The sequence below is a fragment of the Streptomyces sp. NPDC087422 genome, assembly GCF_044744145.1.
GTDB lineage: Bacteria > Actinomycetota > Actinomycetes > Streptomycetales > Streptomycetaceae > Actinacidiphila.
Map to the genome: position 1 here is coordinate 1,028,779 of NZ_JBIUXT010000001.1, position 115,343 is coordinate 1,144,121.

At 71.8% G+C, this 115,343-nt stretch carries 87 protein-coding genes, 1 tRNA gene and 1 pseudogene (1 of these 89 running past the window's edge); 39 read left to right on the forward strand and 50 right to left on the reverse strand.

Translation table 11 applies throughout. From position 1 onward, the window contains the following. Positions 1–183 precede the first annotated feature (183 nt). The 5 genes and pseudogenes from ACIO6U_RS04835 to ACIO6U_RS04855 all read right to left on the reverse strand — a co-directional run bounded on the left by ACIO6U_RS04835 (position 184) and on the right by ACIO6U_RS04855 (position 5,211). A complete protein-coding gene (locus tag ACIO6U_RS04835; protein ID WP_401715535.1) occupies positions 184–2,772 on the reverse strand; it encodes an ABC transporter permease in 2,589 nt (862 codons plus the stop codon). Beyond that, positions 2,769–3,635 carry an ABC transporter ATP-binding protein gene (locus tag ACIO6U_RS04840; protein WP_401715537.1) on the reverse strand — a complete coding sequence of 289 codons (867 nt, stop codon included), beginning with the start codon at positions 3,633–3,635 and terminating at the stop codon, positions 2,769–2,771. The genes ACIO6U_RS04835 and ACIO6U_RS04840 overlap by 4 nt, the downstream gene beginning before the upstream one ends. 471 nt (positions 3,636–4,106) lie before the next feature. Continuing rightward, positions 4,107–4,415: an immunity 53 family protein gene (locus tag ACIO6U_RS04845; protein WP_355337259.1), complete on the reverse strand. Its 309-nt coding sequence runs from the start codon at positions 4,413–4,415 to the stop codon at positions 4,107–4,109. A gap of 36 nt (positions 4,416–4,451) precedes the next feature. Next, positions 4,452–4,697 (reverse strand): annotated as a pseudogene (locus tag ACIO6U_RS04850) (IS5/IS1182 family transposase); the annotation flags it as partial. Positions 4,698–4,911: 214 nt separating this feature from the next. After that, positions 4,912–5,211, reverse strand: a complete 300-nt coding sequence (locus ACIO6U_RS04855) for a hypothetical protein (protein ID WP_355337185.1) — start codon at positions 5,209–5,211, stop codon at positions 4,912–4,914. A gap of 434 nt (positions 5,212–5,645) precedes the next feature. Between ACIO6U_RS04855 and pepN the strand changes: the two genes are divergently transcribed. Further along, on the forward strand, positions 5,646–8,219 hold the full coding sequence (gene pepN / locus ACIO6U_RS04860) for an aminopeptidase N (protein WP_401715539.1): 2,574 nt from the start codon (positions 5,646–5,648) through the stop codon (positions 8,217–8,219). A gap of 288 nt (positions 8,220–8,507) precedes the next feature. On the opposite strand, the gene ACIO6U_RS04865 is transcribed toward pepN, so the two are convergent. Continuing rightward, positions 8,508–9,830, reverse strand: a complete 1,323-nt coding sequence (locus ACIO6U_RS04865) for an MFS transporter (protein ID WP_401715541.1) — start codon at positions 9,828–9,830, stop codon at positions 8,508–8,510. Between the two features lie 137 nt (positions 9,831–9,967). Here ACIO6U_RS04865 and ACIO6U_RS04870 point away from each other — a divergent pair, with 137 nt between their 5' ends. Beyond that, on the forward strand, positions 9,968–10,483 hold the full coding sequence (locus ACIO6U_RS04870; protein ID WP_401715543.1) for a MarR family winged helix-turn-helix transcriptional regulator: 516 nt from the start codon (positions 9,968–9,970) through the stop codon (positions 10,481–10,483). Between the two features lie 157 nt (positions 10,484–10,640). Here the strand turns inward: ACIO6U_RS04870 and ACIO6U_RS04875 are convergent, their stop codons facing one another. Both ACIO6U_RS04875 and malQ read right to left on the reverse strand, forming a co-directional pair. After that, positions 10,641–10,892 carry a hypothetical protein gene (locus ACIO6U_RS04875; RefSeq protein WP_188282296.1) on the reverse strand — a complete coding sequence of 84 codons (252 nt, stop codon included), beginning with the start codon at positions 10,890–10,892 and terminating at the stop codon, positions 10,641–10,643. A 48-nt stretch (positions 10,893–10,940) separates the two neighbouring features. Next, positions 10,941–13,154: a 4-alpha-glucanotransferase gene (malQ, locus tag ACIO6U_RS04880; protein WP_401715546.1), complete on the reverse strand. Its 2,214-nt coding sequence runs from the start codon at positions 13,152–13,154 to the stop codon at positions 10,941–10,943. Positions 13,155–13,527: 373 nt separating this feature from the next. Between malQ and ACIO6U_RS04885 the strand changes: the two genes are divergently transcribed. The 6 genes from ACIO6U_RS04885 to ACIO6U_RS04910 all read left to right on the forward strand — a co-directional run bounded on the left by ACIO6U_RS04885 (position 13,528) and on the right by ACIO6U_RS04910 (position 21,705). Continuing rightward, positions 13,528–17,031 carry a beta-N-acetylglucosaminidase domain-containing protein gene (locus ACIO6U_RS04885; RefSeq protein WP_401715548.1) on the forward strand — a complete coding sequence of 1,168 codons (3,504 nt, stop codon included), beginning with the start codon at positions 13,528–13,530 and terminating at the stop codon, positions 17,029–17,031. Positions 17,032–17,210: 179 nt separating this feature from the next. After that, positions 17,211–17,867, forward strand: a complete 657-nt coding sequence (locus ACIO6U_RS04890) for a hypothetical protein (RefSeq protein ID WP_401715550.1) — start codon at positions 17,211–17,213, stop codon at positions 17,865–17,867. A 20-nt stretch (positions 17,868–17,887) separates the two neighbouring features. Further along, a complete protein-coding gene (locus tag ACIO6U_RS04895) occupies positions 17,888–18,919 on the forward strand; it encodes a hypothetical protein (RefSeq protein WP_401304603.1) in 1,032 nt (343 codons plus the stop codon). Positions 18,920–18,946: 27 nt separating this feature from the next. Beyond that, a complete protein-coding gene (locus tag ACIO6U_RS04900; RefSeq protein WP_401715552.1) occupies positions 18,947–19,237 on the forward strand; it encodes a hypothetical protein in 291 nt (96 codons plus the stop codon). A gap of 15 nt (positions 19,238–19,252) precedes the next feature. Then, positions 19,253–21,190: an alpha/beta hydrolase gene (locus tag ACIO6U_RS04905; protein ID WP_401715554.1), complete on the forward strand. Its 1,938-nt coding sequence runs from the start codon at positions 19,253–19,255 to the stop codon at positions 21,188–21,190. Positions 21,191–21,201: 11 nt separating this feature from the next. Then, positions 21,202–21,705 carry a hypothetical protein gene (locus ACIO6U_RS04910; protein WP_401715556.1) on the forward strand — a complete coding sequence of 168 codons (504 nt, stop codon included), beginning with the start codon at positions 21,202–21,204 and terminating at the stop codon, positions 21,703–21,705. A gap of 192 nt (positions 21,706–21,897) precedes the next feature. Here the strand turns inward: ACIO6U_RS04910 and ACIO6U_RS04915 are convergent, their stop codons facing one another. Continuing rightward, entirely contained in the window at positions 21,898–22,434 is a 537-nt protein-coding gene (locus tag ACIO6U_RS04915; RefSeq protein WP_075016193.1) for an HNH endonuclease, read from the reverse strand. Between the two features lie 232 nt (positions 22,435–22,666). Between ACIO6U_RS04915 and ACIO6U_RS04920 the strand changes: the two genes are divergently transcribed. The 15 genes from ACIO6U_RS04920 to ACIO6U_RS04990 all read left to right on the forward strand — a co-directional run bounded on the left by ACIO6U_RS04920 (position 22,667) and on the right by ACIO6U_RS04990 (position 42,678). Then, complete coding sequence (locus ACIO6U_RS04920; RefSeq protein ID WP_391046747.1) at positions 22,667–23,734, forward strand: mechanosensitive ion channel domain-containing protein; 1,068 nt, start codon at positions 22,667–22,669, stop codon at positions 23,732–23,734. 170 nt (positions 23,735–23,904) lie between these two features. After that, positions 23,905–25,140: an ROK family transcriptional regulator gene (locus ACIO6U_RS04925; protein WP_401715559.1), complete on the forward strand. Its 1,236-nt coding sequence runs from the start codon at positions 23,905–23,907 to the stop codon at positions 25,138–25,140. 264 nt (positions 25,141–25,404) lie between these two features. Beyond that, positions 25,405–26,736 (forward strand): ABC transporter substrate-binding protein, encoded by a 1,332-nt coding sequence (locus tag ACIO6U_RS04930; RefSeq protein WP_401715561.1) that lies wholly within the window; start codon positions 25,405–25,407, stop codon positions 26,734–26,736. Then, positions 26,736–27,686 carry a carbohydrate ABC transporter permease gene (locus ACIO6U_RS04935; protein ID WP_401715563.1) on the forward strand — a complete coding sequence of 317 codons (951 nt, stop codon included), beginning with the start codon at positions 26,736–26,738 and terminating at the stop codon, positions 27,684–27,686. Before ACIO6U_RS04930 ends, ACIO6U_RS04935 begins: the two co-directional genes overlap by 1 nt. A 2-nt stretch (positions 27,687–27,688) precedes the next feature. Beyond that, entirely contained in the window at positions 27,689–28,603 is a 915-nt protein-coding gene (locus ACIO6U_RS04940; RefSeq protein ID WP_391160398.1) for an ABC transporter permease subunit, read from the forward strand. Next, entirely contained in the window at positions 28,600–29,862 is a 1,263-nt protein-coding gene (locus ACIO6U_RS04945; protein ID WP_355337165.1) for a 6-phospho-beta-glucosidase, read from the forward strand. The genes ACIO6U_RS04940 and ACIO6U_RS04945 overlap by 4 nt, the downstream gene beginning before the upstream one ends. Continuing rightward, entirely contained in the window at positions 29,859–30,881 is a 1,023-nt protein-coding gene (locus ACIO6U_RS04950; RefSeq protein ID WP_401715565.1) for an N-acetylglucosamine kinase, read from the forward strand. The genes ACIO6U_RS04945 and ACIO6U_RS04950 overlap by 4 nt, the downstream gene beginning before the upstream one ends. Positions 30,882–31,082: 201 nt before the next feature. Further along, the gene (locus ACIO6U_RS04955; RefSeq protein ID WP_401715567.1) at positions 31,083–32,489 is read left to right on the forward strand and encodes a hypothetical protein; all 1,407 of its coding nucleotides are present in this window, start codon (positions 31,083–31,085) and stop codon (positions 32,487–32,489) included. A gap of 107 nt (positions 32,490–32,596) precedes the next feature. Then, positions 32,597–33,574, forward strand: coding sequence for a glutamate ABC transporter substrate-binding protein (locus ACIO6U_RS04960; protein WP_401715569.1), 978 nt, complete (start codon positions 32,597–32,599; stop codon positions 33,572–33,574). A gap of 57 nt (positions 33,575–33,631) precedes the next feature. Then, the gene (locus tag ACIO6U_RS04965; RefSeq protein WP_401715570.1) at positions 33,632–34,927 is read left to right on the forward strand and encodes a hypothetical protein; all 1,296 of its coding nucleotides are present in this window, start codon (positions 33,632–33,634) and stop codon (positions 34,925–34,927) included. A gap of 139 nt (positions 34,928–35,066) precedes the next feature. Continuing rightward, positions 35,067–37,682: a tetratricopeptide repeat protein gene (locus tag ACIO6U_RS04970; RefSeq protein ID WP_401715851.1), complete on the forward strand. Its 2,616-nt coding sequence runs from the start codon at positions 35,067–35,069 to the stop codon at positions 37,680–37,682. Positions 37,683–37,696: 14 nt separating this feature from the next. Beyond that, a complete protein-coding gene (locus ACIO6U_RS04975) occupies positions 37,697–39,346 on the forward strand; it encodes a PP2C family serine/threonine-protein phosphatase (RefSeq protein ID WP_401715571.1) in 1,650 nt (549 codons plus the stop codon). A 14-nt stretch (positions 39,347–39,360) separates the two neighbouring features. Next, complete coding sequence (locus ACIO6U_RS04980) at positions 39,361–40,707, forward strand: VWA domain-containing protein (protein WP_355337155.1); 1,347 nt, start codon at positions 39,361–39,363, stop codon at positions 40,705–40,707. A 106-nt stretch (positions 40,708–40,813) separates the two neighbouring features. Then, the gene (locus tag ACIO6U_RS04985) at positions 40,814–41,965 is read left to right on the forward strand and encodes an FHA domain-containing protein (protein WP_401715572.1); all 1,152 of its coding nucleotides are present in this window, start codon (positions 40,814–40,816) and stop codon (positions 41,963–41,965) included. Continuing rightward, the gene (locus ACIO6U_RS04990; RefSeq protein WP_401715573.1) at positions 41,935–42,678 is read left to right on the forward strand and encodes an N-acyl homoserine lactonase family protein; all 744 of its coding nucleotides are present in this window, start codon (positions 41,935–41,937) and stop codon (positions 42,676–42,678) included. The genes ACIO6U_RS04985 and ACIO6U_RS04990 overlap by 31 nt, the downstream gene beginning before the upstream one ends. 92 nt (positions 42,679–42,770) lie before the next feature. Here ACIO6U_RS04990 and ACIO6U_RS04995 read toward each other — a convergent pair whose 3' ends face one another. After that, on the reverse strand, positions 42,771–43,841 hold the full coding sequence (locus tag ACIO6U_RS04995; protein WP_401305035.1) for a methyltransferase domain-containing protein: 1,071 nt from the start codon (positions 43,839–43,841) through the stop codon (positions 42,771–42,773). A gap of 235 nt (positions 43,842–44,076) precedes the next feature. Here ACIO6U_RS04995 and ACIO6U_RS05000 point away from each other — a divergent pair, with 235 nt between their 5' ends. From ACIO6U_RS05000 to ACIO6U_RS05015, 4 genes are all read left to right on the forward strand, one after another. After that, positions 44,077–44,481, forward strand: a complete 405-nt coding sequence (locus ACIO6U_RS05000) for a globin (protein ID WP_355337149.1) — start codon at positions 44,077–44,079, stop codon at positions 44,479–44,481. Positions 44,482–44,613: 132 nt separating this feature from the next. Further along, complete coding sequence (locus ACIO6U_RS05005; protein ID WP_401715575.1) at positions 44,614–48,162, forward strand: ABC transporter permease; 3,549 nt, start codon at positions 44,614–44,616, stop codon at positions 48,160–48,162. Between the two features lie 220 nt (positions 48,163–48,382). Then, positions 48,383–51,139, forward strand: coding sequence for an FtsX-like permease family protein (locus ACIO6U_RS05010; protein ID WP_401715577.1), 2,757 nt, complete (start codon positions 48,383–48,385; stop codon positions 51,137–51,139). Next, positions 51,136–52,188: an ABC transporter ATP-binding protein gene (locus ACIO6U_RS05015; RefSeq protein WP_401715579.1), complete on the forward strand. Its 1,053-nt coding sequence runs from the start codon at positions 51,136–51,138 to the stop codon at positions 52,186–52,188. The genes ACIO6U_RS05010 and ACIO6U_RS05015 overlap by 4 nt, the downstream gene beginning before the upstream one ends. Before the next feature lie 152 nt (positions 52,189–52,340). Here the strand turns inward: ACIO6U_RS05015 and ACIO6U_RS05020 are convergent, their stop codons facing one another. From ACIO6U_RS05020 to ACIO6U_RS05050, 7 genes are all read right to left on the reverse strand, one after another. Further along, the gene (locus tag ACIO6U_RS05020) at positions 52,341–53,024 is read right to left on the reverse strand and encodes a hypothetical protein (protein WP_401715581.1); all 684 of its coding nucleotides are present in this window, start codon (positions 53,022–53,024) and stop codon (positions 52,341–52,343) included. Then, positions 53,021–53,440 carry a thioesterase family protein gene (locus ACIO6U_RS05025; protein ID WP_355337139.1) on the reverse strand — a complete coding sequence of 140 codons (420 nt, stop codon included), beginning with the start codon at positions 53,438–53,440 and terminating at the stop codon, positions 53,021–53,023. Before ACIO6U_RS05025 ends, ACIO6U_RS05020 begins: the two co-directional genes overlap by 4 nt. Positions 53,441–53,456: 16 nt before the next feature. Beyond that, positions 53,457–55,121: an energy-dependent translational throttle protein EttA gene (gene ettA, locus ACIO6U_RS05030; protein ID WP_355337137.1), complete on the reverse strand. Its 1,665-nt coding sequence runs from the start codon at positions 55,119–55,121 to the stop codon at positions 53,457–53,459. A 368-nt stretch (positions 55,122–55,489) separates the two neighbouring features. Then, the gene (locus ACIO6U_RS05035; protein ID WP_401715584.1) at positions 55,490–56,920 is read right to left on the reverse strand and encodes an LAETG motif-containing sortase-dependent surface protein; all 1,431 of its coding nucleotides are present in this window, start codon (positions 56,918–56,920) and stop codon (positions 55,490–55,492) included. 248 nt (positions 56,921–57,168) lie between these two features. Further along, positions 57,169–57,669 (reverse strand): single-stranded DNA-binding protein, encoded by a 501-nt coding sequence (gene ssb, locus ACIO6U_RS05040; RefSeq protein ID WP_401715585.1) that lies wholly within the window; start codon positions 57,667–57,669, stop codon positions 57,169–57,171. Positions 57,670–57,794: 125 nt separating this feature from the next. Next, complete coding sequence (locus tag ACIO6U_RS05045; protein ID WP_401715587.1) at positions 57,795–59,507, reverse strand: dynamin family protein; 1,713 nt, start codon at positions 59,505–59,507, stop codon at positions 57,795–57,797. Between the two features lie 209 nt (positions 59,508–59,716). Next, on the reverse strand, positions 59,717–61,414 hold the full coding sequence (locus ACIO6U_RS05050; RefSeq protein ID WP_401715854.1) for a dynamin family protein: 1,698 nt from the start codon (positions 61,412–61,414) through the stop codon (positions 59,717–59,719). A gap of 339 nt (positions 61,415–61,753) precedes the next feature. Here ACIO6U_RS05050 and ACIO6U_RS05055 point away from each other — a divergent pair. Further along, positions 61,754–61,826, forward strand: a tRNA-Arg gene (locus ACIO6U_RS05055). A gap of 255 nt (positions 61,827–62,081) precedes the next feature. On the opposite strand, the gene ACIO6U_RS05060 is transcribed toward ACIO6U_RS05055, so the two are convergent. After that, positions 62,082–62,819 carry an SDR family oxidoreductase gene (locus ACIO6U_RS05060; RefSeq protein ID WP_401715589.1) on the reverse strand — a complete coding sequence of 246 codons (738 nt, stop codon included), beginning with the start codon at positions 62,817–62,819 and terminating at the stop codon, positions 62,082–62,084. A 105-nt stretch (positions 62,820–62,924) separates the two neighbouring features. On the opposite strand from ACIO6U_RS05060, the gene ACIO6U_RS05065 reads away from it, so the two are divergent. Together ACIO6U_RS05065 and ACIO6U_RS05070 are read left to right on the forward strand one after the other, a co-directional pair. Beyond that, entirely contained in the window at positions 62,925–63,455 is a 531-nt protein-coding gene (locus ACIO6U_RS05065) for a TetR/AcrR family transcriptional regulator (RefSeq protein WP_401715591.1), read from the forward strand. 220 nt (positions 63,456–63,675) lie between these two features. Further along, positions 63,676–64,581: an NADP-dependent oxidoreductase gene (locus ACIO6U_RS05070; protein WP_401715593.1), complete on the forward strand. Its 906-nt coding sequence runs from the start codon at positions 63,676–63,678 to the stop codon at positions 64,579–64,581. A gap of 130 nt (positions 64,582–64,711) precedes the next feature. On the opposite strand, the gene ACIO6U_RS05075 is transcribed toward ACIO6U_RS05070, so the two are convergent. Continuing rightward, a complete protein-coding gene (locus ACIO6U_RS05075; RefSeq protein WP_401715595.1) occupies positions 64,712–66,901 on the reverse strand; it encodes an ATP-binding protein in 2,190 nt (729 codons plus the stop codon). A 130-nt stretch (positions 66,902–67,031) separates the two neighbouring features. Between ACIO6U_RS05075 and ACIO6U_RS05080 the strand changes: the two genes are divergently transcribed. From ACIO6U_RS05080 to ACIO6U_RS05090, 3 genes are all read left to right on the forward strand, one after another. Then, positions 67,032–67,856: a nuclear transport factor 2 family protein gene (locus ACIO6U_RS05080; RefSeq protein ID WP_401715597.1), complete on the forward strand. Its 825-nt coding sequence runs from the start codon at positions 67,032–67,034 to the stop codon at positions 67,854–67,856. A gap of 192 nt (positions 67,857–68,048) precedes the next feature. Next, complete coding sequence (locus ACIO6U_RS05085; RefSeq protein ID WP_401715599.1) at positions 68,049–69,428, forward strand: MFS transporter; 1,380 nt, start codon at positions 68,049–68,051, stop codon at positions 69,426–69,428. Positions 69,429–69,469: 41 nt separating this feature from the next. Continuing rightward, positions 69,470–70,927, forward strand: a complete 1,458-nt coding sequence (locus ACIO6U_RS05090; protein ID WP_401715601.1) for an aldehyde dehydrogenase family protein — start codon at positions 69,470–69,472, stop codon at positions 70,925–70,927. A gap of 167 nt (positions 70,928–71,094) precedes the next feature. Here ACIO6U_RS05090 and ACIO6U_RS05095 read toward each other — a convergent pair whose 3' ends face one another. The 7 genes from ACIO6U_RS05095 to pstC form a co-directional block, all read right to left on the reverse strand. Next, entirely contained in the window at positions 71,095–71,886 is a 792-nt protein-coding gene (locus ACIO6U_RS05095) for an ATP-binding cassette domain-containing protein (RefSeq protein ID WP_391047183.1), read from the reverse strand. 109 nt (positions 71,887–71,995) lie between these two features. After that, positions 71,996–72,994, reverse strand: a complete 999-nt coding sequence (locus tag ACIO6U_RS05100) for a sortase (protein ID WP_401715603.1) — start codon at positions 72,992–72,994, stop codon at positions 71,996–71,998. A 257-nt stretch (positions 72,995–73,251) separates the two neighbouring features. Then, positions 73,252–75,504 (reverse strand): Ig-like domain repeat protein, encoded by a 2,253-nt coding sequence (locus tag ACIO6U_RS05105; protein WP_401715605.1) that lies wholly within the window; start codon positions 75,502–75,504, stop codon positions 73,252–73,254. Between the two features lie 193 nt (positions 75,505–75,697). After that, on the reverse strand, positions 75,698–78,454 hold the full coding sequence (locus ACIO6U_RS05110; protein ID WP_401715607.1) for a hypothetical protein: 2,757 nt from the start codon (positions 78,452–78,454) through the stop codon (positions 75,698–75,700). Then, complete coding sequence (locus tag ACIO6U_RS05115) at positions 78,451–80,223, reverse strand: phosphate ABC transporter substrate-binding protein PstS (RefSeq protein WP_401715609.1); 1,773 nt, start codon at positions 80,221–80,223, stop codon at positions 78,451–78,453. Before ACIO6U_RS05115 ends, ACIO6U_RS05110 begins: the two co-directional genes overlap by 4 nt. Beyond that, a complete protein-coding gene (pstA, locus tag ACIO6U_RS05120) occupies positions 80,223–81,536 on the reverse strand; it encodes a phosphate ABC transporter permease PstA (protein WP_401715611.1) in 1,314 nt (437 codons plus the stop codon). Before pstA ends, ACIO6U_RS05115 begins: the two co-directional genes overlap by 1 nt. Positions 81,537–81,540: 4 nt before the next feature. Then, a complete protein-coding gene (gene pstC, locus ACIO6U_RS05125) occupies positions 81,541–82,566 on the reverse strand; it encodes a phosphate ABC transporter permease subunit PstC (RefSeq protein WP_355337106.1) in 1,026 nt (341 codons plus the stop codon). A gap of 574 nt (positions 82,567–83,140) precedes the next feature. Between pstC and ACIO6U_RS05130 the strand changes: the two genes are divergently transcribed. Then, positions 83,141–83,632: a MarR family transcriptional regulator gene (locus ACIO6U_RS05130; RefSeq protein ID WP_355337104.1), complete on the forward strand. Its 492-nt coding sequence runs from the start codon at positions 83,141–83,143 to the stop codon at positions 83,630–83,632. Between the two features lie 33 nt (positions 83,633–83,665). On the opposite strand, the gene ACIO6U_RS05135 is transcribed toward ACIO6U_RS05130, so the two are convergent. Together ACIO6U_RS05135 and ACIO6U_RS05140 are read right to left on the reverse strand one after the other, a co-directional pair. Next, positions 83,666–84,025, reverse strand: a complete 360-nt coding sequence (locus tag ACIO6U_RS05135; protein WP_391046820.1) for a hypothetical protein — start codon at positions 84,023–84,025, stop codon at positions 83,666–83,668. Positions 84,026–84,064: 39 nt separating this feature from the next. Further along, positions 84,065–84,484, reverse strand: coding sequence for a nitroreductase family deazaflavin-dependent oxidoreductase (locus ACIO6U_RS05140; protein WP_355337100.1), 420 nt, complete (start codon positions 84,482–84,484; stop codon positions 84,065–84,067). Between the two features lie 171 nt (positions 84,485–84,655). On the opposite strand from ACIO6U_RS05140, the gene sigJ reads away from it, so the two are divergent. Then, positions 84,656–85,729 carry an RNA polymerase sigma factor SigJ gene (gene sigJ / locus ACIO6U_RS05145; RefSeq protein ID WP_401304694.1) on the forward strand — a complete coding sequence of 358 codons (1,074 nt, stop codon included), beginning with the start codon at positions 84,656–84,658 and terminating at the stop codon, positions 85,727–85,729. Positions 85,730–85,767: 38 nt separating this feature from the next. Here sigJ and ACIO6U_RS05150 read toward each other — a convergent pair whose 3' ends face one another. The 20 genes from ACIO6U_RS05150 to fabD form a co-directional block, all read right to left on the reverse strand. Then, entirely contained in the window at positions 85,768–87,255 is a 1,488-nt protein-coding gene (locus ACIO6U_RS05150) for a cation:proton antiporter (RefSeq protein WP_391046824.1), read from the reverse strand. Positions 87,256–87,302: 47 nt separating this feature from the next. Beyond that, on the reverse strand, positions 87,303–87,677 hold the full coding sequence (locus ACIO6U_RS05155) for an antibiotic biosynthesis monooxygenase family protein (protein ID WP_355337094.1): 375 nt from the start codon (positions 87,675–87,677) through the stop codon (positions 87,303–87,305). Positions 87,678–87,747: 70 nt separating this feature from the next. Next, positions 87,748–88,296, reverse strand: a complete 549-nt coding sequence (locus tag ACIO6U_RS05160) for a flavin reductase (RefSeq protein ID WP_391046827.1) — start codon at positions 88,294–88,296, stop codon at positions 87,748–87,750. Then, positions 88,293–89,660 (reverse strand): cation:proton antiporter, encoded by a 1,368-nt coding sequence (locus ACIO6U_RS05165; RefSeq protein WP_401304701.1) that lies wholly within the window; start codon positions 89,658–89,660, stop codon positions 88,293–88,295. Before ACIO6U_RS05165 ends, ACIO6U_RS05160 begins: the two co-directional genes overlap by 4 nt. Positions 89,661–89,811: 151 nt before the next feature. Continuing rightward, a complete protein-coding gene (locus tag ACIO6U_RS05170; RefSeq protein WP_401715615.1) occupies positions 89,812–91,320 on the reverse strand; it encodes an FAD-binding oxidoreductase in 1,509 nt (502 codons plus the stop codon). A gap of 43 nt (positions 91,321–91,363) precedes the next feature. After that, positions 91,364–93,061, reverse strand: coding sequence for an NAD(P)/FAD-dependent oxidoreductase (locus tag ACIO6U_RS05175; RefSeq protein WP_401715617.1), 1,698 nt, complete (start codon positions 93,059–93,061; stop codon positions 91,364–91,366). Positions 93,062–93,460: 399 nt separating this feature from the next. After that, positions 93,461–95,122 carry a DHA2 family efflux MFS transporter permease subunit gene (locus tag ACIO6U_RS05180; RefSeq protein ID WP_391046837.1) on the reverse strand — a complete coding sequence of 554 codons (1,662 nt, stop codon included), beginning with the start codon at positions 95,120–95,122 and terminating at the stop codon, positions 93,461–93,463. Positions 95,123–95,296: 174 nt separating this feature from the next. Next, a complete protein-coding gene (locus ACIO6U_RS05185) occupies positions 95,297–96,112 on the reverse strand; it encodes a dienelactone hydrolase family protein (protein WP_355337082.1) in 816 nt (271 codons plus the stop codon). 50 nt (positions 96,113–96,162) lie between these two features. Further along, entirely contained in the window at positions 96,163–96,405 is a 243-nt protein-coding gene (locus ACIO6U_RS05190) for a hypothetical protein (RefSeq protein ID WP_355337080.1), read from the reverse strand. Next, positions 96,402–97,082, reverse strand: a complete 681-nt coding sequence (locus ACIO6U_RS05195) for a nitroreductase/quinone reductase family protein (protein ID WP_355337078.1) — start codon at positions 97,080–97,082, stop codon at positions 96,402–96,404. The genes ACIO6U_RS05190 and ACIO6U_RS05195 overlap by 4 nt, the downstream gene beginning before the upstream one ends. 79 nt (positions 97,083–97,161) lie before the next feature. Further along, positions 97,162–100,485, reverse strand: coding sequence for an FAD-dependent monooxygenase (locus ACIO6U_RS05200; RefSeq protein WP_401715620.1), 3,324 nt, complete (start codon positions 100,483–100,485; stop codon positions 97,162–97,164). 1 nt (position 100,486) lies between these two features. Beyond that, positions 100,487–101,434 (reverse strand): aromatase/cyclase, encoded by a 948-nt coding sequence (locus ACIO6U_RS05205; protein ID WP_355337074.1) that lies wholly within the window; start codon positions 101,432–101,434, stop codon positions 100,487–100,489. 54 nt (positions 101,435–101,488) lie between these two features. Then, positions 101,489–102,274: a 3-oxoacyl-ACP reductase FabG gene (gene fabG / locus ACIO6U_RS05210; RefSeq protein ID WP_188280345.1), complete on the reverse strand. Its 786-nt coding sequence runs from the start codon at positions 102,272–102,274 to the stop codon at positions 101,489–101,491. Between the two features lie 232 nt (positions 102,275–102,506). Beyond that, the gene (locus tag ACIO6U_RS05215; RefSeq protein WP_355337071.1) at positions 102,507–102,776 is read right to left on the reverse strand and encodes an acyl carrier protein; all 270 of its coding nucleotides are present in this window, start codon (positions 102,774–102,776) and stop codon (positions 102,507–102,509) included. 44 nt (positions 102,777–102,820) lie between these two features. Then, positions 102,821–104,146, reverse strand: coding sequence for a ketosynthase chain-length factor (locus ACIO6U_RS05220; protein ID WP_401715623.1), 1,326 nt, complete (start codon positions 104,144–104,146; stop codon positions 102,821–102,823). Beyond that, positions 104,143–105,399 carry a beta-ketoacyl synthase gene (locus tag ACIO6U_RS05225; RefSeq protein WP_188280342.1) on the reverse strand — a complete coding sequence of 419 codons (1,257 nt, stop codon included), beginning with the start codon at positions 105,397–105,399 and terminating at the stop codon, positions 104,143–104,145. Before ACIO6U_RS05225 ends, ACIO6U_RS05220 begins: the two co-directional genes overlap by 4 nt. 61 nt (positions 105,400–105,460) lie before the next feature. Further along, positions 105,461–105,790: a TcmI family type II polyketide cyclase gene (locus ACIO6U_RS05230; protein WP_355337067.1), complete on the reverse strand. Its 330-nt coding sequence runs from the start codon at positions 105,788–105,790 to the stop codon at positions 105,461–105,463. Positions 105,791–105,852: 62 nt separating this feature from the next. Next, complete coding sequence (locus ACIO6U_RS05235; RefSeq protein ID WP_401715625.1) at positions 105,853–106,773, reverse strand: hypothetical protein; 921 nt, start codon at positions 106,771–106,773, stop codon at positions 105,853–105,855. Beyond that, a complete protein-coding gene (locus ACIO6U_RS05240) occupies positions 106,770–107,567 on the reverse strand; it encodes a response regulator transcription factor (protein ID WP_355337063.1) in 798 nt (265 codons plus the stop codon). Before ACIO6U_RS05240 ends, ACIO6U_RS05235 begins: the two co-directional genes overlap by 4 nt. 78 nt (positions 107,568–107,645) lie before the next feature. Further along, on the reverse strand, positions 107,646–108,602 hold the full coding sequence (gene fabD, locus ACIO6U_RS05245) for an ACP S-malonyltransferase (RefSeq protein WP_355337061.1): 957 nt from the start codon (positions 108,600–108,602) through the stop codon (positions 107,646–107,648). 1,577 nt (positions 108,603–110,179) lie between these two features. On the opposite strand from fabD, the gene ACIO6U_RS05250 reads away from it, so the two are divergent. The 4 genes from ACIO6U_RS05250 (at position 110,180) to ACIO6U_RS05265 (ending at position 113,248) form a co-directional block, all read left to right on the forward strand. After that, entirely contained in the window at positions 110,180–110,755 is a 576-nt protein-coding gene (locus tag ACIO6U_RS05250) for a hypothetical protein (protein WP_355337059.1), read from the forward strand. Next, positions 110,752–110,964, forward strand: a complete 213-nt coding sequence (locus ACIO6U_RS05255; protein WP_188280336.1) for a MerR family transcriptional regulator — start codon at positions 110,752–110,754, stop codon at positions 110,962–110,964. The genes ACIO6U_RS05250 and ACIO6U_RS05255 overlap by 4 nt, the downstream gene beginning before the upstream one ends. Before the next feature lie 395 nt (positions 110,965–111,359). Further along, positions 111,360–112,301: an SIS domain-containing protein gene (locus ACIO6U_RS05260; RefSeq protein WP_401715628.1), complete on the forward strand. Its 942-nt coding sequence runs from the start codon at positions 111,360–111,362 to the stop codon at positions 112,299–112,301. Between the two features lie 101 nt (positions 112,302–112,402). Then, positions 112,403–113,248 carry a ketose-bisphosphate aldolase gene (locus ACIO6U_RS05265; protein WP_401715630.1) on the forward strand — a complete coding sequence of 282 codons (846 nt, stop codon included), beginning with the start codon at positions 112,403–112,405 and terminating at the stop codon, positions 113,246–113,248. A 24-nt stretch (positions 113,249–113,272) separates the two neighbouring features. Here the strand turns inward: ACIO6U_RS05265 and ACIO6U_RS05270 are convergent, their stop codons facing one another. Both ACIO6U_RS05270 and ACIO6U_RS05275 read right to left on the reverse strand, forming a co-directional pair. Further along, positions 113,273–113,938, reverse strand: coding sequence for a fasciclin domain-containing protein (locus ACIO6U_RS05270; RefSeq protein ID WP_391046862.1), 666 nt, complete (start codon positions 113,936–113,938; stop codon positions 113,273–113,275). A 162-nt stretch (positions 113,939–114,100) separates the two neighbouring features. Continuing rightward, on the reverse strand, positions 114,101–115,343 hold the 3' portion of the coding sequence (locus ACIO6U_RS05275; RefSeq protein WP_401715857.1) for a sulfite oxidase. Its footprint extends 437 nt past the window's final position; 1,243 of the gene's 1,680 nt are visible here — the last part of the coding sequence; its start codon lies off the right edge, out of view — the gene reads right to left on this strand; it ends in the stop codon at positions 114,101–114,103.

Below are 115,343 nucleotides of genomic sequence, written 5' to 3' on the forward strand. Positions count from 1 at the left end.
GCCCGCGCCGGCCCAGGGCCCCCCCCCCCCCCCCCCCCCCCCCCCCCGCGGGGCGGGGGGGGGGGGGGGGCGCGGCCCCCCCCCCCCCCCACCCCCGGTACGTACGTGAACAGGGCGGCCGTTTTCCTGACGGCCGCCCTGTCCGCGTGCACCGAACACGTTCAACTCACCGTGTCCGGTGGGCTATTCGCGGGCCGCACCCGCCGCCGCCGGGTTGGCGCGCAGCAGCGCGCGGGCCGGAAGGGCGGTGGAGAGCAGGCCGATGACCGTCGCGGCGCCCGCGAGGCCGAGAGCGGTGCCCGGCGGGATGTACGGGCTCGCGCCGGTCAGACCGCGGGCGATCGGGACGAGGGTGATCCACGCGATGGCACCGCCGATCAGCAGCCCGGCCGCGGCGACCAGCAGCGCCTCCAGGCGGACCATGCCGAGCACCTGGCGGCGCGTGGTGCCCGCCAGCCGCAGCAGCGCGACCTCGCGGCGCCGGTCCAGCACCGTCATCACCAGTGTGTTCGCGGCGGCGACCGCGGCGAATCCGCCGAGGACGGCGGCCATGACGCTGTTCGCCCAGGCGTTCAACTCCAGCTCCTTGTCGGCCTGCTGGCGGTACCCGGCGCGGTCGGTGACCGTGAGCCCGGCGACGCCCAGCCGCGACAGGTCCCGCGCGACGGCCGTACGGTCCGCGCCGGGCGCGTCGTGCACCAGCACCTGCGTGTCGTACGCCGTCCGCGCGTGGTCGGCCACTGCCGCGCGCGGCATCAGCAACTGGCCGATGCCCAGGCCGCGTTCGTACGTCGCCACGACCGTGGGCCGCACCCGGGTGCCGTCGCCGAGCCACAGCGGGATCCGGTCGCCGACCTTCACCTTCGCCGTACCGGCGAGCAGCGAATCCACGGCGACGGTCCGGCCGTCACCGGTCAGCGCGCTCAACGAGCCGGTCTTGACCCCCAGTTGGAGGACGTCGGGCAGCTTGCCCGGGTCTCCGGAAACACCCAGCAGGGACGCGGAGTTGAGCGAGCCGGAAGCCCGGTAGAGCGCGCCGGTGCGCAGGACGCCGACCGCGCCGTCCACGCCGGGCACCTTCGCGGCGCGCTGCGCGGTGTCGGCGGGCACCCCCGCGCCGGACGAGCCGAGCACCTGGTCGGCGACGACGCCGTCCTCGATCTGGTGGGCAGCCTCGTGCTTGAGCGAGCCCTGCATGCACAGGAGCGTGCCGCAGAAGGCGGTGACCAGCACGATCGGGGTGATCGCGGAGGCCAGCCTGCGGGCGTTGGCCCGGCTGTTGGCGGCGGCGAGCTGCGAGGCGGCGCCGCCCGCGCGCAGCGGCAGGCCGAGCAGCGCGGCGGCGGCCCAGGCCACGACGGGCCCGAGGAAGGCCACGCCGACCATGAAGCAGAAGACGATGCCGAGGGCGACGTTCGCGGCGTCCTCGCCCGTGGTGTGCGCGGCGACGGCGGCCAGGACGCAGCCGCCCGCGACGGCCGCCGCGCCGAGCACGGTCCTGATGACGCCGGGCCTGCGGCGCTCCACCGCGGCCTCGCCGAGCGCCTGGCTCGGCCGGGCCTTCGACGGGCGGCGGGCGGCCAGATATCCGGCGGCCAACGCCGCGAGCAGGCCCGCGCCGACCGCGCTCACCATCGGGATCCAGCCCGTGCTGAGCGTCACCCCGGCCGGGACGGCGTCCCGGTGGACGAGCTGCCTCACCCACCAGCGGGCCAGCGCCACGCCGGGCAGGATGCCCGCGGCGCCCGCGATCGGCGCCACCAGCATCGCCTCGGTCGCCACGGTGCGGCGGATCTGCCGCGGGGTCGCGCCGACGGCGCGCAGCAGCGCGATCTCCCGGCCGCGCTGGCCGATCGCCAGCGCGACGGTGCCCATCACCACGAACACGGCCGTCGCCGTGGCGATCCCGCCGAACGAGGCGCCGATGGCCGTCAGCATCTCCTTGCCCTCGGCCAGCTCCGGGTGCTCGGCGAGACCGCGGCCGTCGCCGGTGCGCACCTTCGCCGGGTCGCCGGGGGCGCCCTTGACCGCGGCCTCCACCTGCCGGGCCAGCTCGTCCGTGCTCACGCCCTTGGCGGGCAGCACGGCGATGGCGTCGGTGCGGCCCGGGTGTCCCGACAGGCGGTCGGCGACGGGGTCGGCGAAGTAGGCCGAGGCGCCGGCCGTGGCGCTTGTCGTAGCGCTTGCCCTGGTGCCGTCTTTCGCGCCGGCGCCGGTGCTGGTCTCCGTGTCGGTCAGGCCCGAGACCTTGTACGTGGTCGCGCCCGTCGGGGTGGTCAGCGTGAGGGTGTCGCCGACGCCGACGTGCGCCGCCCGGGCGGTGGCCGCCGACAGGGCGACCTCGCCCGTACCGGGCGCCCGCCCCCGCACCACCGTGCTCGCGTCGATCGCGTGGGCGGACCAGTCGCGGCCGGTCAGCGGCGGCAGCGTCTTCGACTGCACCGGGAAGGCCGTGTCGGGTACGGCCGCCGACACGCCCGGCGCGCGGGCGATGCGGTCGGCGAGCGCCGTGTCCACGCGGGGCTGGTCCGGCAGCGACGCCGCGTCGCTGTCGGCGTCGTCGCCGTGCCCCGTGGTGATCCGCGCCGACGGGTCGGCCGCCACCACGACGGGCGTGGCCGCGTACCGCACCGGCTTCACATGCGCCGTGATCCCGGTCTGGAGCATGCTGCCGCACGCCGTGATGACGGCGGACGCGAACAGCAGCGCGACGAAGGTGCCCACGAAGGACGCGGGCCTGAAGCGCACGGAGGCGCGGGCCAGGCCGTTCATGCCGCCGCCCCCACCCGTCCCGCGCCGCGCCCGGTCTCGCGCCGGGTCTCGCGCTGGGTCAGCGCCACCATCCGGTCCGCGACCGCCGTCGGCTCGGGGTGCCACAGCTCGTCAGCGAACGAGCCGTCCGCCAGGAACAGCACGCGGTCCGCGTACGACGCCGCCACCGGGTCGTGCGTCACCATCACCACGGTCGCGCCGAGCCCGTTCACCGCGTGCCGCAGCAGCCCCAGCACCTCGCGGGCCGTCCCCGTGTCCAGCGCCCCCGTCGGCTCGTCCGCGAAGATCACGTCAGGCTCCGTGACCAGCGCCCGCGCGATGGCCACGCGCTGCTGCTGCCCGCCGGAGAGCTGGCCGGGGCGGCGCCTTCCGTGGCCTTCCAGGCCCACCTGGGCCAGCAGCTCCGCCACCCGGCGCCGGTCGGGGCGCTCGCCCGCCAGGCGCTGCGGGAGCTGGACGTTCTGCTGCACGGTCAGCGACGGCAGCAGATTGAACGACTGGAACACGAACCCGATGCGGCTGCGCCGCAGCTCCGTCAGCCGCTTCTCGCTCAGCGCGGTGATCTCCACCCCGCCCAGCAGCACCTGCCCGGCGCTCGGCTTGTCCAGTCCGGCCGCGCACTGGAGGAACGTGCTCTTCCCCGAGCCGGAGGGGCCCATCACCGCCGTGAAGCTGCCGCGGGGCAGCCCCAGATCGATGCCGCGCAGCGCGTGTACCGCGGCCTCGCCGCGGCCGTATGTGCGCCGCACTTCTCTCAGCTCCACCGCGTACGCCGCGTACGCCGCGTCCGCCGTGGCCGGCGTGCCTGTCGTTTCGGCGTCCGCCGCCTTCTGTGCCCGCTTGCGTTCGCGCCGCGACGCCATCTCTTTCCCCTCAGCTCAGTCCGTTTCCCGACCCTCTCGACGCTACGGAGCCGCGCTCGCCCGAACCATGGCGTCCCCTGGCGTCCCCATGGTGGGGACAACCCCCGTCCCGGCGTGACGGCTGCCGCCGTTGTCTTGTCTTGCCCACCCGCCCACCCGTGCGGGTGTTTTCTTCGTCTGCGGGTGCCGCTTGTGCCTGGTCGGTGCCGGTCCGGGGCACCTCCTCGAAATGCGGCTACCTGCTCTTTGCTCATCCGGCACCCTCCCTGTCACCGCATTTCTGCGGGGGCACCCCGGCCCGTCCCCTCCCGGTACGTCGGCGTCCGACGGTCCGGTGGGGGTGGCCGGGGAGGGGGGTGAGCGGGTGGGCTCGGGTACGTCGGCGCCCGCCCGCCGAGGGGGGTTGCCGGGGAAAGGGGGTGGGGTGGTCGACCCATGCTGACAGGGTGACGGCCCCGCCGGTCACATCACTTACTGGACTCTCGCTGTTGCCCAGACCTGGAACAGTGAAAGGGCCTCGGTCAGGTTGCCGGGGCCACACGCGATGTGAAACGCCCCCTCGGCCGTCCGAGTCATCACCCAGTCGTGCTCACCTCGCATGACCCGCTGTGGGGAATACTCGCGGGTCGCCAAGTCCGTCTCCTCAAGATCAATCGTCACGGCCCAGCCCGGGTTGTCGAGCGTCTCGATCTTCACGCCCCATCCGTGTTCCCAGTCGCCATCGCACTGTGAGGCGTACCAGCTCTGCAACCAGTCAAGGACATGCTCGGATTTGGACATAGACGCAGATGCTAGAAGCTGCCCGACGGATCGGGCCCGCAGCCAGAGTCGGATCGCTGCGACGGTGACCGTCCCGTGAAAGACGTAGGCCCGCTTGTCGTAGCGCGTCGCGACGGCCCTGAAGTGTTTATTCGAGCTGGTTGACCGTGCGCTCGACCGTGTTGCGTCGCTTGTACATCTCCTTGTCGAAGCTGGCGGGTCGGCACCCTTTACCGCCGCGGCTTCGACGCTTGGCCCGCTGGCCTTTGGGCTCGGGATGGTGTGCTTGATTTGAGTCCTTCGCGACCATGCTCAAGTACGGACCCGGCAAAGGATCCCGTTGATCACCCGCCGGTGATCGCACCAACGGCCGCCCCAACCCCCCCAGACTTCGGCAGAAGCGACTCAAGCCGCATCCACTCGTCGTTGGTCGGATCACCCCGCCCCACGACCAGAACAACGACCACATCATCAGATGGTCACAAAGATCCGCCGGACAGGCCCTAGGCGAATCGGGCTACTGGATGGTGTCGGGAAGGTCTGGGGCAGCGGTGTCGGCTACAAGTTCGGCAAGCTCGAAGCGGTACTCGAATTGCTTCATGTAGCCCTCGACACGGAGGACGTATGTCCGCTCGGAGCACTTGAACGCCTGCCTGCGCCGGGGTTTGCGCACGTCGCGGTCGAAGGTGTTCACCAGGTTGAGGAAGACGCCCGGCGCCTCCTCATGGCTGGCCTCGAACTCGGTGAGGGTGTCAACCCGATAGGGCCCGTGAGGCGAACCGCCGACCGGACTTATCAGGACCATCCATCGGGCCACGCCAGCTCCTCGCCCATCGCATGAGAGTGATCAACGCCCCCATTCCACCCGACCCGGCTGACGATCACCAACAGCCCACCCGCCAGCCGCCCAGAACCCGGCCCCCATCCACCCCCTCCTCCTCAGCCACAGCGGACCGTCGGACGCCGACGTACCGGGAGGGGACGGGCCGGGGTGCCCCCGCAGAAATGCGGTGACGGGGAGGGTGCCGGATACACGGGAGCAGGTAGCCGCATTTCGAGGAGGTGCCCCGGACCGGGACCGACCAGGCACAGGCGGCACCCGCAGAGGACAAAGCACCCGCACGGCATGGGGGTCCCCCCGCCGAAGGTAGGGGGAGGGCGGGAAAAGACAAAGCCCTGGCGGCGAGCCGTGGAACGGAAACGTGCCGTGCGAGGATGGGCGTCTCATCTGACGAGAAGGAGTGGGCCACCGTGCCTGGTACGAACCTCACGCGTGAGGAGGCGCAGGAGCGTGCGCGCCTGCTCACCGTGGACGCTTATGACATCGAGCTGGACCTGCGCGGCGCCCAGGAGGGCGGCACCTTCCGGTCGGTGACCACCGTACGGTTCGAGGCCGCCGAGGCGGGAGCGGAAACGTTCATCGACCTGGTCGCCCCCCTCGTGCACGAGGTGGTGCTCAACGGCGAGCCCCTGGACGCGGCAGCCGCGTTCAAGGACTCGCGGATCGCGCTGCCCGGCCTGCGCTCCGGCGAGAACGAGCTGCGGGTCGTCGCGGACTGCGCGTACACCAACACCGGCGAGGGCCTGCACCGGTTCGTCGACCCGGTCGACAAGCAAGCATATTTGTACACGCAGTTCGAAGTACCGGACGCCCGCCGCGTCTTCGCCAGCTTCGAGCAGCCGGATCTGAAGGCGAGCTTCGCCTTCACGGTCCAGGCCCCGGCCGGCTGGACGGTGATCTCGAACTCCCCGACCCCCGAGCCCCCGGCGGACGGCGTGTGGGTGTTCGCGCCGACCCCGCGCATCTCGTCGTACATCACGGCCCTGATCGTCGGCCCGTACGCGTCTGTGCACAGCAGTTGGGAGGGGAACGGCCGCAGCGTGCCGCTGGGCATCTACTGCCGTCCCTCGCTGGCGGAGTACCTGGACGCCGAGGCGATCTTCGAGGTCACCCGGCAGGGCTTCGACTGGTTCGAGGAGAAGTTCGCGTACGCGTACCCCTTCCCGAAGTACGACCAGCTCTTCGTGCCGGAGTTCAACGCGGGCGCGATGGAGAACGCGGGCGCGGTGACGATCCGCGACCAGTACGTGTTCCGGTCGAAGGTCACGGACGCCGCGTACGAGACGCGGGCCGAGACGATCCTGCACGAGCTGGCGCACATGTGGTTCGGCGACCTGGTCACCATGGAGTGGTGGAACGACCTGTGGCTGAACGAGTCGTTCGCCACGTACACCTCGATCGCCTGCCAGGCGTACGCGCCGGGCTCGAAGTGGCCGCACTCGTGGACGAGTTTCGCCAACTCGATGAAGACGTGGGCGTACCGGCAGGACCAACTGCCGTCCACGCACCCGATCATGGCGGAGATCAACGACCTGGACGACGTGCTGGTCAACTTCGACGGCATCACGTACGCCAAGGGCGCCTCGGTGCTGAAGCAGCTCGTCGCGTACGTGGGCGAGGACGAGTTCTTCGCGGGCGTGCAGGCGTACTTCAAGCGGCACGCGTGGGGCAACACGCGGCTGGCGGATCTGCTGGGCGCGCTGGAGGAGACCTCGGGGCGCGACCTGAAGACCTGGTCGAAGGCGTGGCTGGAGACGGCGGGCATCAATGTGCTGCGGCCGGAGGTGACGGTGGCCGAGGACGGTACGGTCGCCTCGCTCGCGGTACGGCAGGAGGCCCCGGCGCTGCCCGTCGGCGCGAAGGGCGAGGCCGTGCTGCGCCCGCACCGGATCGCGGTCGGCGCGTACGACCTGGTGGACGGCAAGCTGGTACGGACCCAGCGCGTCGAGCTGGACGTCGTTGGCGAGTCGACGCAGGTGCCGTTCCCCGCGGGGACGCCGCGCCCGGCCGTCATCCTGCTCAACGACGACGACCTGTCGTACGCGAAGGTGCGGCTGGACGAGCAGTCGCTGGCCGTGGTCCGCGACCACGTCGGGGACTTCACGGAGTCGCTGCCGCGCGCGCTGGTGTGGGCGTCGGCCTGGGACATGACGCGGGACGGCGAACTGGCCGCCCGTGACTACCTGGAGCTGGTGCTGCAGGGCATCGGCAAGGAGACCGACATCGGTGTGGTGCAGTCGCTGCACCGGCAGGCGAAGCTGGCGCTCGACCTGTACGCCGACCCGGCGTGGCGCGACACCGGCCTGGCGCGGTGGACCGAGGCGGCGCTGGAACACCTGCGGACGGCGGCGCCGGGCAGCGACCACCAGCTCGCCTGGGCACGCGCCTTCACCCTCGCGGCCCGCACCGACGCCCAACTGGACGTACTGGCCGGGCTGTTGGACGGCACGGTGACGTACGAGGGACTGGCCGTCGACACGGATCTGCGGTGGGCGCTGCTGTCCCGGCTCGCGGCGACCGGCCGCGCGGACGAGAAGGCGATCGACGCGGAGCTGGCGCTCGACCCGACCTCGGCGGGCGAGCAGCACGCCGCGGCGGTACGGGCGGCGCGGCCGAGCGCCGACGTCAAGGCGGCGGTCTGGGCCTCTGTCGTGGAGGACGACAAGCTGCCGAACGCCGTGCAGGAGGCGGTGATCGGCGGCTTCGTGCAGACCGACCAGCGCGAGCTGCTGGCCCCGTACACCGAGCGGTACTTCGCGACGGTGAAGGACGTGTGGGACTCGCGCAGCCACGAGATGGCCCAGCAGATCGTGGTCGGCCTCTACCCGGCCCTCCAGGTCTCGCAGGCCACCCTGGACGCCACCGACGCCTGGCTGGCGTCGGCCGATCCGGCCCCGGCGCTGCGTCGCCTGGTCGTGGAGTCCCGCTCCAGTGTGGAGCGTTCGCTGCGCGCCCAGGCTGCCGACGCCGCCGCCGCCGGCTGACCGTCCGGCCTTCTCGCCACCGGGGCCCCGGACCGCCTTCGCGGTCCGGGGCCCCGGTGCGGCTGCCGCCCTCCTGCGGGTCACCACCCGCCCCGGCGGGGCAGTTCGCTTGTCGCCGGACCACCCGCCGGTGGGGGCTTGTCGCGCAGTTCCCCGCGCCCCTAAAGACCAGGCCCCGCGCAGGGTGAACGCACGGGGGCCGCGCCCCGAAAGACCAGGTCCCGCGCAAGGTGAACCCACCGGGTCCGCGCCCCTAAAAGCCACGTCCCGCGCAAGGTGAACCCATGGCTAGGCCGCGAGGGCCGGCGTCGGGCAGGGAGGCACTGGGCAAGGGGGCGCCGGGAGGGGGGCGAGGCGGACCGCGGCAGCGGGAAGTCGGGGCTCGAGGCGGAGGAGAAGGGCGGCGGCGCAGAGCGCCGTGAAGGTGAGCAGGGCCCAGGGAAGCCGGGAGTCGGCGGCGAAGAGGGCCGTGAAGAGCGAAGGGGCGAGGGTCGCGGCCAGGGACCAGGAGAGCTGGTAGGTGGCCATGTAGCGCCCGCGCAGAGCCTCGGGGGCGGCGGCGACGGCGAGCGCGCTGGAGGACGGATTGTGCACCAGTTCGGCGACCGTGTAGAGCGCCACCAGTGCGAACACCCCACCGCCGACGGCCCATCCGGCCTGCGGCCGTACCGTGCCGAACACCCCGAGCCCCACGAAGGCGGCGGCGAAGATCACCGCGCCGAGCGCGGCGGACCGGGTGCGGCGGGCGCCGCGCCCGCGGACGCGCCCGGCGACGTGGACGCCGCCGACGGCGCACAGCACGGTGTTGACGGTGAAGGCCGCGCCGGTCAGCGACTGCGGGCCGTTCAGGGTGCCCGCGATGAAGAGCGGGAAGAGCACGGCGAGGGCCGAATAGCCCAGCGCGGTGAGGAAGTTGGCGGCGGTGAGGCCGAGGAAGGCCCGGTCGGCGAGGACGAGCCGGTAACCGGCGGCGGCGGGCCGCTCGGCCGTCGCGGAACCGTCCGGCACCCGCGAGGCGCGGATACTCCGTATCAGCAGGGCGGCGACGCCGAAGCTCAGCGCGTTGAGCAAGGCGGCAGCGGTGAAGCCGCGATCACCTGCGACGGTGATGACCAGCGAGGCGAGCAGCGCCCCGGCGCCGAGCCCGGCGTTGCGCAGGGCGCGGGCGGCGGCCTGGAGGCGGTCGCGGTCGACGCCGCTCGCGACCTCGCCGATGTACGCCTGCTGGACGGCGGGGAAGGCGCGGTCGCCGAAAGCGGTGCCGAGGGCCACGACGGCGAAGGCGGGCAGCGAGGTCGCGAAGGGATAGAGCGCGAATCCGGCGCCGCGCACCCCGTAGAGCAGGAGTTGGACGCGGCGGGCGCCGTAGCGGTCGACGGCGGTCCCGGCGAGCGGCAGGGTGCCCATGCCGATGAGTCCGACGACGGTCAGGACGGCGCCGACCACGGCGAAGGAGAGCCCGGTGATGTGGTGGAAGAAGACCAGGCTGAAGGGGATGTACATCCCGGAGCCGACCGAGTCGACGCCCATCGCCCCGAGCAGGGCCCGCTCCCCCGGAATCCGGGCGACGGCGGGTCGTGCGGTGGTGGCTCGCGTACGCGGCAGCGACATGGTGAAGCTCCCCGATCCCGGTTCCGGTTCCGAACGAAGGCCGACCGGTCAGGTCGACAGAAGATAACTTAGCACTAAGCTACTTACTTGTAAGCTACTTTCTTGCCGTCGAGCGACCCCGCCCCGATACTGAGGCCATGACTCAGGAACCCCTCGACGTCGTCGACGCCATCACCGGTCAGTGGAAGTCGGAGCGCCCGGACCTCGACACGCTCCCGATGGCCGTCTTCGGCCGGATCTACCGGATCGCGCGCCTGATGGGCGACCGGATGGAGAAGGAGTACCAGCGGTACGGCATCGGCCGCGGCGAGTTCGACGTGCTGGCGACGCTGCGCCGCTCCGGCGAGCCGTACACCCTCTCGCCCCGGCAGCTCTCGGCCGCCCTGATGCTCACCACCGGCGGGATGACCGGCCGACTGGACAAGCTGGAGCGGGCCGGGCTGCTGAACCGCGCGCCCGATCCGAACGACCGCCGCGGCCTGCGCGTCTCCCTCACCGAGAAGGGGCTGCGGGTGATCGACCAGGCGGTCGGCGCCGGGCTCGCCCTCCAGAAGGCGACGCTCGACGCCGTCGAACCGGCGCAGGCGGAACAGCTCGCCGACCTGCTGCGGCTGCTGCTGGCCGCGTCGGCGGAACCGGGCGCCCGGCACTGAGACCCGCCACCCGCGGACCCGCCACGCGCAGACCCGCCACCCGCGGACCCGTCTCCCGCCCGCGCGCCCGACGCCGCGCGGGCAGCACAAAGCCCCCTGGCGCGCCGGGAAGTCCGGCGCCGAGGGGGCGAAGGGGCCCGAGGGCCGAGTGCCGCGGCTACTGCTTCGGGTGCTCCTGCTCCTTGCGGGTCTTGTCGGTCACCATGACCAGACCCGCGATGACCCCGAACAGGACGAGCGGGGCGAGCACGAACAGGCTGAGCGTCTCGATGACGCTCAGGCCGGAACCCGGGTCGTCGCCGTCGTCGCGGGCGAGCGCGAACGCCGGGGTCGACATGAGCAGCATGAGCGTCGTACCGGCGGTGATGACTCCGGCGCGCACGGCCTTCTTGGTGAGCTTCTTGTCCACGCCCTCAATGTAGTGAAGCCCCTCACGGGCCGCGCGCCCGGGGTGTCCTTACGGGTGTTCCGGGCCTTCCGGGTGTTCCGCCGCCCCGGCCCCGGCCACGACGGCCGGCCCGCTCCCGGCCGCGACGGCCGCCCCGGCCCCGGTCCCGGCGGTCGCCGCGCTCCCGGCCGCCGCCGCGACCGCCGTGTCCCCCGCCTCCGCCATCGCCTGCCGTACGTCGTCCACGAGCGCGTACAGCCGCGGCGAGACGGCGATCCGGTCCAGGGTGAGCGGGGTGCCGTCGGCGTCGGCGACGGGCAGCCGCCAGTTCGGGTACTGGTCCCAGGTGCCGGGCAGATTCTGCGGGCGGCGGTCGCCGACCGTGTCCGGCAGCCAGATGCCGACCATGCTCGCGGGCGTACGCGCCAGGAAGCGGTGAACGGCCTTCACCACCGCCTCCTCGTCGACCGCGCCCTCCGGCAGCAGCCCGAGCCGGCCGAGCAGCGCCAGCCACTCCGCGACCTCGGCGGCGTCGGCCGCCTCCTCCTCCGCGAGCGGGCGGGTCAGCAGCCCGAGCCGGTGCCGCAGCTCGACGTGTTCGCCGGTGAGCCGGGCCGCCGTGCTGGGCAGGTCGTGGGTGGTGACGGTCGCCAGGCACGACTCGCGCCACGCCTCGGGCAGCAGCGGACGGCCGTCGCCGCCCTCGGGCCCGGTCCCCTCGTAATCGCGTTCGAACCACATCACCGAGGTGCCGAGGATGCCGCGGCCCGCCAACTCCTCGCGTACGCCGGGCTCGACGGTGCCCAGGTCCTCGCCGATCACCACCGCGCCCGCGCGGTGCGCCTCCAGGGCCAGCAGGCCGAGCATCGCCTCCGCGTCGTAGCGGACGTAGGCGCCCTCGGTCGGCGGGCGGCCCTCCGGCACCCACCAGAGCCGGAACAGCCCCATGACGTGGTCGATCCGCAGGCCGCCCGCGTGCCGCAGCATCCGCGCGATGAGGTCGCGGTACGGCGCGTAGCCGGTCGCGGCCAGCGCGTCGGGGCGCCAGGGCGGCAGACCCCAGTCCTGGCCGCGGGAGTTGAAGGCGTCGGGCGGTGCGCCCACCGACATGCCCGTGGCCAGGACGTGTTGCATGGACCAGGCGTCGGAACCGGCGGGGTGCACGCCCACGGCCAGGTCGTGCACGACGCCGATGGTCATGCCCGCGTCCCGCGCGGACCGCTGCGCGGCGCCGAGTTGGGCGTCGGTCAGCCAGCTCAGCCAGCAGTGGAAGTCGACCCGGTCCATGTGCTCGCTGCGGGCCCGCGCGACCTGCGGCGAACGCGGGTCGCGCAGCCCCGCGGGCCACTTGTGCCAGTCGGCGCCGTGCAGTTCGGCCAGGGTGGACCAGGTGGCGTGGTCGTCGAGGGCCTGGCCCTGCTCGGCGAGGAAGTCGACGTAGGCGGCGCGGCGGCCGGGGCTCAGCGGCACCTCGCGCAGCAGCTCCAGGGCCTCGGCCTTCAGCGCCCAGACCGCGTCCCGGTCGATCAGCGCGTCCTTGAGCAGCACGGTGTCGCGCAGCGCGGCGGCCCTGCGGGACAGCGCGTCGGCCTTCTCCCTGGCCTCGCCGGACAGGTACGCGTACTCCGGCACCTCCTCGATCCGCAGGTACACCGGGTCGGGGAAGCGGCGGGAGGACGGGCGGTACGGGGAGGGGTCGGTGGGCGGGCCGGGGACGGCCGCGTGCAGCGGGTTGATCTGGACGAATCCGGCGCCCAGCGTCCGTCCCGACCAGGCGGCGAGGTCGGCGAGGTCACCGAGGTCGCCCATGCCCCAGGAGCGCTGCGAGAGCGTGGAGTAGAGCTGCGCCATGAAGCCGAAGGCGCGTCCCGTCGGGCCCGCCAGCCGCTCGGGCGCCACGATCAGGTCGCCTCTGGAGGTACGTCCGTCGGCGGTGGCCGCGCGCAGCGCGTACCGCCCCGGCGGGGGCGTCACGGCGGGGTCCAGCGCCTCGCCCGTCTCGGTCTCGACGGTGAGCCGGGTGTCCTCGGGCAGTGCGCGCAGCGCCTGCGCGAGTGTGCCGCGGCCCGATCTGAGCACCGTGCACGGCGGGAGCAGCCGGTTGGCCCGGCGCGTCTCGTACGCCGTGAGGGCGGACTTGACCGCGCTGGGCGTCGAGGCGTCCACGCCGAGCGCCGCGAGGACGGCGACGACCGTCTCCTCCGGCACCGGGACCTCCCGCCCGGGTGCCGGCCGGTACGTCACGTCCACGCCATAGAGCCCGGCAAGCCGCACCCGGTCCATCGGGCCTCCGCATTCGTCAGTCAAGGGGTTGATCGGTCGGTCACGCGTCCTCGCTCGCACGGGTTTGTCCCGGGAGCCGCACTGACCCCTACCCCGACGCCGCGCGCTGTACCCGGAGGCGCGCCGCGCCGCTCGTTCGAGGGGAGTTCCGGAAGGCGGCCCGCGGCCCGTCCGCGACGCGCCGAAAGGGCCGCCCGTGACCCTCCCGCCCCCTGCCTGCGGCGGAAGGCGGCGGAAGGCGGCGGCGAGGCGACCGGGAGGCGGACGGAATCCGGCGGCAAAGCGGAGGAAACTCCAGCCACATTGACACCGCACCGCGAGGAGTGATGGGCTCGTCGTCCGTCGTCGGTGCAGCACTCCGCAAGGAGGAACCGTGCAGGCCCTCCGGAGGAGTTCCGCCGCAGCCATCGCGGCCACGTTCATCGGCGGCTGGCTGGCCCAGTCGCCCGCCGCGACCGCCGCTCCCGCGCCGCCGAGCACACCGCCCGCCGGGACCAGGACGGACACCGCGGCCTCCCCGCGGCCCCCGGCGGTGTGGCCGCGCCCGCAGAGTCTGCGCGCGCAGGGGCAGTTCGCGCGCGTGACGAGGACGGTGACGCTGGTCGCGGGCACGGACGCCGACCCGTACGCGCTCGATGTGATCGAGGACGCGCTGCGCGGCGCGGGCGCCCAGGAGATCCGCAGGTCGGACACGCCGGGGTCCGGGCTGACCGTCTACGCGGGCGACGCGGCGCAGCCCCGGCTGACCGCGCTCAAGGCCCCCGAGCAGGACGACTTGGCGTCCGGCGGCTACCGGCTCGCGGTGGACGGCGGCACGGTGGCGCTGGCCGGAGCGGGCGAGGACGGCCTGTTCCACGCGGCGCAGACGCTGCGTCAGCTCGTCACCGGCGACAGCGGCGGCGAGCGCGGCTTCGCGGGCGTGGTCGTACGCGACTGGCCGACGGCGGCGGTGCGCGGGGTGACCGAGGGGTACTACGGCGTGCCGTGGACGCAGTACCAGCGGCTGTCGCAACTGGACTTCCTGGCCAGGACCAAGCAGAACCGCTATCTGTACGCGCCGGGCGACGACCCGTACCGGCAGGCGCAGTGGCGCGACCCCTATCCGGCGGGTCGGCGCGCGGACTTCAGGGCGCTGGCGGAGCGGGCGACGCGGGACCATGTGACGCTGGCGTGGGCGGTGGCCCCCGGACAGGCGATGTGCTTCTCGTCGAAGTCCGACCAGCGGGCGCTGGAGCGGAAGCTGGACGCGATGTGGGCGCTGGGCGTGCGGGCGTTCCAATTGCAGTTCCAGGACGTGAGCTACAGCGAGTGGCACTGCGGCGCGGACGCGCGGGAGTTCGGCTCGGGGCCCGACGCGGCGGCGCGCGCCCAGGCGAAGGTCGCCAACGTGGTGGCCGCGTATCTGGCGCGGCGCTACGGCAGCGCCGATCTGTCGCTGCTGCCCACGGAGTACTACCAGGACGGCACGACCCCGTACCGCACGGCGCTGGCGAAGGCGCTGAGCCCGGACGTGACGGTCGCCTGGACCGGTGTCGGGGTGCTGCCCGCGCGGATCACCGGCACCCAAGTGGCGGACGCGGCAGCCGCGTTGAAGCACCCGCTGGTGACGGTGGACAACTACCCGGTGAACGACTTCGCGCCGGGCAGGCTCTTCCTCGGCCCTTACACCGGCCGTCAGCCCGCGGTGGCGACGGTCTCGGCGGGGGTGCTGGCGAGCGCGATGCAGCAGCCCGCCGCGTCCCGTATCCCGCTGTTCACGGCGGCGGACTTCGCCTGGAATCCGCGCGGTTACGACCCGGCGGCCTCCTGGCAGGCGGCGATCGACGACCTGGCGGGGCCGGATCAGGCGGCCCGCGCGGCGCTGCGCGCGCTGGCGGGGAACGAGGCGTCGTCCGCGCTCGGCGGCGACGAGTCGGCGTATCTGCGCCCGCTGACCAAGGAGTTCTGGGCCGCGCTGGACTCCGGCGACCGGGCCCGGCTGACGGCGGCGGCGGCCCGGCTGCGGTCGGCCTTCACCGTGATGAGCGGCGCGCCGCACGCCCTGCGCGGGCTTGCCGACGGCACCTTCGGCGCCGAGGTGCGGCCGTGGCTGGACCGGCTGTCGGCGTACGGGACGGCGGGCGGGCACGCGGTCGACATGCTGGTGGCGCAGGCGGCGGGCGACGGCGCGGCGGCCTGGAAGGCCCGGCAGTCGCTGGACCGCGGCCGGGCGGCGCTGACGCAGGGCACGGCGAAGGTCGGCGAGGACGTGCTCGACGGCTTCCTGTCGCGGGCGGTCGACGACGGCGACGCCTGGTCGGGGCTGCGGGCGGACGGCAGGACCGCGACGGCCACGCTCGCCTCGGGGCGCGGCACCGACCCGTCGGCGATGGTGGACGGCAAGAATTCCACGGCGTGGTCGAGCAACGCTCCCCCGCAGCCCGACGACTCCTTCGGGGTCGATCTCGGGACGGCCAAGCAGGTCGGCTCGGTGCGGATCGCGATGGGCGACGGCAGCGGCTCCGACGACTTCCTGCACGACGCGGTCCTCGAACTGTCCGCGGACGACGGCACCGGCTGGCACCGGGTCGGCGAGTACCACGACCAGGCGGTGATCTCGGCGACGCTCCCCGCAGGCACCCGCGCCCGCCAGGTGCGGCTGCGCGCGAGCGACGGGCAGTCGGGGGCGGTGACGGTGCGGGAGTTCACCGTGTCGGTGAGCGGCGAGGTGGCCCCGACGGCCAGCGGTCCCGACGACGCGTCGGCCGTGGTGGACGGCGACCTCTCCACCTCGACCGCCGCGGATTCCGACGCGGGCGCGCTGACGGTGGACTTCGGCGGCGCGCGGCTGCTGGACAGCGTGACGATCGCCGCGTCCGGTGCGCGTACGGGGTCGGGCGCCCCCGCCGCCGCGGCCGATCCGGCGCCGGGGCCGATGGCGGGTTCCCCCTTCGGCCCGCATCCGATCGCCGTACGGGACACGGGCCCGCCCACCCGCACGGCCACCGGCCGGGTGACCAAGGCGCCCGCGGCCGTGGAGGTGCACACCCCGGGCGGCGGCTGGCAGCGGATCGGCAGCCTGACCGGGGACTGGACGGAGCTGCCCGCGGGGGTCGTCGCCGACGCGGTACGGCTGTCGGACGGCGCCGGGGTGCACGAGGTGGTGCCGTGGTTCGCCGGGGCGCCGCGGGTCACGTTCGACCAGCCGGAGGTGGACGCCGAGATCGGCGGCTCCGCCGTCCCGGTGACGGCGTCGGTGGCCTCGGGGCTGCCGCGCGACGAGAAGGCGGCGGTCTCGGTGGCCGCGCCGAAGGGCGGGGCGACGGCGACCGCGCCCGCGTCGGTCCCGCTGCGGCGGGGCGCCGCGGGAGCGGTGCCGCTGAGCGTGTCGGTGCCCGCGGGTACGGCGCCCGGCACGTACAGCCTGCCGGTGCGGATCACCGTGGCGGGCCGCACCGTGGAGCGGCGGATCACCGTACGGGCGCGGGTGCGGACCGCGGGGCCCGATCTGCTGCGCGGCGGCGTGGCGACGTCCTCGGGTGACGAGACCCCGGACTTCCCGGCCTCCGCGGTGGCCGACGGCGATCCGGAGACCCGCTGGTCCTCGCCGGTGGACGACCACGCCTGGGTGCAGGTCGAGCTGGCGGCCCCGGCCCGGGTCGGCAGGGTCGTCCTGCACTGGCAGGACGCGTACGCGGCCGGATATCAGGTGCGGACCTCCGCCGATGGAGTGACCTGGCACACGGCGGCCACGGTGACCGACGGCGACGGCGGAACCGAGACGGTGTGGCTCGACGCGCAGGACGGCACCCGGTACGTGCGGGTGCAGGGCGAGCGCCGGGCGACCAAATTCGGCTACTCGCTGTTCGGCGTCGAGGCGTACGCGGTGGCGGACTGAATGGCGGGCACATAGGCGCTTCGGCGGACGCCTGAGGACACCCTGTGTGGCTTGTGTCGCGGTTGGGCAAACCCGCTTCCGACACCTCACGAGCAACGCATAGTGTGAGGAGCCACTAACACATCGCTAGTGGCGTCACGCCTCACGACGACGCCGTTGCCACACAGGGGGACTCGTCCGTGACACGAAGTTCGGTGCCGGCTGCCGCGCTGACCACCACCGCACTTATCCTGCTCACCGCATGCGGCGGAAGCGACGGGGACAAGGGGTCGGACAAGATCGCCTCGACACCGCCGGCCAGGGCCACGACGAGCGCGAGCGCGTCGCCTTCGGCGAGTGCGACGGCTACCGTCCAGCGCCCGGTGATCAGCTTTCCGCCGGGTTCCAAAACGGTGTACGCGGACCAGCACACGGGAGACCCGGAGAAGGACGCGGTTCTCGCTGACGAATCGCATGCGGTCGACTCGGCATACGCAGCCATCCTGGAGGGCAAGGCCCGTACACCGGCCATGGAGTTCTACAACTCCGGCACGGCGCTGCGGGACGCCATCGACTTCGTCCAGGGTTGGCTGGACAAGGGCGACACCTGGGTCGGCACTGTCCGGTACTTCGACCGCAAGGTTACTTTGCGGAGTGACGGATCCGCGGTGGTTATTTACTGCTCCGACGAGACCAAGGCGTTCGTCAAGTCAACCAAGACGGGCAAGGTCAGCCAGGACAGCGCCTCAGCGGATGACTACGTGCTCTACAACGAGCGGTTGCTCAAGAGCGGTCAGGGCGTGTGGATTCTCAACAGCGTGACGCCGAAACGGGGGGCGAGTGAATGCCAGCCGTAAGCTCCCCTACCAGGGCCCTTATGGCTCTGGCCGCAGCCGTGACGCTGCTGACGGTCACGCCCGGTATTGCCCATGCCGGGATCGGCGGGCCTGGTACCAAGGGGCGAGCCAAGCCACCTGCTCACCCCAAGTCCGAGGGGACCGCTGACGGCGGAAAGATCTCAGCCCTCGCCGGCGTCCAGTTCGACCTCTCCAAGAACGGCACTGGTCCCAAAACAGGCGCCGTCACCCCTGTCTCCAACTGGACACCACCCGCGTGCTGGTACGCCCCCAAGTACGACTCCGAAGGCGCAGCTCGGGACTTCCTGGGGTATGACCGCAGCCCGAACCACACCGGCATGGAAGACGCTCAGTGGGTCAGGGACCGGTACGTCAACGGGCACCCGTACACCAATTTCAACCTGGCCAAACAGGGCACGGGCTACTGGTGGGGCACATTCTTCGACGAGAACCAACTCACCGATCCCGCCGCCGACGATTGCACCAAACCGCCGTTCTGGGTCGACACGGGTGCCCCTCCACCGCCGGTCAAGAACGCCGTCACGCCGGAGATCCTCGCACAGCTCGCCTATGCCCAGATCCTCATCCCGCAAGGCAAAGCGAACCTCAACCCGGACGGCACCCTCATCGTGAACGTGGCCACATGGGTGTGGATGGACCACACGACATTCCACCCGGTGTCCGTACGGGCCTACGTCTCGGTCCTCGGCATCGAGGCGACGACGACGGCTACCCCCATCGGTCTGCACATCGATCCCGGCACCGATGACGCCACCCTCATTCCGGCCTCGGGGGACTGCCCCATCGACGCCCACGGCAACGTCGGAACCCCGTACGCCAAGGGAGCAGACAGCAACAATCCGCCGTGCGGGGTCACCTACCATCGCTCCACCCAGAACCAAGGCCCCTACCCGCTCAAGGCCACGGTCACGTGGAAGATCAGCTGGACCGGCACCGGCCAGCCCACGCCCGTAGCTCTGCCGGACGGAACTTTCGGAACTCCGCAGGACGCTTTCGTACGCGAATACCAAACGGTAGTTGTGAACCGCTGAACGCATCGGCACTCGGGGGGAATCACCATGACGGATCTCACCGTCAACGAAGCGGACATGCAGTCGCTGAGCGCCGCTCTTGGGACAGCGCTTCTCGAACTGACAGCACTCCAGCAATCCTTGCACCACATGAATCTGGATCCGGTGGGAGCGCCGCCGCTGCTGGATGAGCAGACGATCTACACCCGTACGCGATACGACGACGTCACCGATCTTGGCAAGAACCTCAACGACAGGATCGATGACGTCGAGCGGGTCGGACCCACCCTCCAACGCACCGACCACCAACTGTCGGACAACGCGCCGCAGACGCGGTGAAGGAGGGAGACAACCGTGGGGCTCTCTCGTTATCCGACACTTGGGTTCGACCCGACTCCTGGCGACCCCGAAGGCGTCACCACGCTCGCGGGCGAATGGCAAGACGCAGCATTCCTCATGATCAAGATAGCCATGAAGCTGGACAGCGCTGAGGGTGCGCAAGCCCGGTGGCGGGGCAAGGCAGCGGACGCCTTTCGGTCCAAACTTTCGGCTCAGCGCGTCATGATCGGGAAACTCCGGGCCTCGTACGAGGACAATGCGGCACTGCTGACGGGGTGGGCGGGCCAACTCACCGAGTTTCAGCGGGAGGCCGCCGCGCTGGAGCTTCGGGCCGCAGGGCTCGACGAAAAGCGCCGGTGCCAAATCATCGGCCCGCAGAACATCCCTGTGCCGATGCTACAGGCCAGCCCCGCTCCGCCCGGACAGACCCCGACGCCATCGATACCGCCTGAGCAACTACAGGAAGAGATATCCGGAGTTCATCATCAGGCGGAGCAGTTGCACGAGCGATATCTCGATGCTGCTCGCGCCCTTGCTCGGACGGTGGAAAATCTGCTGCCCTTGCCGACAGGGAACACGGGCTGGTACGGGCAGGACATCGACGCCGCGCAGGAGTCCATGCTCGTCCAGCAGGAGGCGACACGTAAGGGTGGCCCGGTCCCCGTCGATCCCGCGCTGCGGGCGATTTGGTGGAACAGCCTCACCCCGGACGAGCAGGCCGTAGCGGCCCGCGAATACGCCAACGCCCCAGCCGCCGACGTCTACTCGACCCAGGGCCTGCCTGCCGACGCGGCCGACAGGCTGAACCGGCTGAGGCTTCAGGCAGAGGTGCGGAAGCCGGGCTGCCCGCAGCGGCTGAAAGATCTGTGGGATCGGCTGACCAATAAGCATAGATACGACTTCCAGGACGACGTCTTCCTGTTGGGCTTCGACGACGTGGGCAACGGTCACGTGGCTGTATCGTTCGGCAACCCTGACACTTCGTCCAACACCGCCGTCTACGTGCCCGGAACGGGTTCTTCCCTGGACAAGGCCAACGGAGATCTGAACCGGGCGCAGACGCTGTACGCGTCGGCGAACAGCCAGAATCCCCACTCGACCGCGTCGGTCTACTGGCTCGGCTACGACGCACCCGGCTGGGACGTTCCCGGTCCGGCGTCGCAGAGCTTCGCCGACGCGGGTGCCCCGAAACTGGCCGCGTTCGTCAATTCCCTCGGGGCGAACCACCGTGGCGCGGGCCATCTCACGGTGATCGGGCACAGTTACGGTTCCACGCTCGTCGGTGACGCCTTCGCGCACGCCGGAATGAAGGCCGACGACGTGATCTTCGTCGGATCGCCGGGCGTCACCGTGGACAGTGCATCGCAGTTGGGCCTCGATCCCAGCCACGTGTGGGCGAGCAAGGCGAAGTTCGACCCCGTACCCGAGATCTCGGCACCGCTGAATCCGTTGAAATGGACCGACGACCACAGTGTCAGATACGGCAACGACCCGACATCCACGGCGTTCGGCGGCCGGACCTTCGACGCCGGTGACGGCACCCGCGTCGGGCACGCGCACAGCGAATACTGGGACCCAGGTCCGTCCCTGGACAACATGACGCGTATTGTGACCGGCCAGCCCGACAGGGTCACGGCAATGCCGACCGAGCACAAGGTCGGCGTCCTCCCGAACCTCGCGGACCTGCCGGTACCTGTCATCGCTGCTCCGGAGTTCGGCGGAGCGGCCCTCCAGAACCTCGGCCACCACGTGGGAGGCTACTGGGGCAAGCCGATGGAGGACGCCGGCGACGCCCTGCACGAATTCGGGCAAGCCGAGAACAACGTGGTCAACATCGGCGGTGACCTCCTGACCGGCGACCTCCACGGCGCGGGCACCGATGCCAAGGACCTCGGCAGCGACCTGAAGGACAGCGGCAAGAACGCCATCAAAACCGTGACCGACTTCTTCTAGCGGTGGGAAGCATGAGCAAAAGCGAGCGAATGGCGAAAAGCGCTGCGGTCGGCACCCTCATGGTGCTGGCGGCAACTGGGTGCGGAGGTGCGATGAACAACGGCAACGTCTCGCCCGACTCGGTCGAGAAGAAGGCACACACGCTCACCCAACAGGCCCTCGACGCCCTCACCCCGGTCATCGGCTCCGCCGACACGTCGGTCGAGCACCAGGGCTGGAAGCAGTGCTCAACCGAAACACCGGGTAATCACCGCTTCGAATACACCTACATCCTGAAACTGGATGTCCTCGTACAGGACCCGGAGGCTGCCCTGGCCGCCGCCAAAGCCCATTTCGCGAAGGAGGGCTACCTTCCCGGCCCACCGCAGACGGACCGGGTCAGCGCCAGTGAAGCGCATTCCACGTGGGGGGTGGCCGTAGGAGTGGACGATGACAAAAAGTCCATGTTCATCAGTGTCGACTCGGACTGCGTCTTCACCACCCACGACCCCCCGAAGACCGGCAGCTCGTCGTAGCAGGCTGCTCGCCGTCCGCAGACATCGAGGGCGGGAGGCCCGCATATATATGCGGGCACATGCACACGTCATCTCACTGAAGTTTACGCCATCAGTGGTAACGCGCCGTTCCCCGGAGGACGCTCCCGCACCCGCATCCGCGCGGATCGGGAGCGTCCTCCCGGGAATACCGGAAATAGCTGAGCCCGGATCTCAGGCTGATATGCCGTCGATCCGGGCCAGGGCGTCGTCCGCGCCGAACGGTTGCAGGTATGGCAACCAGCGCGGGTCCCTATGTCCGGTCCCGATGATCCGCCAGGCGAGCCCGGACGGCGGGGCGGGTTGATGACGCAGCCGCCAGCCGAGTTCCGCCACATGGCGGTCGGCCTTCACGTGATTGCAGCGTCTGCACGCGGCCACCACGTTCTCCCAGGCGTGCTGGCCGCCCCGGCTGCGCGGAATGACGTGGTCGACGCTGGTGGCGGCGGCTCCGCAATACGCGCACTTGCCGCCGTCGCGGGCGAACAGCGCCCTACGGGTCAGCGGCACGGTGCCCCGAAAGGGGACTCGCACGAATTTGGTGAGCTTCACGACACTGGGCGCGGGCAGCGCCTGTGTCTCACTGTGCAGATAGGCGCCGGATTCCTCGAGGCAGACGGCCTTGTTGTTGAGCACGAGGACAAGCGCACGGCGGAGCGGTACGACGCCGAGCGGCTCGTACGACGCGTTCAGGACCAGGACATGCGGCACGGATGCCTCCTTTAACGCCGGCGGCGCGTGGCTCGCGCCGGGACGATCTGGCCTAAGTCTCTCCGGAAGGCGGCCCATGGCGCCACCATGCCCGGGTAACGGACCGAGGGTGTTTTGCAGCACACCTGTGTTCATCCCCACGATCGTGGCCTGCCCCTCCTCCCGCACGGCAACGAGACGGCATCGGTCGTCCCGTTAGTGTGGAGGCTTGTTTCCCACCGGAGGTTCCGCAGTGCCCACCGCGACGTCCACCGCCGCCGCCGTACCGTCCCGCCTGTTCCCGCTCGCCGCCGGAGACCGTGATTCGTCGGTCTACCGGGCCGGCGGCTGGATACAGGAGAACTGGGCGAGCTGGCTGAGCGCGGGGCTGCGCATTTTGTTGATCGTCGCCATCGCGATCGTGCTGCGCTCGGTGGTGCGGCGGACGATCAGCAGACTCATCGACCGGATGAACCGGGGCGCGGAGGCCGCGGCCTCCACCGCGCTGGGCGGCCTGCTGGTCAACGCGGAGCGGCGCAAGCAGCGCAGCGAGGCGATCGGCTCGGTGCTGCGCAGTGTGGCGTCCTTCCTGATCCTGGGCACGGCCGCGCTGACCGTGCTGTCGGTGCTCAAGATCAATCTGGCGCCGCTGCTGGCCAGCGCCGGGGTCGCCGGGGTCGCGATCGGCTTCGGCGCGCGCAATCTGGTGACGGACTTCCTGTCCGGCGTCTTCATGATCCTGGAGGACCAGTACGGCGTCGGCGACGTGATCGACGCGGGGGTGGCCAGCGGCACCGTCATAGAGGTGGGGCTGCGGGTCACCAAGCTGCGCGGTGACAACGGCGAGATCTGGTACGTGCGCAACGGCGAGGTCAAGCGGATCGGCAACCTCAGCCAGGGCTGGGCGACGGCTGTGGTGGACGTGCAGGTCGGCGCGGGCGAGGACCTGGAGCGGGCGCGCCAGGTGATCGCGGCCACCGGCGAGGACATGGGCAAGGAGGACCCCTGGGACGAGATGCTCTGGGAGCCCGTACGGGTCCTCGGCCTGGAGTCGGTCGGCACGGACTTCGTGGTGATCCAGACGCACGCCAAGACGATGCCGGGGCGGGCCACCGATGTCGCCCGTGAGCTGCGCTGGCGGATCAAGCGGGCGTTCGACGAGGCGGGCATCGTGATCTCCGGCGGTACGCCGACGGTGGAGGTCACCGAGGCGACGGTGCCCGAGGGCGCGTCGGAGGTGGCCGAGATGCGGCGGCAGACCGCCGTGGAGGACGCGCGCCCCGCGGCGCCCGTGCCGCCGCCCGCCTCCGGCGAGCGCTGACCCGCGGCACCTGTCGCTTTGCCGAGGCCCCTGGCACCCTGATGGCGCCGGGGGCTTCGTTCATAACGACTTGGCCGTCCTGCCGTCGACCCCCCTTGACGCTCCGCCAATGGCGGGCCTACCTTTCGTTTTGCCAATAGGAAACTTTCCTAACAGTGAACTGAGGGAGGATGGCGCGCATGGCTGGCACCCCTGGAACGCCGCGCGTACTGCGCGCCATGAACGACCGCGCCGCACTCGACCTCCTGCTGGAGCACGGCACGCTCTCCCGTACCCGGATCGGCAAGCTGACCGGACTGTCCAAGCCCACCGCGTCGCAGCTGCTGGCGCGCCTGGAGGCGGCGGGGCTGGTCCAGGCCACCGGCACCACGGCGGGCCGCCCCGGCCCCAACGCCCAGCTCTACTCGGTCAATCCGGCCGCCGCGTACGTGGCGGGACTCGATGTCAACTCCGAGCGGATCAGGGCCGCGGTCGCCGACATCACCGGCCGTACCGTCGGCACCTTCAAGCTGCTCACCCCGCGCCGCCGCACCGCGGGCAACGCGGTGGAGCAGGTCGTGCAGGCCGTGGACGGCGCGGCCAAGGCCGCCGGGCTGAACCGCTCCGACCTGCACCGGATCGTCATAGGCACGCCCGGCGCCTTCGACCCCAGCACCGGACGGCTGCGCTACGCCAGCCACCTGCCCGGCTGGCACGCGCCCGCGCTGCTGGACGAGCTGGCCGCCGCGCTGCCGATGCCGCTGGAGTACGACAACGACGTCAATCTCGCCGCCGTCGCCGAACAGCGGATCGGCGCCGCCCGCGAGCACGACGACTTCGTGCTGCTGTGGAACGAGGAGGGCATCGGCGCCGCCATCGTCATCGGCGGCCGGCTGCACCGCGGCTGGACCGGCGGCGCGGGCGAGGTCGGCTTCCTGCCGGTGCCCGGCACCCCGCTGGTCCGCAACGTCACCAAGGCCAACAACGGCGGCTTCCAGGAACTCGCGGGCTGCAACGCCGTGTTGCGGCTGGCCAGGGAACTCGGCATCGACGTCCCGGCCGGCATCCAGCAGGACGCCGCCGCCGAACTGCTCGCCGAGGCCGCGCTGCGGCACACCGCGAGCGAGGAGACCGGCGCCGACAGCGGCCCGTACGGCGAACTGCTCGCCCGGTTCGCCACCGGCACCGCCATCGGTCTGGCCTCGCTGGTCGCCGTGCTCGACCCGGCGATGATCGTGCTGTCGGGCGATGTGACCGTGGCGGGCGGCGAACCGCTGCGCGCCCTGGTCCAGGCCGAACTCGCCGAACTGGCCGTACCCCGGCCGCATCTGGTGCTCGGCACGGTCCAGGACCACCCCGTACTGAGCGGGGCGCTGGAGAGCGCGCTCGCCACCACCCGCGACGAGGTGTTCGACACCTCGCGCTGACCCCGCCCCGATAACGGACCCCGCCACCCCGAACCGCCCGAGCCAGAGCCAGAACCGCCACAGCCAGAACCCGCCACAGCCAGAACCACCAGGGCCCAGAACCCGCGTACCCCGCAGATCCAGCGGACCGGCACACCCCGCCGCTCCGGTGGTCCCGCACACCCTCAGCACACCCTCAACAGGCCCTCAGCACACCCTCGACCAGTCCTTGAAAGCAGTACTTGAAAGGCCCGCAAGGCCCGAAGATCCCCCGGAGGAAGCGCAGTGTCCCGTCTGACGAAGGCAGCCGCCGCCGTAGCGGCCACCGCCGCGATATCGCTGCTCGCGAGCGCATGTACCGGCCAGAGTTCCGGCTCGGCCGACGACGACGCCAGCAAGGACGTCTCCATCACGTTCTGGCACGGCTGGACCGCGCCCAACGAGCTGAAGGCCATCAACGACAACGTCGCCCGGTTCGAGAAGGCGCACCCCAACATCCACGTCAAGGTGCAGGGCAACATCACCGACGACAAGATCAACCAGGCGCTGCGCGCGGGCGGTTCGAAGGCCCCCGACGTCGTCTCCTCCTTCACCACCGACAACGTCGGCCAGTTCTGCTCCTCCGGCTCGATGGCCGACCTCGGCCCGTTCCTGACGAAGTCGAAGATCGACCCGGCCGCCACCTTCCCCAAGCCGATGCTGGAGTACACCCAGTTCAACGGGACCCGCTGCACGCTGCCGCTGCTCGGTGACGCGTACGGGCTGTACTACAACAAGAAGGCGTTCGCCGCCGCCGGGATCAGCGCGCCGCCCAAGACCATGAGCGAGTTCAAGGCCGACGCGATCAAGCTGACGAAGTCCAAGGGCGACTCGTACAGCCAGCTCGGCTTCATGCCGAACTTCCACGGCTACGAGTCCACCACCACGCACCTGGCCGCGCAGTGGGGTGTGAAGTACTTCGACGCGAGCGGCAAGTCCCAGGTGGCCAAGGACCCCGGGTTCGCGAAGATGTTCGACTGGCAGCAGGACATGGTCAAGTCGCTGGGCGGCTTCGGCAAGCTGGAGAAGTACCGCAACACCTTCGGTGACGAATTCGGCGCGAAGAACCCGCTGCTGACCGGCCAGGTCGCGATGGGCATGGACGGCGAGTGGCGGCTGGGCATGGCCAAGGACGCCGGGATGAACGACCTCGGCGTGGCGCCCTTCCCGGTCCCCGACGACCAGGCGAGCACGTACGGCAAGGGCTACCTGTCCGGCACGATCATCGGCATCGCCAACACCAGCACGAAGAAGAACGCGGCCTGGGAGCTGGTGAAGTTCATGACCACCGACACCGACGCGGTCGTCTCCTTCGCCAACGCGATCCACAACGTGCCCTCCACGCTGGCCGCGCTGAAGTCGCCGAAGCTCGACGCCGACCCCGGCTTCAGGACCTTCATCGACATCGCGCAGAACCCGAACAGCACCACCACCCCGCCGAGCATCAACGGCGGCGCGTACCAGCTCACGCTCCAGGACTTCGGTTACGCCTACGAGTCCGGCAAGTCCAAGGACCTTGAGCAGGGTCTCCAGGGTGTCGACGCGCAGGTCGACAAGGACATCGCGCAGGCCAAGTGATGACCGCCGCCCTCCATCCCCTGCTGAAGGCCAAGCGCCGCAAGTCGGCGCTGCGCACCCTGGCCTTCCTGTCCCCCTGGATCATCGGGTTCAGCGTCTTCTTCGTGTACCCGCTGGTCTCCACCGTCTACTTCTCGTTCATGAAGTACAACGGCATCAACGCGCCGACCTGGGTGGGCGGCAAGAACTGGTCGTACGTCTTCTCGGACTACCCGTTCTTCTGGCCCGCGCTGCGCAACACGCTGTGGCTGGTCGTCGTGATGGTGACGCTGCGGGTGCTGTTCGGACTCGGCATCGGCCTGCTCATCACGAAGATCAAGACGGGCGCGGGCTTCTTCCGTACGGCGTTCTACCTGCCGTACCTGGCCCCGCCGGTCGCCGCGACGATGGCGTTCGTCTTCCTGCTCAACCCCGGTACGGGACCGGTCAACCACCTGCTGGGCGACTTCGGTCTGCCCACCCCGGGCTGGTTCACCGATCCGCACTGGTCCAAGCCCGCGCTGACCATGCTGGCCGTGTGGGGCATCGGCGACCTGATGGTGATCTTCATGGCCGCGCTGCTCGACGTGCCCAGGGAGCAGTACGAGGCGGCGGAGCTGGACGGCGCGGGCCCCTGGCACCGCTTCCGGTTCGTGACGCTGCCGAACATCTCGCCGATCGTGATGTTCGCGGTGGTCACCGGTGTCATCCAGACCATGCAGTACTACACACAGCCGCTGGTCGCGGGGAAGGTCGCGAGCGGGGTGATCGGCAACTCCGGCCAGCAGGTGGAGCCCGGCTACCCCGACAAGTCGACCCTCACCCTGCCGCAACTGGTCTACGAACGCGGCTTCCAGCGCTTCGACTACGGCTCGGCGTGCGTCATCGCCCTCGTGCTGTTCGTGCTCTCGATGGCGTTCACGGCGCTGCTGCTGCGCCGCCGCAACGGCTTCCTGTCGGCGGAGGACTGATCATGACCCAAGCGACCATCGCGCCCGGCGGCGCCGTCCGCGACCCCGCCGCGGGCCGCGGCCCCGACCTCCGCGCCCGGCGCAAGGCGCGCCGCAAGGAGACCCTGCACTGGATCGCCGTGCACTCGCTCGGCATCGCGGCGGCGGCCTTCTTCGTGCTGCCCTTCGTCTTCGTCTTCCTCACCGCGGTGATGAGCGACAACCAGGCGCTCACCCGCGACCTGTGGCCCGACCACTGGCAGTGGTCCAACTTCCGCACGGTGTGGGACACCCCGGGCTTCCTGACCTGGTGGCGCAACACGCTGGTGTACGCGGTCGGCGGCACCGTGCTGACCGTGGTGTCGTCCCTGCCGGTGGCGTACGCGCTCGCCAAGTTCCGCTTCCGCGGCCGTAATCTGGTCATGGTCCTGGTGATCTCGACGATGATGCTGCCGCCGCAGGTGGTCATCATCCCGATGTACCTGTTCTGGACCAAGCAGTTGGGGATGGACGGCAGCCTGTGGCCGCTGATCATCCCGATGGCCTTCGGTGACGCGTTCACCATCTTCCTGCTGCGGCAGTTCCTGCTGACGATCCCCAAGGAGTACACCGAGGCCGCCAAGGTCGACGGCTGCGGTGAGCTGCGCACGCTGCTCACCGTCATCGTCCCGATGATCAGGCCGGCCCTGGCCGCGGTGGCGCTCTTCCAGTTCTTCTACTGCTGGAACGACTACTTCGGGCCGCAGATCTACGCCAGCTCCAACCCCGGGGCCTGGACGCTCAGCTACGGACTGGAGTCCTTCAAGGGCGCACACCACACCAACTGGAATCTGACCATGGCGGCCACCGTTCTCGTGATGGCCCCGGTGATCGTGGTCTTCTTCTTCGCGCAAAAGGCCTTCATCGAAGGCGTGACCCTGACGGGAGTCAAGGGATGAAACTGGCAGTCGTGGGCGGCGGGTCCACGTACACCCCCGAACTCATCGACGGATTCGCGCGGTTGCGCGACACTCTGCCGATCGAGGAACTGGTGCTGGTCGACCCGGCCGCGGACCGCCTGGAGTTGGTCGGCGGGCTCGCCCGGCGGATCTTCGCCAAGCAGGGCCATCCGGGCACCATCACCACCACCGCCGACCTGGAGTCGGGGGTGGCCGGCGCGGACGCCGTGCTGCTCCAGCTCAGGATCGGCGGGCAGGCCGCGCGCAACCAGGACGAGACGTGGCCGCTCGAATGCGGCTGTGTCGGCCAGGAGACCACCGGCGCGGGCGGTCTCGCCAAGGCGCTGCGCACGGTCCCGGTGGTCCTCGACATCGCCGAGCGGGTGCGCAGGGTCGCGCCGCAGGCGTGGATCATCGACTTCACCAACCCGGTCGGCATCGTGACCCGGGCGCTGCTCCAGGCCGGGCACAAGGCCGTCGGGCTGTGCAATGTGGCGATCGGCTTCCAGCGCAAATTCGCCAGGCTGCTGGACGTCTCGCCGGAGCAGGTGCACCTGGACCACGTCGGGCTCAACCACCTGACGTGGGAGCGCGGGGTGCGCCTGGGCGGGCCGCAGGGCGAGGACATGCTGCCCAAGCTGCTCGCGGAGCACGGCGACACGATCGCCGCCGACCTGCACCTGCCGCGCGAGATCGTGGACCGGCTCGGCGTCGTCCCCTCGTACTACCTGCGCTACTACTACGCGCACGACGAGGTGGTGCGCGAGCTGCGGACCACGCCGTCGCGGGCCTCCCAAGTGGCCGCGATGGAGAAGCAGTTGCTGGAGATGTACGGCGACCCGGCGCTGGACGAGAAGCCGGAGCTGCTGGCCAAGCGCGGCGGCGCCTTCTACTCGGAGGCCGCGGTGGCGCTGGCGTCCTCGCTGCTGCGCAACACCGGCGACGTCCAGGTGGTGAACACGTACAACAACGGCACGCTGCCGTTCCTCGCCGACGACGCCGTCATCGAGGTGCCCGCGGTGGTCGACGGGAACGGCACGAAGCCGCTGCCGGTCGCGCCGCTCGACCCGCTGTACGCGGGCCTGATCGCCAATGTCACGGCGTACGAGGACCTGGCGCTCGAGGCCGCGCTGCGCGGCGGCCGGGACCGGGTGTTCAAGGCGCTGCTGTCGCACCCGCTGATCGGCCAGTACGAGTACGCCGAGGCGCTCACCGACAGTCTCGTCGCGCACAACCGGGAGCACTTGGCGTGGGCGTGAGCCGGGAACCGCTCGTCCCCGGTGGCGTCCTCGCCATCGACGCGGGCAACAGCAAGACCGACGTGGCGCTGGTCTCCGCCGACGGAACGGTGCTCGGCGCCGCCCGCGGCGGCGGCTTCCAGCCGCCGGTCGTCGGGGTCGGGGCAGCCGTCGACGCCCTCGCGCGCATCGTGGAGCGCGCGGCGGCCGACGCGGGCCTGCGGCGTGCCGCGGACGGTTCCGACAGCGCCGATACGGGGACGCCTCTGGTGGAGCACACCTCGGCCTGTCTGGCCAACGCGGACCTGCCGGTCGAGGAGCAGCAGCTCGAAGCGGCGGTGCACGGGCGCGGCTGGGCGAGGTCGACACGCGTCGCCAACGACACCTTCGCGATCCTGCGGGCGGGCGTGGACGCGCCCCGCGGGGTGGCGGTGGTGTGCGGCGCGGGCATCAACTGCGTGGGCATGCTGCCGGACGGCAGGACGGCCCGTTTCCCGGCGATCGGCAAGATCTCCGGGGACTGGGGCGGCGGTTCGGGTCTCGCCGAGGAGGCCCTGTTCCACGCCGCCCGCGCCGAGGACGGCCGGGGCGGACCGACGGCGCTGGCGGCCACACTGCCCGCGCACTTCGGACTGCCCACGATGTACGCGCTGATCGAGGCGCTGCACCTGGAAACGATTCCGGCGGCCCGCAAGTACGAGCTGACGCCCGTGCTGTTCGCGACCTCCGACGCGGGGGACGCGGTCGCCCGCTCGATACTCGACCAGCAGGCCGACGAGATCGTGGCCCTGGCCACGGTGGCGCTGGCCAGACTCGACCTGCTGGACGAGGAGGCCGACGTGGTGCTGGGCGGCGGGGTCATGGCGGCCAGGAATCCGTATCTCATGGACGCCCTGACCGAACGGCTCACCGCCCGCGCCCCCAAGGCCCGGCCGCACGTCGTGACAGCGCCGCCGGTGCTCGGCGCGGCCCTGCTGGGTCTGGACCACCTGGCGGCCCCGCCGCGGTCCCACGCGGCACTGCGGGCCCACTACGCGTAACGCCTCACACCGCCCTGTTCGGTTCCCGGTCGCCCGGGAACCGAACAGGGCGTTGACGCGTGTGGGGGGTTAGGGGAGCAGGCAAGGCGGTCGTGCGGCAAGATCCACCGGTTGGCTAGGTGGATGCAGGTGGCTGCGGCCATACTGCTGGCTGAGAGCGTGACTTCCGCGGACGCGGTGGTCGGTCCCGGGGGAGGGTGAGTGACGCAGACGCCGACGATGGGCGGGGGTTCGAACGGGCTGAACCGGGCGGGGGTACCGGCGCAGCGCCGCCGGGCCTGGGTGGAACGTACGGATCAGCTCAAGGCCGCCGCCACCACGGAGCCGGGCCGGCTGCGGATCATCGGCGCCGTACTGGCCCTGCTGGTCGTGGCGTTCGGCGCCGTCACGGCCTGGCAGGTCAGCGACCGTACGACGGCCGCGGGCAGCGTGCTCCACCACAGCGGGCCGCTGAGCGCGGACGCGGCGGAGATCTACCGCAGCCTCGCCGACGCCGACGCGACGGTGGCGGGCGGCTTCCTCGTCGGCGGCCAGGAGCCGCGCTCGGTCACCGACCGCTACGACAAGGACATCGACACCGCGGCCGAGCTGATCACGCACGCCGCCGCGAACACGCAAGGGTCCGCGGAGGCGAGCGCGCAGATCTCCTCGCTCAACCAGCAGCTCCCGCGGTACACCAAGCTGGTGGCCACCGCCCAGGCCAACAACCGGCAGGGCCTGCCGCTGGGCGGCGCCTACCTGCGGTTCGCCAACGAGCAGATGCGCAAGCCCGGCGGGCTGCTCGACGCCTCCAAGAAGCTGTACGAGGCGGAGTCGGCGCGGCTGGACGACGACTACTCCGGCGCCAAGGCGCTGCCCTACGCCTCGTGGGCGCTGGGCATCGTGGCGCTCGGCGGCCTGGTGTGGGCGCAGCGCCGCCACTACCGGCGCACCAACCGGGTGTTCAACCACGGCATGCTCGCCGCGTCCGCCGCCTGCGCGGTGGTCCTGCTGTGGCTGGTGGTGGGACACACGGTGGCGCGTACGCAGCTCGACAACTCCGACGCGCACGGCGCGGAGTCGATGAAGGTGCTCAACAGCGCGCGGATCGCGGTGCTCCAGGCCCGTGGCGACGAGAATCTGACGCTGGTGGCCCGCGGTTCCGGCAGCGCGTACGACGCGACGTTCCAGAGCGGCATGGAGACGCTGGCGGGCAAGGACCCCAAGGGTGTGGGCGGTGAGTTGGCGAAGGCGCTGAAGCTGGCCGACAACACGGCGGGCCGCACCCCGGTCGATTCCGCGATCAAGGGTGTGCGGGCGTGGCGCGGCAGGCACGATGTGGCCAGGGCGAGTGACAACAACGGTGACTACGCCACGGCGGTCGCCGAGGTGATCGGCGGCAAGGACAGCAGGGGCAAGACGGTCACGGAGACCACCGGGCAGTGCTTCGACGTGGTCGACGCCAGTCTGGAGAAGGCCGTCGCGCAGGAGCAGCACGAGTTCCAGCAGGCCGCGAGGAACGGCCACGGCGCGCTGTCGCTGCTGCCGTACGGCGCGGCGGTGCTCGCGGTGCTGGCGGCGGCGGGCGCGGTGTTCGGCATCGGGCGCCGCCTGTCGGAGTACCGGTGATGAGCGTGCGGAACGAACCCGGGGTGAGGCGGACTGTGGAAGCGATACGGCCAGGACGCGGCAGGCGGGCCAGGGCCAGGCTGCGCGGCTGGGGCGGAGTCGCGGGGATGGCCTCGGCGTGCGCGCTGGCGCTGAGCGCCGCGCTGCTGCTGCCGTCGGACACCGCTCCCGCCGCCGACGCGGGCAGGACCGCCCCGCGGGCGCCGGTGACGCACGCGCAGTACGCGGCCGACGACGCGTGCGAGAACTCCGCGACGGCCCTGGACCCGGCCACCGGCGCGGTCACGAGCCTCGACCCCGACGGCGGGACGCGGGACGGCGCGGCGGTGGAGCGGATCAGGCGGAACAAGCGGCTGATCGTCGGTGTCGACCAGAACAGCTATCTGTGGGGTTACCGCGACCCGGTCTCCGGTGAGATCACCGGCTTCGACATCGCCATCGTCAAGGCCATCGCGAAGAGCATCCTCGGCGAGAACGCGCAGGTGCAGTACCTGACGATACCGACCGACCAGCGCGTCCCGATGATCCTGACCCACAAGGTCGACATGGTGGTGCGCACGATGAGCATCACGTGTTCCCGGCTGACCGAGAAGGACAAGCAGATCGCCTTCTCCAGCGCCTACTTCATGGCGGGCCAGCAGCTTCTGGCGCCCGAGGGCTCCCCCGTCACCGGCTTCGACGACTCGCTGAGCGGCAAGAAGGTCTGCACCGCGTCCGGTTCGACCGGTGCGACCAAGCTCCAGGCGGACCCGCACGGCGCGAAGATCATGCTGGTGCCGAACCAGCTCGACTGTCTGGTGCGGGTGCAACTCGGCCTCGCGGACGCGGTGTTCACCGACAACGCGCTCGCGGCCGGCCAGGCCGCGCAGGACCCGTCGATGCGGCTGGTCGGCAAACCGGTCACCACCGAGCCGTACGGTGTGGCGATGAACCTGGCGGACACCGACCTGATCCGGCAGGTCAACCAGGTGCTGGCGACGTACAGCGGCGGCGGCGCCGACAGCGAGTGGATGCGGCAGTACCACCGCTGGCTCGGCCAGCACCTGTCCGGGATCACCGGCCCGCCGGAGGCCCACTACAAGTAACGGCGCGACGCAGTCGGGGGCACCAACAGCGCACACGGACAGCGGAAAGAGGGTGTGATGGCGGTCGCTGGACCCACCGGACCGGTCATGGGACGGGAAGAGGTCGACCGTGCCCTGGAGCGGCTCGGCACCGAGCACGAGGCGATCGAGTCCTCGCTGCTCGCCCTCCAGGACCACTCGGGCCGCCGTCTGCTGGAGGGCGCCGAGCTGACCGGTGTCACCAAGGAGCGCTGGGCGCAGACCGACGCGGCGATCACCCTGCTGTGGGCGCATTTCGAGGCGTACACCGAGGCGTTGGACAGCGCGCGTGAGCTGCGGGCCAAGCGCCGCTGGCCGACGCAGACCGAACTGGTCCGGCTGACCGAGCTGCTGCGCGGCGAGGGCGTGACCGTCACCGGGGCCGCCACCCCGGACGCCGCCAGGTCGCTGACCGGCCCGGCGAAACTGACCGAGAAGTTCAGCCTGGAGCAGTTGCTCGCGCGGATGAACGGCTGGTACGACCAGGCCATGGAGACGGTGGCCGCCGCCGACTCCGTGTGGTCGGCGCTGCCCGCCAGGATCGACCTGCTGGCCGCCGAGACCCGGCGGGTCCAGTCGCTGGCGGACTCGGTGGGCGTACGGCCGGGCACGCACCCGGCGGGCGACGAACTGGCCGGTCTGATCGACGACTTGGGCGTGCTGCGCGCCCGTACCGTCTCCGACCCGCTCGCCTTCTGGCGGGCCGCGCCCTCGCCCGGCCGCCCCGACACCGAGCGGTACGAGCAGGCGGGCCGCCAACTGGAGCAGATCCGCCGCGAGGTGGAGGCGGTGCTGCACGTACGGGACGACGCCGAGCACCGGCTGCTGCGGCTGCGTGACGTGCTGTCGCGCGCCGACCGCACGCTGACCGAGGCGCGCAGCGCCCGGGTCGAGGTGCTGTCGAAGATCCTGGCGTCCGACGTGCCCGCGGTCAGCGGCCCGGCGGCGGCGCTGCACGAACAGCTCGCGTCCGCCGAGGCGTTCTGGCGCGGCTCGCAGTGGCACCGGCTGTCCCCGCTGCTGGACGGCCTGGAGGAGCGCGCGGACGAGGAGCTGCTGCGGGCCCGCGACTCGCTGACGGCGGTGACCGCGCCGCTGGCGGTCAGGGCGGAGCTGCGCGGCAGACTGGACGCGTACCGCGCGAAGGTGGCGCGGCTGGGGATGGCCGAGGACCCGCTGCTGATCGAGCGGTACGACCAGGCGCGCCGTCTGCTGTGGAGCGCGCCGTGCGACCTGGCCGCGGCCGAGCGCACCGTGCAGCGGTATCAGCAGGCGGTCGCGGAGGTCACCGTGCCGCGGACGTCGGGGCCGCAGGACAGCAGGGGGCCGGTATGACCGGGACCGCCGGAATGTCGTCGTCGGGCGGGACCGTTGCGTACAGGGCGCGCGTGGCGTACGCGCGACAGGGGAAAGGCTGAGGGGGAACACCGTGAGCAAGTGCCAACGGCCCGGTTGCGGCGGGACCTTGGAGGACATGGGCGGCGGCGAGCTGTACTGCGACACCTGCGGCCTCGCGCCGCTGCCGGTGGCCGCGCAGGGCGGCGCGGGCCCGGTGGGCGCGGCGGGCTCGGTGCCCGGCGCGCGCGGCGCGGACTCGGGTCGCTCCGGCCGTTCGGTGTCCTCGCAGACCTCGTCGCACTCCTCCTCGCGGTCCTCCAAGTCCTCCTCCCGCGCCTCGCGCCGTTCGGTCTCCGGGCGGCTGTCGCGGTCGCTGAGCGGCACCGCCACCGGCCGTTCGGTGTCGGTGCGCAGCAGCCGCAGTTCCAGCAGCGGCTCCACCCGCGGCAAGCTCGGCGCGGGCCTGGTGTCCGTGCCGACGGTGCCGCGGCCGGACCCGGCCGCCGCGGTGCTGGAGAACCCCGAGGTGCCCGAGCGCAAGCGCTTTTGCAGCAAGGGCGACTGCGGCGCGCCCGTCGGCCGCAGCCGCGGCGACCGCCCCGGCCGTACCGAGGGCTACTGCAGCAAGTGCGGCCACCCGTACTCGTTCTCGCCCAAGCTGCGGCCCGGCGACATCGTGCACGGCCAGTACGACGTGGTGGGCTGCCTGGCGCACGGCGGTCTCGGCTGGATCTACCTGGCGGTGGACCGGGCGGTGTCCGACCGTTGGGTGGTACTCAAGGGCCTGCTCGACACCGGGGACGAGGACGCGCTGGCCGCGGCCGTCTCCGAGCGGCGCTTCCTCGCCGAGATCGAGCACCCCAACATCGTCCGGATCTACAACTTCGTCGAGCACCTCGACCAGCGCACCGGCACCCTCGACGGGTACATCGTGATGGCGTACGTCGGCGGCAAGTCGATGAAGGAGATCGCCAACGAGCGGCGTACGCCGGACGGCAGGCGCGAGCCGCTGCCGGTCGCGCAGGCCATCGCGTACGCCATCGAGGCGCTGGACGCGCTGGGGCACCTGCACAGCCGCAATCTGCTCTACTGCGACTTCAAGGTCGACAACGCCATCCAGACCGAGGACCGGCTCGAACTCATCGACATGGGCGCCGTGCGGCGGATGGACGACACCGAGTCGGCGATATACGGCACGGTCGGCTATCAGGCGCCCGAGGTCGCCGAGGTCGGCCCCTCGGTCGCCTCCGACCTGTACACGGTGGCGCGGACGCTCGCGGTGCTGACCTTCGACTTCCAGGGCTACACGAACGTCTTCGTGGACAGCCTGCCCGACCCGGGCAACATCGAGGTCTTCTCCCGCTACGAGTCCTTCTACCGGCTGCTGGTCCGCGCGACCGACCCGGACCCGGACAAGCGGTTCTCCTCCGCCGAGGAGATGTCCGACCAGCTCCTGGGCGTGCTGCGCGAGGTCGTCGCCCTGGAGACCGGCCGCCCGCGGCCCGCGCTGTCCACCCTTTTCGGCCCCGAACTGCGCGTGGTGGACACCGAGTTGGTACGGCCGGTGACCGGTGACACCTCGACGCTCGGCGCCGACCGCGCGCTGGAGAAGGCGTCGCGGCGCCGCGACCGGGTCGGCGGCAACGGGTCGGCGCCCGCGCTGCCCGCCGGGGGCATCCCGGCCCAGCCCGCGGGGCTGCCCGCGGTACCCGGCCCCGGCGCGTACAGCCCGACCGTGATCGGCGCCCCGCTGCCCAACTGGGGCCCGCCGCCCGCCACCAGCCCCACCGTGTCGCGGCTGAACGCGGGCGCGGCCGTACTGGCGCTGCCCGTACCGCATGTCGACCCCGCCGACCCCAACGCGGGCTTCCTGGCCGGGCTTTCGGCCGCGGCCCCGGCCGAGCTGGTGGCGGCGCTGCACTCCGCGCCGCAGGACTCGGTGGAGAAGCGGCTGCGGGAGCTGCGGGCGCGGCTGGAGATGGCCGACCTCGACGGCGCCCAGCAGGTGATGGCGACGCTCGCCGACGCCGAGGACGACGCCATCGACTGGCGGGTGGTGTGGCACCGCGGCCTGGCGGCGCTGTGCACGGGCGACCACGAGACGGCGGCGCTGAGCTTCGACGCGGTCTACGACGCGTTCCCCGGTGAGCCCGCGCCGAAGCTGGCGCTGGGCATCTGCGCCGAGGTGCTGGGGCAGTTGGACAACGCGGCCGAGTACTACCGGCTGGTGTGGACGACCGACCAGAGCTATGTGAGCGCGGCCTTCGGTCTCGGCCGGGTGCTGCTGGCCTCCGGCGACCGGCAGGGCGCGGTACGCGTCCTGGAGTCGGTGCCCGAGTCGTCGATCCACTTCACCGCCGCGCGGGTGGCGGCGATCAGGGCCCGGCTGCGGGACAGATCGCCGCAGGAGCCGCTGCTGGCCGACCTCCAGGCGGCCGGGCTCCAGGTGGAGGAGCTGCAACGGCAGGGCCTGGACTCCGACCGGCGCGAGCAGCTCGCCACCGAGGTGCTGGGCAGCGCGCTGGACTGGGTGCTGGCGGGCCGTGTCGGGGACCTCCCGGCGGGCGCTCCGGGCGTACCGTCAACAGCCGGACCGCACAAGGCCGTTCTGGGCTCCGCCCTGAACGAGCGGGACCTGCGGTTCGGCCTGGAGCGCTCGTACCGGGTGCTGGCCAGGCTCGCCCAGCAGGGCAGTACGAGGATCGAACTGGTGGAACGCGCCAACCGCTTCCGCCCCCGGACGTGGGTGTAAACGAGATGCCGCCAATGCCCGAGTCGCCGCCTTCCACGACGACGCTGTGCCCCTCCTGTGCGGAGCCGCTGGACGCGGAGGACCGCTTCTGCGAACACTGCGGCGCGGACCTCAGCCTCAGCGCCTCCGGCGCGGACCCGTCAACGGCGGGGTCCGCCGCCTCGCCTTCCGGCGCGGAAGCGCCCGGCGCCGCGGGCGGTACGGCGGGCGCCGCGCCCTCGGCCGCCGGCCTCGCGGGCACGGACGGCGACCGCCTCGGTTCCACGGCCGCCGCTGCCGGGACCCCCGGTGAAGGGCCCGGCGCCGCTGGCGCTACGGCGGGCGCGAGCGCCGGACACCCGGCTGCCGGAACGGTGAGTGCCCGATCGGCAGGCGCCGCGCCTTCGGCTGCCGGAACGGGGAGTGACCGATCGGCAGGCGGCGCGCCTTCCGCTGCCGGAACGGCGGGCACGGGCGGCGACCCGCACGGCGGCGCGCGCCCGCAGGTCGCAGGCGCCGGCCAGGACGGCCGGCTCGGCGGCGGGCACGGCGGCACCGGGCAACCCGGCGGTGGAGCCGAAGGCGAAGGCCCCGCGACCGACGCGTTCCTGCTCGCTCCCCCGCAGGCCGCGGCGCAGCCGGGCGGCGGCGGCGACACGCTCGCGCTCGGGGTGCCGCTGGCCGGTGCGAAGGTGTCGGATCCGCGCGAGGAGGAACCGGCGGAGGAGAACGGCACGGTGTGCGTGGCGTGCGGCCTCGGCGGGGTCGACGCGGACGGGTACTGCGAGCACTGCGGGCACGCCCAGCCGCGCAAACGGGACCACCAGGAGCAGGAGTTGGAGGGCGTGGCCGCGGTGAGCGACCGCGGGCTGCGGCACCACCGCAACGAGGACGCCTTCGCCCTGTCCACGACCTCGCTGCCGGACGGCACCCCGGCGGTCGCCGCGGTGGTCTGCGACGGCGTGTCCACCGCGTACCGCCCGGACGACGCGTCGGCCGCCGCGTCGGTGGCGGGCAACGAGTCGCTGCTGGCCTCGCTGGAGCGCGGCGCCCCCGCCGAGGAGGCCATGCGCGGCGCGCTGATGGCGGCCTTCGACGCGGTGAGCGCGCTCGCCGAGGAGGAGACCCAGGACGGCGTCCCGCACCACAACGCACCGGCCTGCACCTGCGTCAGCGCCGTCGTCACCGGCCCGGTCTTCACCGTCGGCTGGATCGGCGACAGCCGCGCGTACTGGATCCCCGACGACCGCGACCGCCCGTCGGCCCGGCTCACCGAGGACGACTCGTGGGCGGCCAGGATGGTCTCCGCCGGTCTGATGACCGAGGCGGAGGCGTACGCGGACGACCGGGCGCACGCGATCACCGGCTGGCTCGGCGCGGACGCCGTCGAGGTCGACCCGCATGTGGCGGCCTTCCAGCCGGAGAGCCCCGGCGTCATCGTGGTGTGCACCGACGGGCTGTGGAACTACGCGGAGTCGGCCGCCGAGATGGCCGAGGTCGTACCGCCGGACGCCAGGACCCGCCCGCTGCACAGCGCGCGGACGCTGGTCGGGGTGGCGCTGGACGGCGGCGGCCACGACAACGTAACGGTCGCGGTGCTGCCGTTCCCGGCCGCCGTGTCGCGGGCAGGATTCCCACCCGCCCAGGTCACGGAGGGCCTGGGCGGGGCTGTGAACGGGCTTTAAGGAGCGCAGTACCGATGGCCAAATTCTCGAAGTCGAACGTGCCGCAGTTCTCGGTCGACATCTATCAGAACGAGTTCCTTCCCGAGGGCGGCCGCGAGGTCAACGCCATCGTCACCGTGACGTCGACCGGCGGCGGCACCTCGGGCGGGCAGCCGCTGCCGGGTCCGGCGTCCGCCGCCGGGGGCGCGGCGCCCAGCGCGGGCGTGGTCATCATGGTCGACTGCTCGGGCTCGATGGAGTATCCGCCGACGAAGATGCGCAACGCCCGTGACGCCACGGCCGTCGCGATCGACACCATCCGCGACGGCGTCGCCTTCGCGGTGGTCGGCGGCACCCACCAGGCGCGCGAGGTCTACCCGGCCAACGGCACGCTGGCGGTGGCCGATCCGACCACCCGCGCGCAGGCCAAGCAGGCGCTGCGGAAGCTGACGGCGGGCGGCGGCACCGCGATCGGCACCTGGCTGCGGCTGGCCGACCGGCTGCTGGCCAGCACCGACGTGGCCATACGGCACGGCATCCTGCTCACCGACGGCCGCAACGAGCACGAGAAGCCGGAGGACCTTCAGGCCACCCTCGACGCGTGCACGGGCCGTTTCACCTGTGACGCGCGCGGTGTCGGCACCGACTGGGAGGTCAAGGAGCTGACCGGGATCGCCTCGGCGATGCTCGGCTCGGTCGACATCGTCGCCGATCCGGCCGGACTCGCCGCGGACTTCCAGGCGATGATGGAGAACGCGATGGGCAAGGAGGTCGCGGACGTCAGCCTGCGGCTGTGGACCCCGCAGGGCTCCGAGATCGCGTTCGTGAAGCAGGTCGCGCCGACCGTGGAGGACCTGAGCGCGCGGCGCACCGAGGCCGGTCCGCGCGCGGGGGACTACCCGACCGGGTCGTGGGGCGACGAGTCCCGCGACTACCACGTGTGCGTGCGGGTGCCGGTGGCCGGAGTCGGCCAGGAGATGCTGGCGGCGCGGCTGTCGCTGGTGCTGCCGCAGCCGGACGGCACGGTCGAGGTGCTGTCGCAGGGCCTGGTCCGCGCGGTGTGGACGGACGACATGGCCGCCTCCACCCGGATCAACCCGCAGGTCGCCCACTACACCGGGCAGGCGGAGCTGGCGCAGGTCATCCAGCAGGGTCTGGAGGCCCGCAAGTCCGGTGACATGGACGGCGCGACGGCGAAGCTGGGCCGCGCGGTGCAGCTCGCGAGCGCGTCGGGCAACGAGGACACCGCGAAGCTGCTGTCGAAGGTCGTGGACGTGGTCGACGCGGCGAGCGGTACGGTGCGGCTGAAGGCCAGGGTCGCCGACGCGGACGAGATGACCCTGGAGACCCGGTCGACGAAGACCGTGCGTGTGAAGAAGTGACCCGTGCGGTCGCGACATGTGACGACGTAACGTGTGAGGACGTAACCGTCAGCAGCTCGCACGGATTGTGACCCCGCCCCCGGCGGGCGGAGGGGGAGCCAGCACCATGCCGACTTGTCCGAACGGCCATCAGTCCGGGACCGACGACTGGTGCGAGGTCTGCGGGATGCGGATCGCCGTGCCGTCGTCCTCGTACGGGACCCGGCCGCCGTCCTCGTCGGCGTCCGCGTCCGCGTCGGCGTCCAGTTCGCCGGTGTCGACCTCGCCGGGGGCGTCGTCGCGCGGCTACGAGCCGGACGGGCAGGCGGCGGCGGAGGTGTGCCCGCAGTGCGGGACGCCGCGGGAGGGGATGGCGCTGTTCTGCGAGGAGTGCCGTTTCAACTTCCAGACGCACACCTCCACCACCTTCGTCGCGCCGCCCGCCCCGCCCGTTCCGCCGCCGACGGCGTCCGGTTTCCCGCCGTATCCGGACTACGGCTCGCAGCGGTCCCGCCCCTCGCAGGTGAACCGGCCGGCGGAGCCGCTGCCGTCGCAGTCGGTGACGTCGGGTTCCGGGGACTTCCTGCTGGACCCGCCGTCCTCGCAGGTGAAGGCGGTCGGGACGGGTCCGGCTCCGGTGGCGGAGCCGGAGGTCTCCGCCGAGCAGCCGCCCGCCGCGCGGCCGACGCCCACCGAGGCGTCGGCGGCTCCGCCCGCGTCCGCCACGCGCCGCCCGATCGAGGGCGGCGGCCCCGAGCACGCGCCGTCCTCGCCGGCGCCGCCCCCGTTCCAGAACCCGTATCTGTCCGGTGAGCAGTCCGGGCCCTCGGTCTCCCCCGGGTCCGGCCACGAGCCGCCCGCGGCGTCCGCCGGTACGGCGTGGGTCGCGGTGATCGGCGCGGACCGGGAGTACTTCACCGCGATGATGGCCCGCAGCGGCCCGGACGCGGAGGGCCTGTACTTCCCCGCGTTCTCGCCGGAGATCCAACTGCCCCTGATCGGCAACCAGATCACCATCGGACGGCGCCGCCAGAGCACCGGTGAGGCCCCCGACATCGACCTGTCCCGCCCCCCCGGGGACCCGGGCGTCTCCCACCAGCACGCGGTGCTGGTCCAGCAGCCGGACGGCTCCTGGGCGGTGGTCGACCAGGACTCCACCAACGGCACCACGGTCAACCTGGGCGAGGACGCGATCCGCCCGTACACCCCGATCCCGCTCTTCGAGGGCGACCGGGTCCACGTGGGGGCGTGGACGACGATCACACTCCGCCGGGCGTGACGCGGGTGTCCGGTACGGGAGCGGCCCTGCGCCGCCTCGACCTGGGCCGGTTCGTCCGGCCGGGCTCCGAGACCGCCGACGGGAAGCCGCGGGTGGAGCCCGCGCTCGGCTATCTGGTCGAGCACGACGGCGAACTCCTGCTCTTCGACACCGGGATCGGCACCGCGGACCCCGAGACGGACGCGCACTACCGCCCGTACCGCCGTCCGCTGCCCGACGCGCTCGCCGCGGCGGGGGTGACGACCGCGGACATCGCGCTGGTGGTCAACTGCCATCTGCACTTCGACCACATCGGCGGCAATCCGCTCTTCCCCGGCACTCCGGTGCTGGTGCAGGACGCCGAGCTGGCGGTGGCGCGCGGCGGCGGCCACACGCCCGAGCATCTGGTCGGCTTCCCCGGCGCCCGCTACGAGGAGCTGACCGGTGAGGCGGAGATCCGTCCGGGGCTGTGGATTCTGCCGACGCCGGGTCACACGGTCGGTCACCAGTCGCTGGTGATCCGCAGGCCGGACGGGACGGTGATCCTGGCCGGTCAGACGCACACCTCGGCGTCCGACTTCGCCGCCGCGCAGGGCGCGGTCCTGGCCGCCGCCGACGGTGCGGGAGCGCCGCTGCCCGAGCCCGACCCGTGGGTGGAGCGGTTGCTGGCGTACGACCCGCGGCGGATTCTGTTCGCGCACGACGCGGCGGTCTGGGAGCCGCTGTCCGGCTGAGGGCTTTCCCGGCCGCCGCGGCTCACAGCGGCGGGGGGCTTCTCCGGCCGCCGCGGCTCAGAGCGGCGGGGGGCTTTTCCGGCCGCCGCGGCTCACAGCGGCCAGCGGTACGGGCCCGCCGGGTCGTCCAGCCAGGTCCACTGGCGGGGGCCGTCGACGGTGAGGCCGAAGCGGGACCTGGCCGGGTGGCCGAGGTCGCGGAAGACGGTGTGCGCGGACTCGGCGAGCGCCCACAGGTCGCGGGGGCCGCTGACGCGGGTCGTGCCGTCGGCGGTGACGCGGGCGGTGGAGCCGTCGGCGGCCAGCAGCCGGGCGGTGCCGGTCCCGGGCGACCAGGTGAGGTCCAGCGGGCCCGCGACGAGGGTGAGCAGGAAGCGGAAGAGGTCGTTGCCGATGATCCGCGGCGGTGTGCGGGTGGCCCGTACCGCCTGCGCCGCGTCGTCGGCGGCGGGCGCAGGGGCCGTCGTGGAGGGGCCGCGCAGCGGGACGAAGAAGGCCGGGGTGGCCAGGAAGTGCCCTTCGGCCTCGGTGGCGCTCCGTACGGTGAGCGCGATCAGCCCGGTCCCGAGGGGCGCGAGGATCCGGGCGCCCGGCCGGCACTGGGCGAGCCAGGCCGCCGGGATCGCGGGCAGTTCGCAGGTCGCGATCACCCGGTCGTACGGGGCGCCGGCCGGGTGGCCGAGCGCGCCGTCGCCGGTGACGACGGTGACGGAGCGGGCGGCGGGTGTGCCGTACGCGGCCAGGTGCGCGCGGGCGGCGGCGGTGATCCGCTCGTCCAGGTCGATGGTGGTGACGGCGTCGGGGCCGAGCCGGTGGGCCAGCAGCGCCGCGTTGTAGCCGGTTCCGGCGCCGATCTCCAGGACGCGGTGGCCGTCCGCCACGTCGAGCGCTTCGCACATCAGGGCCATCAGCGAGGGCTGGCTGCTGGAGGAGAGCAGTTCGCCGTCCACCACGTCGGTGGCGATCGGCCGGTCGGCGTAGCTGCCCGCGAGCCAGCGCAGCCGGTGGCGCGGGTCGGGGTCGGCGGCGGTGAGCCGGTCCTGCCCGCCGCCGTGCGCCGAGCGCTGGTAGTCGGGTACGAACAGGTGGCGCGGCACCTCGGCGAAGGCGGCCCGCCAGGCCGGGTCGGTGAGGCCGCCGCCCGCGACGATGCGGCGGACCATGCGGGTGCGCAGCGCGGAGGCCGCGGCCCGGTACCGCCCGGCCGCGCCCGTACCCGTACCCGTACCCGTATCCGCGCCCGTAGCTGTATCCGTATCCGAGGTCGTACCGTCCGCGCCCGTGTCCGTACCCTCCGTGCCCGCTTCCGCGTCTGTGTCGGCCTTGCCTCCATCGTGCGCCCGCGGGCCCGGTCCTACGACTCCGGTACTCGGCCGGTCCTTCTGCGACCATGGGGGTGTGAATGAGATCCCGCGCGGCACGGTGCAGCAGCAGACGTTCTACGAGCTGGTCGGCGGCGAGGAAACCTTCCGCCGTCTGGTGCACGTCTTCTATCAGGGGGTGGCGGGCGATCCCGAACTGCGGGCGATGTACCCCGAGGAGGATCTCGGCCCGGCGGAGGACCGGCTGCGGCTCTTCCTCATGCAGTACTGGGGCGGTCCCCGCACGTACAGCGACGAGCGCGGCCACCCGCGGCTGCGGATGCGGCACGCGCCCTTCGAGGTGAACAAGGCGGCGCACGACGCGTGGCTGCGCCATATGCGGGCGGCGGTCGACGAGTTGGGCCTTGAACCCGCGCACGAACAGCAGTTGTGGGACTACCTGACATACGCCGCCGCGTCGATGGTCAACACCCCCGGCTGAAAACGGCCCTGAGCGGAGGCGAATCGTCCGCTCAACGGTCGGTCACGATCGTATTCCGACAACCTCCGGCACCGTTCACCACGCCCTCCCCCTTTGAGACCATCCGGTCAGCGACAGGACGGGGGCTCGCCGGTGACCGGTTTCGTGCTGCTGCGCGTCCGGGCGCACCGGTTGCTGCTCGCCGCCGCGCTGCTCACGGTGGTCCTCACCACCTCCGTGCTGGCCACCTTCACCGCCTTCACCGGCGCGATCGGCGACGCGGCGCTGCGCCGCACCCTCCAGCACCAGGCCGCGGACCGGTCGACGGTCGAGGTGCAGGCATCGGTCACCGGGCCGACGCGGGACGGGCTGGATTCGGCCGTACGGCGCATCGTGCCCGACGCCTTCGACGGGCTCCCGGCCACGGTCAGGTCGAGCACCAGGTCGGGCCCGTACGGGCTGCCGTTCGCGCTGCGCCCCGCCGGGTCGCCGACGGGCGGGGACCCGGATCTGACGCTGCTGGCCACCTTCGACCGCTCGCGCGTCACGATCACCGAGGGCGCCTGGCCGACGCCCGCGGCCAAGGGCTCCGCCGAGGTACGGGTCGCCATGCCGGTGGTCGCGGCCCAGGCGCTCACCGTGCGCACCGGCAGCGTCCTCACGCTCACCGACCGGCTCGGCGGGCCGCCGCTGCGCATCCGCGTGACCGGCCTCTACCGCCCCGCCGACCCCGCCGCGCCGTACTGGCATCTGGACCCGCTGCGCGGACGCGGCATCCACACGCTGTCGTTCACCACGTACGGGCCGATGCTCGTGGACGGCGGCACCTTCGGCTCGGGGCGGGTGGCGCCCGCCGAGATGTCCTGGCAGGGCACGGCGGACTTCGGCGGCGTGGGCGTGGGCCGGATGGACGCGCTGGAGCGCAGCGCGAAAGCGGCCGTCGCCGACCTCCATGACGCGAAGCCGACCGGCTCCGCGCAGGTGTCGAGCGAGCTGCCGACACTGCTCGACGGGCTGCGCCGCAGCCTGCTGGTGACCCGTTCGACGCTGCTGATCGGCGCGCTCCAGCTCGTCATCCTGGCGGGCTTCGCGCTGCTGCTGGTCGCGCAGCTGCTGGCCGAGGAGCGGGCCGGGGAGACCGCGCTGCTGCGGGCCCGCGGCGGCTCCCGCTCGCGGGTGGCCCGGCTGGCGGCCGGGGAGGCGCTGCTGCTGGCGGTGCCCGCCGCGCTGATCGCGCCGCTGCTCGCCGGTCCCGTCACGCGACTCCTGGCGGGAACCGGCGCGCTGGCCCGTACCGGCGTCACGCTCGGCGGCGGCAGTGGCGGCGCGGCCTGGCTCGTGGCCGTGTGCGCGGCGCTGGCCTGCGCCTTCGCGGTGATCGTGCCCGCGGTGCGCGGCGGCGGCTCCTTCACGGCCGAGCGCGCGGCACGGTCCCGGCGGGGCGCGCTGCCGGGCGCCCTCCAGGCCGGGGCGGACGTCGGGCTGCTGGTGGTCGCCGGGGTCGCGTACTGGCAGTTGCAGCGCCGGGCGTCCGGCGGCGGCGTGCTGAGCGCCGACGGCGCGGGCGGTCTCGGCGTGGACCCGGTCCTGGTGGCCGCGCCCGCGCTGTGCCTGCTGGCGGGCACGGTGCTGGTGCTGCGGCTGCTGCCGCTGGCGGCCGGGCTCGGTGAGCGGCGCGCGGCGCGCGGTCGCGGGCTCGCGCCGGCCCTGGCGGGCTGGCAGTTCGCCCGCCGTCCGCGACGCGGCGCGAGCGCGGTGCTGTTGCTGGTGCTGGCCGTGGCGATGGGGATGTTCGCGATCGGGCAGGGCGCGAGCTGGGACCGTTCGCAGCGCGACCAGGCGGACTTCACCGTCGGCTCCGACATCAGGGTCACCGGGATGACGACCCCGCCGTTCGGGCAGGCCGGGATCTACGCGAAGGTGCCGGGCATCACCGCGGTGGCCCCCGCGGCCCGCGACGAGGTGCTGCTGACCCAGCAGCGGCACGCGACGGTCCTGGCCATCGACACCGAGCAGGCGGGCAGGGCGATGCGGTTCCGCTCCGACCTCACGGCGGGGCGGCCGGTCGCAGAGCTGCTCGCGCCGCTGAGGGCGGGAGGGAAGGGCGGGGCCGCGGGGAGTGGCGGGGATTCGGGCCGGGCCACTGGGAGCGCCGGAGATTCGGGCCGGGCTGCTGGGGATTCGGGCGGGGCCGCCGGGAGCGCCGGGGATTCGGGCGGGGCCGCCGGGAGCGCAGGGGATTCGGGCGGGGTTGCTGGGGATTCGGGCGGGTTCGCCGTCCCCGGTGACGCGCGCCGGGTGGAGTTCACCGCGTCGCTGCGGGCGGTGGACCGGCACGGCCGCCCGATCGCGTCCGCCAACGGCCCCGACCATCTGACCGCCGCGCTGACGGACGCCACGGGTGTGGTGTACGAGTTCGAGCTGGGCGACCTGCCGCCGGACGGCGCCCCGCACCGGCTCACCCTGGACCTGGCGTCCGCGGCGGGCACGGCGGGCGGCGGCCCTGCGGGACCGCTGCGGCTGACCCGGATCGACACCGTCTTCTCGCTGCCGGGCGTGAAAGAGACGCACCGACTGACGATCTCCTCCGCGCGGGTCGTCGGGCCGGACGGCGGCGGCGAGGCGCTGAGCGCGGCGGGTACCGGTACGGCGCGGGGCGCCGCTTCGTGGGACGCGCGGGCGGACTTCGACGACCCGAGCCTGGCGGGCGATCCCGGTGCGGTGCCGCCGTCCGCCGAACCGCCCGTGCTGGGCGGCCCCGCGCTGTTCGGCCTGGAGTACGCCACCGGTTCCACGGAGGTGGTCCCGGACAGCTGGCAGGCGCCGCCGACCGCCACCGTACGCACCAGCGTCGAATCGCTCGTGCCGCCCGAACTCCCGGCCGTCGCCACCGACTCGTACCTCAAGGCGGTCGGCGCGAAGGTCGGCGGCACCGTGCGGCTCCAGCTCAACGGTGTGGACATCGTCGCCCGCGTCACGGCCGCCGTCCGCGCGATCCCCGGCACGGCGGACCGGAGCGCCGCCGCCGCGGACGGTGCGCAGGACACGCAGAGCCGTGAGGACCTGGACGCGGGCGCCCTGCTGCTCGATCTCCGGTCCGTCAACCGGCTGTTGGAGTCGCAGGACGCGCGTTCCATGGAGCCCACCGAGTGGTGGCTGGCCACCGGGCCCGGCACGACCGCGCGGGTAGCCGCCGCGTTGCGCGCCCGTACCGACGTCGACGTGGTGCTCGTACGGAACGAGACCGCGGCGGATCTGCGGGCCGATCCGCTGGGCGCGGGACCGCAGTCGGCGCTGCCCGCAGCGGTGATCGCCGCGGCCGTACTGGCCGCGGTCGGCTTCGCGGTCAGCGCGGTCGGCGCGATCAGGGAGCGCAACGGCGAATTCGCGGTGCTGCGCGCCCTGGGCACCCCGCGCCGCCAGTTGGCCCGGATGATCGCCGCGGAACAGGGGACGCTCGTGCTGATCTCGCTCGTCGTGGGCGTGGTGCTGGGCGCGCTGCTGACCCGGCTGATCACCCCGCTGGTGGTGCTCACTTCGCAGGCCGCCCGGCCCGTCCCCGATCTGCTGGTCGAGATGCCCGCGGGGCCGCTGGCCGAACTGCTGGGCGTCGTCCTGATCGCGCCGCTGGTCGTCGTCCTCGCCACCGCGGTGCGCCGCGGCGATCCGGCGGCGGCGCTGCGGCGGCAGGGGGAGGACTGAGATGCCGGACGACAACTCGCGTGAGGGCGGGGGTATTTCGGAGGGCGCGTCGGGGGGTTCTTCGGAGCGGGCCTCGGGGCGGCGGGCTCCGGACCGGGCTCGGGAACGGTCTTCGGACCGGGCTTCGGAACGGGCCTCGGGGCGGCGGACCTCGGGGCGGCGGGCTTCGGGGCGGGCTTCTGTCGGCACGTCGGTGCCCGGTGCTGACGGTGGCGCGCGCGTGGACACCTCCTGGGTACGGGTCAGGCTGCGGTCCGCGCCCGCCGCCGCGCTCGCGACGGCCGTCCTGGTCCTGGTCACCGCCTTCCTCGCCGCGGCGCTCCCCCGCGCGGTGGACCGCTACGAGGACACCGCGCTGCGGCAGGCCGTCCGGGACGCGGCGCCGCTCGACCGCGGTGTCAGCCTGACCGGCCCCTACAGGCCCGAGTTCACGACGACCGAGCTGCTGGACCCCACCGCCGTCGACCATGTGGAGACGGTCTTCCAGCGGATGGCGAAGCCGCCGCTGCGGCTGCGGAAGGACCGGTCCGTCATCGGGGTGCGCGCCTCGGAGGCGCCGGTGCCCGACCAGGGGCTGCCCCGTACCTCCGAACTCTTCCCGGCCGCCAGCCTGGTGGCGCAGGCGGGACTGGCCGGGCACGGCCGCCTGGTCGCCGGGCGGCTGCCGGCTCCCGCGCCGGACGGGGGCGTTCCGGCGCCGCTGTCGGTCGAGGCCGCCGTCACCGTACGCACCGCCGAGGTCATGCGTCTCACGGTCGGTCAGACCGTGCACCTGCACGGCCGCACCCCGACCGCGCTGACCGTCCGGATCTCGGGCATCGTCGCACCCCGTGACCCCGCCGACGACTTCTGGACCGAGAACAGCGACCTGCTGACCCCGCAGCTGTCCGCGCCGCCGACCCCGCCGGGCAGCGAGCCCAAGACGTACTGGCACTTCTCGCTGCTCGTCGACCGTACGGCCGCGCGCTCGATGCCGCTGCTGGGCACGCTGGTGACCCGGTACTGGCACCACCCGCTGGCCACCGACGGCCTGGCCGCGCACGATGTGCCCGCGCTGCAAAGGCAGTTGGCGTCCTTCAACGCCGGACCCGACTCGGTGGCCCTGCAGCAGGCCACCGACCCCGACATCCGGCTCACCGGCGGCCTCGGCACCGTGCTGGACGACTACTCCGACGACCGGCGGGCGGTGTCGCCGCTGGTGCTGATCGCGGCGGTCGGCGTCGGCACGACGGCGTTCGCGGTGCTGCTGATGGCGGGCGGCCTCGCCGCCGAGCGGCGGCGCGGTGAGATCGCGTTGCTGCGCTCGCGCGGCGCCGCCCTGCGCGGCGTCTTCCGTCGGCTGCTCGGCGAGACGACGGCCGCCGCCGTGCCGGGCGGCGCCCTGGGCGTCGCCCTGGCGCTGCCGGCGCTGCCGGCCTCGCGCTACGGCACGTCGCTGCTGCTGGGCGCGGCGGTCACCGCGGTCGCCGCGCTGGCGCTGCCGGTCCGGGCCGTGGCGGCGGCCCGGCGGCCACACGCGGCGGGCCGCGAGGACGTCACCGCTGCCCGGCCGTCGCGCCGCAGGCTGGTCGCGGAACTGACCGTCACCGTCCTGGTCGTGGGCGCCGTACTGACCCTGCGGCGGCGCGGCGCCGACAGCGGCGGCGACCCGTATCTGGCGGCGGCCCCCGTGCTGGTCGCCGTCGCGGCGGCGCTGGTGCTGCTGCGCGTGTATCCGCTGCCGCTACGGCTGTTGGCGCGCCCCGCGGCCCGGCTGCCCGGCGCGGTCACCCATCTGGGCCTGGCCCGCGCGGGCCGCTCCCCCGCCACCAGCCAACTGCCGCTGCTGGCGCTGCTGGTGGCCCTGACCGTGGCGTCCTTCGGCGGCTCGGTGCTGGCCGGTATCGACCACGGCAGGGACCGGGCGGCGAGCGTCCTGGTCGGCGCGGACGCGCGGGTCGACTCCCGCTTCGGGCTCCCCCGCCAACTGCCCGACGAGGTACGGAAGAAGGTGCCCGGCGTCGGCCGGGTCGTCACCGCCCGCGTCGAGCCGAACAGCCCGACCGCGCCCTTCGGCCTGTCCTACTCGCTGGTGATCGTCGACCCGGCCGCGTACGCGCGGCTGACCCACGACATCGGGCTGCCCGCCTTCCCCGCGCAGGCGTTCGGCCACGATCCGGGGCGGGGGACGCTGCCCGCCGTGCTCAGCCCCGGTCTCGCCTCGCTGCTCGGCGACGGAACGGCCCGGGTGGACGCCGCCGTCGGCGCCGTCACCGTCAGGACCGCGGCCGTCCTGACCAGCACCCCGGCCGCGCCCGGCGCCGAGTTCGTGATCGTCTCCGCGGCGCAACTGGCCGCCAGACACCCGGACCTGGCCGCGTACAGCCAGTACAGCGGTCCTACGGTGCTGCTGGCGATGAACGCGCCGGGCAGTCACATCGACGGCGGGGCGCTGCGCGCGGTCGCCAAGGAGCCCGCGTCCTTCGTGACGGTGCTGACGCGCGGCGAACAGCGGTCCCGGCTGGGCGACTTCCCCTTGCAGCGCGGCGCGCGCTCGATCTATCTGGCGGCGGTCGCGGCGGGCGCCGCCTTCAGCGCGCTGGCCCTGCTGCTGTCGCTGCTCCAGGCCGCGCCGCAACGGGCCACGCTGCTGGCCAGGTTGCGCACCATGGGCATGACGCGGCGGCAGTCGCGGCGGCTGGTCCTGCTGGAGATGCTGCCGCAGGCGCTGCTCGCCGCCGTCGGCGGTGTCCTGGTGGGCCTGGCGGTGGTCCCGCTGCTCGGACCGGGCGTCGATCTGCGGGCGCTCACCTTCGGCGGCGGCGAACAGGGCGTGGAACCGGCCGACTTCGGGCTCGGCCTGCGGGCCGATCCGTGGTCCCTTGCCCTGCCGTCGGCGGGGCTGCTGATACTGGCCTGTGCGGTGCTGCTGATCCAGGTGCGGGTGAGCGGACGGCGGCGGGAGAGCGCGGAGTTGAGAGTGGGGGACCGGGTATGACGGGCGAAGCGGGCGGCGAGGTGCGCGGAGCAGTGCCGGGTCCGGTGACGGGACCTGACCGCGCTCCCGTCAGCAGTCTCGCGGATCTGGAGCGGGCGGTCGCCGAGCGGCGGGAGCGGCCCGCGTACGGCATGGACGCGCTGATCAGTTGCGACCGGCTGGTGCGGATCTTCACCGCGGACGGGGTGGAGGTGCAGGCCCTCCAGGGGCTCGATCTGCTCGTCGGGAAGGGCGAGTTGATGGCCCTGGTCGGCGCGTCGGGCAGCGGGAAGTCCACGCTGCTCAACATCCTGGCCGGGCTCGACGTGCCGACCGCGGGCGCCGCGTCCGTCGGCGGCTACGACCTGCTGGCGATGGACGCCGCGTCGCGGCTGCGGTACCGCAGGGAGGTGGTGGGGTTCGTCTGGCAGCAGACCGGCCGCAATCTGCTGCCGTACCTCACCGCCGCGCAGAACGTGGTCCTGCCGATGCAGCTCGCCGGCCGCACCGGCGGGCTGCGCACGAAGCGGCAGCGCACCGCGCGGGCCACCGAACTGCTCGGCATGCTCGGCGTCGGCTACTGCCACGACCGGCACCCCGGCCGGATGTCCGGCGGCGAGCAGCAGCGCGCCGCCATCGCCGTCGCCCTGGCGAACAGCCCGTCCGTCGTCCTCGCCGACGAACCCACCGGCGAACTCGACTCCGCCACCGCCGAGCAGGTCTTCGCCTCTTTCCGCACCGCCAACGAGGAGTTGGGCACCACGGTCGTCGTCGTCACTCACGACCACGCCGTCGCCAACGCCGTCCGCCGCACCGTCGCCATCCGCGACGGCCGCACCGCCTCCGAGGTCGTCCGCCACACCGAGGTCGACGAACACGGCCAGGAGTCCGTCGTGGCCCGCGAATACGCCACCGTCGACCGCGCCGGCCGCCTCCAACTCCCCCGCGACTACACCGACTCCCTCTCCATCCGCTCCCGCGTCCTCCTCGAACTCGAACCCGACCACATCTCCCTCTGGCCCGACCCCTCCCAACCCCCTCAGCGGACGGAGGAGTCCCAGGACGGCTGACGGTCACCCACGCCCGCACCCGCGACGAGGAGCACCATGGGGCCGAACGCGGCACGGCACCCGCCGAAGGCGGGAAGGAGGGTCCACTGGGGGGCACCCGCAGCGGTGGAAGCACCTGCATGGGTGGGCGGTGGGAAAAAAGGGGGCAGGCCCTAGGCCGGGGTGACGGTCAGACCGGAGGCCGGCGCGGCAGCGCGTACGGCCACGGAACCGAGCGCCGTGCGCAGCCGCAGCCAGGGCCCGGCCGACAGAAGCACGGCGTCCTCGACCCCTCGCAGAAACCCGAGGGCATGGGCGGCGTGCACCGCCCGCAAGGGCAAGCCGGTACCGGGAAGCGGCCGAGCCCACAACTCCTCGGCGAGCGCGTCGAGTCCGGCCCGCGTACGCCCGGCGTCGCCCAACTCCTCCGTACGCGTGCGGAATTCCCCGATCACACGGGCGGCAGCCGCCCGCACGGCGTCACCGTCGACCTCGGTGACCCGCAGCCAGCCGCCGCGCGGCGGCAGCAGCCCGGCCCAGGAGGGCCCGGTGACGGACCCGGGCAGCACCAACTCGCCCCCCTCCGGCGGAGGCACGGCGTCGAGGAGCTGCCCGGCCGACACGGTCGCGTCGACCGTCGCCCCGACCCCGTCCTCGGCCAGCGCCGCGGTGCGGACCGCGAGGACGCCCCCGAAGGGCGGGTGGCCGAAGACCCCGAGGGCGGCCTCCCCTTCGGCGGACCTGAGCCGTACGACCGCAGCCTTGTCCCAGCGGATCAGCCGGCCGAGGAAGGCGGCCAGATCGGCCGCCTCCCCCGCTCGCGCCAGCGTCAGCGTCGACCGCGCGGGAGCGGTCATACGGTGACGGCCCCGTCCAGATACCGCTGGAGGAACAGCTTCTCCTCCGCGGTGATCCGCCGCGGCCGTCCGGCGGCGAGGTTGTACGGGACGACGACCGTGGAGGCCCGCACGTACACCGTCTCGCCGTCCTTGACCTCGTAGTGGACGGTCAGCGACGCCGCGCTGATGTCCGAGACCCACGTCTCGACGGTGACCGGCTCGTGCCGGTGCACCAGCGGACGCAGGTAGTCGATCTCGTGGCGGGCCACGACGGACCCGCCGGTGAACGACACGCTTCCCTCGCCCGGCGCCAGCCGGAACATGAAGTCGATCCGCGCCTCTTCCAGATACCGCAGGAAGACCACGTTGTTGACGTGCCCGAAGGCGTCCATGTCCGCCCAGCGCAGCGGGCAGAGGAAGATGTGCCGTGCCATCACAGATACCGTGCCCTCAGCCGCGGGTCAGCTTCTTGTACGTGGCGCGGTGCGGCCGGGCCGCGTCGGCGCCGAGCCGCTCCACCTTGTTCTTCTCGTACGACTCGAAGTTGCCCTCGAACCAGTACCAGCGGCTCTCGCCCTCGTACGCGAGGATGTGCGTCGCCACCCGGTCGAGGAACCACCGGTCGTGGGAGATCACGACGGCCGCGCCGGGGAACTCCAGCAGGGCGTTCTCCAGCGACGACAGGGTCTCGACGTCGAGGTCGTTGGTGGGCTCGTCGAGGAGCAGCAGATTGCCGCCCTCCTTGAGGGTGAGCGCCAGGTTGAGGCGGTTGCGCTCACCGCCGGAGAGCACGCCCGCGGGCTTCTGCTGGTCAGGGCCCTTGAAGCCGAAGGCCGAGACATAGGCGCGGGACGGCATTTCGACCTGGCCGACGTTGATGTAGTCCAGCTCGTCGGAGACGACGGCCCACAGCGTCTTCTTGGGGTCGATGTTGGCGCGGCTCTGGTCGACGTAGGAGATCTTGACCGTCTCGCCGACCTTGATGGAGCCGGAGTCCGGGGTCTCCAGGCCCTGGATCATCTTGAACAGCGTGGTCTTGCCCGCGCCGTTCGGGCCGATGACGCCGACGATGCCGTTGCGCGGGAGCGTGAACGACAGGTCGTCGATCAGCACCTTGTCGCCGAACGCCTTGGAGAGGTTGTTGACCTCGACCACGATGGAGCCCAGGCGCGGGCCCGGCGGGATCTGGATCTCCTCGAAGTCCAGCTTCCGCACCTTGTCGGCCTCGGCGGCCATTTCCTCGTAACGGGCCAGGCGGGCCTTGGACTTCACCTGACGGCCCTTGGCGTTGGAGCGGACCCACTCCAGCTCTTCCTTGAGGCGCTTGGCGCGCTTGGCGTCCTTCTGCCCCTCGACCTTCAGGCGGGCCGCCTTCTTCTCCAGGTACGTGGAGTAGTTGCCCTCGTAGGGGTGCGCCCGGCCGCGGTCCAGCTCCAGGATCCACTGGGCCACGTTGTCCAGGAAGTACCGGTCGTGGGTGACGGCGACGACGGTGCCGGCGTACTGCGCCAGGTGCTGCTCCAGCCAGTTCACCGACTCGGCGTCCAGGTGGTTGGTGGGCTCGTCGAGGAGCAGCAGGTCGGGCGCTTCGAGCAGCAGCTTGCAGAGCGCGACGCGGCGCTTCTCGCCGCCGGAGAGCGTGGTGACCTGCCAGTCGCCGGGCGGGCAGCCCAGGGCGTCCATGGCCTGTTCGAGCTGCGCGTCCAGGTCCCAGCCGTTGGCGTGGTCGAGCTGCTCCTGGAGCTTGCCCATCTCGTCCAGCAGCGCGTCGGAGTAGTCGGTCGCCATCAGCTCGGCGATCTCGTTGAACCGCGTGAGCTTCGCCATGGTGTCGGCGGCGCCGTCCTGCACGTTCTCCAGCACGGTCTTGGACTCGTCGAGCTGCGGCTCCTGGAGCAGCATCCCCACCGAGAAGCCGGGCGACAGGAACGCGTCACCGTTCGACGGCTGCTCCAGGCCCGCCATGATCTTCAGGACGGTCGACTTACCGGCGCCGTTCGGCCCGACGACGCCGATCTTCGCTCCCGGCAGGAAGCTCAGCGTCACGTCGTCGAGGATCACCTTGTCGCCGTGGGCCTTGCGGGCCTTGCGCATGGTGTAAATGAACTCAGCCAAGAGAAACCGTCCGGCAATCGAGTAGGGCCACAGTGCGGCACCGCCGCGTGAGGGCAGATACACCCCATCTTGCCGTACGTCCACCCATCCGTGCGAACGGGTCCCTCCCCCACCCCCGCCCGGCGCCCGCCTGGCGCTTGGCCTCCCGGTGGGTCAGCACGACGCCGCCCAGCATCAGCCCGCTGACGAAGAAGGTTCTGACCACGTGTACGTCGTGTACGTCTCGCGTGCCTGCTGAGCGCCGGCGGAAGCCGATATCCGCGCGAGCGTCGCGGTAGGCGGCGCGGGCCGGACGGGGGCGGGTGTGCGAACGGGTCCTGCCGCACCATCCGGTGCGGCAGGACCCGTTCGCGGTGGGGCGCCCCGGGTCAGGCGGTGGGGGTGTTCTTCTTGCGGCGGAAGAAGAAGGCGGCGGCGCCGCCGAGGACGACGAGGGCGATGGCGATGCCCGCGATCATCGGGGTGGCGCTGCTGCTACCGGTCTCGGCGAGATCGGTGCCGCCCGTGGTGCTGCCGGAGGTGGCGGGGCTGGGGGCGTTGGTGGGGGTGGCCGTCGGGGTGGGGCCGGGGGTGGTGGCGGTCTTGCAGTCCAGGACGCCCTCGAAGGTCTTCACCTGGTCGTTGGGCAGGGTGATGTCGATCTTGTACTTCTGGTCCTCCTGGACGGGGACCGTGACGGTCTGGGACTTGCCGGGCGCGACCGTGTAGCTCTTGCCTTCGAGCTCGAAGGTGAAGTCCTCGTCGCCCTGGTTGGCGGCGGTGACGTCGACCCCGTTCTTGGCGCAGACGACCTGCGCGGACAGCGCCGGGATCGGGCCCTTCTTGGCCCAGGACAGGGTCGCCGCCGCGGTGACGGTGGTGCTCTGCGAACCGGCGAGGATCTGCGACTGGCTGGAGGTGTCCGTGGCGGAGAAGGCACGGCCGACGGATATCTCGGTGGTGGCCGCGACGGTCACCGGGGCGGTGCCGTCCGCGGTGCCCGCGGGGACGTCGAAGTAGAGCGCGGTGCCGTTCTTGACCGGACCGCTGATCGCCTTGCCGTCCTTGTCGACGATCTTGACGCCCGCCGGGGCGTCGGCGCCGAGCTTGACGTCGACCGCGTCGGCGGTGGTGTGCACGGTCACCGGACCGAGCCGGTCGCCTGACTTGCCGGAGACGGCGGGCGGGTCGAGCGTCACCGAGGGCTTGGGCTCCTCAAGGGTCTGCGCGTGGCTGTCCAGGTACTCCGCGAGCGCCTTGGCGTCGCTGTCCTTGGCCTGCACGTTCACCCCCGGGTCGGACAGGTGCCAGATCGCCACCTGCGTACCGGCCGCGGCCAGGCCCGGCGTGAGCGGGTGGTCGAGGGTGACCCCGGCGGCCTTGAGGGTGTCCGTGACGCCCGCCACGTCGACCTTGGGGTAGGAGTTGTTGAGGATCCAGGCGATCTTGCCCGCGTCCTTGTTGTCCTTCAGCGTCGAGTTGTCCCAGGTGACCTCGTTGTAGGTCGCCTTGTCGACGGTGTGGTGATTGAAGTCGATGCAGTACGTCTCGATGGTGCCGCCACCGGTCACGGCCATCGAGAAGAGTCCGGCGGTGACGTCGTACTCGTCCTTGGCACCGGGGTTGACGACGGCCTGGTCGGCCTTGTCCTTCTCGATGCCGCCGAGCACGGCGGTGGCGCCCGTGGCCGACGGCGTCGTGCCGTCGTTCGGGGCGGCGACGGCCGCGCCCGCGCCCGCCATCACGCCCGCCGCGAGCAGGCCCGTGGCAATGCCGGCCGCCGCGAGGCGGGCGGCGCCCCGCCTGTAGGTCTTGAACATGGATTTCCCCTCCGGGCAAGGCGCGTTGGTCGTTCAGAGGATCGCCTTGCCTGCGCAGTTCCGGCCCCCGTGCGTGCTGAACGAGGAGATCCTAGGAACCAGGCGTCACACGCTCACCAAGAGAGTCCCCGCAGCGCCTTTTCGAATCCCAATCGTTATCGGCACAATTGCATGATTCCGTGTTTGTCGATAAGTCATCGACAGAATTCATCCCGGGAAATGCCGCCGAAAGCGGATACTCCGGATACTCAGGGCGCCCCCGCGGGAACGGGCGGCGCCGGATCCGGCCGGGCGACCACCGGCGGTGTCTCGGCCGCGTTCCCGACCGCATTCCCCACCACGGCCCCCGCCGCTCCGGACGCGGACGCGGCCCCCGCCCCGGTCATGCTCGCCGCGACCCGGCTGAACCGCGAGACGCCCCGCGCCAGGTCGTGCCCGACCGCCACCGCCTCGATCTCCGCGGTCAGATAGCGCCGACCCTCACGCTCCTCCTCACGGATCCTCAACCGCCCCTGGACGAGCAAGGGTTCACCGACTCCGACCGATTCCTTCACATGCCAGGCCAGCGTCCGCCACGCGCACACCGTGTAGAAGCTCGTGGCCCCGTCCGTCCACGCGCCGCGCTCGGCGTCCCACCGGCGCGAGGTGGTCGCCAGCCGGAAGCGGGTGACGGCCACACCGGTCGCGGTCTGCCGGGTCTCCGGCTCGGTGGCCACATTTCCCACCACGGTCACAAGCGTCTCGTTCATTTCTCTGCCCTCCCTGCCGATCGCGCCCCCCGCGGGACGCCGTAAGGACATCGTGCAGGAATTCGACCAGGCATGGAGAAACCGGCCGGAATCTGTGGATTACCGGCCGGTTGTGGATAACTTCGTCACTCGGACGAGTGGTCTCCCAGAGAAGTGCGGACGGAATGCGCCGCGTGCGCGGAATGCGCCCCGGCGACCACCGCGTACTGCTCGCGCACCTCGCGGTACCGCATCAATTCGGCCGCCACCGGTTCGAGCACCCGGGCCCTGCCGCAGTCCGCCGCCGCGTCCCGCAGCCGCCGCTCTGCGGCCTGGCCGTACCGCCGGGCGGGCCCGCGGGCCGCGAACCGGCAGGCACCGGCGAGGGCCGGGCCGCCGAGTCCGCCGACCGCGATCATCACGACCGGCAGCCACCACGTCAGATCGAGCGAGCCCACCGCGACCGAGATCAGGCAGACCGCGCCGGCCACGGCCAGCGCCATCAGCAGCCACTGCGCGCCACCGGCCGCCGACCACCAGCCGGGCCGCTCCGGCGCCCCCGGCCGCGCCCGCGCCGCCGCGCCGTCCAGCGCCTCCGGCAGCCCCTCACCGCCGCGCCGGGCCGCGTCACGTACCGCCTGCGCCCAGGGCGCGGGCAGCCCGCGGGACGCGTCGGCCGCCACGCCGCGCACCGCCTCGTCGACCACCGGCCGGGACGCGGACAGCCCGCCGCCGCCCGTACGGGTCGCTCGTACGGGTGAACCCTGCGCCGGGCGCTCACCGCGGGAACCGGCGCCGACCGCGGCCCGTTCACCGATCAGCCGACCCCATGGCGTACCGCAGGCCCCCTCCGCCGCGCCCGCCCAGTCCCGTTCCGCCGACTGTCCTGCCCCGGCCGCGCCCACCGCGTCCGCGAGCCGGTCCACGAATTCCTCGCGCGCCGAGTCCGTGAGCCCGGCGCCGCCCTCGCCGACGTAGAGCGGGTGCAGCCTGCTCGCCGTGCGGTCCATGTCGGCCGCCAGCCGCCTTCCGGCCGCCGCCCGGTCGGTGACGAGTTGGGCCAGTACGGCGCGCAGGTCCGCGACGCCTTCGCCGGTCAGCGCGGACGCGGAGAGCACCACGGCGCCGTCCTCGCCGTGCTCGCCGACCGCGAGGCCGTCCTCGTCCAGCAGCCGCCGCAGGTCGTCGAGGACCAGGTCGACCGAGTCGCCGGGCAGCCGGTCGATCTGGTTGAGCACCAGCACGGTCACGTCGGCGTGCCCGGACAGCGGGCGCAGATAGCGCTCGTGCAGGGCCGCGTCGGCGTACTTCTCCGGGTCGAGCACCCAGACGACGACATCCACCAGGCCCAGCAGCCGGTCCACCTGATCGCGGTGGCCGGTCGCGGCCGAGTCGTGGTCGGGAAGGTCGATCAGGACGAGCCCGTCCAGGCTCTCGGCGCGCCCGGTGGCGCCGTCGGCGGCGAAGGCGGCCTCGGTCCCCGACAGCTCCTCCGACAGGTCCCCCGGCCACTCCCCCGCCGCGTCCAGCGCGCCGCGCCTGGCGTAACGGTCCTGCGGTGCGATCCCCAGCCGGTCGAGCAGCCCGGCCGCCCGCTCCGGCTGCCAGGCGCAGGCGACCGGCTTCGCGGTGGTCGGCCGCCGTACACCGGTCTCGGAGAGCGCGAGCCCCGCAAGAGCGTTGAAGAGCGTGGACTTCCCGCTGCCGGTCGCCCCGGCCAGCGCCACCACCGTGTGGTCGAGCGACAACCGCCGCCGCTCGCCCAGGCGTTCCAGCAGCTCGCCGGTCTCGGCCAGCGCGTCCGGGCTGATCCGCGTCCTGGACAGCCCCAGCAACTCGCCGAGCGCGTCCACCCGCACGGTCAGCGCGTCCGTAGCGCTCCCCCGCCCCTGAGCGACCGACGAAGAGACGGCGGACGAAGAGACGGCGGACGGAGAAGCGGCGGACGGAGAAGCGGACGGCGCGGAGGACGACGGGCCCGGGACACGTCCCGGCCCGTCCCCCGCCGCGTCCGTGGACCCGCTCGCCGCCGATCGTGCCGAACTGCCGGTCGTCGTGGCCACCGTGGTCACCTTTCCCTCTGGAGTACGGACAGCGCCGCGATCAGCGACGCCTGCTGCCGCGCGGTCACGTCGTAGCCGTCGACCGGGGCCAGCCGCCGGTCCCGCTCGGCGCGCAGCAGCCCTGCGACGGCGTCGTCCAGCCGGTCGCGCGCGGTGTCGCGCAGCCGCAGCGCGGCCTGTACGCCGACGGTCTCGGCCAGGCGCTCACCCGCGGCGCTCCCGCGCTTGCCGCCGAGCAGCGCGGTCGCCAGCAGCGCGGCCACGTCCTCGGGGTCGACGGGCGGCCGGTCGGCGTCACGGGCGGCCCGCGCCTGCGCGTAGGACAGTTCGGTCAGGCCGCGGCGCCAGCGGCGTACGCCCTTGTCGATCCGGGCGGCGACGGCGACGCGGTCGCGGTCGGGCCGCGCGGAGGGCTCGCCGAGCAGCGCCGATCCGGCGCGGTCGCGCTGCCAGTTGGCGACGACGCGTTCGTCGGCGGCGTCGGTCTCGGTCCGCAGCAGGGCCGCGAACTCCTCGGCGAGCGCGTGCTGGAGGGCGTCGGGGCCGCACGCGGGGTAGCCCTGCCAGTGCGCGAGGGCCTCACCGGCCAGTGGGACGCCCGCGCCGATCGCGGTGTCGATCCGCTCCCCGGCCTGTTCGTACGCGTCCTCCGCGCCGCGCGCCAGGCGTACGGCGGCGGCGTGCTGGGCGGCGGAGGCGGAGGCGAGGGCGGGCAACCGGCCGCGCAGGGAGTCCAGTACGCCGACGGCGGTGCGCTGGGCGGCGTGCTGGCGGGCGGCCGGGTCCTGGGCGCAGTGCGCGAGCCATTCGCGCAGCGCGGCCACCGCGGTCTGCGGCAACAGGCCGCCGCCGCCTGCGGATTCGGGCAGTTCGGGGACGGTGAAGCGGGGTACGTCGCCCAGGCCCGCCTTGCCGAGCAGCGCCGCGTAGTGCCTGCCGACGTCGTCCGCGATCTGGTGCGGGACGCGGTCGAGGACGGTGGCGAGCGTGACGTCGTACTCCTTGGCGGTGCGCAGCAGATGCCAGGGCAGGGCGTCGGCGTAGCGGGAGGCGGTGGTGACCAGGACCCAGATGTCGGCGGCGCAGATCAGCTCGGCGGCCAGTTCCCTGTTGCGGGTGACGAGGGAGTCGATGTCGGGGGCGTCGAGGAGCGCGAGGCCGCGGGGCAGGCTGTCGTCGGTCTCCAGGCGCAGTTCGGCGCGCCCGGATTCGCCGCGGTCGGTGCGGTCGCCCCGGCCGCGCCGGTCGTCGTTCCGGTCGCCGTTCCGGTCCCCGCTGTCGCCCCGGCCCGGCCTGCCGCCCCCGGCCACGCCGCCCGGACCCACCCGTTGGCGTACCGCCCAGGCCCTGTTGAGGCCCGGCAGGACGCGCGGGTCCGCGAACCAGGCGCGGTCCTCGGGGTGGCAGACCAGCACCGGGGTGCGGGTGGTCGGCCGGAGCACACCGGATTCGCTGACGCGGCGGCCGACAAGGGAGTTGACGAGGGTCGACTTGCCCGCGCCCGTCGAACCGCCCACGACGGCCAGCAGAGGGGCCTCGGGCGCCTTCAGCCGGGGCACCAGGTAGTCGTCGAGCTGGGCGAGCAACTCCTGTCGGGTACGCCGGGCGCGGGCGGCTCCGCGCAGTGGGAAGGGGAAGCGTGCGGCGTCGACGCGGTCGCGCAGCGCGGACAGCGCGTCGAGCAGCTCGGGCCGTACGTCCAAGATCGCCACACCCGCAGAATGCCCCATATTGGAGCATTTTTGAAGCGTATTTCGGGTAAATCACCCCATTCGGCCCGCACTACATGAAATGGGGCGGCCCATGGTGTCGATGGGGCAGAATGAGCCATCGGCATAACGAGTGCACAACAGCAGCGATCCGAGGCGTCAAAAGCGATGCACGTTCTGCACATGCCTGCGATTATCGGACCACTTCACCGAACCTCCACAACGTGTCACGCGGGTGAAGCAACCGGCGGCAGGCATGTAGCGCCCTATCCTTGACCTCGGTACAAGGTCACGGAACCACCCAGGGGCGGAGACAGCCGCGGCCACTGTCCGGCCCCCGTAGCTCAGTGGATAGAGCAGGCGCCTTCTAAGCGCTTGGCCGCAGGTTCGAGTCCTGCCGGGGGCACTCCTATCCGAACGGACCCTTCGGCCCGTCCCAGGATATTTCCGCAGGTCGGCCCTTTCAGCGCTTCCGTCGAACCGGTGCCGCGGCAGGCGGTGTGCCACCGCCCTCATGTCCGGGAAGTCCGGTTGATGCTGGCTGGATCCGGCCATCTACGGCCGGCCGTCCCGCATGCTTGCCCGCCTCGCCCTCGAACTCGCCCACCACGCCACGCGGCCGCCGACCGGCGAGGACACCGGGCTCAACTCCTCGTCCGAATCAGCGGGTCTGATCGGTCGGTCGGATCAGGATCTCGTTGACCGCGACGTGGCCGGGCTGGGTGAGCGCGTACAGGACGGCGTCGGCGATGTCCTCGGCGTTGAGCGTCCGCATCGATTCGGCATAGGTCTTGGCGTAGTCCCGCAGGGCGGGGTCGGTGATGTGGGTGAGCAGTTCGGTCGCGACCATTCCGGGTTCGACGACGATCACCCGTACGCCCTGGGCGGTGACTTCCTGCCGCAACGACTCGGCGAAGGCGGTGACGCCGAACTTGGTGGCGGCGTACACACCGCCGCCCGCCGACGCGGTGCGCCCGGAGGTCGAGGAGATCTGGACCACGGCGCCCCTGCTTTCCAGCAGGTGGGGCAGGGCGGCATGGGCGGTGTACATCGATCCGAGCAGGTTGGTGTCGACCATGCGGCGCCACTCGGCGGTGTCCGCGTTCAGGATCGGTCCGTTGAGCATGACGCCCGCGTTGTTCACGAGGGCGTCGAGGGTGCCGAAGCGGTCGACGGTGGCCGCGACCGCGTCCCGTACGGACTGACGGTCGGTGACGTCGACCTCCAGGACCAGGAGTTCACCCGGCGCCTCCTGCGCGAGCGACGTCAGACGGTCCGCCCGGCGCGCTCCGACAGCCACCCGGGCGCCCGCCTTCGACAGGGCGAGCGCGGTGGCCCGGCCGATGCCCGAGGAGGCGCCGGTGACCAGTGCGGTCCTGCCGTCAAGGGTGCTGCTCATGTCTTCCTCCGGTGGTGCGCCGCGAAGACGGCGCGTGATGAAGCGGCGGTGATCCGCGAGGCGTCATGGCGACGGCGCGGCCGGCCCGACAGAAGGTGACCGCCGATGGGCGAGATCGCCCAGCGTGCCGGACTCGCCAAAGGCACCGTGTTCCGGCACTTCGCCTCGAAGGAGGACCTGCTCGCGGCCATCATGCTGCAACTTCTCGACCGGTTGACCGGCACGGCGGAGCGCCTTGCCGACGCGGACGACGCGGCGCTGGCACTGGCGGAGTTCATGGCCGACGGCGTCGGGGCGCTGGCCGCCGACCGCGCCTTCTGTGAAGTGATCGGACGCCCCTCGCTGGATCACGCCGGGGTGCGGGACGGGATCGGCCGCCTCCGCGACGCGGCCGACGTGCTCACGGCCAGGGCGCAGGAGCAGGGCACCGTCCGCGGGGACGTCACGGGAACGGACATCGTGCTGCTCCTCGCGGGCATCCATCAGACGGCGGCGCCCCTGCTGGCCGCACAGCCCCAGGCGTGGCGCCGCTACCTCGAACTCGCCCTCGACGGGCTCCGTACCACCGGCGCCCGTACGCTGCCGCATCGCCCGGACCACCTGGACCTCGGCGAGAACGCCGCCGCGCGGTCCTGACTCGCGGACCCTGGCTTTCTGTCGCCCGGCCGGACGCCTACCCGGAGATCACCGGAGACGAGGTCGTCAAGGGTCTGGTCACCGTCCGTGGCTCCACACCGCGGGCCTACGCGTCCTCTGCCCCCCTGACTGCCCGACTTGCCTCTGACACTGATGTCAGGTTTTAGCGTGGTCGATGTCAAGGCACACCAAGCCGTCGGGACGAACAAGGCAGGACATCATGCGCGCAGCCCGGTACCACGAGTACGGCGGTACGGAGACCCTCACGGTCGAGAAGGTCCAGGACCCGCTGCCGGGTCCCGGAGAGATCCGCGTCGCCGTCGTGGCGGCCAGCGTCAACCCCGTCGACTGGAAAGTGCGCAGCGGGGAGGTGCGCGACGTCCTCCCAGTGGACCTGCCCGCGATACCTGGCCGCGACGCCGTGGGCCTGGTGGACATGATCGGGGAGGGCGTCACCGGAGTGAACGTGGGCGACCGCGTCTTCGGGCTGGGCGGAGTCACGGGGGCGACGGCGGAGCTGGCCGTGCTCTCGGCGTGGGCGCCCGCGCCCGCCGCCTGGACCGACGAGCAGGCGGCCGGGGCGGGTCTGGTGTCCGTGACGGCGCTGAGCGGGCTCAAGGCGCTCGGCCCGCTCGCGGGGCGCACCCTGCTCGTCGAGGGCGCCGCCGGAGGCGTCGGCGGCGCGGCGGTCGAGATCGCGGTCGCCCTCGGAGCCACCGTGATTGGAACCGCCAGTGAGCGCAACCACGCCTTCCTCACCTCACTCGGAGCCCTTCCCACCACCTACGGTGCCGGCCTGTCGGAACGTCTCGCCGACCTGGCCCCGAACGGGGTCGACCTCGTGCTCGACGCCGCCGCCTCCGGCTCCCTCCCCGACCTCATCGAGATCGCCGGCGACCCCGCCCGCGTGCTGACGGTCGCCGACTACGCGAACGCGGAGCGTCTGGGGGTCCGTATGGCCAACGCGGTGAACGATTCCACGCTTCTCGCCGAAGCGGCCGCGCTCGGCGAGCAGGGCCGGTACGCACCGCGCGTCGAACGGACCTTCCCGCTGGAGGAGATCGCGCGGGCCCATGCCCTCTCCGAGCGCGGACATGTGCGGGGAAAGATCGTGATCCTCATCTGACGTCGGCCGTACGCGGTCCGAGGGGGCGCGGCTCCCCGGCGCCGTCGACGGTCTCGAATCCCGCCGCCCCCCCTCGCGGGAAACCTCCGGACACCGACCGGACACCGCCGGTACGGGCGGACGGCTCAGCTCAGTCCCGGCCCGAGACGGTGTCGGCGCGCCGGACGAGCTCCCGGAACCGCTCGCCCAGCTCATCGGTGTCCCGCGGGGGTGCGTCCGGCCCCGCCGCGTCCTCCCACCACCGCGCTGACGCCAGGTCATCGAGGTCCGCCGCCACGGCCGCGGCCACGCCCGCCAGGCGCGCCCGGTACTCGTCCTGTTGGGGGCCCAGCTCGCTGGCGACGGCGAGCATCGAGGCCGCGTCGGTCAGGCGCCCTTCGCCGCGGGCCGCCTGCGCGCACTCCGCGAGGACCGCGGCCACCGAGAACTCGCTGCCCAGCTCCCGCGCCGTGGCCGCGGCGGCGCGCCAGTGCCGCGCCGCCGCGGACCGGTCACCGCGCAGCAGCGCGCCGTCCCCGCGGCCGATGAGCACGTGCACAGCCGCCCACACGTCGCGTTCGACGTCGAGGCGCGCTTTGACGTGGGCCTCCGCCCTGGCCAGCAAAGACACCGAAGCGTCGAAGTCCTCCAGACGCAGCGCCGCCGCCGCCGCGAAGATCGCCGCTTCCGCGGCCAGCGAGGTGTCGTCGATCCGCTCGGCCAGCCGCATCGCCCGCTCCGCGGTGGCGAACAGGTCCGCGGCGACGCGGTGGAACCCGGCACGCGCCACCAGCCAGCGGGCCCGGCCCCGCTCGCTCAGGTCGTGCTCACGCAAGCGGTCGGCCCAGTCGAGCCCCTCGTGGGTGTGCCCGGTCATCCACAGCGGCAGCCACACCGACCACAGCAGTTCGGCGGCGTCGTCGTGCCGACGGGAATCGACGAGGTGATCGAAGCCGAGCCGCAGCACATGGCGATCCGCCTCAACCTCTACGACGGCCGTCAAATCGCCGCGGCCACGGATTCGCGCACCCTGTTCGCGCGCTGCCCGCAAGGCCCATTGGGCCACGCTCCGACGGACGTGGTAGCGGTCGTTCGGCCCGAGCGCCTCGAACACGTACCGGCGGACCGGTTCCAGCAGCCGGAACCGCGCGACCGGTCCCGCGTCGGCGCCGCGGGTGACCAGGGAGTGCTCGACCAACTCGGCGAGCGCGCCCACCGCGTCGGACGCATCCGGCGCGGCGACCGCCTCGACGATGTCGAGGGAGAAGCTGCCCGGGACCATGGCGAGCCGGGGAAGCAGTCGCCGGGCCGCGGGTCCGAGCATCCGGCAGCTCCACTCGACGGTGGCCGCCATGGTGCGTTGCCGCGCCGGCAGGTCCCGCGGGCCGGCCACGGGCAGATCCGCCAGCTGATCGACCCGCTTGAGCAGTTCCCGTGGTCCGAGTCGGGCGGCGGCGGCAGCCAGGAGCTCGATGGCCAGCGGCAGCCCGTCGGCCCGTCGGCACAGCAGCGCGACGGCGCCGTCGTCCCCGCTCCCGGTCGGCGGCGCGCCGGCGGCGGTGAGCCGCTCGCCGAAGAGCCGGACGGCTGCGGCCGGGCCGAGGGGAGCGATGCGCACCTCACGTTCCCGCCGCACCCGCAGCGGGACGCGGCTGGTGGCCAGGATCACCGCGTCGTGGGATGCCGTCAGCAGCTCGGCCAGCTGCGGGCCGCAGGCCGTGACGCGCTCCAGGTTGTCGAGGACGAGCAGCGCCGACGTGCCGGTGAGGTGCGCGGCGAGGCCGGTCACCGTGTCGCTGTGGGAGCCCGCGGAGCGGGACACGGCGGCGATGGCGTCGTCCGGGTCGGTGACGTCGGTCAGGTCCGCGAAGTACACGGCCCCCGGATGGTCCGCGGCTACCGCGTCAGCCGCCGCCAGCGCGACGGTGGTCTTGCCCACCCCGCCGGGGCCGGTGAGCGTCACCAGCCGGCCCGGCGCGGTGCGCAGGGCGGCGACGATCTCGGCGACCTCGCCGTCCCGCCCGATCACCGGGACGGCCGGGGGTGAGGGCGGGCGGGGTGTCAACGTGCGGGCCGGCATTTCGGACGTCCCGTCCCCGGCCCGGCCCAGGATGGCCAGCAGCGCCATGCGGTCCGCTTCGCGGAGCTGGAGCGCCGAGGCCAGCGACCGCACCGTGTGCGGCTGGGGCCGGGTCCGCCGCCCCCGTTCCAACGCGCTGACCGCCTCGACGGAGAGTCCCGCGGCGGAGGCCAGCTCTTGCTGGGTCAGCGACCGGGCTTCCCGCAGGCCGCGCAGCATGGCCGCGAAGCTGGTCGTCTTCGGCCCCGGCCAGTCGTTCATGACTTCGATTATGCCTGTCAGGGCCGGGACGCCGTCCGGGCAGTGTCCGGGCGGTGTCAGGTCGCCCGGCGGCACCCCGGACCTCCATGCTCGACGGTGACAGAGCGAACCAGAACTAGGAGATCGCCGCATGCTCCCCCAGGCCCTCCACGCACTACGCGAAGCGATCAACTCCCACGTGCCGGAGCGGATCGCCGACTGCTTCACCGACGACTACGTGGCCGAACGACCGCTGCGACCGGCCGAGGGATTCGTCGGCTCCGACCAGGTCGCCGCGAACTGGACGAAGATCCTGGCCGGCTTGCCCGACATACGGGCCGAGGTCCTGCGCCATGCGCAGAACGGCGACGAATCGTGGTCGGAATGGGAGATGCGGGGCACCGCCCCGACCGGGGCGACGGTCGTACTGCGCGGCCCGGTAATCCTCACCGTCCGCGACGGACGGATCGCATGGGCCCGGTTCTACCCGGACCCGGTCACCACGGACGGCGGTCCGACCCACACCACCGTCTCCCGAGTGCTGCACGCCCCGGCCGAACAAATCTTCGCGGTGCTGCGCGACCCCCGGCGCCACGTCGAATTCGACGCCACCGGCCGCCTCAGGCACGCCGAAACCTCCCGCCCGGTGGACGCCGTCGGTGACACTTTCGTCATGGCCATGCACAGCGAGCTCGGTGGCTACCGGACCGAGAACCACGTCGTGGCCTTCACCGAGGACCGTGTCATCGCCTGGGCGCCCGGCCACCCGGGGCAGCGCCCGCAAGGTCACTGCTTCACCTGGAAGCTCGCCCCGACCGGCGAGGGCCACACCGAGGTGACCCAGACGTACGACTGGACGGCGGTCACCGACCCGGCAGTGGTGCCCCGCCTGCCGATGGTCTCCGCCGACGAGCTCGAGGGGTCGTTGACCCGCCTGGCCGCGGTCGTCCCACCCGCGCGCGACGTCGCGTCGTAGCCGTATTCCGAGACCCGCGACTCAGTCTCGACGGCGACGTCGTCACAGCGGCCATCGGACCCGCGGATCACCCCGCCGACCTGCCGTTCCTCGGTGGTTCGTGATCCGCGGGGTCCGATGGCCAGGTGGCGGGATCTCACGTGCCCGAGAAGGCGCGATCGCCAGTCTCAGGACGGAAAGCGAAGGCCAAACATGACATCTCATCGGTTGGCCCTGCCGGTCTTGTTGACCGGAACCTTCATGGGATTCCTGGACTCTTTCATCGTGATCGTCGGTGTTCCGTCGATCGCCGAGGACCTGAAAGCCTCGATTGCCGACACGCAGCTCGTTCTCTCGATCTACGTCGTGACCTACGGAGCGGCGCTGGTGATCGGCGGACGGCTGGGAGACCGGTTCGGCCGGCGCCTGATGTTCGGCATCGGGATGGCGGCCTTCACGCTCTTCTCCCTGGGCTGCGCACTCGCTCCCAGCCTCCTGGTGCTCGTCGCCATGCGCGCGTTTCAAGGCTTCGCGGCCGCGGTGATGCTGGCCCAGGTGCTCGCCACGATCCAGGCGGTGTACGAGGGCGAGCCGCGTCGCCGTGCGGTGCTGGCCTATACGACGGTGCTCGGCGCTGCCGCGACGCTCGGTCAGCTGATCGGCGGCGGGCTGCTGGCCGTCGACATCGCCGGCGTGGGCTGGCGTGCGCTCTTCGCGATCAATGTGCCGATCGGCCTTGCCGCGCTGCTTCTCGTCACCAGGGCGATCCCGGAGACGCGCGCGCCCGAGCCGGTGCCGGTCGACGTGCTCGGCGGCGGCGTACTGGCCGGCGCATTGATCCCGTTGCTGCTGGGCCTCGGCCTCGGGCCCGACCACGGCTGGCCCTGGATCGCGTGGGTGCTGCTCGGCGCGGGTGCCGTGATCGCGACGGCGATGCCCGGAGTTGAGCGCCAGGCCGCCGCTCCGCTGCTGTCGAGGCAGCTCCTGCGACAGAGGTCGATCCGGCTCGGGCTCGTCGCCACCGTGGCGTTCTACGTGGGCAACAGCGCGACTTTGCTGGGAATGACCTTGTACCTGCAGGAGGGGCTCGGGATCGGCGCGCTCGGAGCGGGGCTGGCGTACCTTCCGCTCGGCGTGGCGTACATGGCGACGACTCTCGCGGCCCGTCGGCCCGGTGCCCCCACCGGTCCCCCGGCGATGCTGTGGGGCTCACTGGTCATGTTCGCCAGCCTCGTCGCCGCGATCTGCGCCGCGCTTGCCGGAGCGGGAGCGGTCGTCATCGCGCTGATGACGGCGGGCTTCGGCGCGGGGATGGGCTTCGCCTACCCGGCGATCATCGCCTCCGTACTCGCCCGTGTACGGGAAGGGGACGAGGGCGCCGCGTCGGGTGTCCTGCTCACCACCACGCAGGTGGCCAACGCGGTGGGTTTCGCGCTCGTCAGCGCCGCCTGGAAGGCCACCGGCTCCCTGGCCGCGTCCCTGTCCATCGCTGCCGTTCTCCTGACCGGTGTCGCCGCGGTCGGGCTCCGGCTGCGCTCCGGGGACACCGGCAAGCAGCCTTCGTCCCGCCTTGAGCCGAGCGAGACGTCGTGACCCCGCGAGGAACCGCAACATCCATCAGAGAAGGAGCAACGATGCTTTTCCCTTCGAACGAGACGAACCTCCTTCACCACACGTTCGCCCACCTGATCGACGGCGAGCTGGTGCCCGGAGCCGCCGCCTCGCAGATCATCGACCCCGGGAACGGGGAGGTGATCGCCACCGCCGCGGCCGCCGACGAGGACCAGCTCGAGCTCGCGGTCAAGGCCGCGAAGACCGCCTTCCCGGCCTGGCGCGCGACGCCGTTCGCCGAACGCGCCGAGGTCGTACGGAGGATCGCCGACGCGGTCGAGGAGCACTACGACGAATTCTTGCGCATCCTGGCGCTCGAACTGGGCAAGCCCCTGCCGATGCTGCGAGAGCTGGATCTGGACTGGACGCTCAGGTGGGTCCGTCACTTCGCCGAACTCGACCTCTCGCCCGACGTGGTGCACTCGGACGCGCAATGGAGGGTGGAGCGCCACTACCAGCCGATCGGTGTCGTCGCCGCGATCGTCCCGTGGAACATGCCGCTCTTCCAGAGCCTGTACAAGGTCGTGCCGGCCATCCTCGCGGGCAACACGGCCGTCCTCAAGACCGCGCCGACCTCGCCTCTGCACGCCCTGTACCTGGGCGAGTTGCTGCGGGAGATCGTGCCGGCGGGTGTCGTGAACATCCTCGGCGACAACAGCCCCGACAAGAGCGTCGGCCCCGCGCTGGCCAACCACCCGGACGTCGGCATGGTGTCGTTCACGGGCTCGACAGCGGCCGGGCGCAAGGTCCTGGAAGCCTCGGCCACGACGATCAAACGAGTGGTGCTGGAGCTCGGCGGAAACGACTCGGCGATCATCATGCCCGACTCCGACGTGGAGAAGGTGGCACCCGAGATCTTCACCTGGACGTTCTCCTACGCCGGGCAACTGTGCGTGGGCATCAAGCGGATCTTCGTCCCGGACGCGATGTACGAGCGGTTCGCCGAGATCTTCGCGGAGCTCGCGACGTCCAAGGAGCTGCGTCACAGCCTCGACCCCGAGGCCGATCCCGCGTTCGGTCCCGTGCAGAACGGCGCCCAGTTCGAGCGGGTCAAGGAGTACCTCGAACTGGCCCACAAGGACGGCACGGTCATCGCCGGCGGGGCCGTGGACCCGCGCCCCGGCTACTTCGTCCCGCCGACCGTGGTCCGCGACATCAGCGATGACAGCCCCCTGGTGCGGGACGAGACCTTCGGCCCGGTGCGCGCGCTTCTGCGCTACGCCGATCTCGACGAGGCGGTGGCCCGGGCCAACGACACCGGCTACGGGCTCGGCAACTCCGTCTGGGGACCGGACATCGAGGCCGCGGCCGAGGTCGCCGCGAGGCTCGACAGCGGCACCGTGTGGATCAACACCCACGTCGGGGGCTTTCCCGACGTGCCCTTCGGCGGGATCAAGGAATCCGGTATCGGTGCGGAGTTCGGGATCGAGGGGCTGAAGGAGTTCGTCGAGAACAAGGTCGTCTACGTCCCCGTGTCGTGACGCGTGGGTCCGCCCAGCTGCCCCCGCGGCTGGGCGGACCGGCGTCGGCACGCCCGGCGACTGCGGCTGTTCGGTCGCGCACGTCACCCGCGACCGCGTCAGGCCCGTCGGGACGGCGGCGAACATCCGGTCCGGGACGCGTGTGACGACGAGGGCGGCGCGGTAGGTCAGCCGAAGCGGCCGTTGACGTAGTCGGCGGTGCGGGTGTCCTGGGGGTTGGCGAACATCGCCTCGGTGGGGCCGTGTTCGACGATGCCGCCGGGAGTGCCCTGTTCGGCGAGGAAGAAGGCGGTGTTCTGGGAGACGCGGGCGGCCTGCTGCATGTTGTGGGTGACGATGACGACGGTGACCTCGTCGGCCAGTTCCCTGATGGTCTCCTCGACGCGGCGCGTGGACGTCGGGTCGAGGGCGGAGCAGGGCTCGTCCATCAGGAGCACGCGGGGGCGGATCGCCAGCGAGCGGGCGATGCACAGCCGTTGCTGCTGGCCGCCGGACAGGGCGCCGCCGGGCTGCCGCAGCCGGTCCCTGACCTCCTTCCACAGGCCCGCGCGCGACAGGCACTCCTCGACCAGCAGGTCCTTGGTCTGCCGCGAGGCGCGGGTGCCGGTCAGCCGCAGTCCGGCCAGCACGTTGTCGTAGATGCTCATGGCGGGGAACGGGTTCGGCTTCTGGAACACCATGCCGATGTGCCGCCGGGCCTCGGTGAGCGGGCGGCCCGCCGCGTAGATGTCGTCGCCGTCGAGCAGGACCTCGCCGCCCATGGCGGCGCCGGGGATCATCTCGTGCATCCGGTTCAGGGTCCGCAGGAAGGTGGACTTTCCGCAGCCGGACGGGCCGATCAGGGCGGTCACGCGGCCGGCGGGCATGGTCAGCGAGACCCGGTCGAGGACCTTGTGCGTGCCGAACCAGGCGGAGATGCCCCGCGCGTCCAGGGTGGCGGCGCCCGGTCCGCGCGGCACGGCGGTCTCGGGCGGGACGGTCGCGGGCAGGGCGACGGTGGTCTCTTCGGGGGTGGCGATGTCGGTCACGGCGGGCACCTCGGGCAGTACGGGGCGGACGGTGGGCGGGTCAGAGGAGGTTGGGGAGCAGGCCGGTGACCTGGTCGGCGACCTGGAAGCCGACGACGGCGGTCAGCGGCAGGAAGACGATCCACGTCTGGTGGCGGCCCCAGCGGTGCCAGGCCCACACGGCCGCGACGGACGCCGCGAGCAGCGCCTGGAGCCACATCACGAGCTTCCACAGCTCGCTGGTGGAGGTGCCCATCGGCTGCTCGTCGGCCGGGAGGGAGCCGGGCCGGATGACGGCGTCGGGGGTGTCGGCGGTCTTCGACACCAGGTCGGCGTCCACGCGCAGCACACCGCTGGGCAGATACGCGGGGCCGTCGGCGGTGACCAGCACCAGCCGGCCGCCTCCCGCGGCGGGCTGCGCCGGGGCCGGGTCGCCCGCGCGGCGGGCGTCGAGCACCCGGAACCGGTGGCGGCCCTGTCCTGTGGTGACGGTGAAGGTGTCGCCCGGCCGCAGCCGGTCGAGCGCGCCGAACGGTCCGCCGTACGCCGCCGCCCTGCCCATCAGCACGCTGCTGCCGGACTGGCCGGGCAGCGGGGTGTCGCGGCGGTGGCCGACGCCGCCGGTGAGCACGTCGGCCGAGGTGCCCTCCGCCACCACCTCGCGCAGGTGCAGCCGGGGGATCTCCAGCAGCGCGAGCGGTGTGCCGGGCGCGAGCAGCCGGCCGCGCTCGTCGGTCTGGCCGACCGGCACGGTGCCTTCGGCGAGGCTGGCGCGCAGCGCGTCGAACCGGTCCTGCTGCGCGGACCTGTGCTGCACCCCGCTGAGTACGACGAGGTTGGCGGCCAGGCCGAGCAGCAGCACGGCGAGCGCGAGCAGCGCGCCTGCGGCGAGCTGACGGGCGGCGGGCCGCCGGGGCCGGGGGGCCGGGGCGGCGACCGCGGCGGGCTCCTCGGCGGGCGCGCCGCCGGGCGTCTCGGCCCGCGTCACCTCCTCGGGCGTCTCGGCCGGTGCCTCGGCGGAACGCGCCGCCCGCGGCGGAGTCTGGTCGGTGACCGTCACGGCGGCCTGCCTCCTCGGGATGTCCAGGACTGGATGGGGGTGTACGGGGCTGGATGGTGGCGTGCGCAGCGGATGGGGGTGTACGGGGCTGGACGGTGGTGTGCGGGGCGAAAGGTCCATGGGGTCACGGCGGTTCACGCGACAGGGGCGCACCGGGCGATACCGGAAGCGGGCGGCGGCCATCCGTGCGCGCGGCACCCGTGCGCGGGTCTCCCGCCCCGGCGGACGGGTGCCGTCCGCCGGGGCGGGAGCCGGGGTCACTTCGCGGTGACGGCGAACGACTTGCTGCCGGTGTTCACGGTGGCCGAACCCGAGTACCGCAGCGTCAGGACGTGCTTGCCCTTCTTGGTGAGCTTGGCCAGCGTGACGACGGCCTTGCCGTTCTTCAGGGTGGCGGTGCCGACGACCTTCTTGCCGTCGTAGATCCGGACGAAGCCGGTGGGGGTGACGCCGTTGGCGGTGACGGCGACGGTCACCTTGCCGCGGGCCGAGGTCTTGACGCCGGCCGGGGCCTTCGTCGCGATGCGCGGCGCGGCCTTGACGACCGTGACCTTGTAGGTGGCGGCGGCGGTGTTGAGGCGGCTGTCACCGCCGTAGGACAGGGACAGGGTGTGCGTGCCGACCTTCAGCGTCCTGGGCAACGTCAGCCACGCGCGGCCGGTCTTGTCCAGGCCGACCGTGCCGAGCGTGGTCTTGCCCTCCTTGACGACGACCTTGCCGGTGGCGGTGGCCGGGCCGGTCACGGCGACGGAGAGCCGGCCGGAGGTGCCGTAGGCCGGCTTCGCCGGGGAGACGCCGACGGCGACGCGGGCGGCGGCCTTGGCCACGGTGACCTTGGCGGTGGCGGCGGAGGCGTTGAGCCTGCTGTCACCGGCGTAGGACAGGGACAGGGTGTGGGCGCCGACCGCGAGGGTCTTGGGGAGCGTCAGCGACGCCTTCCCCGCCGCGTCCAGGGTCAGCGTGCCGAGGGTGGCCGCGCCGTCCTTGACGGTGACCTTGCCGGTGGCGGCGGACGGGCCGCTGACGGCGACGGCGAGCTTGGCGGCGGTGCCGTACGGGACGCTCGCCGGGGAGACGGCGGGGGTGATCTTCGAGGCGCCCTTCGGGACCTCGCTGACCGTGCCGGCCACCGTCACGCTCGGGCCGTCGCCGACCAGGTTGGAGGCGTAGACCTCGGCGGTGTACGCGCCGGGGGCCAGGGTCGCGGTCACCGAGGTGGCCGGGGCCTTGAGGTCGGTGCTGAAGGCGACGTCGCCCGCGCTGTCGGTGATCCGCACGCGGTAGTCGGTGACCGGCAGCGCCGGGTCGGCGGGCGCGGTCCAGCTCAGCGTGAGCTGGCGCGGGGCCGGGGCGGTGGCGGCCAGCGCGCCGACCGCGGCGGGCTTGATCAGCGAGGAGCTGTTGGTCTCCAGGCCGCCCGCCTTGGCGTGGCCGCGGACGGAGGTGTCGATGCTGCCGTTGTAGGGCTCGTTCTGGAAGCCGAACGCGGCGATGGTCTTCTCGGCCACGTCGGACGCGATGGCCGCCTTGTGCGCGCCGGCGCTCACGAAGGTGTCGTACAGGCCCTTGTCGAAGAAGGCGCTGGAGGTGTCGATGGCGCGGGTGGGCACCACGTTGTAGACGTCGCGGCCGAAGGTCGGGTCGTCGTAGTAGCCGCCGAACGGGGACAGCTTGTCGTCCGCGCCCTTGACGACGGGGCTGACCGGGGTGCCCGCGCCGAGGTCGAGGGCGCCGATGAAGGCGCCGTTCTGCGCGGCGGCGGTGCTGCGGTCGGGGGCGGTGTGATTGTTCTGCGCGATCCAGCTCGCGGCGGAGAAGGGGACGAGGTCGCCGTCCTTGAGGATGACGCCGTTGGCCTGGTTCTCCTCGACCGTCTTGCCGTTGTCGTCGGTGCCCTTGACGTTGCTGCCGAGGTTGACGACGCCGATGGCGCTCAGGAAGAACTTCCGCGTGCCGGAGCTCGACTGCGGGATGAACGGCCGCACGGGGTGGCCCGCGACCGTGGTGACCGTGCCGGAGTAGATCTCGTTGAGCTGGGTGCGCGTCAGGTTCTTCAGGAAGTCGCCCTTGGCGACGTAACCGACCGCGTCCCGGCCGAACGGGATGTACGTGAGGGTGGTGCCCGCGGTGGAGGGGGCGCCCGAGGAGCGCGCGAAGTCCACCTGGCCCGCGATGTTCACGGTGCCGCCCGGGTCGGTGTCCCCGATCAGCGAGGCGCTGAGCGCCTTCTGTCCCGCGCCCGAGCCGTTCGGACGGGTGAAGGTCACGCCGTTCGCACGGGTCTTGATGGTGGCCGAGCCCGTGGCGTCGTACGACGCCACGTCCGGCAGCGCCGTGCCGGCCAGCGCGTTCAGCACGTCCTGCGTCGTGTCGGAGCCGACGCCCACGTACGTGCCGAAGGTGCCGGGCGCGGGGTCGGCGAAGGCCGGTGCGGCGACCGTGAGGGTACCGGCCGCGATGGCCGCGGTCATGACCGCCGCGATCGTGGCGATGGGGCGCTTGGTGCGCATATCTCTGTCTCCTGATCGGGGACTCGTACTGCGTGACGGGTGGGGACCCGCCGGAGCCGGATGGCCGGTCTGGCAGGGTGGAGCCCGTCGTTCGCCCCGACTGAGACTCGGGGCGAACGACGTGTCTGGTGGGTGGCCCGGCGCGCGGGCCGGTTCAGCCGCCGGGTCGCCGACGTGGCGGGCGCGGGCCGGATCAGCCGCCCGGTCGCCGACGTGGCGGGCGCAAGCCGCGCAGCCGGGCGGGGACGGTCGGCCGCGGGATGGTGAGGGAGCGTCCGCCGGGCAGGCTCAGGCGCAGCGGCAGCCGGGTACCGGCGGCGAAGGGCGCTCCCAGCGCGGCGAGCAGCCCGAGGCCGGCCCCGATCGGCACCGCGAAGCGCAGCGCGGAACCGGGGTCGGAGGGCGTGATGCCGCCCGCGACCGGCACGGTCGCCGGGGAACCGGTCGCGGCGGTGGGGCTGGGCGACGCGCCGGGCTTGCCGCCGGGGGCGGTGTGGCCGCCGGTGCCGCCGTCCGCGCTCCCGCTCCCGCCGTCGGAGCCGCCGGCCGTACCGCTGCCGCCGCCGTCACCGCCCGTGCCGCCGCCGGAGCCGGTGCCGCCGTCCGCGGCGCCCGGTTCGGTCTGCGGGGCGCCGGAGCCGCCGGGGCCGGGGGCCGGCTTCCAGGTCTCCAGGGCGGTCGCGGCCGTGGCCGCCTCGGCCCGCAGCGCGGACGGCAGCGGCGCGTAGCCGACCGGCAGCGTGCCGGGGGCGGTGCCGGGCACCTGGCCGCCGCCCGAGGCGTACCGCAGCAGGTCCGCGTACTGCTTGCGGGCGGCGGGCGCCAGTTCGGCCGGGCGGGCTGCGCCGTAGACCAGCATGCTCAGCGGGTAGACGCCCTTGGCGTTCGCGGTCGGGTCGATCCGCCGTACGCCGTCGGCGGCCTTCGCCTTGTCGGCGGCGGCCACCAGGGCGGCCCTGGTCGGTGCGGTGAACTCGCCCGCGGGGTTGCGCAGCCGGGCGGTCTGGAGGCCGAAGCGGGCGGCGGAGGCCGCGTCGGTGATGGTCAGCATGAAGCGCTGCCCGGCGACCTGCGGGCCCGGCGTCTTCCAGACCGGCGGGGTGGCCAGCGGGTCCCAGTTGGACTTCCAGAGCTGGTCGCCGCGGCGGGTGCGCAGCGCGCCGGTGTAGAGGTCGTCCACGTACGGGTGGAAGTCCGTCATCTTCTGCTTCTGGCTGTCCGGGGCGCCGCTGCCGGGCGGGACGGTCTCCCAATTGTCGTTCTTGGGGAAGTCGTCGCGGTCGGCGGAGAAGGCGTAACCGGTGGGGTTGAGGTCGCCGTTGGAGCTGAAGAAGGGGTTGACGCGCATCCCCCAGTCGTCCGGCACTCCCGCGAGGAACTGCCGGGCCTGCCGGTCGGCCAGCACCCACGTCCACACCTGCCTGGCCAGGTCGCTGTGGCCGAAGGCGGTGATCAGGTCGGTGTCGGTACTCGGGTTGGAGGCGACCGACAGGTCCGCGAACTCCTTGTTGTACGCGAGGAATTCGGGGTCGGTGAGCAGTCCGCCCGGATTGTGCAGCGCCCAGTCGTAGCCCTTGGCCGCGGTCAGCCGGGGTCCGCCGTCGTCGTATGTCGTACGGACCGCGCCCCAGGGCGAGTTGCGGTACGACTCGGTGAGCAGTTTGGCGACCAGCCGCGGGGTGAGGTCGAGTGAGCCGACCCGGGTGCCCGCGCGTTTCCTGACGTCGGCGGGCGCGTCGGAGCGGGGCTGGCGCTCGATGCTGAAGCCGATCACGGCGGCGGACAGCGCGACCGGCGCGTAGGTGATGGTGTCGGCGGGCCGGGTCTCGCCGGTGACCGGCAGGGTGGTGAAGACCAGGCTGTCGCCGGAGTCGGTGAGCTGGCCGCGCGCCTCGGAGTCGCCGACGGTGGTGTAGCCGAAGACCGTGCCGGTGCCGCAGAGCTTGGCCTGCCAGCTCCCCATCGCGTCGGAGACCAACTCGCTGCCGGTGGTGTCGACTTCCCGCGCGCCCATCGCGCAGGTCGCGCCGACCGGCTGGAAGTCGAGCCGGACCGCGATGCGGTTGCGCCAGTTCGTGGAGGACACCGGGGAGCCCGCGTTGACCTGGGTGCGGTCCTGGTAGGGCTTGCCGTCCAGGTCCAAGTGGCCCTGCGGGACGATCACCAGCCAGCAGGAGCGGCCGGTGACGGTGCCGTCGGGGTGCTCGACCGGGGCGCCGCAGCCCAGGTGCGGGGCCTCCTCCTTGGTCTGCGCCTCGACGTACTCCTGCCCGGTGCCGTCGGCCCCGGTGCGGCCGAAGTCGATCTCGTTGGTGGTGTTGTAGCTGTAGAAGCGGTTGTTCTGGGTGTCGCTGGTGACGACGGTGCCGTCGATGGACTTGAACGGCACCTCGCCGCGGCCGAACGGGCGGCCCGCGCCGTACTTGTCGTCCTCGCCGTAGCTGCCGGGGTCCGCGCTGTACGAGACCTGCCGGGTGTCGTCCGCCTGGTTGCCGGGCCAGGTGTTACGGCCGGTGGTGGGCGACGCGCCGAACTGGCACTGGGTGCGCGGCGGTCCGGGGTTGCCGGGGACGGCGCCGTCGTCCTCGCCCCAGCACTGCATGATCTGGACGAAGTCGGTGTTGAACTGGGTGCCGGCGAAGGTGGTGGGCACCCCGCCGGTCCAGGACACGCTGATCGCCTGGTTGGCGAGGTCGCGGGTCTGGCTGACGCGGAAGCGCATGTCGGCGAATTCGCCGCGGCCGGAGACGGTCACGGCGGACGACTGGGCGGAAGGGCTCGACTGGGCCGCCCGCACCGACGCGGCCGACTGCGCGGCGACCGGCCGCAGGTCGGTCAGCAGGGCGGGGGCCGCCTGGGCCGCCGCCGCGCCGAGGACTGCGCCGAGCAGGGCGCCGGTGAGCAGGCGCCGGACGAGCCGGCGGCCGAGGGACTGTCGCGGGGTCGTCACGGCGTGTCCTCCTTGCGGTCGGTCGAGGCGGTGCGGTCGGCCGGGGCCTTGCGGCCGTTCAGGGCGCGGGAGGTGGCTGCCGGTGCCAGGACCAGCCCGACGACGAGCAGCGCCGCGAGGAGCATCAGGGTCTGGGTGCCGCCCCAGCCGTTGTGGCCGCCGACGGCGACCGGCTGCGCGAGCACGACCTGATTGCCGTTGCCGCCGCCGTTCGCACCGCCGTCGCCTGAGCCGCCGCCGGACGAACCGCCGTCCGGGGAGCCGCCGTTGGACGCGTCGACGGGCAGGCCGGTGTCCGGGTCGACGGCGCCCGAGCTGTTGCCGCCGCCCCCGCTGCCCGAGCCGCCGGTGCCGCCGCCCGAACCGCCGCCGCCTGTACCGCCGTTGCCCGAACCGCCCGTGCCGTTGCCCGAACCGCCGCTCGTACCGCCGCCGTTGGAGCCGCCGGACGATCCGCCGGAGCCGCCGGTGGACGCGCCGCCGCTGCCGGTGGTGCAGGGCGCGGCGCCCCGCTTGTCGCAGTCCTGCGGGAAGGGCGCCGACTTGGCGAGGGTGTTGGTGCCGTCGGTGCTGAAGGTCGGGTTGTGGCAGCCCTTGACGTTGATCGTCTGGGTCTGCGCGCCCGGGATGCGGCGGATCTGGTCGAAGCCCGCCTGCACCAGGTTGATCGGCAGCGGCGAGTAGCCGAGCTTGGGCGCGTACTGCTGGCCCTGGCACATGAAGTAGTACGAGAAGGCCGCCAGCGTGGTGCCCTTGGCCTGGGTGAACTGCCCCTGCACCTTGAGCGGCAGGATCATGTACGAGTAGCTGGACAGCGGATAGTTGCGCTTGTCGGTGTCGGTGTAGACGCCGCTGAGGTCCTGGGTGAGGTAGTCGGGCGAGTTCTTCTCGGTGTTGATCCGCGCCTTGACCAGCGACACCGCGACGTTGGCGGGCGTCGGCTCGGTGTAGTAGCCCGCGTGGTTGAGCACCTTCGCGACGGGGAAGTGCGCGTTCTTGGCGTAGGAGTAGTTGACGTAGCCGATCGCGCCGTCGCCGTAGTCCTGGGCGACGTAGCCCGCCACGCCGAGGTCGCCCGCCTGGGAGATCATGCCGGGCACCGGCGGGTAGTAGGACGTCGAGCCGCAGGCGCCCGCGCGGCCCACCTTGGCGCAGTAGGTGTTCCACAGCGCGGTGTGCTGCTTGGCCATCCACAGCGTGAACTGGGCGCTGGAGCCCGAGCCGTCGGAGCGGACCACCGGCACGATCTTCTTGGCGGGCAGTCGCAGGCCGGGGTTGTCGGCGGCGATGGCCGGGTCGGACCAGTTGGTGATGGCGCCGGTGAAGATCTTGGTGACGTTCTCGCCGGACAGCCGCAGATTGGTCAGCCGCTTCCCGTTGACCTTGAGGTTGTACATGAACACGGTGCCGCCGGCCACGATCGGCATGTACGCGTAACTGCCGTTGGTCGGGTGCTCGGGCGCGGAGCCGTCGGTGGGGTTGGTCTGGAAGGGGATGTCGGAGACCGCGAAGTCCACCGTCCCGTTGAGGAACTGGTGCCGGCCGTCGGAGGAGCCGGTCTGCGCGTACTGGATCTCCATGCCGTACTGCTTGACGTTGCGCCGCCACTGGTCGACGGCGTTGAACGCCCAGGTCGATCCGGCGCCGGACAGCGGGACGTAGCTGTCGGCCGCGGCGGCGCGCTGGACGCCGGGGCCGAACACCGAGGTGACCAGCAGGGCGAGCAGGGCCATGAGCAGGGCGGCCGGGGCTGAGGTGCGGCGGGGCATCAGGAGTTCTCTCCGGGAAGCGGGGATCCGGCCGGGTCTGCGGCGGGAGCGAACAGCGAGGGGCGGGGGGCGCGCAGGTCGTCGAAGCGCTCGGCGTCGCGGCGGGAGGCGCGGGCGGCGCGGCGGCCCTGGCGCTTGGAGAGCTGGCCGGGGCCGCGCCCGCCGATCAGCCGGGCGATGGTGAAGAGCACCAGGACCAGCAGCATCAGCACGGCCGCCGCGCCGAATCCGCGGGCCACCATGGCCGGTTCCGGGGATTTGACGAAGGTGAACACGGCCAGCGGCAGCGACAGCATCGGGCCGTTGGTGGGGTCGGCGTTGACCGCGGTGGCGTATCCGGCGGTGAGCAGGACGGGCGAGGTCTCGCCGATGCCGCGCGCGGTGCCGAGGATGACGGCGGTGGCGAGCCCGGAGCGCGCGGTGGGCAGCACCACGTGCCAGACGGTGCGCCAGCGGGGGGCGCCGAGCGCTTCCGCGGCCTCGGTGAGATTGCCGGGGACCAGGCGCAGGACGACGTCCGAGGCCCGGATGATGATCGGCAGCATCATCACGCTGATCGCGAGTCCGGCCGCGAGACCGGACTTGGGGAAGTGCAGGATCAGGATCCAGGTGGCGTAGATGAACAGCCCGGCCACGATGGAGGGCAGGGCGGTCATCGCCTCGACGATGGTCCGCACGAAGCGCGCGAACCGGCCGCGGGTCTGGTTGAGGTAGACCGCGCAGGCGATGCCCAGCGGGATGGTGACGGCCAGGGCGATGGCGATCATGATCAGGCTGCCGAGCATCGCATGGGTGATGCCGCCGACCGTGATCGGGTCGAGCGGGCCCGCGAGCTGCATGTCCTGCGTGAAGAAGTTGCCGTGCGGCAGCGCCTCGCGCCCCCGCCACAGCGTGAAGCCGACGACGAGCACCAGGGCCGAGAACAGCAGTCCCGCGGCGGACCAGAGCACGACGGTCATGAGCCGGTCGCGGACCGCGGGTCCGTCGTGCTCCAGCGAGCACAGCAGGGCGTACGCGGCGAGGAAGACCAGGTAGGTGACGGCCGCGAAGCCCAGCGGGCCGGAGAGCGGGGCCAGTCGGCCGAAGAGGAGGAGGGCGGTGCACAGGCCGGTGGCCGCGGCGCCGAGGACGTTGAGCACCGCGCCGCGGGCGACGCCGCCCAGGGCGCGCCGTCGCTGCGCGGCGTCCGGGGCGTCGGCCGGCTGCCGTACGACGACGGTGGTGGCGGCGGGCGGGTCGGCGGCGGCCGTTGTGGCGGCGGCTGCGGCGGCGTGCGTGGCGGCGGTGGCGGGCTCGGCCAGAAGGTCCGTCATGTCGTCACCCCTCGCTCAGCGAGCCGGAGCGGGACCGCGCGACGATCGTGGACGCGGTGAAGTTGACGACCAGGGTGAGCAGGAAGAGGGCCAGGCCCGCGGCCATCAGCGCCGACATGCCGAAGTCCGAGGAGTCGCCGTAGTGCAGGGCGATCAGCGAGGAGACGGAGTTCGAGCCGGTCTGGAGGATGTGGGGCTGGATCTGGAAGACCGGGGAGATGATCAGGTAGACCGCGATGGTCTCGCCCAGCGCCCGGCCGAGCCCCAGCATCGTGCCGCCGATCACGCCGCCCAGGCCGTACGGCAGCACCACCGAGCGGATCATGCCCCAGCGGGTGGAGCCGAGCGCGTAGGCGCCCTCCCGCTCACCGGCCGGGGCCTGCGCGAAGACCTCGCGCATGACCGAGCACATGATGGGGGCCACCATCATCGCGACGACGATTCCGGCGATGAAGGTGGAGGCGGTGTACACGCTGGCGGAGGAGAGGGGTTCGCCCGGCTCGACGCCGTCCACGCGCAGGAAGGGCACCCAGTGGAACCAGGTGGACAGCCAGCGGGACAGGCCGATCACATGGCCCTGGAAGAAGAACAGGCCCCACAGGCCGTAGACGACGGACGGCACGGCGGCCATCAGGTCGACCATCGCGACCAGGGTGCGGCGCACCCGGCGCGGCGCGATCTCCGAGATGAACAGCGCGGTGCCGACCGCGAGCGGCAGCGCGAAGCAGACGGCCACGGCGGCGATCAGCACGGTCCCGGTGAGGACGGCGGCGATGCCGAAGTTGTGGACGTCGGGCTGCCACTGCGCGGTGGTCAGGAACGCGAAGCCGCGTACCCGCAGCGCCTGGCTCGCCCGTAGCAGCAGGAACAGGCCGACCGCCGCCATGATCGCCAGTACGGCGACACCGGCGGCCGTGAGCTGCCCGCGGAATATCCGGTCCCCGATCCCCTTGGCCGCCCGCAGCCGCCGGGGGGCGTCGTCGCCCCCGACCGACTCGGGCGTGCGGGACACCACTTGTGTGGATGTCACGTGTCGTTCTCCCCCCAGCGCTCCCGCGCGCCGAATGGCGTCGCGTTGCGAGGAGTGAACGGGGCCTCAATGGCCGAATGACACTGTTCACCTGAGGAGAAAATGAACAACAGATAGTGAGAAGTTGTGACTGGCCTGTGGAGGTTGTCCAATATCCGACAAAACCGCCCATCTCCCGCTCGGTTGCCTTATGCACCTAGCAACTTGCCTGCCCAGAAGGGGTGTTGAGAGGGCGCTCGGCGCGCGATACGGGCGGGACCGGTGGTGTTGGCGGGCGATGTGAGCACGGAGGGTGACGAGCGACAGGGGGCTCGATCCGGCCACATTGGGGCACGAGCCCACGGTTGCCGGGAGGCGCACGCCTGCTACCGGCAACGGGCACCGCGCGAGGCGCGGAGGATTCGGGGAGAGCCCTACGAGTTTGTAAAGGACCTGTGAGAGGGTGTCCGCCTGAACCCCGCCGATATTCGCCGCCCGACCGGGGCCGAAGGCTCCAGCGGTCGACCAGCGGACCGAATCGGGGGTTGGGGTAGTTTCATATCTCCGCGTGCTATCGATGCGAGGAACGTTGCGTATGGATTCCACACTGCCCGGAGCCGCGTCGACAATACGGCGGCGGAGGCGACTGAACACGAGGATCAAGGACGCGCTGCGCGATCTCTCCGTCCAAATGGCGTTGCTGAACCATCGGGTCGGCACTCATCTCGGCCTGCGCGACGCCGACTTGGAGTGCCTGGACCTGGTCAGCCGCTTCGGGCCGATCGGACCGACCGCGCTGTCGAAGCACGCGGGCCTGCACCCGGCCACGCTGACCGGCGTGCTCGACCGACTGGAGCGCGGCGGCTGGGTGGTCCGTACGCCCAACCCCAGCGACCGGCGGGCGGTCCTCGTCCAGGTCATCAAGGAGCGCGAGACCGAGACGGCCGAGATGTTCGCCGGGCTCAACAAGTCGATGGACGTGATCTGCGCGGACTACGACGACGCCGAACTGGTGCTGATCGCCGACTTCCTGTCCCGCGCGGCGCGGGCGGGACGTGAGGCGACCGACGAACTCGCCGACCGCTGACGGGCCGACGGCCGGCCGCCGGTCGTCCTCACCTCACCTGCCACCGGCCGCGCGGCGCTCCGGGTGCCAGCGCGGCGCCGCGTCCAGGCAGCCGTCGTACGGGTCGCCGGGACCCGGCAGGTCCTGGCTGCCGCGCAGCGCACGCAGCTTGCGCAGCACGCCGGGATCGTCGAGGCCGCCGGGCCTGCGACGGGCCGCCGCGGCGACCGCGCGCGGGCCTGAGCCCTCGGTGGGCGCCGCGCCCTCCCACCAGTGCTCGCCGCGCCCGCGCCACCACTCGGACGACGAGACGCCGACGGTCGTCGAGCCCAGCGAGATCAGGGCGCGCAGCAGCCGGTCCCCGCAGAACCGGGCGGCGGCCCGGCCGAAGGCGCGCCAATTCGGTGCGGGCATGCGCGATCACTCCTCCTCACGCGTCTTCACCGATCGTGCTCAGACGCGCTCGGCCGTGACCCCGGTCCCGGTCTGCGCCGTGGTCTCGACGATCTTCAGCGAGATGAACTCGTCGATGCGCAGCCGCTGGAGCGCCCAGCGCAGCACGGCGGGGATGTCGGGGTTGTCGTCGATGTACACCTGCGGCGCGACCACCGGGACGCGCTTGCCGCGGGTCTTGATCTCACAACCGCCCGCGGCCACCACGTTCTTGACCCAGTCGGACTCCGCGCCGTACGGGAGGGACAGGATGAAGTGGCCGTTCTTCTTGAAGACCTTGACCGGCGTGCGGTACTCCCGGCCGGACTTGCGGCCCTTGTGGTACACCGCGCCGAACCCCGGCATGGCGGGGAGGATCCGGCCGACGATCCGATTGCCGAAATACTTGTTCACGCGCGCCAGCCGCCGCTTAACGGACATGACTGTGCTCCTTCTTTGAGGGACTCGCACGGGGAAAAAGAACGGAGAAAAGAGAGAAGAAAAACGACAGCAGTCGGTAATAGCGCAACATCTTTACCGGCCGATGTCACACTCGGACGGGGGCCCTTCATCTCAGGTGACAGGAGCGCGCGTCACACTGGGAGGCCCACCATGTCCGACAACCCGGCGGAGCTGCCCGACGACACCGCCACACGGGTGTTCGTGGGTCATCGGGAGTTACTGTTCTCGGTGGTCTACAACCTGCTCGGCAGCGTCTCGGACACCGAGGACGTCCTTCAGGAGACCTGGCTGGCCTGGGCGCGGAGAGTCCGCCAGCCGCATGCCGAGGAGATCGACAACCCGCGCGCGTACCTGGTGCGGATCGCGGTCAACCAGGCGCTCGCCCGGCAGGCCACGATCAGCCGCCGCCGCGAGACGTACATCGGGCCCTGGCTGCCCGAGCCGTTGATCACGCAGATTCCGGAAGCGCGGAACACCCCGCAGGCGGCGCAGGCGACGGACGCCGCGGAATCCGCGCTGCGCAACGAATCCGTGTCCATGGCACTGTTGGTCATTCTGGAGACGCTGACCCCGCTGGAACGCGCGGTGTTCGTGTTGCACGAGGTGTTCGGTTACGCGCATACCGAGATCTCCGAAATTCTCGGCCGCAGCCCGTCCGCGATTCGCCAACTCGCGCACCGGGCCCGCGAACACGTCCAGGCCAGGCGGCCCCGCTACCAGGCCGACCCGCACCTCCAGCAGCAGGTCACCGAGCGCTTCGTGGCCGCCGCGCTCGGCGGCGACATCGCCGACCTGATGAGCCTGCTCGCGCCGGACGTGACGATGTGGACCGACGGCGGCGGCAAGGTCCGCTCCGCGCTGCGCCCGGTCACCGGCCGCGACAAGGTCGCCCGGCTGCTGAACGGTTACGCCACCAGCCGGCTGCCGGAAGCCCTCGACATCCGCTACCGTCACGTCAACGGCGACCCGTCCGCCGTGGTCTTCTCCGGCGACTCCCCCTACGCGGTCATGGTCATGGACCTCAATCCGAGCAACGACCAGGTCACCGACATCTATCTGGTCACCAACCCGGACAAGCTCTCCCGCGTACGGCTGGACGGTCTGGACGACGGGGACGAGGACACGGCCGCCGGACAGATCGAGGCCGCCGAGCCGAGGAAGGCGATCGAGCCCGGCGACGACGGCCGCGACGGCCGCGACGAGTCCGGTCCGCGGTCGGGCTGAGCCGAGCGGCTGTCCCGGCCCTCCCCACGTGGGGCATGTCACGTGGGGTGGACCGGGACGCCGCGTTCCTGGGTGACGGGGGTATCGGCCGCCGGATCGGATTCTCCGGCGTCCGCGAACCCGTCGGTGAGTCCGTCGGTCAGACCGTCCGCGCGTGCGTCGGCGAGTTCGTCAGGCCGCCCGTCCGTACCCCCCTCGGGCACCCCTTGCAGGGCCAGTACCCGCTGCTCGCGCAGTTCCTCGTCCGCCGTGCTCTCGATCCGCTTCATCGCGACCCGCAGGATCGGCGGCGCCATCAGCGGAGTGAGGATCGCGATCAGCACGATGATGCTGTACATCGCGGTGGTCAGCAGGCCGAGCCGTACGCCGACCACGGCGATGACCACCTGGATCACCCCGCGCGCGTTGATCCCGGCGCCGAGCGCCAGGGCCTCCCAGCGGGTGAGGCGGCTGAAGGCGCTGCCGATGAAGGCGCCGAGGAATTTCCCGGCGACGGCGATCGCCAGCGCGGCCAGTCCCCACAGCGCGATCTTCGGACGCGTCAGCGACGTCAGGTCGATCCGCAGCCCGGCGAGCGCGAAGAACAGCGGGGACAGGAAGGACAGCACGGTGGCGTTCAGCGGCTCCAACTGCCGTGCCTGCGCGTCCGTGCCGCGCGAGCCGATCAGGATGCCGCACAGGAAGGCGCCGAACACCGCCTCGAAACCGAGCGCCTGGGCGCCCGCACCCGACAGGACGAGCAGGATGACGGTGGCGGAAATGGTCACGCCGCGCGAACCGGAGCGCTCGGCCCAGCGCAGCACCCAGCCGACCAGCCACCGGCCGCCGGTCAGCAGGACGACTATGACGACGGCGAGGTGCCACAGCGGGGTGGCGATCTCGCCCGCGCCGACCCCGGTGGTGGCCATCGCGGTGACGACGGAGACCAGCAGCCAGCCCACGGCGTCGTCGATGGTGCCGACGACCAGAATCATCTGGCCGACATTGCGGTGGATCAGCTTCATGTCGACCAGCACCCGGCCGATCACCGGGATCGAGCTGACGCACATGGCGACGCCGACGAACCAGGCGAAGACCGCCGGATCGGCGTCGCCCGGCCGCAGTTCACCCGGCAGCGCGTAACCGAGCCACACCCCGAGCGCCAGGGGCAGCAGCAGGGCGGCGGCGCTGACGCCCGCCGCCTTGCCGCCCTGTCTGCGGACCACCTTCAGGTCCAGGTGCATGCCGGTGAAGCCGACGAGCAGCAGCACGCCGAGCTGCCCGACGGCGTCCAGCAGGTGCATCTGGGTGGGGTCGCGGGGGAAGAGCCAGCCGGACAGGCCCGGCGCCACGTGCAGCAGGAGCGAGGGCCCGAGTAAGACGCCCGAGGCCAGTTCTCCGACGACGGTCGGCATGCCGAGCCTGCTCGCCAGCCGTCCCAGCACGAGTGCCAGGACGAGCAGGGCGCCGATCTGGAGCAGGAACACCAGCAGTGTGTGCTGCGGAAGGGGATCGACGGTTTCCGCGGCGATGCTGATCGCACTCATCGAAGAGCTCCTCACTGATGCGCGGTGGCCGGGTCGGCGGACAGGCCCTAGGCCACGCAGATCCCCTGGACGGCGACCTTCTCCGCGATGAACGGCCGCGCGAGCAGACCGTCGGGGTAGGCGCCGGCCTTCTCCTGGAACTCGGCCGACATGAAGGCCGCGAGCAGCGAGGAGGTCGACTCCCAGATCGCGATGTTGACCAGGGTGTTGCTGCCCGCGGTGCCGCGGTGGAGCTGGGTGGAGATGCAGCCGTCACAGGACTTCATGTAGGCGGCGTCGAGCGCCCAGCTCTCCAGGGTCTTGTCCATCTGCCCCTCGGGCACGACAAGGGTGTTGATGAGTACGACGGTGCCCGAGTCCTCCTGCTGGAGCTGGGTCTCGAAGGAGACCTTCGGGTCGACGGCCTCGAATGCGAACGCCATGGTGTGTCCTCTCGTCGTCATGGGCGGTGCGTGACGTGACGTGACGTGGATGGCTGACGTGCGGGTCCGCTCAGCCGTCGAAGATCGGGTGCGCTCCCCGCGGCTCCTCCTCCAGCGCGCCCAGGGAGCCGCGGAAGAAGATGAGCGGTTCCTGGTACTCGCGGGGCACGCCGAGTTCGACGACGCGGCCGACGAAGATGGTGTGGTCGCCGCCGTCGAACTCCTTGTCCAGGCGGCAGGCCAGGAAGGCCAGTGCCTCGCTGAGCACCGGCATGCCCTCGGCCGAGTGGTGGTGGGGCACGTCCTTGACCGCCGAGGTGTCCTTGCCCGCGAAGGCGCGGGCCAGCGGCTCCTGCGGCCCCGACAGGAAATTCACCACGAAGGAGCCGGCCTCGTCGATGACCGCGCGCAGCCGCGACTCCTTGTGCAGGCAGAACAGCACGAGCGGCGGGTCGAGCGAGACGGAGGTGAACGAGTTGACCGTCGTTCCCTCCGAACGCCCTTCCGCGCCGCTGGTGATGACGGTGACGCCGGTGACGAACAGGCCGCACACATTGCGCAGCAGCCTGCCCTCCACCGGCTCCGGCTGGTGCAGCACCTGATCGGAGGGCGCGCTCACGAGCGCCCCTTCTCGCCCGCGGCTGCGGCCCCGGCGCCGGCCCCCGCCTCGGCCTTGCCTGCCGCCTCCGCCTCGCCGACCTCGACGCCCACCGTCGAAGTGGCCATCAGCTCGCTGCTCTTGGGCAGCAGCGGACCGGCGAGCGCGGTCGTGACCAGCGCCATGATCACCATCATGGTGAACATCTGGCTGTCCAGGACGCCGAGTTGGACGGCGGTGTTGAGGATGATCAGCTCGGTCAGCCCTCGGGTGTTCATCAGCAGGCCGAGCGCCCTGGACTCCCGCCAGGACAGGCCGAACAGCCTGGCGGGCACCATCGCGCCGAGCAGCTTGCCCGCGCAGGCGACGACCAGGATCGCGGCCAGCTCCAGGTACTGCCGGGCGTGCAGGCCGTTGATGTCGACGCCGAGGCCGGTGACGATGAAGAACACCGGCAGCAGGATCAGGCTGACGTGGTCGAGCGGCTTGCGCAGGTGCTCGGCGAGCTGGAGCGCGGGCTCGCGCGGCATGATGAAGCCGAAGAGGAAGGCGCCGAAGATGCCGTGGATGCCGATCCAGGTCGTCAGGTAGGACGACAGGAAGGTACCGGCCGCCATGACCACCAACAGGGCCCGCCACTGCTGGCGTTCGCTGAAGAACCTGACCACCGCGGCCAGGGCGGGCCGCACGAGGACGAACATGCCGAGCACGTAGGCCGCGCTCAGGCCGAGCACCTGGAAGAGGTCACCGGCGCCGCTGGAGGTGACCAGCGCGGAGACGTACGCCAGCATGCACCAGGCGAGGATGTCGTCCACGGCGGCGCTGGCCAGGGCGAGGGTGCCGACCCGCGAGTGGGTGAGCCGGTTGTCGGTGAGGATCCGGGCGAGTACGGGGAAGGCCGTCACCGACATGGCCGCGCCCATGAACGTGGAGAAGGTGACGAAGGAGATGTGGTGCCCGGCCACCGTGTTGTGGTGCGGGTAGAGCAGCGCGGCCACCGCGACGCCGAGTCCGAAGGCGCAGGCGACAGAGGAGAGCGAGACCGACGCGGCCAGACCGCGGTGCGGACGCAGCATCCGCTTCTCGAACTCCCAGCCCACCATGAACATGAAGAGCATCAGGCCGACGTTGGAGACCGCGGACAGCAGCGGCCGTACGTCGGCGGGGAACAGCTTGTGCGACAGGTCGCCGGGCAGCAGCCCGAGCAGGCTGGGGCCGAGCGCGATGCCGGCGAGGATCTCGCCGATCACGGCGGGCTGGCGGACCCGCTTGGCGAGAGTGCCGAGCAGCACGCCGACCAGCAGGACGAAGGCGATGCCCGCCAGCATGGTGGCGACCTGGAGGTCGTTGTGGGGCGCGAGGCTGTGCAGCGCGATGCTTGTCATCGCAGTCCTCCGGGGACGGGAGCGGCTGGGAGATGCGGACTCGAGCGGTACGCGTCCGGGCGGTGTCCGGACGCACGACAGCGGGGTGGCACGGAAGTCCGTGGCCACCCCGCTGTCGTGAGAGGGATGTCGCTGTGTCGCCGTCAGGCCCCTAGCGAATGCTCTGGGCGAACCTGAAGGCGCCGTGCGGGTCGTAGCGGTGCTTCACGGCGGACAGCCGCGGGTAGTTCTCGGCGTAGTACGCCTGCCGCCAGTCGGGCAGTTCCGGGTCGATGAAGTTCTGGTAGGTCTCACCGGAGGACTGCCGGTCGATGACGCGGAAGCCGCTGTCGACGAACGCCTGACCCGCCGCCCTGCCCGCGGAGTCGGCGGCGTCGGGGGACCCGATGTCGACGAGGAAGTTCACCGTGAACAGCGCGTCGCGGTGGACGAACGCGGTGTCGGTACGGCGTAAATCCCTCACCGCCCCGCCCAGCGGGAGCACTTCCATGAGGTGCGCCTGGCCGGGTACCCGCAGGGTCTCGAAGAGCGCCGCCGCGTTGTCCCACACGCTGCGCGACGGCAGCCGGTTGAAGAACCGGCTGCGCTGGAGGCCGAACGCCGACCGGGGAAGCGTGCCGCCGGGCGTGGTGTCGGCCCGGTGGCAGGCGGTCACATCGGCCGCGCACCGGAAGAAGCCCATCATCAGCGGCTGGTACGGCACGACGCTCGCGGGGGTCTGGCTGGCCGGTGCCCCGGTCAGCGCCACCAACCGGGCGACCTCGCTGGTGAGTTCGGCCGTGGTGCCGGTGGAGGCGACGAAGACCATGACGTTGACCGGCGCGCCCGGCGAGGCGTCGAAGAGCTGGAGGAAGGCGCCGCCGCTGAGCGTGCGGGGCGCGTTCACGGACCAGCGCGCGTACCCGTCCAGGACGTCGGCGGCCTTGTCGAAGGTCCAGTTCAGATTGACCACGGCGAGCTGCGTGACGTTGACGGTGGTGATGTCGTACGAGGTGACGACGCCGAAGTTGCCGCCGCCACCGCCGCGTATGCCCCAGTAGAGGTCCCGGTTCTGGGTGGGTGAGGCGGTGACGACGTCGCCGTTGGCGAGCACCACCTTCGCCGAGGCGATCCGGTCGGAGCCGACGCCGTAGGAGCGGGTGAGCACGCCCAGGCCGCCGCCCTGGTAGAAGCCGCCGACGGCGACCGTCGGGCAGTAGCCGCCGATGATGGCCTTGCCGTGCGGCGCGAGCGCGTCGATGGCGTCGACGCCCTGGACGCCGGTGCCGACGGTCACCGTGTTCTGGCCGACGGATATGGAGTTGAGCCCGGAGACGTCGATCACCAGGCCGGTGCTCGTGGAGTACCCGCCGCCGCTGTGCCCTCCGCTGCGCACGGCGAAGGGTATGCAGTTGTCCTGCGCGAACTTCAGGGTCAGCGCCACATCGGCGGCGCTGACGCAGTAGGCGACGGCCTGCGGGTTGATCACGTCGAACTGTTGCAGGTCGAGTTGCTTCGCCGTCGTGTAACCGGAGTCGGTCGGCAGGACGAGCCGGCCCTGGAGGTGCGCGCGCAACCGACTCCAGGGTGCCCCGCTGCCGGCGAAACCGGCGGTGGCCCCAAGTCCTGACAGAGCCACCGCGGTCGCGCCCGCACCGAGGACTTTTCTGCGACTGATCATGGTGCTGTTCAACTTTCGGTCAGATGGAAATTGCCGGGCGGGGTCAGACGAACTTCTGCCCACGCAGACCGGACCGCACAATTCCGCTTACCATGTCGCGACCCAGTTCGCGCATCTCGCCCGGAGCCTTGAAGTTGGCCCAGTACATGAACTTAGCCATCATCGCGGTGGTCGGGTACACGAATTTGATTTCTGGGTCCTCCCATCCGAAAACGGGGTTGAGTTCATCCGAAGCACGGAGACTGTCCATGATCAGCTTGGCCGCCGCGTCGCCGTCGATGTCACCGGCCTCGTACTTCTCGCAGGCCTCCGCCATGATTTCGACGGTTTGCTTGAAATCCGGGCTGTTCGGCCACCAAAGACCCGGATTGGGGGTCTTCTCCAAATCGTCCAGCCATTTCACGTCGCCGCTCTCCTCATACCGCGCCCGCGCCCGGATCAACCGCAGCGCGCCGGGCGTGAGATAGGAGCCCCAGACACGGAACACCGCGTTCCACAGCGGGAAGTGGCTGAAGGAGATGTAGGAGCTGTTCACCAGTTCGTCGTTGAAGTGCAGCAGGCCGCGCTCGACGTCCTCGACGTACTGGAATCGCTCGTTGGCGAAGTCGTCGTCGTCCAGGGCGGGCAGCAGCCGGGAGCACAGGGCGTAGACGACCTCGAAGGTGTTGGACAGACCGCGCGAGAACAGCGGGTCGAGGAAGCCCGCCGCGTGCGACATCAGGCACCAGCGGTAGCCGATCGACTTGCTGGAGCTGTACTGGAGCCGGTCGGTGGAGACCCACTCGCGGACCCGCGTCGCGCCCTCGAACTGCCGCTTCACCGCCGGGTACTGGTCGAGGAAGCCCTGGAACTCCTCCTCGGGGGTGCGGTCCTTCGGCTTGGGATACGTCCGCTCGTCCATGGTGAGCCCGATGCTGGTGATCGGGTTCTTGGAGTCCTTGTGGTTGTTGAACGGGATGATCCAGAACCAGCCGCGCTCGATCATGTGGTGCAGCGTGCCGCCGTGCCAGGGCGCGCTGGCCGGCGGGCGCAGGCTCTCCGGGTGGTGGCTGACCTCGTCGAACGGCTTGATGCCGATGTAGTGGGTGAACAGCGACCGAGAGTGGTGCTTGAAGCGCGCGGGCTTCTCGCGCAGGTCGAACTTCTCGGCCAGCAGGGAGCGGAAGCCGCTCGCGTCGATCAGGTAGCGGGCCCGGAAGACCTCGCCGTTCTGCCCCGTGACCGTCACTCCGAAGTCGTCGAAGTCCAGGTCGGCGACCCGCCAGTTCTGCCGCGTCGTGGTGCCGTACTTGGCCGCCACGTTGAAGAAGTACATATCGGTGTCCTGCCGGAACAGGTGACCGGCCTCGGTGAGCGCTTTGGGAATGACGAACATCGTGGCGTCGCGCGGGTCGGGCTCCTGGCCCTTCTCGTGCTTGATGAAACCGAAGCTCTGCTTCTTGCCGTGGGTCGGGCCGATGTTCTTGGTGACGGCCTTGACGTCCAGCAGGTGCTTGATCTCCGGTACGTCGAAGCGCACCGCCAGGATGTGCAGCCACTCGATGAGTTGCGGGGTCATCGACTCGCCGATCGCCATCCGGGGATGGGTCGCGGCATCCACCATGACCACGTTCTTGCCCTGCCGGGCGAGGATCGCCGCGCTCACCGAACCCGCGAGGCCCGACCCGATGATCAGGACGTCGCAGTTCTGCGTCTTGGAGGCGCTGTTCACCGGAACGGATTCCTTGGCTTTGCTGGGCACGGAGCGCCCCTCTCTCTCCGGCGCGGACGGCGCGGAGAATCAACGACGGGTGTGTGGCCGAATTCCCAGGGCACACGCGGGCATCTGAAAAAGGGCGTGCAAAACAATCGCCGGGCCGACCCCGATGGGTCGGCCCGGCGATCGAGAAGAGGTGACCAAGATGTGGGACGCGGCGGCGTCGCGGCGGTGGTCCGCCGGCGTCAAACCGCAATTGGGCATACTTCTACTGCCCAATAAAGCGTGACACGCGGCGACACTCGGTGTCAACCCCGGTAATGGTGTACCGGAAGTGACGCGAGTGCCGCCGGTGTTATTGTCCGGACTCTCCCGACCCCTCCCTAAAGGGCTACTCGGAGAACCGCGGGAGCTTGCCGATGGACGGCTTTACCGAGGGGTGGCCTACCGGTGGGCGGCTCCGGAATCGGCCGCCGAATCCGCCGCGGGAGACCCCGCGCCGTCCGTCTGACCGGGAACGGCCGCACCCGACTCCGGCGTGGCCGACTTCTTCGGCCCGACGATGATCAGGCAGGCGATCACACCGACGAACAGCACGGCCATCGGCACGTACATGGTCGGCTTCATGGCGTCGACGAAGCCGTGCCCGAAGACCGCCGCGGCGGTGTCCTGGATGCGGTGGGCGATGTCGGCGGGCACGTTCGACGGGAACTTCATGGCGCTGCTCGACTGGCCGCCGACCTCGAGGTGCTTGCCCGCGTTGTCGAAGTTCTTCAGGAAACCGGCGCGGTAGTCGGACGGAACGGCGCCCGCGCGCTGCGCCGCCTGGTCCTTGAGGGAGGAGGCGAGCTGATTCTGGAGCACCGCGCCGATGACGGCGCCCGCCATGACCGAACCGACCTGCCGCAGCGCGTTGTTGACGCCGGACGCGGCGCCGGTGAGCTTGGGCGGCACATTGCGCATGACCTCGGTGGCCATCGGCGTGAAGGTGCAGCCCATACCGGCGCCGACGATCACGACCGGCGCGATCAGCCCGGTCCAGCTCTGGCCGACCTCGACGGTCCGCACGATCCAGAAGACACCGCCGATGTACGCGAGCAGACCGCCCATCAGGATGTACTTGCCGCCGAACTTCTCGGCCAGCACACCGGAGGGCCCGGCGGTGAGCATCGAGCCGACCGCCATCGGCACCAGCACGCCACCGGCCTTCAGCGCGCTGAAGCCGAGCACCGACTGGAGGTAGATGGTCAGCGGCAGCAGCAGGCCGACGACGCCGAACGAGACGGCGATACCGACGAAGTTGACCACCGAGAAGTTACGGTCCTTGAACAGCACGAACGGCACCAGCGGCTCGTTGTCCTGCTGACCGCGCTGGTAGACCAGGAAGATCGCCAGCACCACGACACCGGCCGCGATCGTGCCCCAGATCGCGCCGTTCCAACTGTACTTCTGGCCCTCGATCAGACCGAAGGCGAGCAGGAACAGGGCGATGGTGGTCAGGACGACGCCGGGGATGTCGAAGCGGTGCCGCACCGTACGCGCCGCGGACGGCATGAACATGAACGAGGCGATGATCGCCAGCACACCGATCGGCACGTTGACGTAGAAGATCCAGCGCCAGTTGAGCTTGGTGACCAGCAGGCCGCCCAGGCTCGGTCCCGCGACCGACGCCAGGCCCGCGACCGTGCCCCAGATGCCGAGCGCGACACCGCGCTTCTCGTCGGGGAACACGTCCGCGATCATGGACAGGGTCTGCGGCAGCAGCAGTGCCGCGCCGATGCCCTGGATCGCCCGGAAGATGATGAGCTGGGTCGGGGACTGGGAGAGTCCGCAGGCGAGACTCGCCAGGGTGAACAGCGCCACACCCGCGATGAACAGGTTCTTCTTGCCGACGAGGTCACCGAGCCGGCCGGCGGTGATCAGCAGGACGGCGAGCCCGAGGGTGTACGCGTTGACGACCCACAGGATCTGGTCGAGGGACGCGTCGAGGCTGTCCACCATGTCGGGGATCGCGATGTTCACGATCGTCAGGTCGAGCAGGGTCATGAAGAATCCGAAGGACAGGATCGCCAGAATGACCCACGGATTACCACGCCATTTGTTCACGGTTCCTCCTTGCCGCGCGCGTCGGGCCGCACGGCGTTGCACGACCCACAGCCCCTTGCCCCCCAAGAGGTGAGCGGGGGCCGTGGGTGTGACATCGGTAGGACGGTCGAGACGCAACCGTCACCGAGGAGGTCCGCGAGTCCCGGCCGCGGGGGCCGGTCCGCCGGACGGGCCCTAGAGGGCCGCGGGCGCCAGACGCTCCCGCAGGAAGCTCACGACCCGCTCCCGCGCGGCGTACGCCGGGTGTCCGGGGATCTCGCGCATCTCCTCGGTCAGTACGGGGTGGGCTCCCTTGGGGAAGCCGCCCTCGTTGCCCTTCGAGGAGTCCAGTTCGATCACCTCGAAGGCGTCGCCCAGACTGCGCCGCAGGGTGTCGAACCTGGCCCGCGGGGACGCGCTGTCCCCGCTGAAGCGCATGCCCAGCACGCACAGTCCGCTGTTCTTGGTACGGCTCACCACCGTGTCCAGCTCGCCCCGCGAGAGGCCGGGGTCCGCGGACCGCTTGGCGCTGACCGGGAACGGCACCGCGGGCTGGGCGACGACCGGCGCGAGCACCACGTCCTCCACCGCGGCGGCCAGCGCGAACCCGCCGGTGAAGCACATGCCGACGATGCCGACACCGGGCCCGGGGGTTCGCGCGGCCAGATCCCGTACCAGCGCCCTGAGGTAGTCCGCGACCGGCCGCCGCGCGTCGACGGCGAAGGCCCGGAATTCGGCGGACACGCACAGCTTGGCGACGGTGGACAGCGTGTAGGGCGTGGAGTTCTTACGTCCGGGCCGTCCGAACAGCGACGGCATCGCCACGGTGAAGCCCTGGTCGACCAGGTGGTCGGCCAGGCCCAGCACCTCGGGCGTCATGCCCGGAATCTCCGGGACGAGCACCACTCCCGGCCCCGCGCCCTTCTCGTACACGTCGTGGGTGAGCCCGGCTCCCGTGAACGGGGCCGCGCGCCAGCCGGTGAGATCAGAGGTCGGTGCGGTACCGGTCACGAGGGGTTCTCCTTCAGACGGTTCTTCGGCCCGGGCGGGCGGACGGGCGGTCAGCCGCCCCCGGACTCCCGTCCCTGCCGCGCCCGGACGGCGAGGACGACGAAGGTGGTGATGCTCGCGATCAGGTCGATGTGGTCGATGGCGTGCGGCGACCCGTTCGCCCTGCGGATCTTCTTGGTGACGGCGAGGAAGTTGGCGGCCAGCGTACCGACCGTGACCGCCGTCCGCAGCGGGCTCGCTCCTCGCGCGGCGGGCGGCCCGGACCGACCCGCCCGCGGCCCGGCGGCGCTCACCGTACGGCGTCCGTCTCGCCGTCCGACGGCGCCACCGCCGCCAGCATGTCCTTCGGGGTGAACTTCACCACCGGGAGCAGGCGGCTGGCCCGGTTCTGGAACTCGTTGATGAACGGCAGGACTTCGGAGTACTTCGCCCAGATCCGGTCCCGCTCGGGGCCCGACAGGGTCTCGGCGAGGGCGACGATCTGCTCGCGGCCGATGTTGATGGTCACCTCGGGCGTGGCCTTCAAGTTGAGGTACCAGGCCGGGTGCAGGCCCTTGGGGCCGCCGGGGATGTCGAAGTGGCCGGGCACGGCGACCGCGTAGAAGAAGCCGCGCTCGTAGATGTAACCGACCGGCACGACACGCTCCTTGCCGGTCTTGCGGCCCAGCGTGTGCAGCAGCAGCGCGTCGAGGTTGCCCATCTTGCCGCCGATGCGGCCGTTGGACCGCTCGTACAGCCAGATGTGCACATTGAGCGCGCCCTTGCTGAGCGACTTCTGCACCTTCTTCGGCGGCTTGGAGTAGATGTAGACGTTGACGCGCATGAAGGCCCGCGTGATCGGGCCCGCGTCCAGACCCTGGTCGGGACGCGTCGTCCTGAAGGACGACAGCGCCTCGGTGTCCTGGATCACCGAGGTGTCACCCATCGGCTCGGCCATCGAGTCCTCCATGGGCTTCGGGGTGGTCTGCATGTGTGGTGCCCTTTCGCGAGATCCGGTGTTCTCAGGACTTCTGTGTCGGAACGCGTCGCTTCGTCGCAAGGCCGTCTGTTCAGAGGACCTTCTTGCCCTTGACGCCCGCGCGGACCGTGCCGGACAGCAGGGCGGAGCCGAGGTCCCGCATCTGCGGCGGGGCCTTGCGCACGGCCCAGTACATGAACTTCGCCATCGTCGCCGTGGTCGGGGTGATCAGCCGGGTGTCCTCGGGGTCGCGCCAGCCGAAGGCCGGGTTCAGCAGCTCGCAGCGGCGGAGCCGGTCGAAGATGATGTCCGCGGCGCGGTCGCCGTCGATCTGCCCGGCCTCGTACTTCTCGCAGGTCTCCGCGGTGAGGTCGACGATCTCCCGGACGGCGGGCTCCGGCCACCACAGGCCCGGATACGGCGCGTCCTCCAGGGCGTCCAGGTGCGCGGGGTCGCCGGTGAGCGTGAAGTTGATCCGCGCGCGGGCCAGCCGCATCACACCGGGAGTGGCGAAGCCGCCCCAGACCCGGAACACCGCGTTCCACAGCCGGAAGTGGCCGAAGGAGATGTACGCGCTGTTCACCAGCTCGTCGTTGTAGTGCAGCAGGCCGCGCTCCAACCGGTCGACGTAACCGAAGCGTTCGACCGCGAAGTCGTCGTCGTCCAGGGCGGGCAGCAGCCGGGTCATGAGCGAGTGGACGACCTCGAAGGTGTTGGACAGGCCGCGCGAGAACAGCGGATCGAGGAAGCCGGCCGCGTGCGACATCAGGCACCAGCGGTAGCCGATCGACTCCTTCGAGCTGTACTGGAGCCGGTCGGTGGAGACCCACTCGCGCACCCGCGTGGCGCCCTCGAACTGCCGCTTCACCGCCGGGTACTGGTCGAGGAAGCGGGTGAACTCCTGCTCGGGGCTGATGTCACGGGGCCGCGGGTAGACCCGCTCGTCCATGGTGAGGCCCACGCTGGTGACCGGATTGGCCGCGCCCTTGTGGTTGTTGAACGGGATGATCCAGAACCAGCCGCGTTCGATCAGGTGGTGGAGCGTACCGCCGCTCCAGGGCGCGTTCTTGGGCGGTCGCAGACTCTCCGGGTGGTGGCTGACGTCGTCGAACGGCTTGACGCCGATGTAGTGCGTGAACAGCGACCGGGAGTGGTGCTTGAAGCGCGCGGGCTGCTCCCGCAGGCCGAACTTCTCGGCGAGCAGCGACCGGTGGCCGCTGGCGTCGATGAGGTAGCGGGCCCTGAAGACCTCGCCGTTCTGCCCGGTGACGGTGACGCCGTCGTCGTCGAAGTCCAGGTCGGACAGCCGCCAGTGCTGCCGCGTCGTGGCGCCGTACTTGGCCGCGACGTGGAAGTAGTACGCGTCGGTGTCCTGCCGGAACAGGTGGCTGGCCTGGGTGAGCGCCTTGGGGATGACGAACATCGTCGTCTCCCGCGGGTCCGGTTCCTGGCCCTTGTCGTGCTTGACGAAGCCGAAGCTCTGCTTCTTGCCGTGGGTCGGGCCGATGTGCTCGGTGACCGACCGGTGGTCCAGCAGATGCAGGAGTTCGGGCAGGTCGAACCGTACGGCGAGGATGTGCAGCCACTCGATGAGCTGCGGGGTCATCGACTCGCCGATGGCCATCCGCGGATGCGTCTGGGAGTCGACCAGCACGACGCTCTTGCCCTGCCGGGCGAGGATCGCCGCGCTCACCGAACCGGCCAGACCCGCGCCGACGATCAGGACGTCGCAGGTGCGGACGGGCGGCTTCGGAGCGGCCGGTTTCGGAGCGGCCGGTCTCGGTGCGGCTGCCTTTACGGCGCTCGTCTTGGGGGCGGTTGCCTGGGGGGCGGTTGCCTGGGGCGCCGCCGTCTCCGCAACGGCCGTCCGTGGAGCCGCGATCGGCGTGACGGGGACCCGGGGGACGTCCTCGGTGCCGAACCAGCGCCGCAGCGCCGGAGCCGGGTCGGCCGCGCGCGGCGCCGACCAGGCGATGTGTCCGTCGGGCCGCAGCAGTACGGTCTTCTGCCCGTCGAGGAGCGTGCCGGGCACCGGGCGCGCCGACACCACGTCGACCCGGCCCGCCCAGCCCTCGGCGGCCCTGCCCAGCGTGGCCCGGCGCCTGGTGTCGCCCGACAGGTCGAGCAGCACGCCGCGGCCGGGCCGCAGCAGCTCGGTGGTGCCGGTCGGCCCGTCCGCGGTCGTCAGCGCGATGTGGGGCACGCGGCGGCCGGTCAACTCACCGGCCGCGTCGGGGAGAGTGTCGGCGTCGGGATCGCCGTAGCGGATGTCGAGGCCGCTGATCATGCCGGCGAGGTGGCCGCGGACGACCGAGGTGCGGGTGAGGAGTTCGGCGGCGGTGCCGCGGACCGCCCCGGTCTCGGGGCCGCCGAAGAGGATGACGGTCTGCGCCTCGATGTTGGCCAGCACCCGCCGCCCGACCGCGTGCCGCTCGGTGTGGTACGTGTCCAGCAGCCCGTCGGGCGCGCGCCCGGTGACCCGCGCGGCCAGCTTCCAGCCGAGGTTGGCCGCGTCCTGGAGCCCGAGGTTGAGCGCCTGGCCGCCGACCGGCATCTGCCGGTGGGCGGCGTCCCCGGCGAGCAGCACCCGGCCCCGGCGGTACGAGGCCGCCTGGCGGCTGGTGTTGCCGAAGGCGTTCAGCCACGTCGGGGTGCCGTGGGTGATGTCCTCACCGGTGACCCTGGCCCACACGGCGGCGATCTCGGCGTACTCGGGTTCCGCGGTCCTCGGCCGCACCTCGCGGCCGAACTCGTGCACCATGACGCGGGTGACGCCGTCGCGGGTGGCCGCGATGGCCACCCCGTTCGGGAGCCGCTGGAAGCGGCGGTTGGGGATGTCGAGCCCCAGCACGTCGCAGCGCAGCAGCTCCTTGGTGGCGTCGGAGCCGGGGAAGTCGAAGCCCGCCAGCCGCCGTACGGTGCTCTCCTCGCCGTCACAGCCGACCAGATAGCCGGCGGTGAGACGGGTGACACCGTCCGGGGTGGCGACCTCGACCTCCACGCCTTCCGCGCCCACGTCACCTTCGTCGCCGCCGTCGCCCGTGGTCAGGCCGAGCAGTTCGTGCTCGCGCCTGACCTCCGCGCCCAGCCCCGTGGCCCACTCCGCGAGCAGCTCCTCGACCCGGGCCTGCGGGACCTTCCACTGGCCGGGGTAGCGGGTGGTCGGCTCGCTCAGGTCGAGCGGCAGACCGCCGAAGTGGCCCATCGGCTCGTTGGGCGGCGTGCCCAGCGTCTCCAACAGGCCGCGCTGGTCGAGGAGTTCCATGGTGCGGGCGTGCAGGGTCGACGCCCGGGACTCGGTGGTGGGGGCGGCGAGCCGCTCCAGAACCGTCACCCGGGCTCCGCCGAGCCGGAGTTCACCGGCCAGCATCAGGCCGACAGGCCCCGCGCCGACGATGATGACGTCGGTGTCCATCTCAGCGCCGGCCCTCGGCGTAGTCCTTGGCGTGGCCCAGGGTGGCTCGGCTGTTGGTGCTCAGCGCGTTCTGCACGAAGGCGCGCGCCTCGGCGACCCCGGCGTCCGGGCCGAGGATCTTGGTGATGTTCGCGGTGTTGATCACCACGGTGTGCTGGGAGGTGGCGGCGACGCCGTCGCCCTCCTCCTCGAACAGCCAGTAGCCGGTGTGCAGCGTCATCAGCGCGGGCAGGGTGATCTGCTTGTAGACGATCCTGCTGTGCGGGAAGGTCACGCGCACCGACTTGGTGGTGTGCGAGGAGCCGTCCTTGGTGAGGGTGTCCATCTCCAGGATCTGCAGTCCCGGCGTCTCCTCCTCCAGCGAGACCCGCGCCACGTGCGGCAGCCGCTCCTTCCAGAGCTGCGCCTCGTTGATGAAGTCGTAGACGTCCTTGGCCGATCCGTCGATGTGGACGGTGTCGGCGAAGGACAGCAGGAGTTCGTCCGCGGAGCCGACGACCAGTTCGACGTTGGTCTTGAGCGCGGCCAGCTCGGAGCGGCTGTTGCGGTCCACGGCCTCGTCGATCCAGGCGAGATCGTCCGGCTTGTCGTCGATGGCGCGGTAGTCGTGCAGCAGCCGCACCCGCGACTCGGTGTCGGACACGGGCTCGATCACCCAGGTGCCGCCCATCGCCGCGACCGGCGGCGCCGAGACCTCCTGGCGGAATTCGATCCGCAGCGCCCGCGGGTCCAGGACGCGGCGCGACGTCCAGTTCTTGGCCGCGCCGTTGGCGGTGGCCCAGATGCGGATGCGCTCCTCGTTCTCCGAGCGCTCCACATGGTCGACGAAAACGGTCGGCGGGAAGATCCGCGGCCAGTTCTCCACCTCGGCGATCAGCCGGTACACCGCGGCGGCCGGGGCGTTCACCGTGATCTCGTGCTCCACCTCGCGGTGGCCAGTCTGCGTCATTCTCGTTCCCCTCACGCGAGTCGGACGTCGTAGGACGGGGTCGGTGGCGGCGGATCAGAAGTTGCCGAGGCCGCCGCACACGTTGATGGCCTGCGCGGTGATCGACGCCGCGGTGTCGGTGGCCAGGTAGCCGACCAGGCCCGCGACCTCCTCGGGCGTGGAGTAGCGGCCGAGCGGGATCTTCGACTGGAACTTCTGGAGGATCTCGCCCTCGGTGGTCGAGTAGGCCGCCGCGTAGCCCTGCCGGACCCGCGCGGCCATCGGCGTCTCGACGTAGCCGGGGCAGACCGCGTTGACCGTGATCCCGGTCGGCGCCAGCTCGTTGCCCAGGGCCTTGGTGAAGCCGACGACGCCGTGCTTGGAGGCGGAGTACGGGGCGCCGAGCACCACGCCCTGCTTGCCCGCGGTGGAGGCGATGTTGATGATCCGGCCGCGGTCGCGGTACCGCATGCCGCCGGTGTTGAGCACCTCGCGCGTCATCAGGAAGACGCTGTTGAGGTTGGTGTTGACGACGTCGAACCACAGCTCGTCGTCGATGTCGGCGGTGACGCCGCCGCCGCTGCGGCCCGCGTTGTTGACCAGGACGTCGACCGGCCCGTACCGCTCCACGGCGGCGAGCACGAACGCCTTGATGTCGTCGCCCGACTTGACGTCGCAGGCGGTGCCGTCGACGTCCAGGCCCTCGTCCCGTAGTTCCTTGACGGTCACTTCCACGCTCTCGGGCGTCCGCGCGCAGATGAACACCTGGTGTCCCTGTGCGGCCAGCGCCCTGGTGACGGCGAGCCCGATTCCGCTGGTGGCCCCGGTGACGAGAGCGACCCGCTGTCCCTCTGCCGACATGACTGCTCCTCCGACTCGGTACCGCTCGGCTGCGTACATGTGCTGTGTTCACGTGCGCTCTTCAAGTGCTGCGTTCATGTGCGCTGTACGTGTGGTCTGGGCGTGTGGTCTGGGCGTGTGGGCTGGACGGGTGCGCTGTACGTGGGGGCTGGGGGTGTGGGCTGGGGGTGTGGGCTGGGGGTGCCGCCGCCGCGCCTTTGGAGCACGGCGGCGGCACCGGGTGGGGGGAGCGTCAGGCCGCGTGTTCCGCGGCGAGTTGCTCGTTGACGACGGCGAGCAGCGCCCGCGGCGTCTCGACGACGGTGATGGAGGTGTCCTCCAGCTCGATCCCGTGCTCGCGCTCGATCCGGCTGCCGGTCTCCAGCAGCGCCAGCGAGTCGTAGCCGAGGTCCTCGAAGGTCTGGTCGAGGATGTCGCCGTCCAGGTCGATGCCCTCGCTCTCGCCCGCGGCTTCCCGGAGGATGCGCTTGAGGTCTTCGATCGTGAGTTCCGGTCCGGCCATCTCGGTCCCTTCCTGAGGTGTGGCGAGGGCGGTGCGCGGGCCCGTCACCGGGCTGCTCCGCGCACGACCATCGCCGAGTTGAAGCCGCCGTAGCCCCTGGCCAGCACCAGCGCGGCGTTCACCGGCGCGGTCCTGGGCCGGTCGACCACCAGGTCGAGGTCGTACTCGGGGGCGGGGGCGACATGGATGGTGGGCGGGATGACCCCGTCCCTGATCGACAGCAGCGCGGCGGCCGTGTCGAGCGACGCGGCTCCTGAGTAGAGCCGTCCGGTCATCGTCTTGGGCGCGGTGACCGGCACGCCGCGCGGTCCGAAGACCGCGGTGATCGCGTCGGCCTCCGCGCGGTCCAGTTCGGGGACGGCCGCCGCGTCGGCGAAGACGACGTCGATGTCGCCCGCCGTCAGGCCCGCGTCGGCCAGCGCCGCCTCGACGGCCCGCCGCAGACCGGGCTCCCGGCCGCTGCCGGGCCTGGGGTCGAAGGTCGAGGCGTATCCGGCGATCTCCCCGTAGACCTTGGCGCCGCGCTCCCGCGCGGACCCGGCGTCCTCCAGGATCAGCAACGCGCCGCCCTCGCCGGGCACATAGCCGTCGGCGTCCGCGGCGAAGGGCCGGTACGCCTTGTCCGGGTCGTCGCTGTCGGTGAGCCGTCCTGCGGCGACCTGCGCGATCCAGCCCCAGGGGCAGATCGAGCCGTCGACGCCGCCGGAGACGATCAGCCGGGTGCCCTTGCGGATCTGCCGCCTGGCCTGCGCGAGCGCGTCGAGGCCGCCCGCCTGGTCGGAGACGACGACCCCGCTGGGGCCCTGCATGCCGTTGCGGATGGAGATCTGGCCGGTGTTGACCGCGTAGAACCAGGCGAAGGACTGGTACGCGCTGACGTGCTGGCCGCCCTTGGACCACAGCTTCTGGAGTTCGTTCTGGCCGAATTCGAAACCGCCGGAGGAGCTGGCGGTGATGACGCCCATGTCGAACTGTTTCCACTCGTCGAGCTTCACGCCCGCGTCGGCCAGCGCCCAGTCGGCCGCGACCAGGGCGAGCCTGGTCATGTGGTCGGTCTGCGGGATCAGCCGGCTCGGCAGGTAGTCCGTGGCGACGAAGCCCGGTACCTCACCGGCGAGTTTGGCGGGGTAGCCGGTGGCGTCGAACCGCTGGACGGGTCCGATGCCGTTCTTCCCCGCGAGCGTCGCGGCCCAGAACTCCTCGGTGCCCAGGCCGTTGGGCGCGGTGACGCCGATACCGGTGACGACGACGGAACTGGCGGCGCCAGAGGAGGCGGCCGTGCTTTCGGAAGCGGCCGGGCCCGTGGAAGCGGCCGGGCCCGTGGAAGCGGTCGTGTCCGCGGAAGCGGCCGTGCCTTCGGAAGTGGTCATGCCGCCCTCCGCAGCACCATCGCGCTCTGGAAGCCGCCGAAGCCGCTGCCGACGCTGAGCACGGCGTCGGTGGTCCACTCCCTGGCCTTGAGCGGTACGTAGTCCAGGTCGCACTGCGGGTCCGGCTCGTGCAGATTGGCCGTCGGCGGGACCAGGTTGTTCTCGATGGCCAGCGCGGACGCGGCGATCTCGATCGAGCCGATGGCGCCGAGCGAGTGCCCGACCATCGACTTGATGGAGCTCATCGGCGTCCGGTACGCGTGGTCGCCCAGCGTGCGCTTGACGGCGGCGGTCTCGTGGCGGTCGTTCTGCTTGGTGCCCGAGCCGTGCGCGTTGACGTAGTCGATCTCGTCGGGGTTCATCCGCGCCTCGTCCAGGGCCGTCCTGATGGCCTCGGCCATCTCCAGGCCCTCGGGCCGCAGACCCGTCATGTGGAAGGCGTTGGAGCGGGTGGCGTACCCGGCGATCTCGCAGTAGATGTGCGCGCCGCGCGCCTTGGCCGCCTCGTACTCCTCCAGCACGAACATCGCGGAACCCTCGCCGAGGACGAAGCCGTTGCGGGAGTTGTCGAACGGCCGCGAGGCGTGCTCGGGATCGTCGTTGCGCGAGGTGGTGGCCTTGATGGCGTCGAAGCAGGCCACGGTGATCGGGGAGATCGGGGCGTCGGTGGCGCCCGCGATCATCACGTCGACGCTGCCCTCGCGGATCAGCTCGGTCGCGTAGCCCACCGAGTCCAGGCCGGAGGTGCAGCCGGTGGAGACCACCGTCGCCGGGCCCTCGGCCCCGGTGGACCAGGCCACTTCGCTGGCGAAGGAGCTGGGCACGAAGAAGTCGTACAGATGCGGTACCGCGTACCGGTGGTCGTTGAGGTCGAGACGCCCGCCGTCACTGGTGACGCGGTACTCCTGGTCCAGGCCCATCGTCGCGCCGACGGCGCTGCCGACGGTCACCCCGGTCCGGTACGGGTCCAGGTCGGACATCTCCAGTCCGCTGCCCGCGAGCGCCTCCGCGGCCGTGACCACCGCGAACTGCGCGGCGCGGTCCATGCGGCGGATCTCCTGCGGGCTCAGTCCCAGTGCCTCCGGGTCGAAATCGACCTCGGCCGCGACGCGGGAACGGAACGGGGCGGGATCGAAAAACGTGATGCCTCTGGTCGCGGTTCGGCCGTCGCTCAGCAGACTCCAGAAGTCCTTCACGCCGACACCCCCCGGCGCCACGACCCCAATGCCGGTTATCACCACTCGCCGTCCCATGTGGACGCCGCTCCCTTCGGAATTTCGTGAATTCTTGAGGACAGGCTTGAGATCAGGTCCGTCACTCGGACTTGGCCCAGTGATAGAAACGCGTGGCCATCGCGTCCTTCGGCGACCGCCAGGTCGCCGGGTTGTAGGCCTCGATGTGCGGCTTCAGGTCGGCGCTGACCTGCACAAAGAGCGGGTGGTCCTTGGTCTGTTCGATGGTCGTGTTACCGGCCTCCGTGTCGAAGTCCTGGAGGTGGAAGTAGAGGCCGTTGTAGGAGAAGAGCTCCCGTCGACGGGTGCCCATCAGGTCGGGCATCCCGGTCTGGTCGAATTCCCCGAAGATCCGGGCCACGTCCTCCGCGGACTGCGGCAGCATGCGCGCGACTATCAACGTGCTGTGCATCGTTCGCTCCTGGTGATGGGAGTGATGGAGGGGTCGTCCGCTGGTCGTCGAAACAGGCCGTCCTAGCGGGATCGTTCGGCAGATCGCTCGGCGCGGCGGCTGAAGCACGCGTGTGCGTCGGCCTCCGAGTAGTAGGTGCGGCCCGAGCCGTGCCTGCGGCGCCAGCTCTGCTCGCTGGCCAGCCGGTAGACCGTGCCGACCGGGGTGCTCCACAGCCGCGAGATGTCGGCGGCGGTGAGCCAGCGCTCGGCGACGGCGGGGGTGCCGGCGGCGGGACCGGCGGAAGTGCCGGCGGAGGTGTCGGCCGCTGTGCCCTGGGCCGTGTCCTCGGCGGGCATCAGGCGGCGCAGATGGGTGAGTTGGTGCCCGGCCCAGGTGTGCCCGGCCTGGGCGTCGCACTGCACGGCCGGGTGCGCGGCCGTCGCCCCGACGCGTACGACGGCGGACAGCCGCCCCTCGCAGCCGGGTTCGACGCAGTCGCCGAGCGCGATCCGGCGGACCTGCTCGGGGTGGGCGACGCGGCGGGCCCTGCTGACCAGCCGGGCCACCTCGCGGGTGGCCTCGGCGACGGCCGGGTGCCCGGCCAGCCAGTCGGCGTGCCGCAGCAGGAACACCGACAGGGTGCCGACGGACCGCTCGGGCGGTACGAGGCCGCGCTGCTGGGCGATCAGGCCGCTCCAGGAGCCGAGCACCCCGAGGATCGCGGCGCGTGTCTCGGCCGCCGCCGGGTTGAACGGCATGCCGGGCAGCGGGCCGCCGCTGGTGCGTTCGCGCAGCCCCTTGGCCGCGGCGCCGCCCAGCACCCGCTCGCAGTCCCGGTACAGCTCGGGGAGCATGCCGATGCCGGTGGTCAGCCGACGGTGGCAGGCGGCGCACAGCCGGTTCCCGCCGACCGGACGGCCGGGGTGCCGGCCCCCGTCGCGGGGCTCGGCCTGCCGCGTACCGCATTCGTGTCCTTCGCACCGCACGGCCGCGCGGCTCATGCGGAGGACCCGGACCGTTCGAGCCCCAGACCGAGCCGGAATCCGACACCGCGGACGGTGACGATCCACTCCTTGGCGCCCAGCTTCGTCCGGAGGCTGCTGACATGGGTGTCGACGGTCCGCCGGGACCACGAGTCACCCCACACCTGCTGCATGAGCCGCTTCCGGGTGATGACGATGTCCGGGTGCGAGGCCAGCAGGTAGAGCACGTCGAATTCCTTACGGGTCACATCTATATGCCGTCCGCCGAGCCGCACTTCGCGCGATCCGGCGTCGATCCGCAGCGGTCCGCAGGAGATGACCCGCGCGGAGGCGGGTTCCGGGCGGGCGCGGCGCATGACCGCGTCCATCCGGGCCATCAACTCGCGGAAGCCGTACGGCTTGACGAGGTAGTCGTCGGCGCCTGCCTGGAGGCCGAGCACCCGGTCGAGTTCGGTGCCGCGCGCGGTGACGGCGATGACCGCCACGTCGCAGACCGACCGGATGCTCCGGCAGACCTCGAGTCCGTCCAGGTCGGGCAGGTCGAGGTCGAGCAGGACCAGGTCCGCGTCCTCGTACGTCTGGAGTGCCGCGCCGCCCGTGCCGACCGACGCGACCTCGTGTCCGTGCCGCCGTAACCCCCTGACCAGGGATTCGGCGTCGTCTGCATGAGGTTCCACCACAAGTACCCGCCAGCTCACGGACGGCCCCGGCACTCCCCGTACCGGCGATGCGGTACGTATCTCGGTGCGATTGACGTTTGCGGACGCACGTGGGGCTGGTATATGAGGCTTCAGAAGGTCTATCCGGCTCATGGGTCCGCCCTTTGTGACGCTCAGGTCCGACTGCGACCTGGGCCTGATCGGTTCCTTGGACTGCTTGCGAGTCTCCGGTCAACCTCCGGCCGCGAATGCGAGCGCATCGAGAGTCGAGGCACACTGCCGTGAATCGAATGTCGCGAACACCCGTGCTGCCGGGGCGATCCGGCGGCACAGGCCGCCGAGTACCTTTCCGGGTCCGATCTCGATGAAGCGGTCCACGCCCGCCTCCGACATTCCGGCCACGGTTTCGGTCCAGCGGACCCGGCCGGTGAGCTGGCGTTTGAGCGCGGTACGCGCCTCGGCGGCGGTGGTGACCGGCGCCGCGGTGACGGACGAGATCGTCTCGACCACCGGATCGCGGAATTCCACCGCGTCCAGGGCCGCCGCGAATTCGTCCTCGATCTCGCTCATGAGACTGCAATGGAAAGGCGCGCCGACTTCGAGGGGGACCGCCCGGCGCGCGCCGGCGTCCTTGGCGGCGGCCATCACCCATTGGACGGCTTCGGCCTGGCCCGAGACGACCGCCTGCGCCGGTTCGTTGTCGTTGGCGATCTCGACGATCTGGCCGGTGCCGGTGGCGGCCTGTGCGCAGATGGCCTCGACGTCCTCGAGCGGCAGGCCGAGTACGGCCGCCATGGCGCCGGGCACGCGTGCGTTGACCGCGGCCATCAACTGGCCGCGCAGCCGTACGAGTCGGAGGGCGTCGGTCCATTCGAGGACGCCCGCGGCGACCAGCGCGGTGTATTCGCCGAGGCTGTGGCCCGCGACGATGTCGGGGGCGAGACCGCGCGGACGCAGGCTCTGCCAGGTGCACAGGCTGGTCAGGAAGATCGCGGGCTGGGTGATCGAGGTGTCCCGGAGGACCTCGGCGGGTCCCTCCCAGCACAGCCGGGACAGTGGAAGGCCGAGAATCTCGTCCGCGGTGCGGTAGTAGGGGCCGACCAGATCCGGATGCTCTCCGGCGAGGTCGAGCCCCATTCCCACCTTCTGCGAACCCTGGCCGGGGAAGACAAAACCGATCCTGTCCATGCGCCGCAGGCTCCTTTCGGCCTTTCGCGGTGCCGGTGGCGGGCGGTCGGTGACGGCGTGGCCGCCCATGACGAAGCCCCGCGGCTGCACAGCGCACGCGGGGCTCGGTGATCTGAGTGTGATTGCGGCGTCCGGGGTCTCACTGCTGCCCGGATCCGGGCATACCTCGGCCGCCGGAAGTATCGTGACAGTCTCTTGCCGCCGATGTCAACTTCACTTGGTCAGCGGGCTGTTTGCGCAGTTCATCGACGGGTCGGGAGTATGCGGTCGGGAAAGATGGTTGCAGTGCCCCTCGAATTTGCGTGACACCGATGAAGTCCGATGATCCTCATAGCATCGCCTCAACATCGAGCATTTCGGAACACTCCGGACCCGAATGACCATGGAGCCTGACGCGCTGTCAGATGGTGATTGTTCGCGGGTTCACGACGGCGTCACGCTAGCGTGTAGTCACATTTTACGAGGCGGCATTCTCGTCAATGAGCCGCCGGTCAGGGCCGCGTGGAGCGTGATCGTCGCAGGTAGATCAGGTGTGGACGGCTCCTGCGTTTGCCTGTATCGTCGCCTGCCAAACGCGAACATCCGTATGCTGTAAGCCGTACATGACTCGGGAGCGGGGGTTCCGGATCGTTATGAACACGGATTTAACGCGACAGGCCCAACTGGACTCATCACGGCCACCACGGCGTTTCCGATCGCCGGTAACCTCGGTCTCGTGCCGGGGTGCTTCAGGCACGGTGGATGAGCCGGTCACCTCATGGCGCCACGGGAGCGTTTCTCCAGGTCACCCTCGGGCGACCGGCGGGGATCCAGCTTTACGAACGGTCCCGGGCACGGCCCAGGGCACCGTCATCCGTCTCCGCCCGAGCCACTGCTCGGACGCGGAGGCCGGCCAGGTCCGCGCACGCTCCGGCGACTCGACGGTCGATTCGGCCGTTGATTCGACGGCGCGGCGGGCCCCGTCCCGCGTGGCACGGACGATGACGTCCCGCTTAGGCGACGCCACGGCACACGCGCGCCCCACATCATCCCGTACCGGTGCGATCCACTCACGACGCACACCTCCATGATCCGGCGTGCCCCATGGGCCCCACTGGTCTGTGGAGCCCGCGAGCACCGCTGCTCGCGGTATATCCGGTCGGCCCGGCCCTCGCCGACCGTTCTGCACTGCGTTCAGCACTGCGTTGAGATGGTCCAGGCGTTCCACTGAGTAGTTCCCTCGCGCCTGGAGTACGTCGACAGGTTCCGGATCCAGCGGTCGCCGCTGACGGTGCGCCATTCCGTCGGAGGCAGCCGATGCACGGCCATGTTCCGACGGGACGTCGCTCACCTGCACCGACGACGACTTTCGGCATGTCCTGAACAGGGCGCACTCCCCTCGGTCATCCAGTCGATCGACGAGTTCGCACTGCGACAGCCACCTTCCGACATCATGACCAACGGGTGACCAAATGAATTCATCTCCATGTGTGGGCCAAAAATGCGGCAACGTGCCGCACGGGTCGCGACCGCGCCGCACAGCGGCCCCGGGGCTGCGTCTGTGCACCTCGTGCTACCACGATCTCAAGGCGAATCTGATGGAGCTGCCGGAGATCTACGACGACTGCGAGTCGGTGCTCCATCCGCGCCGCAACCCGACTCTCCAACGGGTCAGCGGCAGCAGGCAGTCGACCGGAATACGGCTGGACGAGGCGGCGATCACCGCCCGGTCCGGCATCGTCGGGTTCCTGGCCTCGTGGGCGGCGATGGTCGCCGAGGAGCGCGCCGTCCGCAAGCCGGTCCGCAGGCAGCCGGAGGAGATGGCCGACTTCCTCGTCGTCCACCTCAACTGGCTGCTCGCGCACCCGACCGCCGCGGACTTCGCGGAGGAGATCTCCGAGATAACGCACCGCGCGCGCCGGTCCGCCTACACGCAGCCCGCGTTGCGCATGGATCTCGGCCAATGCATCCATTCCGGTTGCAGCGCGGCGATGACCACGGCGCCGTCGTCGCCCGACGGCCGGCGCACCCGAGAAGTGAGCTGTACCGCAGGACACAGTTGGCAGCCCCACCAATGGCTTCTGCTATCCCGGCAGATTCAGCAGACGCGGCAGTTCGCGCGCGGCACTGCGGGAGCGGCAGCACAATCCCAGCGCCCGGAGGACGCCGCATGAATCCGCCACCGCGCAATAGAAGTCGGCTTGTTCCGACTCAACTCGCCGCACTCGCCGCCGGAGTCTCCGAGGCGACGATCAGGAAATGGGCCAGCCGCGGCAAGATCACCCGCTACGGCAGTCCCGGACGCGCGCAATACGATCTCGACGAGCTACTCGAACGTGTGGCCGCGAAAACGGAAGCGGCGGCTCTGAAGGAATCCACGTGAGCGCTTCGGGCCTCGCGTAAAGCAATTGACAGAGGACGAAGAGCCCTGCCTGTCGTGCGGAGCTTTCTCTCGGGCAGGGTTTCCTCCTCGTTCTTCTCGTTCTCACCGTTCGGCCTTCGCCGGGTCCGGCCGCCGTTCACGCCCTCGTACCAGAGAGCCGGACCGCGCGACGGGATGTGACATCCGGTGCGGGAAGTGTGACGCGCGCCTCATTCGGCCGCCGGACAGGGGGCGCGCCGCCCGCGTGCGCCCTTAGCGCAGTCCGGGACCTTCCGCCAGCCCTCTCCTCTGTGTACATTTATGCTCGATAGCTGCTCGTTTCGAGCAGGATCGCGCATTCGCACCGCGCGTCGCATCTCGCACGCCGTATCTCGCACACCGCACGAGGAGCCCCGATGTCCGCGTCCCTCACCACCACCGAGACCGCCTCCCAGCCCGAGTGCTGGCAGCGGGCGGCCGATCTCGCTCCCGCCGAGGCCGGAAAGCTGCCGCGCGACGGCGAGCGGGTGGCGGTGATCGGCTGCGGCACCTCCTGGTTCATGGCCCAGTCCTACGCGGCGCTGCGCGAACAGGGCGGCCACGGCGAGACCGACGCCTTCGCGGCCTCGGAGTTCCCGTTCGGCCGCGGCTACGACCGTGTGCTGACGATCACCCGTTCCGGCACCACCACCGAGGTGCTGCGGGCGAGCGAGCGACTGCGTACGGCGGGCGTCGCGGTCACGGCGATCACCGCCGACCCGCACACCCCGGTGATGGAGGCCGCCGACGAGGTCGTGGTGCTGGACTTCGCCGACGAACAGTCGGTGGTGCAGACCCGGTTCGCCACCACCGCGCTCGCGCTGCTGCGCGCCCACCTCGGCCACGACCTGACCGCGGCCGTCGCCGACGCGCGGCTGGCGCTCACCCAGGAACTGCCCACCACCGTCACGGCCGCCGAGCAGTTCACCTTCCTCGGCACCGGCTGGACCTACGGCCTGGCGCAGGAGGCCGCGCTGAAGATGCGCGAGGCCGCGGGCGCCTGGACCGAGAGCTACCCGGCGATGGAGTACCGGCACGGCCCGATCAGCATCACCGGCCCCGGCCGCGTGGTGTGGGCCTTCGGCGCCCTGCCCGAGGGCCTGGCGGACAACGTCGCGGGCGTGGGCGGCCTTCTCGAGGCCGGTTCCGCCGCGCCCGCCGACGGCGGTACGAGCGCGGTCGGCGGTACGGGCGCGCCCGTGCTCGACCCGCTGGCCGACCTGGTGCGGGTCCAGCGGCTCGCGGTGGCCATCGCGGAGAACAAGGGGTACGACCCGGACCGGCCGCGCAACCTGACGCGTTCCGTCGTCCTGGCCTGACGACAGCCCCCGCGCGGCGCTCCGCTGTTCGGCGGACCGCCGCCCGTACCCCCGCCCGCACCCGTGAAACCGGCACCGCCGTACGTACCCCGAGGAATCCCATGCCTGCCGTCTCCACCGCAGAACTCGTCACCGCAGCCCGGGCCGCGGGCCACGGGGTCGCCGCGTTCAATGTGATCACGCTGGAGCACGCGGAGGCGATCACCTCCGCCGCGCAGGCCGCCGAGCTGCCGGTGATCCTCCAGATCAGCGAGAACGCGGTGGCCTTCCACGGCGGCCGGGTCGAGCCGGTGCTGGCGGGGGCGGCGGCGGTCGCGCGGGGCGCGGCGGTGCCGGTCGCCCTGCACCTGGACCATGTGGAGAGCGAGGAGTTGCTGCGGGCGGGCGTGGCGGCCGGCGCGTCCTCGGTGATGTTCGACGCGTCGAAGCTGCCGTACGAGGAGAATCTGCGGGCCACCGCGCGGATGGTGGAGTGGGCGCACGGCCAGGGCGCCTGGGTCGAGGCCGAGTTGGGCGAGGTCGGGGGCAAGGACGGGGCGCACGCGCCCGGCGTGCGGACCGACCCCGCCGAGGCCGCCGCCTTCACCGCCGCGACCGGGGTGGACGCGCTCGCCGTCGCGGTCGGCAGCTCGCACGCGATGACCGACCGCTCCGCGCGCCTCGACCACGAACTGATAGCCGCGCTGCGCACGGCCGTACCCGTACCGCTGGTGCTGCACGGCTCGTCCGGTGTGCCGGACGACGAGCTGCGGCGGGCCGTCGCCGCCGGGATGGTGAAGGTCAACATCGGTACGGCGCTGAACATCGCCTTCACCGGGGCGGTACGGGAGCACCTGGCGGCGGACCCGGCCGTCGTCGACCCGCGGCGCTATCTGCGGCCGGCCCGCGACGCGATGTCCGCCGTGGCGGAACACCTGCTGCGCGTCGTCGCGGGCCGTCCGGAGTGATCCGTAACGCCTGGTCCCCAACGGCTACTTGGGCATCAGCACCGTGTCGATGATCTGCACGGTGGCGTTGGCGGTGGTGACGTTGCCGCAGACCACGTTCGCGGTGTCGTTGACCTTGTACGCCTCGCCGGAGCCCGAGGTCGTCAGGGTGCCCTTCTCCAGCGTGGTGTAGGTGCCCTTGGACAGGCCCTCGGGCGCCTTCACCGGCTCGCCGACCACGTGGTAGGTGAGGATCTTGGTGAGCATCGCCTTGTCGGCGAGGACCTTGTCGAGGTCGGCCTTCGGGATCTTCGCGAAGGCGTCGTTGGTCGGCGCGAAGACGGTGATGTTCTGGGCGTTGTTCAGGGTGTCGACGAGACCGGCCTTCTGGACGGCGGCGACCAGCGTCGACAGCGCCGGGTTGTGCGAGGCGGCGGTCGCCACCGGGTCCTTGGACATGCCGTCGAAGCTGCCCGCGCCGTTCTTGGGCACGGTGGCGCAGCCGGGGCCGAAGGGCGCGTCCTTCGTCGAGGCGTCACTCGGCGCGTCGCTGGTGGGCGCCATCGCCGGATCGCTCGCCGAGGTGGACGGGCTCGCCGCCGCCGAGTCGTCCTTCTTGTTGTCGTCGCTCGAACAGGCGCTGAGGGCCAGCGGCAGGACGGCGGCGGCCGTCACGGCGACGGCGATGCGGCGGGCGCGGAGGTTGAACATGGTTTTTCTCCTCTATATGTGCGGTTTATGCGACATGTACGTGCGGAAAAGTCGTCTGTGGCGGGGAGTTGGGGCGGCGGATGGTCAGGGGGGCGGATAGCCCGGGGGGCGGCGGGCCGCTCGAAGGCGAACAGGTCGTCGGATGGTCGGCGCGCCGACGGGTCAGTCGACGCTGACCACCACCGAGTGCCAGCCGGTCGCGCCGTTCGGGACGGTGCCGACGCGGTGGTCGGTCTGCGTGTAGCCGTCACGGTCCGTCGCGCGGACCTCCAGCGTGTGACTGCCGGGCGTGGCGTCCCACTCCCACAGCCACTGCCGCCAGGTGTCGGTGCTGTCCTCGTCCGCGAGCCGGGCGGTTTGCCACCGGCCGCCGTCGACCCGTACCTGCACCCGGTCGATGCCCCGGTGCTGCGCCCACGCCACCCCGGCCACCGGCACCCGGCCCGCCTTGGGACTGGCGAACGGCTTCGGGGTGTCGATCCGCGACTCGGTCTTGATCGGCGCCTCGCGCGACCAGCTGCGTTTGACCCAGTAGGCGTCGTAGGAGTCGAAGGTGGTCAGTTCGAGTTCGCGCAGCCACTTGCAGGCCGACACATAGCCATACAGGCCGGGCACCAGCATGCGGACGGGGAAGCCGTGCGCGAAGGGCAGCGGCTCGCCGTTCATGCCGAGCGCGAGCATCGCGTCACGGCCGTCGAGCACGGTCTCCAGCGGCGAGCCGATGGCCATGCCGTCCACCGAGTGCGCCACCAACTGGTCCGCCGTGCCACCGCGCGACGGGGGCCGTACCCCCGCCTCGCGCAGCAGATCGGCCAGCCGGACGCCGATCCAGCGGGCGTTGCCGACGTACGGTCCGCCGACCTGGTTGGACACGCAGGTCAGCGTGATGTCCCGCTCGATCAGGTCACGGCGCAGCAGGTCGTCGTAGGAGAGCGTCAACTCCTTGCCCACGCCCATGCCGTGGATGCGCAGCCGCCAGGTGGTGGCGTCGATCTTCGGCACGACCAGCGCGGTGTCGACGCGGTAGAACTTCGCGTTCGGCGTGGTGAACGCGCTCAGGCCGGGGATTCCCAGGTCCGCCCCGCGCGGGACGGCCGCGGCGCGGGAGGCGGGGGCGGGCAGCGCGATGGCCTTCCGTGAGGCCACCGCGACGGCGCCGCGACGGTTGTTGAGGGTACGGCCCAGGGCTCCCGCACCCGCGGACGCGGCAGCCGTGGCGGCAGCGGCCAGCACGAAGCCACGGCGGTCGAACGCGGGGCGGGAGGTGGGCCCGGCCTCCGGGGCGGGCGTTTCCGTCCGCGGCAGAGGGGTTTCGGCGGTGTCCTCGTCGTCCTCCACGGTGCGCTCCACGGCGGACGGAGCGGTCGGTGTCTCCGGCGCGGCGGCCTGTTCCGGCACGCGCGCG

Excerpts from the sequence above, each read along its gene's own strand:
- ACIO6U_RS04995 (WP_401305035.1), bottom strand. The coding sequence starts at position 43,841 with ATGGTCCGCCGCATCGTCGCGGGCGGCGGCCTCACCGACCCGGCCTGG.
- ACIO6U_RS05065 (WP_401715591.1), top strand. The coding sequence starts at position 62,925 with ATGGGCGAGATCGCCCAGCGTGCCGGACTCGCCAAAGGCACCGTGTTC.
- ACIO6U_RS04980 (WP_355337155.1), top strand. The coding sequence starts at position 39,361 with ATGGCCAAATTCTCGAAGTCGAACGTGCCGCAGTTCTCGGTCGACATC.
- ACIO6U_RS04910 (WP_401715556.1), top strand. The coding sequence starts at position 21,202 with ATGAGCAAAAGCGAGCGAATGGCGAAAAGCGCTGCGGTCGGCACCCTC.
- ACIO6U_RS04900 (WP_401715552.1), top strand. The coding sequence starts at position 18,947 with ATGACGGATCTCACCGTCAACGAAGCGGACATGCAGTCGCTGAGCGCC.
- ACIO6U_RS04895 (WP_401304603.1), top strand. The coding sequence starts at position 17,888 with ATGGCTCTGGCCGCAGCCGTGACGCTGCTGACGGTCACGCCCGGTATT.
- ACIO6U_RS05195 (WP_355337078.1), bottom strand. The coding sequence starts at position 97,082 with ATGCAGACCACCCCGAAGCCCATGGAGGACTCGATGGCCGAGCCGATG.
- ACIO6U_RS05220 (WP_401715623.1), bottom strand. The coding sequence starts at position 104,146 with ATGACCACTTCCGAAGGCACGGCCGCTTCCGCGGACACGACCGCTTCC.
- ACIO6U_RS04925 (WP_401715559.1), top strand. The coding sequence starts at position 23,905 with ATGGCGCGCATGGCTGGCACCCCTGGAACGCCGCGCGTACTGCGCGCC.
- sigJ (WP_401304694.1), top strand. The coding sequence starts at position 84,656 with ATGTCCGACAACCCGGCGGAGCTGCCCGACGACACCGCCACACGGGTG.
- ACIO6U_RS05150 (WP_391046824.1), bottom strand. The coding sequence starts at position 87,255 with ATGAGTGCGATCAGCATCGCCGCGGAAACCGTCGATCCCCTTCCGCAG.
- ACIO6U_RS05260 (WP_401715628.1), top strand. The coding sequence starts at position 111,360 with ATGTCCGCGTCCCTCACCACCACCGAGACCGCCTCCCAGCCCGAGTGC.
- ACIO6U_RS04935 (WP_401715563.1), top strand. The coding sequence starts at position 26,736 with ATGACCGCCGCCCTCCATCCCCTGCTGAAGGCCAAGCGCCGCAAGTCG.
- fabG (WP_188280345.1), bottom strand. The coding sequence starts at position 102,274 with ATGTCGGCAGAGGGACAGCGGGTCGCTCTCGTCACCGGGGCCACCAGC.
- ACIO6U_RS05060 (WP_401715589.1), bottom strand. The coding sequence starts at position 62,819 with ATGAGCAGCACCCTTGACGGCAGGACCGCACTGGTCACCGGCGCCTCC.
- ACIO6U_RS04865 (WP_401715541.1), bottom strand. The coding sequence starts at position 9,830 with ATGTCGCTGCCGCGTACGCGAGCCACCACCGCACGACCCGCCGTCGCC.
- ACIO6U_RS05105 (WP_401715605.1), bottom strand. The coding sequence starts at position 75,504 with ATGCGCACCAAGCGCCCCATCGCCACGATCGCGGCGGTCATGACCGCG.
- ACIO6U_RS05075 (WP_401715595.1), bottom strand. The coding sequence starts at position 66,901 with ATGAACGACTGGCCGGGGCCGAAGACGACCAGCTTCGCGGCCATGCTG.
- ACIO6U_RS05035 (WP_401715584.1), bottom strand. The coding sequence starts at position 56,920 with ATGTTCAAGACCTACAGGCGGGGCGCCGCCCGCCTCGCGGCGGCCGGC.
- ACIO6U_RS05020 (WP_401715581.1), bottom strand. The coding sequence starts at position 53,024 with ATGACCGCTCCCGCGCGGTCGACGCTGACGCTGGCGCGAGCGGGGGAG.
- ACIO6U_RS05015 (WP_401715579.1), top strand. The coding sequence starts at position 51,136 with ATGACGGGCGAAGCGGGCGGCGAGGTGCGCGGAGCAGTGCCGGGTCCG.
- ACIO6U_RS04940 (WP_391160398.1), top strand. The coding sequence starts at position 27,689 with ATGACCCAAGCGACCATCGCGCCCGGCGGCGCCGTCCGCGACCCCGCC.
- ACIO6U_RS04965 (WP_401715570.1), top strand. The coding sequence starts at position 33,632 with ATGGCGGTCGCTGGACCCACCGGACCGGTCATGGGACGGGAAGAGGTC.
- ACIO6U_RS04970 (WP_401715851.1), top strand. The coding sequence starts at position 35,067 with ATGGGCGGCGGCGAGCTGTACTGCGACACCTGCGGCCTCGCGCCGCTG.
- ACIO6U_RS04975 (WP_401715571.1), top strand. The coding sequence starts at position 37,697 with ATGCCCGAGTCGCCGCCTTCCACGACGACGCTGTGCCCCTCCTGTGCG.
- ACIO6U_RS05270 (WP_391046862.1), bottom strand. The coding sequence starts at position 113,938 with ATGTTCAACCTCCGCGCCCGCCGCATCGCCGTCGCCGTGACGGCCGCC.
- ACIO6U_RS05215 (WP_355337071.1), bottom strand. The coding sequence starts at position 102,776 with ATGGCCGGACCGGAACTCACGATCGAAGACCTCAAGCGCATCCTCCGG.
- ACIO6U_RS05240 (WP_355337063.1), bottom strand. The coding sequence starts at position 107,567 with ATGAGCCGGATAGACCTTCTGAAGCCTCATATACCAGCCCCACGTGCG.
- ACIO6U_RS05135 (WP_391046820.1), bottom strand. The coding sequence starts at position 84,025 with ATGCCCGCACCGAATTGGCGCGCCTTCGGCCGGGCCGCCGCCCGGTTC.
- ACIO6U_RS04835 (WP_401715535.1), bottom strand. The coding sequence starts at position 2,772 with ATGAACGGCCTGGCCCGCGCCTCCGTGCGCTTCAGGCCCGCGTCCTTC.
- ACIO6U_RS05225 (WP_188280342.1), bottom strand. The coding sequence starts at position 105,399 with ATGGGACGGCGAGTGGTGATAACCGGCATTGGGGTCGTGGCGCCGGGG.
- ACIO6U_RS04840 (WP_401715537.1), bottom strand. The coding sequence starts at position 3,635 with ATGGCGTCGCGGCGCGAACGCAAGCGGGCACAGAAGGCGGCGGACGCC.
- ACIO6U_RS05205 (WP_355337074.1), bottom strand. The coding sequence starts at position 101,434 with ATGACGCAGACTGGCCACCGCGAGGTGGAGCACGAGATCACGGTGAAC.
- ACIO6U_RS05090 (WP_401715601.1), top strand. The coding sequence starts at position 69,470 with ATGCTTTTCCCTTCGAACGAGACGAACCTCCTTCACCACACGTTCGCC.
- fabD (WP_355337061.1), bottom strand. The coding sequence starts at position 108,602 with ATGGACAGGATCGGTTTTGTCTTCCCCGGCCAGGGTTCGCAGAAGGTG.
- ACIO6U_RS05070 (WP_401715593.1), top strand. The coding sequence starts at position 63,676 with ATGCGCGCAGCCCGGTACCACGAGTACGGCGGTACGGAGACCCTCACG.
- ACIO6U_RS05085 (WP_401715599.1), top strand. The coding sequence starts at position 68,049 with ATGACATCTCATCGGTTGGCCCTGCCGGTCTTGTTGACCGGAACCTTC.
- ACIO6U_RS05255 (WP_188280336.1), top strand. The coding sequence starts at position 110,752 with ATGAATCCGCCACCGCGCAATAGAAGTCGGCTTGTTCCGACTCAACTC.
- pstA (WP_401715611.1), bottom strand. The coding sequence starts at position 81,536 with ATGACGGACCTTCTGGCCGAGCCCGCCACCGCCGCCACGCACGCCGCC.
- ACIO6U_RS05170 (WP_401715615.1), bottom strand. The coding sequence starts at position 91,320 with ATGATCAGTCGCAGAAAAGTCCTCGGTGCGGGCGCGACCGCGGTGGCT.
- ACIO6U_RS05250 (WP_355337059.1), top strand. The coding sequence starts at position 110,180 with ATGGAGCTGCCGGAGATCTACGACGACTGCGAGTCGGTGCTCCATCCG.
- ACIO6U_RS05140 (WP_355337100.1), bottom strand. The coding sequence starts at position 84,484 with ATGTCCGTTAAGCGGCGGCTGGCGCGCGTGAACAAGTATTTCGGCAAT.
- malQ (WP_401715546.1), bottom strand. The coding sequence starts at position 13,154 with ATGGACCGGGTGCGGCTTGCCGGGCTCTATGGCGTGGACGTGACGTAC.
- ACIO6U_RS04870 (WP_401715543.1), top strand. The coding sequence starts at position 9,968 with ATGACTCAGGAACCCCTCGACGTCGTCGACGCCATCACCGGTCAGTGG.
- ACIO6U_RS05265 (WP_401715630.1), top strand. The coding sequence starts at position 112,403 with ATGCCTGCCGTCTCCACCGCAGAACTCGTCACCGCAGCCCGGGCCGCG.
- ACIO6U_RS05155 (WP_355337094.1), bottom strand. The coding sequence starts at position 87,677 with ATGGCGTTCGCATTCGAGGCCGTCGACCCGAAGGTCTCCTTCGAGACC.
- ACIO6U_RS05230 (WP_355337067.1), bottom strand. The coding sequence starts at position 105,790 with ATGCACAGCACGTTGATAGTCGCGCGCATGCTGCCGCAGTCCGCGGAG.
- ACIO6U_RS05130 (WP_355337104.1), top strand. The coding sequence starts at position 83,141 with ATGGATTCCACACTGCCCGGAGCCGCGTCGACAATACGGCGGCGGAGG.
- ACIO6U_RS04960 (WP_401715569.1), top strand. The coding sequence starts at position 32,597 with ATGGCCTCGGCGTGCGCGCTGGCGCTGAGCGCCGCGCTGCTGCTGCCG.
- ACIO6U_RS05165 (WP_401304701.1), bottom strand. The coding sequence starts at position 89,660 with ATGACAAGCATCGCGCTGCACAGCCTCGCGCCCCACAACGACCTCCAG.
- ssb (WP_401715585.1), bottom strand. The coding sequence starts at position 57,669 with ATGAACGAGACGCTTGTGACCGTGGTGGGAAATGTGGCCACCGAGCCG.
- ACIO6U_RS05080 (WP_401715597.1), top strand. The coding sequence starts at position 67,032 with ATGCTCCCCCAGGCCCTCCACGCACTACGCGAAGCGATCAACTCCCAC.
- ACIO6U_RS04945 (WP_355337165.1), top strand. The coding sequence starts at position 28,600 with ATGAAACTGGCAGTCGTGGGCGGCGGGTCCACGTACACCCCCGAACTC.
- ACIO6U_RS05115 (WP_401715609.1), bottom strand. The coding sequence starts at position 80,223 with ATGCCCCGCCGCACCTCAGCCCCGGCCGCCCTGCTCATGGCCCTGCTC.
- ACIO6U_RS05025 (WP_355337139.1), bottom strand. The coding sequence starts at position 53,440 with ATGGCACGGCACATCTTCCTCTGCCCGCTGCGCTGGGCGGACATGGAC.
- ACIO6U_RS04985 (WP_401715572.1), top strand. The coding sequence starts at position 40,814 with ATGCCGACTTGTCCGAACGGCCATCAGTCCGGGACCGACGACTGGTGC.
- ACIO6U_RS04845 (WP_355337259.1), bottom strand. The coding sequence starts at position 4,415 with ATGTCCAAATCCGAGCATGTCCTTGACTGGTTGCAGAGCTGGTACGCC.
- ACIO6U_RS05235 (WP_401715625.1), bottom strand. The coding sequence starts at position 106,773 with ATGAGCCGCGCGGCCGTGCGGTGCGAAGGACACGAATGCGGTACGCGG.
- ACIO6U_RS05200 (WP_401715620.1), bottom strand. The coding sequence starts at position 100,485 with ATGGACACCGACGTCATCATCGTCGGCGCGGGGCCTGTCGGCCTGATG.